At 54.0% G+C, this 115,343-nt stretch carries 95 protein-coding genes, 3 tRNA genes and 1 other annotated feature (2 of these 99 running past the window's edge); of the genes, 64 read left to right on the top strand and 34 right to left on the bottom strand.

The annotated features are described in order from the left end of the window. The 6 genes in view from O1721_RS18740 to O1721_RS18715 are tightly spaced (at most 33 nt apart) and all read left to right on the top strand, a layout consistent with a single transcriptional unit that may run on beyond the window. On the top strand, positions 1-214 hold the 3' portion of the coding sequence (locus O1721_RS18740; protein WP_017383258.1) for a mandelate racemase family protein. The gene continues 941 nt to the left of window position 1, outside the view; the window shows 214 of its 1,155 coding nt (coding positions 942-1,155); its start codon lies beyond the left edge, outside the window; the stop codon is at positions 212-214. Between the two features lie 33 nt (positions 215-247). After that, positions 248-1,864, top strand: coding sequence for an ABC transporter substrate-binding protein (locus tag O1721_RS18735; RefSeq protein WP_032104611.1), 1,617 nt, complete (start codon positions 248-250; stop codon positions 1,862-1,864). Then, positions 1,861-2,898, top strand: a complete 1,038-nt coding sequence (locus tag O1721_RS18730; protein ID WP_032104610.1) for an ABC transporter permease — start codon at positions 1,861-1,863, stop codon at positions 2,896-2,898. The genes O1721_RS18735 and O1721_RS18730 overlap by 4 nt, the downstream gene beginning before the upstream one ends. Then, positions 2,895-3,800 carry an ABC transporter permease gene (locus O1721_RS18725; RefSeq protein ID WP_015572358.1) on the top strand — a complete coding sequence of 302 codons (906 nt, stop codon included), beginning with the start codon at positions 2,895-2,897 and terminating at the stop codon, positions 3,798-3,800. The genes O1721_RS18730 and O1721_RS18725 overlap by 4 nt, the downstream gene beginning before the upstream one ends. Then, entirely contained in the window at positions 3,772-4,632 is an 861-nt protein-coding gene (locus tag O1721_RS18720) for an ABC transporter ATP-binding protein (protein ID WP_032104614.1), read from the top strand. Before O1721_RS18725 ends, O1721_RS18720 begins: the two co-directional genes overlap by 29 nt. 9 nt (positions 4,633-4,641) lie before the next feature. Continuing rightward, the gene (locus O1721_RS18715; protein ID WP_032104609.1) at positions 4,642-5,415 is read left to right on the top strand and encodes an ABC transporter ATP-binding protein; all 774 of its coding nucleotides are present in this window, start codon (positions 4,642-4,644) and stop codon (positions 5,413-5,415) included. A 69-nt stretch (positions 5,416-5,484) separates the two neighbouring features. Here the strand turns inward: O1721_RS18715 and yegS are convergent, their stop codons facing one another. The 10 genes from yegS to yegD all read right to left on the bottom strand — a co-directional run bounded on the left by yegS (position 5,485) and on the right by yegD (position 21,702). Further along, positions 5,485-6,384 carry a lipid kinase YegS gene (gene yegS, locus O1721_RS18710; protein WP_032104608.1) on the bottom strand — a complete coding sequence of 300 codons (900 nt, stop codon included), beginning with the start codon at positions 6,382-6,384 and terminating at the stop codon, positions 5,485-5,487. Between the two features lie 248 nt (positions 6,385-6,632). Continuing rightward, entirely contained in the window at positions 6,633-7,994 is a 1,362-nt protein-coding gene (gene trhP / locus O1721_RS18705) for a prephenate-dependent tRNA uridine(34) hydroxylase TrhP (protein WP_017383261.1), read from the bottom strand. Positions 7,995-8,145: 151 nt separating this feature from the next. Beyond that, on the bottom strand, positions 8,146-9,084 hold the full coding sequence (locus O1721_RS18700) for a hypothetical protein (RefSeq protein WP_015572363.1): 939 nt from the start codon (positions 9,082-9,084) through the stop codon (positions 8,146-8,148). Between the two features lie 149 nt (positions 9,085-9,233). After that, positions 9,234-9,956: an envelope stress response regulator BaeR gene (gene baeR / locus O1721_RS18695; protein ID WP_032104607.1), complete on the bottom strand. Its 723-nt coding sequence runs from the start codon at positions 9,954-9,956 to the stop codon at positions 9,234-9,236. Then, the gene (baeS, locus tag O1721_RS18690; protein WP_015572365.1) at positions 9,953-11,356 is read right to left on the bottom strand and encodes an envelope stress sensor histidine kinase BaeS; all 1,404 of its coding nucleotides are present in this window, start codon (positions 11,354-11,356) and stop codon (positions 9,953-9,955) included. Before baeS ends, baeR begins: the two co-directional genes overlap by 4 nt. Beyond that, complete coding sequence (gene mdtD / locus O1721_RS18685; RefSeq protein WP_023295026.1) at positions 11,353-12,768, bottom strand: MFS transporter; 1,416 nt, start codon at positions 12,766-12,768, stop codon at positions 11,353-11,355. Before mdtD ends, baeS begins: the two co-directional genes overlap by 4 nt. Beyond that, the gene (gene mdtC, locus O1721_RS18680; protein ID WP_023295025.1) at positions 12,769-15,846 is read right to left on the bottom strand and encodes a multidrug efflux RND transporter permease subunit MdtC; all 3,078 of its coding nucleotides are present in this window, start codon (positions 15,844-15,846) and stop codon (positions 12,769-12,771) included. Further along, the gene (locus O1721_RS18675; protein WP_032648877.1) at positions 15,847-18,969 is read right to left on the bottom strand and encodes an MdtB/MuxB family multidrug efflux RND transporter permease subunit; all 3,123 of its coding nucleotides are present in this window, start codon (positions 18,967-18,969) and stop codon (positions 15,847-15,849) included. It abuts the gene before it with no gap. Continuing rightward, positions 18,969-20,171 (bottom strand): MdtA/MuxA family multidrug efflux RND transporter periplasmic adaptor subunit, encoded by a 1,203-nt coding sequence (locus O1721_RS18670; protein ID WP_032103515.1) that lies wholly within the window; start codon positions 20,169-20,171, stop codon positions 18,969-18,971. The genes O1721_RS18675 and O1721_RS18670 overlap by 1 nt, the downstream gene beginning before the upstream one ends. 178 nt (positions 20,172-20,349) lie before the next feature. Continuing rightward, positions 20,350-21,702 (bottom strand): molecular chaperone, encoded by a 1,353-nt coding sequence (gene yegD, locus O1721_RS18665; protein WP_032648875.1) that lies wholly within the window; start codon positions 21,700-21,702, stop codon positions 20,350-20,352. Between the two features lie 130 nt (positions 21,703-21,832). Between yegD and alkA the strand changes: the two genes are divergently transcribed. Continuing rightward, complete coding sequence (gene alkA / locus O1721_RS18660; protein WP_032103513.1) at positions 21,833-22,705, top strand: DNA-3-methyladenine glycosylase 2; 873 nt, start codon at positions 21,833-21,835, stop codon at positions 22,703-22,705. Here alkA and O1721_RS18655 read toward each other — a convergent pair. Further along, the gene (locus O1721_RS18655; RefSeq protein ID WP_032103511.1) at positions 22,670-25,999 is read right to left on the bottom strand and encodes a diguanylate cyclase; all 3,330 of its coding nucleotides are present in this window, start codon (positions 25,997-25,999) and stop codon (positions 22,670-22,672) included. The genes alkA and O1721_RS18655 overlap by 36 nt on opposite strands. Positions 26,000-26,341: 342 nt before the next feature. Between O1721_RS18655 and udk the strand changes: the two genes are divergently transcribed. From udk to asmA, 3 genes are all read left to right on the top strand, one after another. After that, entirely contained in the window at positions 26,342-26,983 is a 642-nt protein-coding gene (gene udk / locus O1721_RS18650) for a uridine kinase (RefSeq protein WP_000130320.1), read from the top strand. Positions 26,984-27,074: 91 nt separating this feature from the next. Then, complete coding sequence (dcd, locus tag O1721_RS18645) at positions 27,075-27,656, top strand: dCTP deaminase (RefSeq protein WP_006811250.1); 582 nt, start codon at positions 27,075-27,077, stop codon at positions 27,654-27,656. Positions 27,657-27,679: 23 nt separating this feature from the next. Beyond that, complete coding sequence (gene asmA / locus O1721_RS18640) at positions 27,680-29,530, top strand: outer membrane assembly protein AsmA (protein ID WP_032103510.1); 1,851 nt, start codon at positions 27,680-27,682, stop codon at positions 29,528-29,530. Positions 29,531-29,620: 90 nt separating this feature from the next. Here asmA and O1721_RS18635 read toward each other — a convergent pair whose 3' ends face one another. Beyond that, positions 29,621-31,204 (bottom strand): TerC family protein, encoded by a 1,584-nt coding sequence (locus O1721_RS18635; protein WP_032648873.1) that lies wholly within the window; start codon positions 31,202-31,204, stop codon positions 29,621-29,623. A 693-nt stretch (positions 31,205-31,897) separates the two neighbouring features. Here O1721_RS18635 and O1721_RS18630 point away from each other — a divergent pair. The 38 genes from O1721_RS18630 (at position 31,898) to ugd (ending at position 75,161) form a co-directional block, all read left to right on the top strand. Beyond that, positions 31,898-33,034 carry a polysaccharide export protein gene (locus tag O1721_RS18630; protein ID WP_003862079.1) on the top strand — a complete coding sequence of 379 codons (1,137 nt, stop codon included), beginning with the start codon at positions 31,898-31,900 and terminating at the stop codon, positions 33,032-33,034. A gap of 6 nt (positions 33,035-33,040) precedes the next feature. Continuing rightward, positions 33,041-33,484 (top strand): low molecular weight protein-tyrosine-phosphatase Wzb, encoded by a 444-nt coding sequence (wzb, locus tag O1721_RS18625; protein WP_003862078.1) that lies wholly within the window; start codon positions 33,041-33,043, stop codon positions 33,482-33,484. A 2-nt stretch (positions 33,485-33,486) separates the two neighbouring features. After that, positions 33,487-35,649 carry a tyrosine-protein kinase Wzc gene (wzc, locus tag O1721_RS18620; RefSeq protein ID WP_015572374.1) on the top strand — a complete coding sequence of 721 codons (2,163 nt, stop codon included), beginning with the start codon at positions 33,487-33,489 and terminating at the stop codon, positions 35,647-35,649. Between the two features lie 110 nt (positions 35,650-35,759). Continuing rightward, positions 35,760-36,602 carry a colanic acid biosynthesis glycosyltransferase WcaA gene (gene wcaA, locus O1721_RS18615; RefSeq protein WP_017383272.1) on the top strand — a complete coding sequence of 281 codons (843 nt, stop codon included), beginning with the start codon at positions 35,760-35,762 and terminating at the stop codon, positions 36,600-36,602. After that, complete coding sequence (wcaB, locus tag O1721_RS18610; protein ID WP_003863505.1) at positions 36,602-37,093, top strand: colanic acid biosynthesis acetyltransferase WcaB; 492 nt, start codon at positions 36,602-36,604, stop codon at positions 37,091-37,093. Before wcaA ends, wcaB begins: the two co-directional genes overlap by 1 nt. Further along, the gene (gene wcaC / locus O1721_RS18605) at positions 37,090-38,307 is read left to right on the top strand and encodes a colanic acid biosynthesis glycosyltransferase WcaC (RefSeq protein ID WP_032103508.1); all 1,218 of its coding nucleotides are present in this window, start codon (positions 37,090-37,092) and stop codon (positions 38,305-38,307) included. The genes wcaB and wcaC overlap by 4 nt, the downstream gene beginning before the upstream one ends. Next, entirely contained in the window at positions 38,282-39,502 is a 1,221-nt protein-coding gene (gene wcaD / locus O1721_RS18600; RefSeq protein ID WP_003863508.1) for a colanic acid polymerase WcaD, read from the top strand. Before wcaC ends, wcaD begins: the two co-directional genes overlap by 26 nt. A 16-nt stretch (positions 39,503-39,518) precedes the next feature. Then, entirely contained in the window at positions 39,519-40,265 is a 747-nt protein-coding gene (wcaE, locus tag O1721_RS18595) for a colanic acid biosynthesis glycosyltransferase WcaE (RefSeq protein WP_003863510.1), read from the top strand. Positions 40,266-40,281: 16 nt separating this feature from the next. Further along, a complete protein-coding gene (gene wcaF / locus O1721_RS18590) occupies positions 40,282-40,836 on the top strand; it encodes a colanic acid biosynthesis acetyltransferase WcaF (protein ID WP_015572376.1) in 555 nt (184 codons plus the stop codon). 21 nt (positions 40,837-40,857) lie between these two features. Further along, a complete protein-coding gene (gmd, locus tag O1721_RS18585; RefSeq protein WP_003863514.1) occupies positions 40,858-41,979 on the top strand; it encodes a GDP-mannose 4,6-dehydratase in 1,122 nt (373 codons plus the stop codon). 2 nt (positions 41,980-41,981) lie between these two features. Then, a complete protein-coding gene (gene fcl, locus O1721_RS18580; RefSeq protein ID WP_015572377.1) occupies positions 41,982-42,947 on the top strand; it encodes a GDP-L-fucose synthase in 966 nt (321 codons plus the stop codon). A gap of 2 nt (positions 42,948-42,949) precedes the next feature. Further along, complete coding sequence (locus tag O1721_RS18575; RefSeq protein WP_065186924.1) at positions 42,950-43,429, top strand: GDP-mannose mannosyl hydrolase; 480 nt, start codon at positions 42,950-42,952, stop codon at positions 43,427-43,429. Then, positions 43,426-44,649: a colanic acid biosynthesis fucosyltransferase WcaI gene (gene wcaI, locus O1721_RS18570; RefSeq protein WP_022651482.1), complete on the top strand. Its 1,224-nt coding sequence runs from the start codon at positions 43,426-43,428 to the stop codon at positions 44,647-44,649. Before O1721_RS18575 ends, wcaI begins: the two co-directional genes overlap by 4 nt. Positions 44,650-44,652: 3 nt before the next feature. Next, positions 44,653-46,089, top strand: a complete 1,437-nt coding sequence (gene cpsB / locus O1721_RS18565) for a mannose-1-phosphate guanyltransferase (protein ID WP_032648868.1) — start codon at positions 44,653-44,655, stop codon at positions 46,087-46,089. A 109-nt stretch (positions 46,090-46,198) separates the two neighbouring features. Next, on the top strand, positions 46,199-47,569 hold the full coding sequence (gene cpsG / locus O1721_RS18560) for a colanic acid biosynthesis phosphomannomutase CpsG (RefSeq protein ID WP_032648865.1): 1,371 nt from the start codon (positions 46,199-46,201) through the stop codon (positions 47,567-47,569). Between the two features lie 128 nt (positions 47,570-47,697). Beyond that, positions 47,698-49,092 (top strand): undecaprenyl-phosphate glucose phosphotransferase, encoded by a 1,395-nt coding sequence (gene wcaJ, locus O1721_RS18555; protein WP_006811236.1) that lies wholly within the window; start codon positions 47,698-47,700, stop codon positions 49,090-49,092. Between the two features lies 1 nt (position 49,093). Beyond that, positions 49,094-50,572 (top strand): colanic acid undecaprenyl disphosphate flippase WzxC, encoded by a 1,479-nt coding sequence (gene wzxC / locus O1721_RS18550; RefSeq protein ID WP_015572379.1) that lies wholly within the window; start codon positions 49,094-49,096, stop codon positions 50,570-50,572. A 15-nt stretch (positions 50,573-50,587) separates the two neighbouring features. Continuing rightward, positions 50,588-51,868: a colanic acid biosynthesis pyruvyl transferase WcaK gene (gene wcaK / locus O1721_RS18545; RefSeq protein WP_032103503.1), complete on the top strand. Its 1,281-nt coding sequence runs from the start codon at positions 50,588-50,590 to the stop codon at positions 51,866-51,868. Beyond that, a complete protein-coding gene (gene wcaL / locus O1721_RS18540) occupies positions 51,865-53,085 on the top strand; it encodes a colanic acid biosynthesis glycosyltransferase WcaL (protein WP_032103501.1) in 1,221 nt (406 codons plus the stop codon). Before wcaK ends, wcaL begins: the two co-directional genes overlap by 4 nt. Positions 53,086-53,097: 12 nt before the next feature. Then, positions 53,098-54,489: a colanic acid biosynthesis protein WcaM gene (wcaM, locus tag O1721_RS18535; RefSeq protein ID WP_015572381.1), complete on the top strand. Its 1,392-nt coding sequence runs from the start codon at positions 53,098-53,100 to the stop codon at positions 54,487-54,489. A 174-nt stretch (positions 54,490-54,663) separates the two neighbouring features. Next, positions 54,664-55,560 (top strand): GalU regulator GalF, encoded by an 897-nt coding sequence (gene galF / locus O1721_RS18530; RefSeq protein ID WP_010431970.1) that lies wholly within the window; start codon positions 54,664-54,666, stop codon positions 55,558-55,560. 318 nt (positions 55,561-55,878) lie between these two features. Beyond that, positions 55,879-57,276 (top strand): mannose-1-phosphate guanylyltransferase/mannose-6-phosphate isomerase, encoded by a 1,398-nt coding sequence (locus tag O1721_RS18525; RefSeq protein WP_032103498.1) that lies wholly within the window; start codon positions 55,879-55,881, stop codon positions 57,274-57,276. Continuing rightward, a complete protein-coding gene (gene cpsG / locus O1721_RS18520) occupies positions 57,276-58,658 on the top strand; it encodes a phosphomannomutase CpsG (RefSeq protein WP_032103495.1) in 1,383 nt (460 codons plus the stop codon). Before O1721_RS18525 ends, cpsG (O1721_RS18520) begins: the two co-directional genes overlap by 1 nt. A gap of 34 nt (positions 58,659-58,692) precedes the next feature. After that, positions 58,693-60,012, top strand: coding sequence for an O-antigen ligase family protein (locus tag O1721_RS18515; protein ID WP_023295011.1), 1,320 nt, complete (start codon positions 58,693-58,695; stop codon positions 60,010-60,012). Further along, positions 60,009-61,145: a glycosyltransferase gene (locus O1721_RS18510; protein ID WP_032103494.1), complete on the top strand. Its 1,137-nt coding sequence runs from the start codon at positions 60,009-60,011 to the stop codon at positions 61,143-61,145. Before O1721_RS18515 ends, O1721_RS18510 begins: the two co-directional genes overlap by 4 nt. Beyond that, positions 61,138-62,304, top strand: a complete 1,167-nt coding sequence (locus O1721_RS18505) for a glycosyltransferase family 4 protein (RefSeq protein ID WP_032103492.1) — start codon at positions 61,138-61,140, stop codon at positions 62,302-62,304. Before O1721_RS18510 ends, O1721_RS18505 begins: the two co-directional genes overlap by 8 nt. Beyond that, complete coding sequence (gene murJ / locus O1721_RS18500; protein ID WP_032103490.1) at positions 62,301-63,794, top strand: murein biosynthesis integral membrane protein MurJ; 1,494 nt, start codon at positions 62,301-62,303, stop codon at positions 63,792-63,794. The genes O1721_RS18505 and murJ overlap by 4 nt, the downstream gene beginning before the upstream one ends. A 9-nt stretch (positions 63,795-63,803) precedes the next feature. After that, complete coding sequence (locus O1721_RS18495; RefSeq protein WP_032103488.1) at positions 63,804-65,003, top strand: glycosyltransferase; 1,200 nt, start codon at positions 63,804-63,806, stop codon at positions 65,001-65,003. Beyond that, positions 64,981-66,162, top strand: coding sequence for a glycosyltransferase family 4 protein (locus tag O1721_RS18490; RefSeq protein ID WP_172973740.1), 1,182 nt, complete (start codon positions 64,981-64,983; stop codon positions 66,160-66,162). The genes O1721_RS18495 and O1721_RS18490 overlap by 23 nt, the downstream gene beginning before the upstream one ends. A 43-nt stretch (positions 66,163-66,205) precedes the next feature. After that, a complete protein-coding gene (wbaP, locus tag O1721_RS18485) occupies positions 66,206-67,642 on the top strand; it encodes an undecaprenyl-phosphate galactose phosphotransferase WbaP (protein WP_032103487.1) in 1,437 nt (478 codons plus the stop codon). Between the two features lie 39 nt (positions 67,643-67,681). Beyond that, positions 67,682-67,990 (top strand): hypothetical protein, encoded by a 309-nt coding sequence (locus O1721_RS18480; protein WP_479953291.1) that lies wholly within the window; start codon positions 67,682-67,684, stop codon positions 67,988-67,990. Between the two features lie 17 nt (positions 67,991-68,007). After that, positions 68,008-68,712 (top strand): glycosyltransferase, encoded by a 705-nt coding sequence (locus tag O1721_RS18475; RefSeq protein ID WP_479953288.1) that lies wholly within the window; start codon positions 68,008-68,010, stop codon positions 68,710-68,712. Between the two features lie 79 nt (positions 68,713-68,791). After that, positions 68,792-69,856 carry a dTDP-glucose 4,6-dehydratase gene (rfbB, locus tag O1721_RS18470; RefSeq protein WP_032103484.1) on the top strand — a complete coding sequence of 355 codons (1,065 nt, stop codon included), beginning with the start codon at positions 68,792-68,794 and terminating at the stop codon, positions 69,854-69,856. A 15-nt stretch (positions 69,857-69,871) separates the two neighbouring features. Then, positions 69,872-70,738: a glucose-1-phosphate thymidylyltransferase RfbA gene (gene rfbA / locus O1721_RS18465; RefSeq protein ID WP_032103483.1), complete on the top strand. Its 867-nt coding sequence runs from the start codon at positions 69,872-69,874 to the stop codon at positions 70,736-70,738. Positions 70,739-70,750: 12 nt separating this feature from the next. Next, the gene (rfbD, locus tag O1721_RS18460; protein ID WP_032103481.1) at positions 70,751-71,641 is read left to right on the top strand and encodes a dTDP-4-dehydrorhamnose reductase; all 891 of its coding nucleotides are present in this window, start codon (positions 70,751-70,753) and stop codon (positions 71,639-71,641) included. 10 nt (positions 71,642-71,651) lie between these two features. Next, positions 71,652-72,200 (top strand): dTDP-4-dehydrorhamnose 3,5-epimerase, encoded by a 549-nt coding sequence (rfbC, locus tag O1721_RS18455; RefSeq protein ID WP_023295000.1) that lies wholly within the window; start codon positions 71,652-71,654, stop codon positions 72,198-72,200. 135 nt (positions 72,201-72,335) lie between these two features. Next, entirely contained in the window at positions 72,336-73,742 is a 1,407-nt protein-coding gene (gndA, locus tag O1721_RS18450; protein WP_017693097.1) for an NADP-dependent phosphogluconate dehydrogenase, read from the top strand. Positions 73,743-73,994: 252 nt separating this feature from the next. Next, entirely contained in the window at positions 73,995-75,161 is a 1,167-nt protein-coding gene (gene ugd / locus O1721_RS18445; RefSeq protein ID WP_003859477.1) for a UDP-glucose 6-dehydrogenase, read from the top strand. 48 nt (positions 75,162-75,209) lie between these two features. Here the strand turns inward: ugd and O1721_RS18440 are convergent, their stop codons facing one another. Further along, complete coding sequence (locus O1721_RS18440; RefSeq protein WP_032103480.1) at positions 75,210-76,214, bottom strand: NAD-dependent epimerase; 1,005 nt, start codon at positions 76,212-76,214, stop codon at positions 75,210-75,212. A gap of 191 nt (positions 76,215-76,405) precedes the next feature. Between O1721_RS18440 and wzzB the strand changes: the two genes are divergently transcribed. Beyond that, positions 76,406-77,386 carry an LPS O-antigen chain length determinant protein WzzB gene (gene wzzB / locus O1721_RS18435; RefSeq protein WP_032103478.1) on the top strand — a complete coding sequence of 327 codons (981 nt, stop codon included), beginning with the start codon at positions 76,406-76,408 and terminating at the stop codon, positions 77,384-77,386. A gap of 39 nt (positions 77,387-77,425) precedes the next feature. Here wzzB and hisIE read toward each other — a convergent pair whose 3' ends face one another. From hisIE to hisL, 9 genes are all read right to left on the bottom strand, one after another. Next, positions 77,426-78,037, bottom strand: coding sequence for a bifunctional phosphoribosyl-AMP cyclohydrolase/phosphoribosyl-ATP diphosphatase HisIE (hisIE, locus tag O1721_RS18430; protein ID WP_032103476.1), 612 nt, complete (start codon positions 78,035-78,037; stop codon positions 77,426-77,428). Continuing rightward, entirely contained in the window at positions 78,031-78,807 is a 777-nt protein-coding gene (gene hisF / locus O1721_RS18425; protein WP_032103475.1) for an imidazole glycerol phosphate synthase subunit HisF, read from the bottom strand. The genes hisIE and hisF overlap by 7 nt, the downstream gene beginning before the upstream one ends. After that, a complete protein-coding gene (gene hisA / locus O1721_RS18420; protein ID WP_032103473.1) occupies positions 78,789-79,526 on the bottom strand; it encodes a 1-(5-phosphoribosyl)-5-[(5-phosphoribosylamino)methylideneamino]imidazole-4-carboxamide isomerase in 738 nt (245 codons plus the stop codon). Before hisA ends, hisF begins: the two co-directional genes overlap by 19 nt. Then, positions 79,526-80,116, bottom strand: coding sequence for an imidazole glycerol phosphate synthase subunit HisH (gene hisH, locus O1721_RS18415; protein ID WP_015572396.1), 591 nt, complete (start codon positions 80,114-80,116; stop codon positions 79,526-79,528). The genes hisA and hisH overlap by 1 nt, the downstream gene beginning before the upstream one ends. Beyond that, complete coding sequence (hisB, locus tag O1721_RS18410; RefSeq protein WP_032103470.1) at positions 80,116-81,183, bottom strand: bifunctional histidinol-phosphatase/imidazoleglycerol-phosphate dehydratase HisB; 1,068 nt, start codon at positions 81,181-81,183, stop codon at positions 80,116-80,118. Before hisB ends, hisH begins: the two co-directional genes overlap by 1 nt. Next, positions 81,180-82,241, bottom strand: a complete 1,062-nt coding sequence (gene hisC, locus O1721_RS18405; RefSeq protein WP_032103469.1) for a histidinol-phosphate transaminase — start codon at positions 82,239-82,241, stop codon at positions 81,180-81,182. Before hisC ends, hisB begins: the two co-directional genes overlap by 4 nt. Continuing rightward, positions 82,238-83,542, bottom strand: a complete 1,305-nt coding sequence (gene hisD, locus O1721_RS18400) for a histidinol dehydrogenase (RefSeq protein ID WP_032103468.1) — start codon at positions 83,540-83,542, stop codon at positions 82,238-82,240. The genes hisC and hisD overlap by 4 nt, the downstream gene beginning before the upstream one ends. 5 nt (positions 83,543-83,547) lie before the next feature. Continuing rightward, entirely contained in the window at positions 83,548-84,447 is a 900-nt protein-coding gene (gene hisG, locus O1721_RS18395; protein WP_000886595.1) for an ATP phosphoribosyltransferase, read from the bottom strand. Between the two features lie 45 nt (positions 84,448-84,492). Next, positions 84,493-84,616 (bottom strand) — a sequence feature (His leader region). After that, positions 84,592-84,642: a his operon leader peptide gene (hisL, locus tag O1721_RS18390; RefSeq protein ID WP_099516347.1), complete on the bottom strand. Its 51-nt coding sequence runs from the start codon at positions 84,640-84,642 to the stop codon at positions 84,592-84,594. It overlaps the preceding feature by 25 nt. A 172-nt stretch (positions 84,643-84,814) precedes the next feature. Here hisL and O1721_RS18385 point away from each other — a divergent pair, with 172 nt between their 5' ends. From O1721_RS18385 to O1721_RS18370, 4 genes are all read left to right on the top strand, one after another. Then, positions 84,815-85,639 (top strand): SDR family oxidoreductase, encoded by an 825-nt coding sequence (locus O1721_RS18385; protein WP_017383300.1) that lies wholly within the window; start codon positions 84,815-84,817, stop codon positions 85,637-85,639. 41 nt (positions 85,640-85,680) lie between these two features. Further along, the gene (locus O1721_RS18380; RefSeq protein ID WP_023294990.1) at positions 85,681-86,610 is read left to right on the top strand and encodes a LysR substrate-binding domain-containing protein; all 930 of its coding nucleotides are present in this window, start codon (positions 85,681-85,683) and stop codon (positions 86,608-86,610) included. A 219-nt stretch (positions 86,611-86,829) separates the two neighbouring features. Then, the gene (gene yoeI / locus O1721_RS18375) at positions 86,830-86,892 is read left to right on the top strand and encodes a membrane protein YoeI (protein ID WP_099458931.1); all 63 of its coding nucleotides are present in this window, start codon (positions 86,830-86,832) and stop codon (positions 86,890-86,892) included. Beyond that, positions 86,882-88,240, top strand: coding sequence for an APC family permease (locus O1721_RS18370; protein WP_006811203.1), 1,359 nt, complete (start codon positions 86,882-86,884; stop codon positions 88,238-88,240). Before yoeI ends, O1721_RS18370 begins: the two co-directional genes overlap by 11 nt. A 121-nt stretch (positions 88,241-88,361) precedes the next feature. Here O1721_RS18370 and sbcB read toward each other — a convergent pair whose 3' ends face one another. Then, positions 88,362-89,798, bottom strand: a complete 1,437-nt coding sequence (gene sbcB, locus O1721_RS18365; protein ID WP_152818594.1) for an exodeoxyribonuclease I — start codon at positions 89,796-89,798, stop codon at positions 88,362-88,364. 191 nt (positions 89,799-89,989) lie between these two features. On the opposite strand from sbcB, the gene dacD reads away from it, so the two are divergent. From dacD to O1721_RS18345, 4 genes are all read left to right on the top strand, one after another. Continuing rightward, complete coding sequence (gene dacD, locus O1721_RS18360) at positions 89,990-91,162, top strand: serine-type D-Ala-D-Ala carboxypeptidase DacD (RefSeq protein ID WP_139152761.1); 1,173 nt, start codon at positions 89,990-89,992, stop codon at positions 91,160-91,162. Between the two features lie 118 nt (positions 91,163-91,280). Beyond that, a complete protein-coding gene (sbmC, locus tag O1721_RS18355) occupies positions 91,281-91,754 on the top strand; it encodes a DNA gyrase inhibitor SbmC (RefSeq protein WP_032648854.1) in 474 nt (157 codons plus the stop codon). 91 nt (positions 91,755-91,845) lie between these two features. Next, positions 91,846-92,904, top strand: coding sequence for an FUSC family protein (locus O1721_RS18350; protein WP_003859506.1), 1,059 nt, complete (start codon positions 91,846-91,848; stop codon positions 92,902-92,904). A 147-nt stretch (positions 92,905-93,051) separates the two neighbouring features. Continuing rightward, entirely contained in the window at positions 93,052-93,387 is a 336-nt protein-coding gene (locus O1721_RS18345; protein ID WP_000450410.1) for a DUF496 family protein, read from the top strand. Positions 93,388-93,533: 146 nt separating this feature from the next. Here the strand turns inward: O1721_RS18345 and O1721_RS18340 are convergent. Together O1721_RS18340 and emmdR are read right to left on the bottom strand one after the other, a co-directional pair. After that, positions 93,534-93,609 (bottom strand) — tRNA-Asn (locus tag O1721_RS18340). Between the two features lie 103 nt (positions 93,610-93,712). Then, complete coding sequence (emmdR, locus tag O1721_RS18335) at positions 93,713-95,131, bottom strand: multidrug efflux MATE transporter EmmdR (RefSeq protein WP_023294986.1); 1,419 nt, start codon at positions 95,129-95,131, stop codon at positions 93,713-93,715. A 226-nt stretch (positions 95,132-95,357) separates the two neighbouring features. On the opposite strand from emmdR, the gene O1721_RS18330 reads away from it, so the two are divergent. Then, positions 95,358-95,433: transfer RNA gene (locus O1721_RS18330), tRNA-Asn, on the top strand. A gap of 119 nt (positions 95,434-95,552) precedes the next feature. Here the strand turns inward: O1721_RS18330 and O1721_RS18325 are convergent. Continuing rightward, positions 95,553-97,007 (bottom strand): AMP nucleosidase, encoded by a 1,455-nt coding sequence (locus O1721_RS18325; protein ID WP_015572404.1) that lies wholly within the window; start codon positions 97,005-97,007, stop codon positions 95,553-95,555. 76 nt (positions 97,008-97,083) lie between these two features. Next, on the bottom strand, positions 97,084-98,400 hold the full coding sequence (shiA, locus tag O1721_RS18320) for a shikimate transporter (protein WP_032648852.1): 1,317 nt from the start codon (positions 98,398-98,400) through the stop codon (positions 97,084-97,086). A 256-nt stretch (positions 98,401-98,656) separates the two neighbouring features. Between shiA and pagP the strand changes: the two genes are divergently transcribed. Further along, the gene (gene pagP, locus O1721_RS18315; RefSeq protein WP_032648850.1) at positions 98,657-99,232 is read left to right on the top strand and encodes a lipid IV(A) palmitoyltransferase PagP; all 576 of its coding nucleotides are present in this window, start codon (positions 98,657-98,659) and stop codon (positions 99,230-99,232) included. Here pagP and O1721_RS18310 read toward each other — a convergent pair. Genes O1721_RS18310 through O1721_RS18300 form a run of 3 tightly spaced genes read right to left on the bottom strand, consistent with a single transcriptional unit; the run spans position 99,229 to position 104,338 of the window. After that, a complete protein-coding gene (locus tag O1721_RS18310) occupies positions 99,229-100,194 on the bottom strand; it encodes an acyltransferase (protein ID WP_045324936.1) in 966 nt (321 codons plus the stop codon). The genes pagP and O1721_RS18310 overlap by 4 nt on opposite strands. Further along, positions 100,191-103,253, bottom strand: coding sequence for an efflux RND transporter permease subunit (locus O1721_RS18305; protein WP_032648845.1), 3,063 nt, complete (start codon positions 103,251-103,253; stop codon positions 100,191-100,193). Before O1721_RS18305 ends, O1721_RS18310 begins: the two co-directional genes overlap by 4 nt. Then, complete coding sequence (locus O1721_RS18300) at positions 103,253-104,338, bottom strand: efflux RND transporter periplasmic adaptor subunit (RefSeq protein WP_022648590.1); 1,086 nt, start codon at positions 104,336-104,338, stop codon at positions 103,253-103,255. Before O1721_RS18300 ends, O1721_RS18305 begins: the two co-directional genes overlap by 1 nt. A gap of 472 nt (positions 104,339-104,810) precedes the next feature. On the opposite strand from O1721_RS18300, the gene O1721_RS18295 reads away from it, so the two are divergent. The 3 genes from O1721_RS18295 (at position 104,811) to ldtA (ending at position 108,978) form a co-directional block, all read left to right on the top strand. Then, on the top strand, positions 104,811-105,242 hold the full coding sequence (locus O1721_RS18295; RefSeq protein ID WP_003859525.1) for a universal stress protein: 432 nt from the start codon (positions 104,811-104,813) through the stop codon (positions 105,240-105,242). 47 nt (positions 105,243-105,289) lie between these two features. Next, positions 105,290-107,983: a cation-transporting P-type ATPase gene (locus O1721_RS18290; RefSeq protein WP_032648842.1), complete on the top strand. Its 2,694-nt coding sequence runs from the start codon at positions 105,290-105,292 to the stop codon at positions 107,981-107,983. A 62-nt stretch (positions 107,984-108,045) separates the two neighbouring features. Continuing rightward, positions 108,046-108,978, top strand: a complete 933-nt coding sequence (gene ldtA / locus O1721_RS18285; protein WP_032648840.1) for a L,D-transpeptidase — start codon at positions 108,046-108,048, stop codon at positions 108,976-108,978. Between the two features lie 185 nt (positions 108,979-109,163). On the opposite strand, the gene O1721_RS18280 is transcribed toward ldtA, so the two are convergent. Beyond that, a tRNA-Asn gene (locus tag O1721_RS18280) sits at positions 109,164-109,239 on the bottom strand. A 320-nt stretch (positions 109,240-109,559) separates the two neighbouring features. Here O1721_RS18280 and nac point away from each other — a divergent pair. Beyond that, positions 109,560-110,477: a nitrogen assimilation transcriptional regulator NAC gene (gene nac / locus O1721_RS18275; protein ID WP_003859531.1), complete on the top strand. Its 918-nt coding sequence runs from the start codon at positions 109,560-109,562 to the stop codon at positions 110,475-110,477. Between the two features lie 96 nt (positions 110,478-110,573). Next, complete coding sequence (gene cbl / locus O1721_RS18270) at positions 110,574-111,524, top strand: HTH-type transcriptional regulator Cbl (RefSeq protein ID WP_003859532.1); 951 nt, start codon at positions 110,574-110,576, stop codon at positions 111,522-111,524. Positions 111,525-111,678: 154 nt separating this feature from the next. Here cbl and O1721_RS18265 read toward each other — a convergent pair whose 3' ends face one another. The 3 genes from O1721_RS18265 to O1721_RS18255 all read right to left on the bottom strand — a co-directional run. Further along, the gene (locus tag O1721_RS18265; RefSeq protein ID WP_032648838.1) at positions 111,679-112,560 is read right to left on the bottom strand and encodes a nucleoside-specific channel-forming protein Tsx; all 882 of its coding nucleotides are present in this window, start codon (positions 112,558-112,560) and stop codon (positions 111,679-111,681) included. A gap of 84 nt (positions 112,561-112,644) precedes the next feature. Further along, positions 112,645-114,207: a bifunctional metallophosphatase/5'-nucleotidase gene (locus tag O1721_RS18260; protein WP_032648836.1), complete on the bottom strand. Its 1,563-nt coding sequence runs from the start codon at positions 114,205-114,207 to the stop codon at positions 112,645-112,647. Between the two features lie 128 nt (positions 114,208-114,335). Then, a protein-coding gene (locus O1721_RS18255; protein ID WP_032648835.1) for a bifunctional metallophosphatase/5'-nucleotidase crosses the window boundary here: on the bottom strand, positions 114,336-115,343 show its 3' portion. 546 nt of this gene lie beyond the right edge of the window; only the last 1,008 of its 1,554 coding nucleotides appear in the window; the start codon falls outside the window, past its right edge — the gene reads right to left on this strand; the stop codon is at positions 114,336-114,338.

The following is a 115,343-nucleotide window of genomic DNA, read 5'->3' as shown; positions in this document are numbered from 1 at the left end:
CAGCCTGGCGGTGATTGGCGCCATCAAAAACTGCCGCTGGTACGAGCGCGGCCTGCTGCACCCGTTCCTCGACTACGACCAACCGGCGGCGTACCTCAACAGCCTGGTGGACCCGATGGACGAACACGGCATGGTCAGTCTGCCGACCCGCCCGGGACTGGGCGAAGACATTAATTTTGCATATATCGAAGCCAATACCGTCAGCCACGACTGACAGATAAAAACGTACCCTACAGGCGATATATACATGAAACGATCTCCCTTAGCCGGGGCGTGCTTGCTCGCGCTCTCGCTGATGATGGGGAGCGGTGCGGCGTACGCGAAAACGCCGCCCGACCAGCTCATCATCGGCATGAACATGAATAACCTGCTGACCCTCGATCCGGCGGCAATGACCGGTAACGAAGTGGTCGGCATTGTGGTCAATCTCTACGACTCGCTGGTGGAGCTGGACCCGAACGCGCTCACCAACGTCAGGCCCGCGCTGGCGACGTCCTGGGATATTTCGCCGGACCGTAAAACCCTGACCTTTCACCTGCGTGACGACGTTAAATTCCACTCTGGCAACCCGCTCACGGCGGAGGATGTGGTCTGGTCGATGCGCCGTCTGCTGCACCTCAACCTTGCCCAGGCCTCGGTGTGGAAGTCGTATGGATTTTCTAAGCAAAACATCGACAGCCAAATCAGCGCCCCCGATGCCTACACGGTGCAAATTGTTCTGCCTAAGCCTAACGATCCGCAGCTGGTGATCTACTCCCTCGGCGCGCTCGGCAACCTCGGCGTGCTCGACAGCAAAACGGTGCAGCAGCACGCGGTGAATAACGACTGGGGCAACCGCTGGCTTACCACCAACGAAGCGGGTTCCGGCCCGTTTATGCTGGAAACCTGGCAGGCGAAGGATGTGCTGCGCATGCAGCGCAACCCGCAATACTGGCGGGAAGAACCCAAAATGAGCCGGGTGGTGCTGCGTCATTTCCAGGAGTCACAAACCCTGCGCCTGATGATTGAGAAAGGCGACCTCGACGTTGCCAACAACATGGCGGTGGCGGACATTAACGCCCTGCGCAAAGACCCGCAGCTCACCGTCGAAGCCGTGCAGAAAGGCACGGTCTACTACGTGGCGATGAGCATGAAAGAGGCCCATTTCGCTAACCCGAAGGTGCGCGAAGCGGTGCGCTATCTGATTGACTATCAGGGCATCAACAGCGCGCTGATGCCGGGCTACGGCGTGCTGCACCAGCGCCCGATCAAGGCGGGTATGCCGTCCACGCTGCCGGACCCGGGCTATAGGCTCGATATCCCGCGCGCCAGAAAGCTGCTGGCGGAGGCGGGCTACCCGGACGGGTTTGACACCACCCTGCGGGTGCTGGCGGATCAGCCGTTCCTCAATATCGCCATCGCCGTGCAGTCGACGCTGATGCAGGCGGGCATCAACGCCAAAATCATCACCGGCACCGGGAACCAGATTTACGGCGCAATGCGCGAGCGCAAGTTCGACATGCTGGTGGGGCGCGGCGGTAGCGGCGTCGAACCCCATCCGCACTCCAGCCTGCGGGCGTTGGTCTATAACCCGGACAACAGCGATGAAGCCCGTCTGACCAACTTCCAGGGCTGGCGTACCAGCTTCTACGACAAGCCGCTCAACGAAATGATCGACAAGGCCCTGCTGGAGCGCGATCCGGAAAAACAGTTCGCCGACTACCAGCAGATCCAGGTCCGCTACGACGCGCTGATCCCGGCGATGATCCCCCTGTCACAGATGGTCGATTCGGTGGTGGTGCGTAACGAGGTGAAGAACTTCCAGTCGCACCCGTCGGCCACCACCTTCCTGCGTGAGGTCTACAAAACCGGAGGTGACAAATGAGTGTGGCAATTCTCGCGCCCGGCTCACGGACCCGGCGCTTCTCAAAGCGGTTAACGCAGGTGGTGGTGACGCTGTTCGGCCTTCTGCTGCTGACCTTTTTCATCGGCCGCGTAATGCCCGTTGATCCGGTGCTGGCGATTGTCGGACCGGATGCCGACCACAGCACCTATCAGCAGGTCTATCACCAGCTGGGATTCGACCGGTCGCTGCTGGCTCAGTTCGGTATTTACCTCAATAACCTGCTGCACGGCGATCTGGGCAATGCCCTGCTGACGGGTAAACCGGTGACTGCCGATATTCTGCGCGTCTTCCCGGCGACGCTCGAGCTGGCGACGATGGCGATTATCGTCGGTGCGGGTCTGGGCATTCCGCTGGGCGTACTGGCGGCGGCGCGGCGCAACAGCGTTTCCGACTACGTGGTGCGCATCATCAGTCTGGCGGGTTATTCCACGCCGATTTTCTGGGTCGGGATGATGGGGCTGCTGCTGTTCTACGCCTGGCTTGGCTGGGTGGGGGGCGCGGGGCGTGTGGATCTCGGACTGGAGGGGGTAGTCCCACGCCGCACCGGACTGATGACGGTGGATGCGCTGCTGGCCGGGAACGGCGCGGTGTTCTGGAACGCCATTAACCATCTGGTTTTGCCCGCGTCGCTGCTTGGCTTCCACTCGCTGGCCTATATCAGCCGCATGACCCGCAGCTTCATGCTGGCGCAGCTGTCGCAGGAGTTCATTATCACTGCCCGGGTGAAGGGCTTAACTGAACGTCAGGTGATCTGGAATCACGCGTTTCGCAACATTCTCGTGCAGCTCCTGACGGTAGTGGCGCTGGCCTACGGCTCGCTGCTGGAGGGGGCGGTGCTGATTGAAACCGTCTTCTCCTGGCCGGGCTTCGGTTCGTATCTCACCGGCAGCCTGCTGCTCGGGGATATGAACGCGGTCATGGGCTGCGTGCTGCTGGTGGGGGTCATCTTCGTGATGCTGAACCTGCTCTCCGACATGCTGTATCAACTCTTTGACCCGAGGACGAAATCATGACCGTTTCTCTGGATTCGCCGCTGGGGACCGGGCCATCCGAACGCCGCCAGCGTATCAGACGCACGCTGGGCCGCGCCGCGGGCTTCGTCGGCAAGATGGCGCGCAATCCGCTCACCGCCATCGGCGGCGGGATTATCCTGCTGCTGCTGATTGTGGCGGCGTTTGCCCCGCTGATCGCGCCGTACAACCCGCTGGTGCAGGACCTCAATAACGCGCTGGTCGCCCCGAACGCACTGCACTGGTTCGGCACCGACGAGTTTGGCCGGGACATCTTCAGCCGGCTGGTGTACGGCGCGCGCATCACGCTCTACATCGTGCTGCTGGTCTCCGTGACCGTTGGCCCGCTGGGGCTGCTGCTGGGCGTGACCGCAGGCTACTTCGGCGGCAGGGTGGACGCGGTGCTGATGCGCGTCACCGATATCTTTATCTCCTTCCCGAGCCTGGTGCTGGCGCTGGCGTTTGTCGCGGCGCTCGGGCCGGGGCTGGAGCACGTGGTGATTGCGATTACGCTCACCGCCTGGCCGCCGATTGCCCGTCTGGCGCGCGCCGAAACTCTCTCTCTGCGCCAGGCCGATTTTATCTCCGCCGTGCGGCTTCAGGGTGCTTCCCCGGTGCGCGTACTGTGGCGTCACATCGTCCCGCTGTGCCTGCCGTCAGTGATTATCCGCATCACCATGAACATGGCGGGGATCATTCTCACCGCCGCCGGGCTGGGCTTTCTTGGCCTTGGCGCACAGCCGCCGGAGCCGGAGTGGGGAGCGATGATCTCCAGCGGTCGTACCTACATGATGGAGTGCTGGTGGGTGGTGACTATTCCGGGGCTGGCGATCCTGATCAACAGTCTGGCGTTCAACTTCTTAGGAGATGGCCTGCGTGACATCCTCGATCCTCGTAGCGAATAACCCGATGCTCGACGTGCGCGATCTCCACGTCGATTTTATCAACGGCGACGCGGTCACCCACGCGGTGCGCGGCGTCTCTTTCCAGCTCGGACGCGAAAAGCTGGCGATTGTCGGTGAATCCGGTTCCGGTAAATCCACCGTCGGGCGGGCGCTGCTACGCCTGCATCCGGCCAAAGCGCAGATCCGCGCCGCGCGGATGCAGTTTGGCGATGTCGATTTACAGGCCGTCAGCGAGGCGCAGATGCGCGGCATTCGCGGCAAGCGCATCTCGATGATCATGCAGGACCCGAAATACTCCCTTAACCCGGTGGTGTGCGTGGGCGACCAAATTGCCGAAGCCTGGCTGACCCATCATCCGGGGCGCAAGGCGGAAGCCAAAGCCAGAGTGCTGGAGATGCTCGACGTGGTGCGCATTCGCCAGCCGGAGCGGGTGTATCACCTCTGTCCGCACGAGATTTCCGGCGGGCAGGGGCAACGCATCATGATCGCCATGATGCTGATCGCCGACCCGGAGCTGGTCATTGCCGACGAGCCGACTTCGGCGCTGGACGTGTCGGTGCGCTTGCAGGTGCTGGGGTTACTGGATGACCTGGTGCAGTCCCGCGGTCTGGGGCTGATCTTTATCAGCCACGACATCAACCTGGTGCGCAGCTTCTGCGACCGGGTGCTGGTGATGTACGCCGGACGGGTGGTGGAGTCGATTGCCGCGAAGGATCTGCACAACGCCAGGCATCCCTACACCCAGGGGCTCATCAGCGCGCTACCGGAAATCAACCATCGCCGACCGACGCTGCCGGTATTACAGCGTCAGGCCAGCTGGCTCACCGAGTAAGGAGCAGAGATGATCGAGATACAACACCTTAACCTGACGTTTGGCGAGGGCGAGAAGCGTAATCAGGTGCTGGACGATGTGAATATCAGCGTGAGGGACGGCGAGATTTACGGCCTGGTGGGGGAGTCCGGTTCGGGCAAAACCACGGTGCTGAAATGCCTTGCCGGGCTGTTTACCCACTGGGAGGGCGAGCTGGCGATTAACGGCAAGCGGCTGGAAAAACGTATCAGCCAGGAACGCTGCCGCCGGGTGCAGATGGTATTTCAGGATCCGTACGGCTCTTTGCATCCGCGTCACACCATCGGCGATATTCTGGAAGAGCCGCTGCACATTCACCGCATAAAAGATCGGGAGCGGCGCGTTCACGCCCTGCTGGATAAAGTTGGGCTTAGCCGGGCGTTTCGCGATCGCTATCCGCACCAGCTTTCCGGCGGGCAGCGCCAGCGCGTGGCGATTGCCAGGGCGCTGATTCTGGAGCCGCAGGTGCTGCTGCTGGATGAACCTACCTCGGCGCTGGACGTCTCGGTGCAGGCGGAAATCCTCAACCTGCTGGCGGAACTTCAGCGTGAGTCGAACCTGACCTACCTGATGGTGACCCACGATCTGGGCGTGATTGCCCATCTGTGTCAGAAGGTGGCGGTAATGCAGTATGGCAAAATCCTTGAAAGCCTGACGGTGGACGAACTGGTCGCCGGGCAGGCCAAAACCGACTATACGCGGATGCTGGTCAATGCCTCACAGCAGTATTCCCGCGAGATGGCGCGGGAGGTGGCGGTGTATTAGGTAGCCGGGTGGCGACTACGCGATCGGTCCTGTAGGCCGGGTAAGGCGTAGCCGCCACCCGGCAAACCATCAGCGCAAGAGCTGACAATCCGGCGGTAATCGGCACTGCAATGCGCCCGGAACAACTTCGATGCGGAATTTCTCTCCGCTCAGCGGTTCGCCATCAAGGTTAAAGGTCATGCCGTGTGGGGCGATCACTTCAAACCACGCGGATTTCCCGGCGATAATATTGGGGCTCTCCTCTGGCTGCGTCAGCGTCGTAAACAGCGCGGGCAGCAGCCCGTCGCCAGTAAAAATGCGCAGCTGTAGCTGACCATCATTAATCAGGGCTTCCGGGCAAAGCAGCTGTCCGCCGCCTGCCTGACGTCCGTTGCCGATACCAATCACCAGCGCGTCGCCCTGCCAGTGGAAGTTCTCACCGTGGATTTCACAGCTGTCGGGCTTGAGGGTGTCCATGCGCATCAGGCCGTGAATGAGGTACGAGACGCCGCCCAGCGCGGCTTTCAGCTTCTCCGGCGTTTCGCTGGTGATCCGCGTGCCGAAACCGCCCGTTGCCATGTTGATAAAACAGGTTCTTTCATTCACCTGCGCGATGTCGACGGCGGTCGCTTTCCCGAGGATAGCCAGTTGCAGTGCTTTGCCTAAATCCTCAGGTATGCCGGCGCTGGTGGCAAAATCATTGGCGGTACCGAGCGGTAAAATGCCCATCACCGGGCGATGTGCTGTGTTGAGGTCAATAAGCGCACCAGCGATCTCGTTGATTGTTCCGTCGCCGCCGCCTGAAATGATGGTCTCAGCACCTAACCTGATGCCTTCGTCGATATAGCGTGCCGCATCGCCTTTTTCAAAGGTCACCCGCACGTGAATGCGCGCGCCATCTTCACGCAATTCGGTGATCGCCTGGCGCAACAGATCGTTGCCTGCACTTTTGCCATTGAGAATTAATAAACTGTCTGGATAGGATGCCATCCGGGTTGCTCCCTTTTTTAACTATAGAAAGAGTGTATCCCAGAGAAGGAAAAAGCGGGTAAGAACAGGATGAAAGGCAAAAAATAAGCCCGCGTAAGGGAGATTACGCAGGCTAAGGAGGTGGTTCCTGGTACAGCTAGCATTTATGGGTTATGTTTTTCAGCGGGGGGATAATACCCGTATTGAACGAAGCGGTATGTGATCCGATTCTAAGAATTATCCCAGCGTGAAAAAATCCCGTTGATTGACTATTTGCCGTGTGGATTTCGGGTATTTTCACCTTCAAAATTACGCATCAGCAGTGCAAACTCCAGCTCTACCTCTTCAGGAACCGGCAGCCAGACCACATGGCCGTCGCCAGGAGCGACCTCTATCGCCTCACCTTTTTTGTTTTCCAGGTGCTCGAGGCGGAAGTTCATGTTGCCCTGAGGCGTCATCAGCTCCAGGCTGTCGCCTTTAGTGAATTTGTTTTTTACGGCGACGGCGGCCAGCGGACCTTTACGTTCGCCGGTGAAGTCGCCTACAAACTGCTGGCGTTCGGAAATCGAGTAGCCATGCTCGTAGTTCTGGTAGTCGTCGTGGGTGTGACGACGCAGGAAACCTTCGGTATAGCCGCGATGCGCCAGACCTTCCAGCGTTTCCAGCAGGCTGGTGTCGAACGGTTTACCGGCGGCGGCATCGTCGATGGCTTTGCGATACACCTGTGCGGTACGGGCGCAGTAGTAGTAAGACTTGGTGCGGCCTTCGATTTTCAGGGAGTGTACGCCCATCTGGGTTAAACGCTCGACGTGTGCGATGGCGCGCAGATCTTTGGAGTTCATGATGTAGGTGCCATGCTCGTCTTCGAAGGCGGTCATGTATTCGCCCGGACGTTTGGCTTCTTCGATCATAAACACGCTGTCGGTAGGCGCGCCGATACCCAGCGTTGGCTCAACGTTGGTGACCGGGATCGGCTCGTGTTTGTGCACGATATTGCCGATGTCATCTTCTTTGCCTTCCTGAACGTTATATTCCCAGCGGCAGGCGTTGGTGCAGGTGCCCTGGTTCGGGTCACGCTTGTTGATGTAGCCAGAGAGCAGGCAGCGGCCGGAGTAGGCCATGCACAGCGCGCCGTGAACGAAGATTTCGATCTCCATATCCGGCACCTGGGTGCGGATCTCTTCGATCTCTTCGAGGGACAGCTCGCGGGACAGAATGACGCGGGTCAGCCCCATCTGTTTCCAGAATTTCACCGTTGCCCAGTTGACGGCGTTAGCCTGCACCGAGAGGTGAATGTCCATCTCCGGGAAGTTCTCCCGAACCAGCATGATTAAACCCGGGTCCGACATGATCAGCGCGTCCGGCCCCATCTCCACGACCGGCTTCAGGTCGCGAATGAACGTTTTCAGCTTGGCGTTGTGCGGCGCGATGTTCACCACCACGTAGAATTTTTTGCCCAGGGCATGCGCTTCATTGATGCCGAGCTGAAGATTCTCGTGGTTGAATTCGTTGTTACGCACGCGCAGCGAGTAGCGCGGCTGGCCCGCGTAAACGGCGTCGGCACCATAGGCGAAAGCGTAACGCATATTTTGCAGCGTTCCCGCCGGGGAAAGGAGTTCCGGTTTAAACATGTTTGTTCTCGTTCTGATGACAGGTCAGATCCGCGTGCACCTGGTGCAGCGGTAAGGGGAGATCCCCCACTTTAAGGGCGGGCATTGTAGCGCTGCGGGGCGGGGAGGTAAAGCGCCTCACCCCTTTCAGATGACATAATACTTCGTATCTTTAAACCATTAGCGATATGACATACAAACACAAATATATTAAAGCAAGTAGAATAATACCGGCGATAAGAATGAAACCAATGGCATTCATCGTAGCCGTTCCAGAATACTTGACTGTCCAGATGGCAACTGTTCGAATGTTATGCAGTATTTTTGTGATCATATAGCTGATGAAAACAATAAGCAGCGTCAATTGCGTAAACATGGAAAGGTAAAACATGATAGCCTGCGGAATGAAGTAGTTAGATATTGCCCCTTTTGAGGTAAAGATAATCATGGTTTCGTTATCGATGAAATCCAGTGAAGACCGTATCACTTCCAGCGGGTTCCATGTCATTACAGGTCTGTCTTCAAAATACAGGCCTTGCTGGATATAGAGGTCCTCAATCGAAGCATTTTTAAGATGGGTGACGATAAGTGTAAATGAGAGCATAACGCCCAGAACAATTGAAGAAAAATAAACGATCGATTTTACAGACGAAAACCCTTTCGATAGACCTGCGTTAATGTAAGCTCTGATAAGATAAATTGACATCACATCAAGCAGTAAAGAGTACCAAAAGCCAAAATGAATAAAGTCATGTAATGCAACTTTAATGGTCAATGGCAGATGTTGAGGAATGATGTGCTCAGGATTTCTAAAAGTCAGCACCCAGAGATACCAAACTACAAATAAGATACTGGAATATAAAATCAATAAAAACGGTATGGTAATTAATTGCCTTTTTGAGAATGCATGATTACCGAATGCCAGGAAAAAAGCGCTTACCCATTGCTCGGAAAACTTGGTTATTCTGTTTTTTTTAGGTATGAGGAGTTCTATTTTTTGTATTGCTTTTGTTTTCATTTTTTTATTATAAGCAAATAACCCCAAGAAAAGGCTGGCAACGCTTATAGCTGTGGTGATGATAATGAATAAATTACCAATAACATTTTGCATTTCTTGAAGCCGTAATATTGTGATTTATTTCGTTTTTAACATCAAACATTACAATTTGCAATTGTCAAATCAGGTAGGGGTGTTGTTAGAAAGTGAATGTTATGAAGAACGATGATTACCTGGGCAGGTAATCATCGTTAAAGCAAATATTAAGCAATCCTGCACGCATCCGCTTCCCAGCGATAACCCACGCCGTACACCGCGCGAATAAACGACTGGTCGGCGTCCAGTGCCTCCAGCTTGCGGCGCAGGTTTTTGATGTGACTGTCGATGGTGCGGTCGGTCACTACGCGGTAATCGTCATACAGATGGTTGAGCAACTGTTCGCGGGAAAACACTTTTCCCGGCTCGTGGGAGAGCGTTTTCAGCAGGCGGAACTCCGCTGGGGTAAGATCCAATAGTTTGCTGCGCCAGCTCGCCTGGAAGCGGCTTTCGTCGACGATCAGCGGGCTTTGCGCATCCAGCACCTGCAATTCACGCTGTGGCTTACAGCGGCGGAGGATGGTTTTCACCCGAGCGACCACCTCCCGCGGGCTGTAAGGCTTGCAGATGTAATCGTCGGCGCCGATTTCGAGCCCCAGCAGACGGTCGATCTCTTCGATTTTGGCCGTCACCATCACGATGGGCACATCGGAGAAACGACGAATTTCCCGGCACAGAGTCAGGCCGTCGGTACCCGGCAGCATCAGATCCAGCAGGATCAGATCCGGCGGCGTCTGGCGCACGTAGTGCAGCACCTGGTCACCGTGGCTGATAAGCGTTGGCGCGTAACTTGCGGCACGCAAATAGTCGATCAGCAGTTGCCCAAGTTTAGGCTCGTCTTCCACGATCAAAATACGCGGTGTGTTGTCGTCAATCGGTAACTCGGTCATGCTTCCCTCGATAAATCCCGTTCCAGAGGTAACTCTACTGTAATGCTAACCCCGCCAAAAGGCGAATGGGCGGCGCGGATGGTGCCGCCGTGGGCCTCAACAATGTTAACGCAAATCGCCAGCCCAAGGCCGGAACCGCCGCTGGCGCGGTTGCGTGAACCTTCGGTGCGATAGAAGCGCTCGAACAGTTTTTCCAGCTGCGCATCTTTCACGCCAGGGGCGGAGTCCGCAAAGGTCAGGGCAAAGCGCCCGTTTTCCTGCCTGCCGGAGATATGCAGCGCGCCGCCGCCGTCGGTGTAGCGGAGGCTGTTCTCCAGCAGATTATTGAACAGCTGCATCAGGCGATCTCTGTCGCCAAATACCACCGCGCTGTCCGGCAGCGAGAGGTTGATTTTCAGGTCACGGCTGGCGAAGCGTTCGCGGAATGCGCCGGTCACGACTTCAAGGATATTGATCACGTCGACTGGGGCTTTCTGGTAGGCCAGGGCGCCTTCGTCGGACATGGAAAGCTGATGCAGATCGTCCACCAGCTTGGTCAGCGTGCCGACTTCCGCCTGAAGCGAGGCCACGGACTCGGGGGTGAACTGCCGCACGCCGTCCTGAATCGCCTCCAGCTCGCCGCGCAGCACCGCCAGCGGGGTGCGCAGCTCGTGCGAAATGTCGGCCATAAAGTCGCGGCGCATCTGCTGGTTTTTTTCCAGCGTGCTGGCGAGCTGGTTGAAGTCCTGCGCCAGCTTGCCCAGTTCATCCTGGCTGCGGGTGTCCACGCGGGTCGAGAAATCACCCGCCGCCAGCTTGTGCGTGCCTTCCACCAGGCGCTTAACCGGCGCCAGCAGGCCGCGCGCCAGCGGGAAGGTGGCGAGCGCCGCAAGCAGGGTAGAAAGCGCGACAATCAGCCAGCTGGTCTGACGCTGCTGGCGGTCAAAGTTGATGTCGGTGTTGCGCGTCAGCCGCTCGACCGGCGAGGCGATAACCCAGCCCACCGTGGCGCCGTTAGAGGTAATGGCGCGCTTTGTGCCGTCCGGCGGTACCGGAGAGCGTGGTCCAACGAGCACGCGCATCTCCTGATCTATCACCCAGAACTGGGTGCGCCAGCCGTGCGGCGGCATGCCCGGCCCCGGGCGGTCGTCGTCATTATCGTGCTCCAGCGAGCGCAGGATTTGAAACACAAAGCGATCGTTATTGCGCAGAAAACGCCAGTTACCGTGCAGGCTATACTGTTCGCCCAGCGCGTCGCTTAAGCCCTGTAGTCGCTGTTCGTTACCGTGCTTAATGTAGTCAATAAAGCCGCGCTCAAAGCTGACCCGCACCGCCCAGTGCATGGTAATCAGCAGAACGATACAGGTGGCGAAAATCGCCACAAAAAGCTTACCGGTGATCCCCGGACGCCAGAATTTCATGGTGCACTCCTTTTGCCGCGTCGGATCACGACGTTTTTGGTCGTGTCATTCGGTACTCTGGCAAAGATAAAAGCGGGCAGGGCGATAATTACCGCCATGCTGAGGTAAGTGTATAAAAAGACCTGATGCGCGACGGGGGTGTCGGCGCTGAGATGGTGCTGCCCGTACATGCCGAGCAGCAATCCGGCGACCGTGACCCCCACGCTCATGGAGAGCTGCATGATCATCGACAGCAGGCTGTTACCGCTGCTCGCCAGCTCGTCCGGCAGATCTTTCAGCGTCAGGGTGTTCATCGACGAGAAGCGCATGGAGTTGATGATCCCTTGGCAGAACAGCACCAGCGGCAGGATGTAGTACCAGCCCAGCAGCGCCACGGCCATAAACAGCAGGCAAACCAACGCCAGCCCGATCGTGGCGGCCACCAGCACCCGGCGATAGCCAAAGCGGTTCACCACCTGCACCACAATACGCTTCATCCCCATGCTGCCGAGCACCATCGGGATCATCATCAGCCCGGCGTGGAACGGCGAGAAGCCCATCCCAATCTGTAAAAATACCGGCGTCATAAACGGCAACATGCCGCTGCCGATGCGTCCAGCAAAGCTGCCGAACAGACCAAGACGGTAGGTGGGATTCCTGAACAGATTCAGGCTGAACAGCGCGTTAGCGTTGCCTCTGGCATGCCACAGATACCAGAGAATCGCGGTGATCCCCAGCGCCACCAGCAGGGCGAGCGACAGGGAGGATATCCCCAGCCCTTTTTGCCCGTCGAGGGCCAGGGTGAGCATCGCCATGCCAGCCGCCAGCAGGATGAAGCCAAAAAAATCAAAGCGCCGGGTCTGCATTTTATAGTTCGGCATCAGCGTCAGGGTGGCAATCGCGCCGATAATACCGACCGGCAGGTTGATCAGGAAGATCCAGTGCCAGGAGGCGTACTCCACCAGAATACCGCCTAGCGCCGGGCCAAGCAGCGGGCCGACCTGACCGGGCAGGGTGACGAAGGTCATCGCCGCCATATACTGCGCGCGCGGAACAATTTTCATCACCGTTAACCGCCCGACGGGCACCATCATCGCGCCCCCGACGCCCTGTAGCACGCGCGCCATCACCAGCTGGTCGAGGGTATTGGCCTGGGCGCAAAACAGCGACCCGGTGGTAAACAGCACAATGGCGGTGAAGAAGATATTTCTCACACCGACTTTATCCGCCAGCCAGCCGCTGGCGGGCAGCATCACGGCGACCGTCAGCACGTAGGCGACAATCACCATATGCATGTGCAGCGGGCTCTCCCCCAGGCTTTTCGCCATCGAGGGAAGGGCGGTGTTCACGATGGTCGTGTCCAGCGACTGCATAAAGAAGCCGAACGCGACGATCCACAATTGCCAGCGAACGTTACTGGGTAGGTCGGTCATTTACTCGGTCACCGTGGTTCTCTTTTTACGCGAAAAACGCAGCCGCAGTCGGTCAAAGAACAGATAGACTACCGGCGTGGTGTAGAGCGTCAGCAGCTGGCTCATCACCAGGCCGCCGACAATCGTGATCCCCAGCGGCTGGCGCAGTTCAGAGCCGTCACCGCCGGATATAACCAGCGGTAGCGCACCGAACAGCGCGGCCAGCGTGGTCATCATGATCGGGCGAAAACGCAGCAGACAGGCCTGGAATATCGCCTCGTCCGGCGTCAGGTTGCCGTTACGCTGGGCGTCCAGGGCAAAGTCGACCATCATAATCGCGTTTTTCTTCACAATACCTATTAATAGCATGATCCCGATGAGCGCGATTAGGCTGAACGGGGCACCGAACAGCTCCAGCGCCAGCAGCGCCCCCACGCCCGCAGAGGGAAGCGTGGAGAGAATGGTCAACGGGTGCACATAGCTTTCGTACAGCACGCCCAGCACGATATAAACCGTGGCAATAGCCGCCAGGATCAAAATGACCTGCGAGTTCATGGTGTCCTGGAACACCTGCGCCGTACCGGCAAAGCTGCCGCGCACGGAGGAGGGCACCCCGAGCTGGGTCATGGCGCGGTTGATGGCGTCGCTGGCCTCAGACAGCGACGAGCCGGTTGGCAGGTTAAACGACACGGTCGAGGCGGCGGAAAGCCCCTGGTGGTTCACCGACAGCGGCGCGTTCGACGGCTGCCAGCTGGCGAAGTACGACAGCGGGATCGCCTTGCCGTCATTATTGATCACAAACATCTTGTCCAGCGCGCTGATGTCCTGGGTGTAGCGCGGATCAACTTCCATCACCACCTTGTACTGGTTCATCGGCTGATAGATGGTGGAAACTTCACGCTGCCCGAAGGCGTTGTTAAGCAGGCTGTTGGCCGCTTCAACGTTAATGCCCAGGCGGGACATGGTTTCGCGATCGTAGGTGAGCGCCATCTCCGCGCCGTTATTCTGGCTGTCGGAGTTCACGTCCGCCAGCTGCGGCAGCGCGGCCAGCGCTTTACGGATCTTCGGCTCCCACTCGCGCAGGGCGGCTAAGTCATCTGAGAGCAGGGTATACTGATAGCTGGCGTTAGCCTGTCGTCCGCCGACGCGGATATCCTGAACGGCCATCAAAAACAGATTTGCCCCCGGCTCTTTGGCAAGCTTCAGCCGCAGGCGGTCAATGATCTGCTGCGCCGTTTCGTGACGTACACCGCGTGGCTTAAGGGTAATAAACATCATCCCGCTGTTAACGCGCGAGCCGCCGGTAAAGCCGGTGACGTTATCCACGGCCGGATCTTCCCGGATGATTTTCATAAAGTCTTGCAGTTTGCCCCGCATCGCCTGGAACGAAATACTCTGGTCCGCCTGAATACCGCCCATCAGCACGCCGGTATCCTGCTCCGGGAAGAAGGTTTTCGGGATGGTGATATACATCCAGACGTTGAGCACAATGGTGCCGATAAGCACCAGCCCGACCATCCGCGTGTGGTTCAGCACCCATTTCAGCGATTTGCCATAGCCTGACTGCATCGCCATCAGGACGCGGCCAAAGCCTTTCCTGCGCGGCTGCGAGTGCGGTTGGCTGCGCTTTAGCATCCAGCCGCACATCATCGGGGTCAGCGTCAGCGAAATCACCAGGGAGATACCGATGGCGACGGAAAGCGTGACGGCAAATTCGCGCAGCAGTCGCCCCGGCAGGCCGCCCATCAGCAGCAGCGGCAGGAACACCGCCACCAGCGACAGGCTCATGGACAGGACCGTGAAGCCCACTTCGCGCGTCCCCTGAAGCGCCGCCTGGAGCGGCTTCATGCCCGCTTCCAGATGGCGCGAGATATTCTCCAGCACCACGATGGCGTCATCCACTACAAACCCGGTGGCAATCGTCAGCGCCATCAGCGACAGGTTGTTAAGACTAAACCCACACAGGTACATGGCGGCAAAGGTGCCTATCAGCGATACCGGAACCGCCACCGCCGGGATCAGCGTGGCGCGCCCCGAGCGCAGGAACAGGAACACCACTAGGATCACCAGCGCGACGGAGATAATCAGCGTTTGCTCGACCTCCTCAAGCGAGGCGCGAATGGTAGGGGAGCGGTCCTGCGCAATCTGGAGGTCGATGGCCGCCGGAATCGTTTCCTGAAGCTCCGGCAGGCGCGCGCGGATGCTGTTCACCGTCTGGATGATGTTGGCTTCCGGCAGTTTGCGGATCATCAGCAAAATCGCCGGTTTGGCGTTGGTCATCCCGGCGTTACGCACGTCCTGCACCGAATCGGTGACGCTGGCGACGTCGCTCAGGCGCACCGCCGCACCGTTGTTGTAGTGAATAATCAACGGCTGATACTCGGCGGCGGTTTTCAGCTCGTCGTTGGTCTGGATCTGCCAGCGGTGGCTGTTGTCCTCAATCGCGCCCTGCGGCTTACGCACGTTGGCGTTGCTGATGGCGGAACGCACGTCGTCCAGCGACACGCCCTGGTTAAACAGCGCCTGCGGATTCAGCCCCACGCGCACGGCGGGCAGGGAGCTGCCGCCGACGTCCACGTCGCCCACGCCGTCAATCTGGGCGATGGTTTGCGCCAGCTGGGTGGAGGCAAAATCGTACAGCTCGCCCTGGGAGTAGGTCTCTGACGTGAGCGTCAGGATCATGATCGGCGCGTCGGACGGGTTAGCCTTGCGGTAGGTTGGACGGCTCGGCATGCCGCTTGGCAGCAGGCTTTGGGCGGCGTTTATCGCGGCCTGCACGTCACGCGCCGCGCCGTTGATGTCCCGGTCGAAGTTAAATTCCAGAATGATGCGCGTGCTGCCCAGCGAACTGCTGGAGGTCATCTCGTTAACCCCGGCAATTCGCCCAAGCGAGCGCTCAAGCGGCGTCGCCACCGATGACGCCATGGTTTCCGGCGAGGCACCCGGCAGCGAGGCGCTGACCATGATCACCGGGAAATCGACCTGCGGCAGCGGGGCCACCGGCAGCAGCCGGAAGCCCAGCACGCCGCACAGGGTAATAGCGACGGAGAGTAAAATCGTCGCCACCGGACGGTAAATGAAGAGGGCGAAAAACTTCACTTACGCCTCCTCTTCACGTTTCGGGAAGCGGCTTTTCGTCCACAGGGCCAGACGGTCAAACAGCAGGTAGATAACCGGCGTGGTAAACAGCGTCAGCACCTGGCTCACCAGCAGGCCGCCCACCATCCCGATGCCCAGCGGACGGCGCAGTTCGGCCCCCACGCCGGTGCTCAGCATCAGCGGCAGCGCGCCCAGCAGGGCGGCGAGGGTGGTCATCAGGATCGGACGAAAACGCAGCAGACAGGCCTGGTAAATGGCCTCGCGCGGCGCCATACCCTGCTCGCGCTCGGCGGCCAGCGCAAAGTCGATCATCATGATGGCGTTTTTCTTCACAATGCCGATAAGCAGGATGATGCCGATGATCGCAATGACGTCCAGCTCGCTCCCCGCCAGCATCAGCGCCAGCAACGCCCCCACGCCCGCTGTCGGCAGGGTGGAGAGGATGGTGATCGGATGGATAAAGCTTTCATACAGCACGCCAAGCACGATATACATCGCCACCACCGCCGCGACAATCAGCCAGACGGTGCTGCCCAGCGCGGCCTGGAACGCCAGCGTACTGCCCTGGAACTGGGTCTGAATATCGGACGGGAAGCTGAGTTCTTTCTCCGCGCCCAGAATGGCCTCCACCGCTTCGCCCAGGGAATACCCGTCCGGCACGTTGAAGGAAATGGTGGTGGACGGGAACTGATCGAGATGGTTAATCGACAGCGGGGTGTGACGCTCTTCCACGCTGGCAATGGCGCTGAGCGGCACAATCCCGCCGTCTTTGCTGGTCAGGCGCACCGTGTCCAGCGCGGCCAGCCCGGGCGTGTTTTCGGTGTTATGTTCCAGCACCACGCGATACTGGTTGGCCTGGGTATAGATGGTGGAGATCAGGCGCTGGCCAAAGGCGTTATACAGGGCGTTATCCACGTCGGACATGGTAATGCCCAGACGGCTGGCGGTGTCGCGGTTGACGTTCACGTACGCCGCCAGCCCTTTATCCTGCCAGTCGCTGCTGACGTCAGAAACCTGCGGCAGTGCTTTCAGCTTGTCCACCAGCTGCGGCACCCAGGTGCTCAGTGCCTCAAGCGAGGTGGCCTGGAGCGTAAACTGGTACTGCGTGCGGCTCACCTGCGTATCAATGGTTAAATCCTGGATCGGTTGCAGATACAGCTCAATGCCCGGCACGCGCGCCACCGCGCTTTGCAGGCGTTCAATCACCGCGTTAACGCGATCGTCGCGGTCATCGAGCGGTTTAAGGTTAATTTGCAGGCGCGCGCTGTTGAGCGACGGGTTGGTGCCGTCCACGCCCACGTAGGCAGTCAGGCTTTCCACGGCCGGATCTTTCATGATGATCTCAGACACCTGCTGCTGGCGCTGCGCCATGTTGGCGAAGGAGACCGTCTGCGGCGCCTGAAGCGTGCCCTGAATAATGCCGTTGTCCTGAATCGGGAAGAAGCCTTTCGGAATGAAAATCCACAGCATGACGCTGAGCGCCAGGGTGCCGAGCGCCACGCCGAGCGTTGCCCACGGATGGTTCAGCACTTTCGCCAGCACGCGGCCATAGGCGGCAATAATGCGCTCGAACATCCGCTCGGAGGCGCGCGAGAAGCGGTTTTGCTTGCGCAGGGACTCGTGGCTCAGCATGCGGGCGCACATCATCGGCGTCAGCGTCAGCGACACCACGGCAGAGATCAGAATGGCGACCGCCAGCGTCACGGCAAACTCGCGGAACAGCCGCCCGACGATATCGCCCATAAACAGCAGCGGGATCAGCACCGCAATCAGCGAGAAGGTGAGCGAGATAATGGTAAAGCCGATCTCCCCCGCGCCCTTCAGCGCGGCGGCTAACGGCTTTTCACCTTTTTCGATATAGCGCGAGATGTTCTCGATTACCACGATGGCGTCGTCCACCACAAACCCGGTGGCGATGGTGAGCGCCATCAGCGTCAGGTTGTTAATCGAGAAGTCGAGGAACATCATCACCGCGAACGTGCCGACCAGCGAGAGCGGCACGGCGACGGCGGGAATGATGGTTGCCGGGACGTTGCGCAGGAACAGGTAGATGATCATCACCACCAGCGCAATCGCCAGCATCAGCTCGAACTGGGTGTCGGTCACTGACGCGCGAATATTCGTGGTGCGGTCAGAGAGCACTTTCACGCTGACCGATTTTGGCAGGCTTTCCACCAGCTGCGGCAGCATGGTGCGAATGCTGTCGGCGGTATCAATAATGTTCGCGCCCGGCTGGCGCTGAACGTTCATGACAATCGCCTGCTGCTTATTGGCCCACGCCCCGAGCCAGCTGTTTTCCGCGCCTTGTTCAACGGTTGCCACGTCGCCCAAACGGATCGGCGCGCCGTTCTGGTAGGCAATGATCAGCTGACGGTACTCATCGGCGGACTGCATCTGGTCGTTGGCGGAGAGCGTGACCGCGCGGGTCGGGCCGTCCAGCGAACCCTTCGCTGAGTTGACGTTGGCGCTGCTGATGGCGGTGCGAATGGTTTCGCTGGTTAACCCCAGCGCGGCAATGGCCTGGGCATTCAGTTTGACGCGCACGGCGGGGCGTTGACCGCCCGCCAGCGTCACCAGCCCCACGCCGGTCACCTGCGAAATCTTCTGCGCCACGCGGGTTTCAACCATGTCTTCCACCTGGGTCATCGGCATGGCGGAGGAGGTGACGGCAAGGGTCATGATCGGCGGATCCGCCGGGTTGACCTTGCTGTAAACAGGTGGATTCGGCAGGTCAGACGGCAGCAGGTTTGTGGCGGCGTTAATCGCGGCCTGCACCTCCTGCTCAGCGACGTCCAGCGACAGCGTGAGCTGGAACTGAAGCGTGACGACCGAAGCGCCACCGGAGCTCTGGGACGACATTTGCTTCAGGCCAGACATCTGGCCAAACTGACGCTCCAGCGGGGCGGTGATGGCAGACGTCACCACATCCGGACTGGCGCCCGGATAGAGGGTGACAACCTGAATGGTCGGGTAGTCCACTTCCGGCAGCGCCGACACGGGCAGAAAACGGTAGCCAATGATCCCGGCCAGCAGGATCGCCACCATCAGCAGGGTCGTCGCAACCGGACGTAAAATAAACAGGCGTGATGGCCCACCTGTAGAGCTCGGCGGCATCACCTGCATCAGGCTTTTGCTCCTGTATTCTGCGCTTCCACCACCTCGACCTGCGCCCCTTCGGTCAGACGGTCAATACCGTCGGTCACGACGCGGTCGCCAGCGGACAGCCCGGCGCTGATCACCACCGTCTGGCTGTCCTGGATGCCGGTTTTCACCAGGTGTTTGCTGACCTTGTTTTCGCTGTTCAGCACCCAGACAAAGTTGCCTTCACTGCCCATTTGCAGGGCCGCCGTCGGGATCACCACCGCGTTTTCTTCGGTCGCGACCAGCATTCGCGCGTTGACGAACTGATTCGGGAACAGGGCATCGTCCTGATTGTTGAAGCGTGCTTTTAGCTTGATGGTGCCGGTGGTGGTGTCGATCTGGTTATCCAGGCTCAACAGCGAACCTTCGCTCAGCTTCTGCTTGTTGGTGCGATCCCAGGCTTCAACCACCAGCGCTTTTCCGGCCTTCTGCGCCTGTATCACCGTCGCAATGTCGCTTTCCGGCAGGGTAAAGACGAGATCGATAGGGTGCGTCTGGGTGATCACCACGATGCCCGTGGTATCGCCGCTGGAGATTTGGTTCCCGATATCGACCTGTTTCAGGCCCACGCGGCCGTCAATCGGCGCGGTGATCCGGCTCCAGTCGAGCTGGAGCTGGGCGCTGGCGACCGCGGCTTCGTCGGCCTTGATGGTGCCCTGAGATTCACTGACCAGAGACTGCTGGGTGTCCAGCTCCTGGCGTGACACGAGGTTGGTTTTTACCAGCTGCTGATAGCGGGCTAAATCGCGGCGGGCATTGGCGAGGGTGGCTTTGTCTTTCGCGAGCTGCCCCTGCGCCTGCGCCAGGGCCACCTTAAACTGGCTTGGATCGATTTCCGCCAGCAGATCGCCGGCTTTTACCTGCTGACCTTCCTGGAAATGGATGGCCATCAACTGACCGTCCACGCGGCTACGTACCGTCACGGTGTTGGCGGCGGTGATGGTTCCCAGCCCGGAGAGATAACGAGGCACCGCTTTATTCACCGCCGTTGCCGCCTGCACCGGTGCCAGCGCACCGCCGCGCATAGCGTGGCGCCCGCCGCCCGTTGAGCGTTGTGAGGGGCTATTAGCGCCAGCAGGTGCCGTGGAGTTCGCGGACTGGCTGTGCCAGTACCAGGCGGCGGCCAGGACCACCACAATCAGACCAACGGCGATTGCCCAGCGGGATTTGTTACTGCCTTTCATCGTTATACGTTCTCATCCTGAAACTCTTTCGGGGAATGATACTAGTTTAGTCAGCTAACACAGCGGAAAAATGGAGGAAATATGGAAGACTGTCGGGAATTGTCTGAGTGTGGCGCAGCGGTTTTCACCCTCTCCCCGTGGGAGAGGGCCGGGGTGAGGGCACCAGACCGCACCAACGCTAGCTAAACACCACCTGCGCCCAGCGCGCCAGCCCTGCCGTAACGGAGCCAAAGTCATCGCCGCCGGCAATCGGGATCCCCGGCAGCTGTTCCGCCAGCGCTTTCTTGATCAGCGGCGAACGGGCGCTACCGCCAGTCAGGTAAATTACGTCCGGCATCACTTTGCCGTTCTCAAGCGCCAGTCGCACCTGCTCCAGAATACGCTGAAGCGGCTGAGTGAGCGCCATTTCCAGCCCTTCCTGAGTGATAGCCGTAGCCAGATCGTCACTGATAAACGGCAGCGAAACCGCATGCTCTGGACGATCGGAAAGGGCAATTTTGCTCTCTTCGGCGGTGCGCACTACGCGGTAGCTCAGGCGCTGACGCCACACCTTATACAGAAGTGCGACCTTCTCTGCATCCTGCGCATCACGCACCAGATCGTTGAGGAAACGGCCATTCGCGGTGCTGTAAAAATCACTCTGGGCAGGGACGTCGTTGATGGCAATCGCGTTCCACCACGGCAGGATCGGCAGGGCGATGCCTTTCTCGGTTTGACCGCTCATGCCGAGCAGCGGCATCAGGCTCTTGAAGGCCAGGGCAATATCAAGATCGTTACCGCCCACGCGGCAGCCGCTGTGCCCCAGCAGACTATTTTCACGATCGCGACGGTGATGCCACTGGGGACCCATCAGCAGTAATGAACAGTCCGTCGTACCGCCGCCGATGTCCACCACCAGCACCCGTTTCTCTTCCGTCAGCGTGGCTTCAAAATCCAGCCCCGCCGCAACCGGCTCATACTGGAACACCACGTCACGGAAGCCTGCCCGGTGCGCTGCACGCTCAAGGATCCCCTGCGCCTGCTGGTTGGCTTCGTCGCCGCCCAGCCCCTGAAAGTTAATCGGACGGCCAATCACCGCCTGGGTGATGGCATCCGGCACCTGGGACTGCGCCTGATTGCGGATGTGCAGCATCATCGCGCAGACCAGATCTTCAAACATCGCCACCTGCTGCGGCTTCAGGCCGCTGGCGCCGAGGAAGGATTTCGGCGATTTAACGAAGTAGACCTCTTCCGGGTCTTCAATGTACTGCCCGAGGGAAGAGAGGCCGAACTGCACGCTGGACGGGGTAACGTCGATATCTTCCTCGCGGTTAAAGCTGACCGCACGGCGCAGCAGCGCCTGGGTCTCTGCCGCCGTGGCCGGAACCTGATGGTGGCGGAACAGCCACTCGCTCACCGCTTCACGCGTGGGCGCACAAAGCATTGACGGCAACAGCGTACTGCCGTTTTCCATTTTCAGGAGCTGCGGTTGTCCGTTTTGCATTATCGCAACCGAGCAGTTTGCGGTGCCGTAGTCGAATCCAATAAACACAATAAATCCCCATGCCGGTGAGAAGGGGCGAGACTTTAGCGAAATGTCTGCCAGGCGACAACAGGAATATGAAAGCAAGGCGCAAGGCGATCTTTCGGTTTATGCTGAGGTAAATACAAAAGGAGAGACGATGTACACCCTGAACTGGCAACCGCCCTACGACTGGTCGTGGATGTTTGGCTTTCTTGCCGCGCGTGCGGTCACGGGGGTTGAGACCGTTACGGAGGATTACTACGAGCGCAGTTTTGGCTATGCCGGGCACCAGGGCGTTTTCCGGGTTACGCCAGACAGCGCAACCCCTACGCTGGCGGTGTCGCTCAGCCCTGGCCTGATCCCGGTGGCGGATATCTGCCTCGACCGCATCTCCCGTCTGTTTGACCTCGATTGCGACCCGCTGCACATTGCGCAGACTCTCGGCGATCTCGGCGCGGCGCGGCCGGGCTTACGTTTGCCGGGCGCGATGGATGCATACGAGCAGGGCGTGCGCGCCATTCTCGGGCAACTGGTGAGCGTGGCGATGGCGGCAAAACTGGCGTCACGGGTGGTGGCGCTGTGCGGTGAACCCATTGAGGATGCGCCGGGCTATCTCTGCTTTCCTCCGCCAGAGGTGCTGGCCGCGGCAGATCCGCTGGCGTTGAAAGCCCTCGGGATGCCGCTCAGGCGTGCGGAGTCGTTGATTCATCTGGCGCAGTCGGTGGTGGACGGTGAATTCCCGCTATTCCCGCCTGCGAACGTTGAGGCCGGGATGAAGGCGCTACAGCAGCGCCCCGGCATCGGGCGCTGGACCGCGAATTATCTGGCCCTGCGCGGCTGGCAGGCGAAGGATGTTTTCCTGCCGGATGACTATCTGATTAAACAGCGCTTTGCCGGTATGACGCCCGCGCAGATCCGTCGCTATGCCGAGCGCTGGCAGCCGTGGCGCTCGTATGCGCTGTTACATATCTGGTACACCGACGGCTGGTCGCCGTCAGTTGATGGCGAAATAGCTGGTATTCAGCAGTAGATCGAGCGGCTGCGCTTCCCCGATGGTGTCGCCGTAAATGAAGTCAACGCCGATACCCGATAGCGTATCCATCATGATCGACTGATGGCATGGCCCGGCAATGGTTTTTATGCCCAGACGCTGGGCGTGGCCCTGAATGATTGTCACCATCATCTCATCCATCAGATTGCCGTGGACGTTGGTCACCACGTCTGCATCCAGCAGCAGATAATCAGCGGTATTGGCGCTGAGCTGGCTGAAGACGTTCATATCGCGTCCGACCCGGGTCAGCACCACGCGACAGCCAGCCTGACGAAGCTTTTGTAGGCCCTGCTGCACGTTTTCATCCGTATTGCTCAGCACATCAACGGCGATCGCCAGATGCAGCAGCCGCGCCGGCAGCGGACCTCTGGTGATCAGGTCGAGCAGCTCATCCACCAGCGTGACGCTGGCTAAACCCGCTTCTGAGAGCGGCAGCGCGACGCCCATTCCTTTGGCCGCCACCTGTGCGGCATAGGTACGGAAAAATTCGCTGAATATACGTCGGTCCAGGGCGTGCAGCAGCTCCGGCTCCGCCAGCCCGGCGCGGAAGGCATGCTCTTCCAGCACTTCCCCCTGGCTGGTCCAAAGCCGCAAGGAAATCAGCCAAAAGCTGCTGCTCTCGGGAATGCGCGGCGAGGCGACGCTGCGGGCGATCATCAGCAGATGGTTATCTTTAATCATGTGCCACTGCTCATCCAGCGACATCATGCTGCGCGTGCTGTGGATCCGCTCCTGCTGGGGTTCGTAGACGGTGACCACGCCGCGCCCGCTGTTTTTCGAGGCGTAGCAGGCAATATCGGCCTGAGACATCACTTCCGCAGCCTGATAATTGGTGTCGTCAATCAGCGTAATCCCCGCGCTGGCGCCAATGCGGTGCAGGCGTCCTTCCCAGGAGAAATGATAGTTGTTGATGGCGTCGATCAACCGGCCCGCAATATAGCGTGCGCTTTCGACGTTGCAGTCCGGCAGCAGCAGGCCAAACTCGTCGCCGCCCAGACGCGCCAGCACGTCGCTGGAGCGCAGCATGGTCAGCATCAGCGAAGAGAGTTCGCGCAGGAGAGCGTCGCCCGCCGCGTGGCCTGCCGTATCGTTCACCGCCTTAAAACGGTCAAGATCGATAAAGACCAGCGCGTGACGCTGATGGGTCTCCTGTACCGTCTGCAACAGGCGCTTAAGATGGTTTTCAAAGCTGACGCGGTTCGCCAGGTGGGTAAGGGCGTCATGGGAAGCGCTGTAGCTCAGCTGGCGCAGCATTTTGCGCGACTCGGTGACGTCCTGAATCACCAGCACCGAGCCGATGGTGTGTCCTTCCAGAGTGCTGAGGGGGGTTATGCTGTAATGAATGTCGAAACTGCCGCCATTGCGGCAGTTAAGCACCACATCCTGTTCGATATCGGTACGGGACATATCGCCGCTGTGGATGTTTTCCATTAACGGACCGTTCTCGCCGAAGCTAATGTGCAGCACCTTCAGAATGGGCTGACCCAGCGCTTCGCTTTGCGACCAGCCGCTCATCTTCTCGGCGACCGGGTTCATAAAGGTGATGTTCATGTCGATGTCGGTACACAGCACCGCTTCGCCGATGGAGTCGAGGGTGATATGCAGGCGCTCTTTTTCCTGGAACAGCGCCTCGTTCAGCAGCTTCACCTCAGTCATATCCATGTTGATCCCTAACAGCCGCTCCACTTCGCCCTGTTTGTTCAGCACCCGGTTCGCCAGCGAACGAATGTGGCGAATGCCATCCTTGACGCGAATGCGAAATTCCAGCTTGAAAGGTACCCTGGCCTGGAGTGACTCACGCAGGACCTGTTCGGCGTGCGTACGATCTTCAGGCACCATGGCCGCATGCCAGAGCTGCCAGGTGGGTTTAATGTGCGGGGGGATTTCGTAAAGCTCAAACATCCGTTTATCCCAGCTGATCACGTCCGGCTCCAGATCCCACTCCCAAATCCCGATGCCACCGGCTTCGTTAGCGAGAGTGATACGCTCCATCAGACGCTTATTCACCCACTCGGTCTGTTTCAGATCGTTGATGTCTTCAATCTGGGCAATAAAGTAGAGCGGCGTGCCGTCGGCATGGCGCACAACGGAGACGGCCAGCAGCGCCCACACCACCTCGCCGCTGCGGGTGTAGTAGCGTTTTTCGAGGGTGTAGGTGTTGATCTCGCCGTGAATCAGCTGTTGCAACTGCTCCAGGTCGGTATTTAAATCTTCCGGCCAGGTTAACTGCTGGAACGTGAGCGACTGAAGCTCAGACTGGCTGTAACCGAGGAAATTGCACAGAGCCTTGTTGGCCTGGAGCCACTGGCCCTCAATGCCCACCAGCGCCATACCAATCGCGGAATACTCCATCGCATTGCGAAAACGTTCTTCGCTTTCCGTAATATGTTTACGCTCGGCCCGGAAGGCATACATCACCATCGTCATAATGTTGGCGGGGAGCAGCATCATCAGGAAGGGGAGCCACGGCGCGTTGAAGGTGACGATCATGGTGGAGGGCGTCATGGAGAGCGGATTTCGCGCCATCATCAGGGACACCATCATGATGGTGAATAAAAATATCAGGAACGCTTCCATACGCGGCAGACGGACCGCGCTCCACATCAGTAGAACGATAATGCAGGTGAATGGCCACGGCAGCCAGGTGATTGCCGTCCAGCTAAGAACCAGCGTGACGACCAGGGTCACCAGCGTTTCCAGCAGCAGTTTCGGGTTGCGGTGGCGCAGCAGGTAATGCGGCTTAAACAGCAGACCTAACGGCACCAGCGCCAGTGCGCCAATGGCTTCTGAAAGTACCCAGACAAGGAAATTACGCAGCGGCTCCGCGCTCGGCACCAGAAAATGAACCAGAACGCCCCCCACCAGCGGCGGCACCAGGGCACTGCCGAGGGCAAGCCGGACCCAGTCGTTGAGGTTTTGCAGCGGATTATACCAGGGGAGCAGTTTACGCAGTAACAGCGCGCCAACCGTGGCCTCAATGATATTGATCGCCGTGTAGGTGATGTTGAGCGATGCCCATGAGAAGAGCATCCACGAGGCAAAGATATTGCCAAAGGAGCAGGCGAGCGCAATGCCGGGCCACATTTTTCCCGCGTGGCGGTAAAACGCCACCATCATAATTGAAGTCGGGAACCATAATGGCGCCAACAGCGTACCGAAGCGAGTCAGCTCGAGGGAAAATAAGGTGAAGATGAACGTGACCAGACCCAGACAGACAAGCCGCAGTAAAGGATGTGGGGTAGTAACCAAAACCCGCTGGTATTGTTTATTCATTACCGCTCTATCCAGGGACGCCATGTTGTCAGGAGCCAGGTCCGGACGCGTGAAATTAATAATTTGGTTTATGCTAGTACAAACATTTTACAATTCATATGCTGAGTGGTCAGATTTTGACTTCATAGACTTATAAAATAGTTACTCTGCGAAGAAGGGTGATGAAATGGCGAAAAACCGCGCGTAAAAATTTCGCTAAAGGCGTGAAACGGCGCTTTTCAGCCCGCCTCGCATAACCTGCGCATTCGACTGGTATCACGCCCCCGAAATCCCTATAATTGCCGCGTTTGACGCTCCGGCGTCGTCCTTCCTTACATCCAGGTTAATCAGGTCGCTAAATTTATGACTGATAAGTCTCATCAGTGCGTCATCATAGGCATCGCCGGCGCATCGGCTTCAGGTAAAAGTCTTATTGCCAGTACGCTTTATCGCGAACTGCGTGAACAAGTGGGTGATGAGCATATCGGTGTGATTCCCGAAGATAGCTATTACAAAGATCAATCCCATCTTTCGATGGAAGAGCGCGTAAAAACCAACTACGACCACCCCAGTGCGATGGATCACAGCCTGCTGTTCCAGCATCTGGAAGCGCTGAAGCGCGGCGAGGCGATTGAGCTGCCCGTCTACAGCTACGTGGAACATACCCGCACCCAGGAAACGATCCGTATCGAGCCCAAGAAGGTGATTATCCTTGAAGGGATTTTGCTGCTCACCGACGCCCGTCTGCGCGAATCTATGAACTTCTCGATTTTCGTCGACACTCCGCTGGATATCTGCCTGATGCGGCGTATTAAACGCGACGTTAACGAACGCGGCCGCTCCATGGACTCCGTGATGGCGCAATATCAGAAAACCGTTCGCCCGATGTTCCTGCAATTTATTGAACCTTCGAAACAATACGCCGATATTATCGTGCCTCGCGGCGGTAAAAACCGTATTGCCATTGATATCTTAAAAGCGAAAATCAGTCAGTTTTTTGAATAAGGCGTGTGAATTGTGTACCGTTCAGAGATAACCTGGTTTTGCCCTGACGCCGTAAGGCTTCAGGGCGCGATGCACGAAAGGAGAAAGTGCCATGCGTCTTTGTGACCGCGATATAGAAGCCTGGCTGGATGAAGGCCGCCTGTCTATCACCCCGCGTCCGCCGGTTGAGCGTATTAACGGCGTGACCGTCGATGTGCGTCTGGGGAATAAATTCCGCACCTTCAGCGGCCACACGGCACCGTTTATCGACCTCAGCGGGCCGAAAGACGAAGTCAGTGCGGCGCTGGATCGCGTCATGAGCGACGAAATCGTCATCGAAGAAGGAGAGGCGTTTTATCTCCATCCTGGCGAACTGGCGCTGGCGGTGACCTTTGAATCGGTCACGCTGCCTGCGGACCTGGTCGGCTGGCTTGACGGACGCTCTTCCCTGGCGCGTCTGGGCCTGATGGTGCACGTCACCGCGCACCGTATCGATCCGGGCTGGTCTGGCCGTATCGTGCTGGAGTTCTTTAACGCCGGTAAACTGCCGCTGGCGCTTCGCCCGGGAATGATGATTGGTGCGTTGAGCTTTGAACCGCTAACCGGCCCGGCAGACCGTCCTTATAACCGCCGTCAGGACGCAAAATATCGCGACCAGCAGGGTGCGGTTGCCAGTCGTATCGATAAAGACTGATCTGTGAGTTCACTGAGGAAGCCATGAGAAGAGTTCTGACAACGCTGATGATTTTGCTGGTGGTGCTGGTGGCTGGCCTTTCAGCGTTGGTGCTGCTGGTTAACCCGAATGACTTCCGGGCCTACATGGTGCGGCAGGTGGAAGCGCGCAGCGGGTATGAACTCAAGCTGGACGGGCCGCTGCGCTGGCACGTCTGGCCTCAGCTCAGCATTCTCTCCGGACGTATGTCCCTCACCGCGCCGGGTGCCGCGCAGCCGCTGGTCACGGCGGATAACATGCGTCTTGATGTCGCGCTCATCCCGCTGTTATCCCATCAGCTCCAGGTAGAACAGGTGATGCTGAAAGGGGCGGTGATTCAGCTTACGCCGCAAACCGAAGCCGTTCGTCAGGCGGATGCTCCGGTCGCACCGCGTGAAAACACCTTGCCTGACGTCCCGTCTGACACCGGCTGGTCGTTCGATATTGGTAATCTGAAAGTTGCCGACAGCGTGCTGGTTTTCCAGCATGAAGATGACGAACAGATCACCGTACGCAATATCAACCTCAGGATGGAGCAGGACGCCAACCATCACGCCACCATGGAGTTCTCCGGGCGGATCAACCGCAATCAGCGCGATCTCAACCTGTCGATGAACGCGAACGTGAACGCCTCTGATTATCCGCACCAGCTGACGGCGGACGTTCAGCAGCTTAACTGGCAGCTGACCGGCGCGGATTTACCCGCGAAGGGGATTGCCGGCCAGGGCACGATGCAGGCGGTGTGGCATGAAGAGCGCAAACAGCTCGAACTGAACGCGCTCAACCTCCAGGCCAACGACAGTGCCCTGAAGGGGCAGGCGAGCGTCACGCTTGATGAGAAACCTAAGTGGGTGCTGGATCTGCAATTCGACAAGCTGAACCTCGAGAACCTGCTTCCGCCCCAATCGGTGAACGCGACCGATGAGGGAGCCACACAGGTGGGGCAAAGCCAGGTCACGCAGTCGCGTCCGGTGATCTCCTCAAATCTCGATCAGCCTGACTACAACGGCCTGCGCGGATTTACCGCCGACATTCTGCTGAAAGCGAACAGCGTGCGCTGGCGTGGGATTGATTTTACTGACGTCAGCAGCCAGATGTTCAACCACAACGGCCTGCTGGTCATCTCCGAGCTCAGCGGAAAAATGGGAGCAGGGAACCTCTCCCTGCCGGGCTCGCTGGATGTACGCAAAGACGTTGCCAGCGCCGCGTTCCAGCCGCGTCTGGAAAACGTTGAGATTGGCACCATCCTGAAAGCCTTTAATTACCCGATTGCCCTCACGGGGCAGCTGTCGCTGGCAGGGGATTTCTCTGGTACGAAGATTGATGCGGACGCTTTCCGTCGTAGCTGGCAGGGGCAGGCGCACGTTGAGCTGAAAGATTCGCGCATGGAAGGGCTGAACTTCCAGCAGCTGGTGCAGCAGGCGGTAGAGCGCAGCAGCAGCGTGAAAGCGAATGAAAACTACGACAGCGCAACCCGTCTGGACAGCTTTACCAGCGAGCTTGCCCTCGACAACGGTCAGCTCTCGCTGGACGACATGCAGGGGACTTCGTCACTGCTGGCGCTGACCGGAACCGGCGCGCTGGATCTGGTGAAAGAGACGGCAGACACCCGCTTCAACGTCCGCGTGAAGGCTGGCTGGGAAGGCGAAGGCCAGCTTGTGGAGTTCCTGAAAGAGACGCCGATACCGCTGCGCGTGTACGGAAAATGGCAGGAGTTGAATTACAGTTTGCAGGTCGATCAGATCCTGCGGAAGCACCTTCAGGATGAAGCGAAACGTCGGCTGAATGACTGGGCGGACCGCAATAAAGAGTCTCAGTCAGGTAAGGACGTGAAAAAGCTGCTCGATAAGCTGTGATGCCTGTTGTGCCGGGTGGCGGCTTTGTCTTACCCGGCCTATAACAGCCAGACACCGTAGGCCGGGTAAGCGAAGCGCCACCCGGCTTTTTTACACCTCAAAATCCATCTCATCTTCACCGCGCAGCGGTATCAGCTGCACCTTCTGCACGCGATGGCTCTCTACCTGCAAGGTTTTGATCATGTAATCCCCCACCTGGACCTCTTCGCCCGGCTGCGGAATACGTTGCAGATATTCCATCAGCAAACCGGCGATGGTGTGGTATTCGCGCTTCTCATCCAGCGGAAGCGGAACGAACTGCACCAGATCTTCGAGCGGCATATGGCCGTTGGCGGTCCAGCTGCCGTCGGCGTTTTTCTGAATATCGTGACGCGCATCGATCTCATCCACCTCATTAGGCAGATTACCGGCGATGGTTTCCATCACGTCGCTGAGCGTTACCAGCCCTTCCACAGAACCAAACTCATCAACGACAAACGCGAAGTGGGTACGAGCGTTGCGGAACTGCTCCAGCGCGGAGAGCAGCGGCAGCGCTTCCGGGAAGACCAGCGGCTGGCGCACCAGCGCCCGCAGGTTGAGCGGCTCGCCATGGAGCTGCTGTTGCAGGAGGTCAATCACGTGTACCACGCCCAGCAGCTCTTCTTCCTCTTCACCGCCGGTCACGACCACGCGGGTGTGCTGGTTTTTATCCAGCAGGGCGCGGATCTGCTCTTCCGGCGCCGTCAGGTCAATATGCTCAATGTCATGGCGGGAGGTCATGATACTGCTCACCGAGCGCTGGTTGAGGTTAAGCACGCGCTCTATCATCCGGCGTTCCTGCGGGTTGAAGATCTGCCCGTCGCTGTGGTCGGCAAGCATCGCCGCGGATTCAGCATCCAGCTCGGCATCCTCTTTTTTGCCGCTCAGCAGGCGCATCACCGTATCTGCGGTGCGCTGTCGTAATGTCTGGTTCGCGGAGAGAAAACGGCGACGGTTGAAAATGGCTAGCTGGTTGAGAAACTCAATCAGCACCGAGAAACCAATGGCGGCGTACAGATACCCTTTCGGGATATGGAAGCCAAAACCATCCGCCACCAGGCTAAAGCCAATCATCAGCAGGAAGCTCAGACAGAGGATGACGATAGTCGGGTGACTGTTCACAAAGCGCGTCAGGGCTTTGCTGGCGAGCACCATCAGGGTGATGGCGATGATCACGGCGGCCATCATCACCGCCAGATGGCCAACCATCCCGACGGCCGTGATCACGGAGTCGAGAGAAAAGACGGCATCCAGCACCACTATCTGCGCGACCACCGGCCAGAATTTTGCACCGCGTCGCTGGGTGGGGTTTTCACTGTCTTTTCCTTCCAGCCGCTCATTAAGCTCAACCGTGGCTTTGAACAGCAGGAACAATCCGCCGAAAAGCATGATCAGGTCGCGGGCGCTAAAGCTCAGACCCTGCACGCTGAATAAGGGTTTGGTCAGCGTCACCAGCCAGGAGATTGAGGCCAGTAACAGCAGACGCATCACCATGGCGAGCAGAAGACCCGTCACGCGGGCGCGGTCGCGTTGTGAAGGGGGTAATTTATCGGCAAGGATGGCGATAAACACCAGGTTATCAATGCCGAGCACTAATTCGATGACGACCAGCGTCACCAGCCCGGCCCAGATTGATGGATCGGCAATCCATTCCATAATAAATGCAATACCTTCTGTTATATGACTAATGTCACACTTCGATCATGGATAAAGCCGACGGAAATTGCAATGCCGGGGTGAGATTTCTCTTAATGCTACACTCTGGTAAACCCCATTTGCCGGGCGGTGTAAATAAGTTAATTGCGAAGATTTAATTACACAAGTCGATATTTAGGAAATATCGCAATAAATGGTCCGGCGATCTATTTTGTCAATATAAAGAAAATCCGAAAACCTTAAAACTTTGCTCTTAATATTAATCTTAAAAACGAATATTAGGACGGTTGTCTCCTTGCCTGCTATTAGGTTAGCTGCAACAATTCTTCCAGCATCAAATGTTAAATCTCCTTGTTGCTATTTTTGTTTCGGTCTTTGGTGAAGGTTATACATTATCAATCGCCCCTGTGAGGCGTTTGATATATTTCGCAAAAGGCCTTATCCAAGAGGGTGTCTAACCATAACGCATTGTTTAGTCAGTGGATTGGTAACTGAAAGCCAAGGGCGGTAGCGTGCCTGAAAGCGTGTGAATCAGCCTCAATTATTCTGTCAATAGCCAATGGATGAATAAGCTTTTTTTAGGACTGATGCCAGTTATATTGCTAAATGATTAACTGCATTCTGATTGTCACCACGACCCGCGCTTATTTTAATTGCACAGGATAATTACTCTGCCAAAGTGATAAATAATCAATGATGAAATCCAAAATGAAATTGATGCCATTATTGGTGTCTGTGACCTTGATGAGTGGTTGCACGGTCTTTCCCGGCAGCAATATGTCGACAATGGGCAAGGATGTGATTAAACAGCAGGATGCTGATTTTGATCTCGACAAAATGGTGAATGTGTATCCATTAACCCCACGTCTGGTGGAACAATTACGCCCACGTCCAAATGTTGCTCAGCCAAATATGTCTCTGGACCAGGAAATTGCCTCTTACCAGTATCGCGTGGGTCCGGGTGACGTCATTAATGTGACCGTCTGGGATCACCCTGAACTGACCACGCCTGCGGGCCAGTACCGCAGCTCAAGCGACACCGGTAACTGGGTACAGTCCGATGGCACCATGTTCTATCCCTACATTGGCAAAGTGCACGTCGCGGGCAAAACGCTTGCTGAGATCCGTAGTGATATTACCGGCCGCCTGGCGCAGTACATTGCTGACCCGCAGGTGGACGTTAATATCGCCGCGTTCCGATCCCAGAAAGCCTATATCTCTGGCCAGGTCAATAAATCCGGCCAGCAGGCGATCACCAACGTCCCGCTCACCGTTCTCGATGCGATCAATGCCGCAGGCGGCTTAACCGACGGCGCTGACTGGCGCAACGTGGTGCTGACCCACAACGGCAAAGAGCAGCGCATTTCGCTTCAGGCGCTGATGCAAAACGGCGACCTGACCCAGAACCGCCTCCTTTATCCGGGCGACATTCTGTACGTGCCGCGCAACGACGATCTGAAAGTGTTCGTGATGGGTGAAGTGAAGAAACAGAGCACCCTCAAGATGGACTTCAGCGGTATGACCCTGACCGAAGCGCTGGGCAATGCGGAAGGCATCGATCTGACCGCCTCCAACGCCAGCGGTATCTTCGTGATCCGTCCTATCAAAGGCGAGAACGCGAAGGGCAAGATTGCCAACATCTACCAGCTGGATATGTCCGACGCGACGTCGCTGGTCATGGCAACGTCGTTCCGTCTCCAGCCGTACGATGTGGTCTATGTCACCACCGCGCCGGTTGCCCGCTGGAACCGTCTGATCAACCAGTTGCTGCCTACCATCAGTGGCGTTCGCTACATGACGGATACGGCGAGCGACGTTCATAACTGGTAAGCCGCGATGTTTAACAAAATTCTGGTGGTGTGCGTGGGGAACATTTGCCGCTCCCCCACGGCTGAAAGGCTGTTGAAAAATTACCAGCCTGCGTTAACGGTCGACTCCGCAGGGCTGGGCGCGCTGGTCGGAAAAGGTGCCGACGAACGTGCCGCAAGCGTTGCCCTTGAGCATAACCTCTCACTCGACGGGCACGTTGCCCGTCAGGTCTCTGGCCGGATGTGCCGGGAATATGACCTGATCCTCGCGATGGAAAAACGCCACATTCACGCGCTGTGCGATATCGCACCGGAGATGCGCGGCAAGGTGATGCTGTTTGGTCACTGGGATGGTGAGCGCGAAATTCCCGATCCGTATCGCAAGAGCCGCGAGGCCTTTGAGGCGGTATACACCTTACTAGACCAGTCTGCCCGTCAGTGGGCGCAGGCACTGAAAGCTCAGCAGGGATAACAATGACAGAAAAAACAAGACCTTCTGCCGCCCCGACGTCGGGCAGTGATGAAATCGATATCGGTCGCCTGGTCGGGACCGTTATTGAAGCGAAATGGTGGGTGCTGGGTATTACCGCCATCTTTGCCGTGGCGGCGATCGTTTATACGCTGTTCGCGACGCCTATTTACAGCGCCGACGCGCTGGTGCAGATCGAACAAAATACCGGAAACTCGCTGGTTCAGGATATCGGCTCGGCGCTGGCCAACAAGCCGCCGGCATCGGAAGCCGAAATTCAGCTGATTCAGTCGCGCCTGGTACTGGGCAAAACGGTTCACGATCTGGGGCTTGATATCGCGGTCACCAAAAATACCTTCCCGGTGTTTGGCGCAGGCTGGGATCGCCTGATGGGGCGCAGTAACGATACGGTAAAAGTGACTGACTTCGTGATCCCAAAAGGGGCAGGGGACCAAACCTTTACCCTGACCGTGCTGGGACCAAAACAGTATCAGCTGACCAGCGACGCGGGCTTCAGCGCACGCGGTGAGGTGGGGCAGATGCTGACCAAAGAGGGCGTCAGCATCAAGGTCAGCGCAATTCAGGCGCATGAGGGCGGGGAGTTTACGGTCACCAAATTCTCGACGCTCGGGATGATCAACAACCTGCAAAACAACCTGACCGTCACCGAAAACGGCAAGGACACCGGCGTCCTGAGCATGACATTCACCGGTGAAGACAAGGATCAAATTCGCGACATCCTCAATAGCATCACCCGCAACTATCTGGAGCAGAACGTTGAGCGTAAGTCAGCGGAAGCTGCAAAAAGCCTGGCGTTTCTCAGTAAACAGCTGCCGGAGGTGCGCGCCCGTCTGGATGACGCTGAGAACAAGCTGAACGCGTACCGTCAGGACAAGGATTCCGTCGATCTGCCGCTGGAGGCGAAATCGGTTCTCGACTCCATGGTGAATATTGATGCGCAGCTGAACGAGCTGACCTTCAAAGAGGCGGAGATTTCCAAGCTCTATACCAAACGTCACCCGGCGTACCGCACGCTGCTGGAGAAACGTCGTACCCTGGAAGAAGAGAAGGCGAAGCTGAATGACCGCGTGACCGCGATGCCGAAGACGCAGCAGGAAATTGTACGCCTGACGCGTGATGTGGAATCCGGCCAGCAGGTTTACATGCAGCTGCTGAACAAACAGCAGGAGCTGAAAATCACCGAAGCCAGCACCGTCGGCGACGTGCGTATCGTTGACCCGGCGATTACCCAGCCGGGCGTGCTGAAGCCGAAGAAAGCGCTGATTATTCTCGGCAGCATTATTCTCGGCCTGATGCTTTCCATCGTCGGCGTGCTGCTGCGCTCGCTGTTTAACCGCGGTATCGAAAGCCCGCAGGTGCTGGAAGAGAACGGGATCAGCGTGTACGCCAGCATCCCGCTCTCCGAGTGGCAGAAGTCCCGTGACAGCGTCAAAACCGTTAAGGGCGTCAAGCGCTACAAGCAGAGCCAGCTGCTGGCCGTGGGTAACCCGACCGACCTGGCGATTGAAGCGGTGCGCAGCCTGCGTACCAGCCTCCATTTCGCCATGATGCAGGCCAAAAACAACGTCCTGATGATGACCGGTGTCAGCCCGTCAATCGGTAAAACCTTCGTCTGCGCCAACCTGGCGGCGGTGGTGAGCCAGACCAACAAGCGCGTGCTGTTGATCGACTGCGATATGCGTAAGGGCTACACCCACGAGCTGCTGGGCACCAACAACGTTAACGGTCTGTCGGAAATCCTGCTCGGTAAAGGGGAAATCAGCGAGAGCGCCAAGCCGACGTCGATTCCGAAATTTGACCTGATCCCGCGTGGCCAGGTGCCGCCGAACCCGTCTGAACTGCTGATGAGCGAGCGCTTCACGCAGCTGATTGAGTGGGCGAGCAAAAATTATGACCTGGTGCTGATCGATACCCCACCAATTCTGGCGGTCACCGACGCTGCCGTGGTAGGGCGTCATGCGGGCACCACGCTGATGGTTGCACGCTATGCGGTGAACACCCTGAAGGAAGTGGAAACCAGCCTGAGCCGCTTTGAGCAGAACGGTATTGAGGTTAAGGGGGTCATTCTGAACTCCATCTTCCGCCGCGCGACCGGGTATCAGGATTACGGCTACTACGAGTACGAATACAAGTCTGACAGTAAATAATAATCCCCCTCATCCTAACCCTCTCCCCAGGGGGGAGAGAGGACTGCATGGTGCAGCTTTTCTCCCTCTCCCTCCGGGAGAGGGTCGGGGTGAGGGATAAGGGGAAGACCATGACCACACAACGCCCTTTGATTTCTATCTATATGCCGACATGGAATCGTCAGCAGCTGGCGATCCGCGCGATTAAATCGGTCCTGCGTCAGGATTACGATAACTGGGAACTGATTATCGTGGATGACTGTTCCTCCTCTTACGAACAACTGCAAAAGTTTGTTGAAGACCTGAACGACCCGCGCGTGGTGTACACCCACAACGCCATCAACTCCGGGGCGTGTGCGGTGCGCAACCAGGCGATTATGCAGGCGAAAGGGCAGTATCTGACCGGTATCGACGACGATGACGAATGGACGCCAAACCGTCTGTCAATCTTCCTGTCGCACAAAGCGCAGCTGGTGACCCACGCGTTTCTGTATGCCAATGACTATGTCTGCCAGGGCGAGGTCTATTCGCAGCCGGCCAGCCTGCCGCTGTATCCGAAATCACCGTATTCCCGCCGCCTGTTCTACAAGCGCAACATTATCGGCAATCAGGTGTTTACCTGGGCATGGCGCTTTAAGGAGTGCCTGTTCGATACCGAGCTGAAGGCCGCGCAGGATTACGACATCTTCCTGCGGATGGTGGTGGAGTACGGCGAGCCGTGGAAGGTGGAAGAGGCCACGCAGATCCTGCACATCAATCACGGGGAGATGCAAATCACCTCGTCGCCGAAGAAATTCTCGGGCTACTTCCATTTTTACCGCAAGCACAAGGACAAGTTTGACCGTGCCAGCCGGAAGTATCAGCTCTTCACCCTGTATCAGATCCGTAATAAGCGCATGAACTGGCGCACGCTGCTGACGCTGCTGTCGGTACGTAACGGCAAGCGTCTGGCTGACGGGCTTCGGGGGAAATAATGTTTCTGGAAGATTGCCGCGCTAACAGCTGGAGCCTGCGCCCGTGCTGCATGGTTCTGGCCTACCGTATTGCGCACTTTTGCTCGGTGTGGCGCAAAAAAAATGTGCTGAACAATATCTGGGCCGCGCCGGTGCTGGTGCTGTACCGCATCATCACCGAATGCTTTTTTGGCTATGAAATTCAGGCCGCTGCCACCATTGGCCGCCGCTTTACCATTCATCACGGCTATGCGGTGGTCATCAACAAGTTCGTCGTCGCGGGTGATGATTTCACCATTCGCCACGGGGTGACAATCGGCAACCGCGGGCCAGACAGCCTGGCCTGCCCGGTGATTGGCAATAACGTCGAGCTGGGCGCCAACGTGGTGATGATCGGGGACATTACCGTGGGCAATAACGTGACAATTGGCGCAGGCAGCGTGGTGCTGGACAGCATTCCGGACAACGCGCTGGTGGTGGGCGAGAAAGCCCGCGTGAAGGTGATTAAATGAACATTCTGCAATTTAACGTACGCCTCGCAGAGGGCGGGGCGGCAGGCGTAGCGCTGGATCTGCACCAGCGCGCGCTGCAAAAAGGACTCCAGTCGCGCTTTGTTTACGGTTACGGTAAAGGCGGCAAGAAAAGCGTCAGCCATGATAACTATCCGCAGGTGCTGAAGCAGACGCCACGTCTGACCTCCATCGCCAATATTGCGCTGTTCCGCCTGTTTAACCGCGACCTGTTCGGCAACCTGAATAATCTCTACCGCACCGTCACCCGCACTCGCGGCCCGGTTGTGCTGCACTTCCACGTGCTGCACAGCTACTGGCTGAATCTGGAGGAGGTGGTGGCGTTTTGTGGCAAGGTGAAGGCGCACAAGCCGGATACCCGATTTGTCTGGACGCTGCACGACCACTGGAGCGTGACCGGACGTTGCGCCTTTACCGACGGCTGCGAAGGCTGGAAAGATAACTGCCAGAAATGCCCTACGCTCAGCAACTACCCGCCGGTGAAGGTCGATCGCGCGCATCAGCTGGTTGAGGGTAAGCGTCAGCTGTTCCGCGATATGCTCTCGCTCGGCTGCACCTTTATCTCCCCAAGCCAGCACGTGGCGGACGCTTTTAATAGCCTGTACGGAGCAGGGCGCTGCCAGATCATCAACAACGGTATTGATGTGGCAACGGAAGCGATCCTGGCCGAACTGATGCCCGTAGCCGTTACCCCCGGTAGGCCGAAAATTGCGGTCGTCGCCCATGACCTGCGCTACGACGGCAAAACCAACCAGCAGCTGGTGCGCGACATGATGGCGCTCGGCGACAAAATTGAGCTGCATACCTTTGGCAAATTCTCGCCGTTTGATGGCGCTAACGTGGTGAACCACGGGTTTGAAACCGACAAGCGCAAACTGATGAGCGCGCTGAACGGTATGGACGCGCTGGTGTTCAGCTCCCGCGTGGACAACTACCCGCTGATCCTGTGCGAAGCGCTCTCCATCGGCGTACCGGTGATTGCCACCCACAGCGACGCCGCGCGGGAAGTGCTGGAGAAATCCGGCGGTAAAACCTTCAGTGAAAATGAGGTGCTGCCGCTGGTGCAGTTGTCGAAGGCCGATATCGCGCAGGCTGTTTTTGGCACGGACCTGGAATCGTTCCGCAACCGTAGCCGCAAAGCGTACAGTGGACAACAGATGCTGGAGGAGTATGTCTCGTTCTATCAGAATCTGTAGTTATCTGCTGCTGCCGCTGATCTACCTGCTGGTCAACGTCAAGATTGCCCAGCTCGGCGAAAGCTTCCCGATCACTATCGTCACCTTCCTGCCGGTTCTGCTGTTGCTTTACGTTGACAAGCTTAACCTCAAAAAGCTGATGATTGCGCTGGGCATCGGGTTTGGTCTGACGGCGTTTAACTACATCTTTGGTCAGTCGCTGGACGCCAGCAAATATGTCACCTCCACCATGCTGTTTGTTTATATCGTTATCATTATTGGCATGGTGTGGAGTATTCGCTTTAAAACTATTTCTCCGCACAATTATAGGAAAATCCTCAGGTTCTTTTATATTGTCGTCGGGCTGATTGTTGTGCTTGCGGCAATGGAGATGGCGCAAATTATTCTCACAGGCGGCAGCAGCCTGATGGAAATAATTTCGAAATATCTTATATACAGCAACAGCTATGTACTGAACTTCATTAAGTTTGGTGGCAAGCGTACAACCGCGCTCTATTTTGAACCGGCGTTTTTTGCTCTGGCATTAATCTCAATTTGGCTCAGCATCAAACAGTTCGGTATCAAAACCCCCAAGACCGATGCTATGATTCTTGCAGGAATCGTTCTGTCAGGGTCGTTCTCCGGGGTAATGACGTTTATTCTGTTTTACCTGCTGGAGTGGGCGTTCCAGTACCTGAACAAAGAGGCGATTAAGAAAAAACTGCCGCTGGCGATAATCTCTCTGACGGTATTTTTAGTGGGCGTAATATTTGCGTTTCCGTACATTTCTGAACGTCTGGGTGATTTGGGAACGGAAGGTTCGTCGTCCTATTATCGCATCATTGGTCCACTGGTGATGGTGGGTTATTCCTTAACCCATATTGATGGCGTAGTAAGATTCGGCTCACTTTACGAATATGTTGCATCATTCGGAATCTTTAACGGTGCGGATGTCGGTAAAACCATAGACAATGGTCTGTATCTGTTAATTATCTATTTTTCCTGGTTCGCCGTACTGTTGACACTGTGGTATCTGTTTAAAGTTTTCAAAATGATGATTAACGCGTTTGGTGATAACCAGAACTTTCGCGTGCAACTTTATCTGTTCACACCGGTGTCGTTGTTTTTTACCGGGTCAATATTTAGCCCGGAATATGCATTCTTAATTGTATGTCCGTTTATTTTGCGCAAAGCGCTGAATATTACGAGCGTATGACGAAATGAGGTGATTTATGTTTCTTAGCGTCATTACTGTCGCCTTTCGTAACTACGAAGGGGTGGTAAAAACCTGGCGCTCGCTGCGCAACCTGGCGCGCGATCCGAGCCTCACCTTTGAGTGGATCGTGGTCGATGGCGGCTCGAACGACGGCACGGCGGAGTTCCTGGAAAAACTCAACGGTGAGTTCAACTTACGTTACATCAGCGAGAAAGATAAAGGCATTTACGATGCCATGAATAAAGGCATCAACATGGCGCAGGGGCGTTACGCCATCTTCCTCAATTCCGGCGATGTGTTCCATGAAGATGTGGCGCTGTTTGCCCGTCAGCTGGCGCGCCAGAAAGAAGATGCCATGTTTATTGGTGATGCGCTGCTTGATTTCGGCGAGGGGAAAAAAGTGCTGCGCGGCGCGAAACCAGGCTGGTATATCTACCACAGCCTGCCGGCCAGCCATCAGGCTATTTTCTTCCCAATGAGCGGCCTGAAAAAACAGCCTTACGATTTGCGCTATAAAGTGTCATCAGATTATGCCCTGGCGGCCAGCCTGTACAAATCTGGCTACCCGTTCCGTCGAATTAAAGGACTGGTATCTGAATTTTCAATGGGTGGTGTGTCAACCTCGAATAATCTGGAACTGTGCCAGGATGCCAAAAACGTGCAGCGTAAAATATTACGCGTGCCGGGGTTCTGGGCGGAATTATCTTATTTCTTACGTCTGAAAACGACGGGTAAAGCGAAAGCCTTATATAACAAAGCCTGAGATATAAGGAAACGTAATGCAGGAATTAAATGGATTCTCCGTGCCGAAAGGTTTTCGGGGCGGGAGCGGTATTAAAGTTCAACTGTGGTGGGCTGTACAGGCAACGTTATTTGCCTGGTCGCCGCAAATACTGTACCGCTGGCGCGCATTTTTGCTGCGTCTGTTTGGCGCAAAAATAGGAAAAAACGTAGTCATTCGACCTTCGGTGAAAATTACTTATCCCTGGAAATTAACGCTTGGGGATTACGCCTGGGTTGGGGATGACGCGGTGTTATATACCCTTGGCGAGATTACGATTGGCGCAAATTCGGTGGTTTCACAGAAGTGTTATTTGTGCACCGGCAGCCACGATTTTATGAGCCCGCATTTTGATATTACCGCTTCGCCTGTTGTGATCGGTGAAAAATGCTGGCTGGCAACAGACGTCTTTGTTGCACCCGGTGTTTCTGTTGGCGATGGCACGGTAGTCGGTGCCCGCAGCAGCGTTTTTAAATCGCTTCCGGCAAATAAAATTTGCCGTGGCAACCCCGCAGTGGTGATACGCGAACGCGTTGAAACTGAAAAACTTTGATAAGTACAGAGGAATATAAACATGTCTAAAGTCGCTCTCATCACCGGCGTTACCGGACAAGATGGTTCTTACCTGGCAGAATTGCTGCTGGAAAAAGGGTATGAAGTTCACGGTATTAAGCGTCGTGCCTCTTCATTCAACACCGAGCGTGTCGATCACATTTACCAGGATCCGCATGCGGCAAACCCGAAATTCCATCTGCACTACGGCGACCTGACCGATACCTCCAACCTGACCCGCATCCTGCAAGAAGTACAGCCGGATGAAGTGTACAACCTGGGGGCAATGAGCCACGTTGCGGTATCCTTCGAGTCCCCGGAGTACACCGCTGACGTGGATGCGATGGGTACGCTGCGTCTGCTGGAAGCGATTCGCTTCCTTGGTCTTGAGAAGAAAACCCGCTTCTACCAGGCATCTACCTCTGAGCTGTACGGTCTGGTGCAGGAAATTCCGCAGAAAGAAACCACGCCGTTCTACCCACGTTCTCCGTACGCTGTGGCGAAACTGTACGCTTACTGGATCACCGTGAACTACCGTGAATCCTACGGCATGTACGCCTGTAACGGCATTCTGTTCAACCACGAATCTCCGCGTCGCGGCGAAACCTTCGTGACCCGCAAAATCACCCGCGCGATCGCCAACATCGCTCAGGGCCTGGAGTCTTGCCTGCACCTCGGCAACATGGATTCCCTGCGTGACTGGGGCCATGCGAAAGACTACGTGAAAATGCAGTGGATGATGTTGCAGCAGGAACAGCCAGAAGACTTCGTGATCGCGACCGGCGTGCAGTACTCCGTGCGTCAGTTCGTTGAGATGGCTGCGGCACAGCTGGGCATCAAGCTGCGCTTCGAAGGCACCGGCGTGGAAGAGAAGGGTATCGTTGTTTCCGTGACCGGCCACGACGCACCGGGCGTGAAGCCAGGTGACGTGATTGTCCAGGTTGATCCGCGTTACTTCCGTCCTGCTGAAGTGGAAACCCTGCTGGGCGACCCAACCAAAGCGCACGAGAAGCTGGGCTGGAAACCAGAAACCACCCTGCAAGAAATGGTATCCGAGATGGTGGCCAAAGATCTTGAAGCAGCGAAAAAACACTCCCTGCTCAAGTCTCATGGCTACGAGGTTGCCATCGCGCTGGAGTCCTGAGAATGACAAAACAACGTATTTTTGTCGCCGGTCATCGCGGAATGGTGGGTTCCGCGATTGTTCGCCAGCTGGAACAGCGCGGCGACGTTGAGGTGATTGTTCGCACCCGCGACGAGCTGAACCTGCTTGACAGCAAAGCGGTGCAGGACTTCTTCGCCAGCGAACGTATCGACCAGGTGTATCTGGCGGCGGCGAAGGTGGGCGGCATTGTCGCTAACAACACCTACCCGGCGGATTTCATCTACGAGAACATGATGATTGAGAGCAACATCATTCACGCGGCGCATCTGCACAACGTGAATAAGCTGCTGTTCCTCGGCTCATCCTGTATCTACCCGAAAATGGCGAAGCAGCCGATCGCCGAGAGCGAACTGTTGCAGGGCACGCTTGAAGCCACCAACGAGCCGTATGCGATTGCCAAAATTGCCGGGATCAAGCTGTGTGAATCCTACAACCGTCAGTATAACCGCGACTATCGCTCGGTGATGCCGACCAACCTGTACGGACCGCACGACAACTTCCACCCGAGCAATTCGCACGTGATCCCGGCGCTGCTGCGTCGTTTCCACGAGGCGACTGCCGAAAACGCCCCGGACGTGGTGGTGTGGGGCAGCGGTACGCCAATGCGTGAGTTCCTGCACGTGGACGACATGGCGGCGGCCAGCATTCACGTCATGGAGCTGGATCGCGAGGTGTGGCAGGAAAACACCGAGCCGATGCTGTCGCACATTAACGTCGGGACCGGCGTGGACTGCACCATTCGCGAGCTGGCGCAGACCATCGCGCAGGTGGTGGGCTACAAAGGACGCGTGGTGTTTGACGCCACCAAACCGGACGGCACGCCGCGCAAGCTGCTGGACGTGACCCGTCTGCATCAGCTGGGCTGGTATCACGAGGTCTCACTGGAGCAGGGGCTGGCCAGCACCTACCAGTGGTTCCTGGAAAACCAGCACCGCTTCCGGGGGTAATGATGTTTTTAAGTCAGGAAGATTTTGCCACGGTAGTGCGTTCCACTCCGCTGATCTCAATCGATTTGATCGTGGAGAATGAACGCGGCGAGTTCTTGCTGGGGAAACGAACCAATCGTCCTGCACAGGGCTTCTGGTTCGTGCCCGGCGGGCGCGTGCAGAAGGATGAGACGCTTACCGATGCGTTTGAGCGTCTCACTCTGGCGGAACTGGGCCTGCAACTGCCGATGGCAGCGGGCCAGTTTTACGGGGTCTGGCAGCACTTCTATGACGATAACTTTTCAGGCACCGGGTTCACCACGCACTACATCGTGCTGGGGTTCCGCCTGAAGGTGAGTGAGGCAGACCTGCGTCTGCCTGATTCTCAGCATGACGATTACCGCTGGTTAACGCCAGAGGCGCTGCTGGCAAGCGACAACGTCCATGACAACAGTCGGGCGTACTTCCTTGCGGAACGTCAGGCCGAGGTGCCAGGTCTATGAAAATCCTCGTCTACGGAATTAACTACTCGCCGGAGCTTACCGGTATCGGGAAATACACCGGCGAGATGGTCGAGTGGATGGCGAGCCAGGGACATGACGTGCGGGTGATTACTGCCCCGCCGTATTACCCGGAGTGGAAGGTAGGCGAACGCTATTCCAGCTGGCGCTACCGCCGCGAAGAGGGCGCCGCGACCGTCTGGCGCTGCCCGCTCTACGTGCCGAAACAGCCCTCGACGCTGAAACGTTTAATTCATCTGGGCAGCTTTGCCCTGAGCAGTTTCTTCCCGCTGATGGCGCAGCGTCGCTGGAAGCCGGATCGCATCATCGGCGTGGTGCCGACGCTGTTCTGTACGCCAGGCATGCGCCTGCTGGGCAAACTCTCCGGCGCGCGCACCCTGCTGCACATTCAGGATTATGAAGTGGACGCCATGCTCGGGCTGGGGATGGCCGGGAAAGGCAAGGGCGGCAAGGTGGCGAAGCTCGCCAGCGCCTTTGAGCGCAGCGGCCTGCACAACGTGGATTACGTCTCGACCATTTCGCGCTCAATGATGAACAAGGCGCAGGAGAAGGGCGTCCCGGCGGAAAAAGTGATCTTCTTTCCGAACTGGTCCGAAGTGGCGCGCTTCCGCGATGTGACAGACCAGGATGCGCAGGCGTTACGCGCGCAGCTCGGGTTGCCTGCTGAGCAAAAAATCATTCTTTACTCAGGCAACATCGGCGAAAAACAGGGGCTGGAGAGCGTGATTGACGCCGCGCTTCAGCTGAGCGAACACCCGTGGATGTTCGTGATAGTCGGGCAGGGCGGCGGTAAAGCGCGGCTGGAAAAAATGGCCAGCGAGCGCGGACTGACCAACATCCGCTTCTTCCCGCTTCAGTCTTATGACGCGCTGCCCGCGCTGCTGAAAATGGCGGATTGCCATCTGGTGGTGCAAAAACGCGGCGCGGCGGATGCGGTGCTGCCGTCCAAGCTGACCAACATTCTGGCAGTGGGCGGAAACGCGGTGATTACGGCAGAAGCCGCAACAGAATTAGGCCAGCTGTGCAACAGCTACCCGGGCATTGCCGTTTGCGTGGAGCCGGAATCGGTTCCTGCGCTGGTGACCGGAATTGAGCAGGCACTCGCCATGCCAAAAGAGAACACGGTGGCACGTGAATATGCCGAACGCACGCTCGAGAAAGAGAACGTGCTGAGCCAATTTATTGCAGATATACGGGGATAAATCATGAGTCAAACCACTTTGTATCCGGTCGTAATGGCGGGTGGATCCGGGAGCCGGTTGTGGCCACTGTCCCGCGTGCTTTATCCAAAACAATTTCTGTGCCTGAAAGGCGACCTCACCATGCTGCAAACGACGGTTAACCGTCTGCACGGCGTGGAGTGTGAAAGCCCGGTGGTGATCTGTAACGAACAGCACCGCTTTATCGTTGCCGAGCAGCTGCGCCAGCTGAACAAACTGACCGAAAATATCATTCTGGAGCCTGCCGGACGTAACACGGCGCCTGCCATTGCCCTTGCGGCGCTGGCGGCAAAACGCAGCAGCCCGGACTGCGACCCGCTGATGCTGGTGCTGGCGGCTGACCACGTCATCCAGCAGGAAGAGGCCTTCCGCGATGCGGTACGCGCCGCGATTCCTTACGCTGAGAACGGCAAGCTGGTGACCTTCGGCATCGTGCCGGATCTCCCGGAAACCGGCTATGGCTATATTCGCCGCGGCAGCGTTACGCCGGGTGAAGGCGACAGCGTGGCCTTTGACGTGGCGCAGTTTGTCGAAAAACCGAATCTGGAAACCGCGCAGGCGTACGTCGCCAGCGGTGAATACTACTGGAACAGCGGTATGTTCCTGTTCCGCGCCGGTCGCTACCTGGAAGAGCTGGAAAAATATCGCCCGGATATCTTAAGCGCCTGCGAAAAAGCGATGGCGGTGGTGGATCCGGATCTCGATTTTATCCGCGTGGACGAAGAAGCTTTCCTCGCCTGTCCGGAAGAGTCCATTGACTATGCGGTGATGGAACGTACGGCAGATGCGGTAGTGGTACCGATGGATGCGGGCTGGAGCGACGTCGGCTCCTGGTCGTCACTGTGGGAGATTAGCGCGCATACCCCGGAGGGTAACGTCCATCACGGGGATGTGATCAGCCACAAAACGGAAAACAGCTACGTCTACGCCGAATCTGGCCTCGTCACCACGGTAGGGGTGAAGGATCTGGTGGTCGTGCAGACCAAAGACGCGGTGCTGATTGCCGACCGTAATGCCGTGCAGGACGTTAAAAAAGTGGTGGAGCAGATCAAGGCCGATGGCCGCCACGAACACCATATTCACCGCGAAGTCTACCGCCCGTGGGGCAAATATGACTCCATCGACGCCGGCGAGCGTTACCAGGTGAAACGCATCACCGTGAAGCCGGGAGAAGGGCTGTCGGTGCAGATGCACCATCACCGCGCCGAACACTGGGTGGTGGTGGCGGGGACCGCCAAAGTGACCATCGACGGTGAAGTGAAGCTGCTCGGTGAAAACGAGTCCATTTATATTCCGCTGGGCGCCACGCACTGTCTGGAAAACCCGGGGAAAATTCCGCTCGACTTAATTGAGGTGCGTTCCGGCTCCTATCTGGAAGAGGACGACATCATCCGCTTCCAGGATCGCTACGGGCGCGTGTAGCACTCCGCATCATGCCCGGTGGCGCTGCGCTTTCCGGGCCTACGAATGACAAAAATAAATTTGGCCATTACATGGTCAGGGCCAACTGTTGCCTGAAAAAGGGGTCATCATGGAAAAATTAACCTGTTTTAAAGCCTACGATATTCGCGGCAAGCTGGGCGAAGAGCTGAACGAAGACATTGCGTGGCGCATCGGCCGCGCGTACGGCGAATACCTGAAACCACAAACTATCGTGCTGGGCGGCGACGTGCGTCTGACCAGCAAATCCCTGAAGCTGGCGCTGGCGAAAGGGCTACAGGACGCGGGCGTCGATGTGCTGGACATTGGCCTTTCCGGTACCGAAGAGATCTATTTTGCCACCTTCCACCTTGGCGTGGACGGCGGTATCGAAGTGACGGCCAGCCATAACCCGATGGACTACAACGGCATGAAGCTGGTACGCAAGGGCGCGCGTCCTATCAGCGGCGACACCGGCCTGCGTGACGTGCAGCGTCTGGCCGAGGCCAACGACTTCCCACCGGTGAATGAAGCCACACGCGGCAGCTATAAGCAGATTAACCTGCAAAAAGAGTACATCGACCACCTGCTGGGCTACATCAACGTGGCGAACCTCAAACCGCTGAAGCTGGTGATTAACTCCGGCAACGGCGCGGCAGGCCCGGTTGTCGATGCACTTGAAGCCCGCTTTAAGGCGCTGAACGTGCCGGTGACCTTCGTCAAAGTGCACAACACGCCAGACGGCAACTTCCCGAACGGTATTCCTAACCCGCTGCTGCCGGAGTGCCGCGACGACACCCGCAACGCGGTGATTGAGCACGGCGCCGATATGGGTATCGCCTTTGACGGCGATTTCGACCGCTGCTTCCTGTTCGACGAGAAAGGGCAGTTTATCGAAGGCTACTACATCGTTGGCCTGCTGGCGGAAGCGTTCCTCGAGAAAAACCCGGGGGCGAAAATCATTCACGATCCGCGTCTTTCCTGGAACACCGTCGACGTGGTGAAGGCCGCGGGCGGCGAGCCGGTGATGTCCAAAACCGGCCACGCGTTTATCAAAGAGCGTATGCGTGAGGAAGACGCCATCTACGGCGGCGAGATGAGCGCCCACCACTATTTCCGTGATTTTGCTTACTGCGACAGCGGGATGATCCCGTGGCTGCTGGTGACTGAGCTGCTGTGCCTGAAAGGGAAGAGCCTGGGCGAACTGGTGCGCGACCGCATGGCGGCGTTCCCGGCGAGCGGGGAGATCAACAGCAAACTGGCGCAGCCCGCTGAGGCCATTGCCCGCGTAGAGCACCACTTTGCCATTCATGCGCTGGAGATTGACCGTACCGACGGTATCAGCATGGCGTTCCCGCAGTGGCGCTTCAACCTGCGCTCCTCCAATACCGAGCCGGTGGTGCGCCTGAACGTGGAGTCCCGCGCCGATACCGCGCTGATGGAAGCCCGAACGAAGGACATTCTGGCGCTGTTGAATCAGTAAAAAGAAAACCTTACCCCTCACCCTAACCCTCTCCCCAAAGGGGAGAGGGAACTTGAACACCCTCTCCCCTTTGGGGAGAGGGCCGGGGTGAGGGGCGAGGGGTAAGGTTTAGAACTAAAGGAACAACGATGACAAATCTAAAAAAGCGCGAACGAGCGAGAACGAATGCATCGTTAATCTCTATGGTGCAGCGTTTTTCTGATATCACCATCATGGTCGGCGGACTGTGGGCGGTGTGTTGGGTCAGCGGGCAGTCGTTCTTATACATGCACTTGCTGATGGCGTTGATTGCGCTGGTGGTGTTTCAGATGATCGGCGGCATGACCGATTTTTATCGTTCATGGCGCGGCGTCAAAATGACCACCGAACTGATGCTGCTGCTCCAGAACTGGACCTTAAGCCTGGTTTTCAGCGCAGGGCTGGTGGCGTTCAGCCATGATTTTGATAACCGTCTTGTGACCTATCTCTGCTGGTATCTGTTAACCAGCATTGGCATGGTGGTCTGCCGCTCGCTGATCCGCTTTGGCGCGGGCTGGCTGCGCAACCGCGGGTATAACCGTCGCTTCGTTGCCGTAGCGGGCGACCTGCCGGTGGGGCAGGTGTTGCTCGACAGCTTCCGCAAAGAGCCGTGGTTAGGTTTTGAAGTGGTCGGGATTTATCACGATGCGAAGCCCGGCGGCGTGCCGTCCGACTGGGCAGGTAACTACGAACAGCTTATTGACGATGCGAAAGCCGGCAAAATTCATAACGTCTACATCGCCATGCAGATGAAAGATGAATCCCGCATCAAGAAACTGATGCGCGAGCTGGCGGATACCACCTGCTCGGTGATCCTCATCCCGGATGTCTTCACCTTCAATATTCTCCACTCCCGTATTGAAGAGGTGAACGGGGTACCGGTTGTTCCACTGTACGACACGCCGCTGTCGGGGATTAACCGCGTGCTGAAGCGCGTGGAAGATATCGTCCTTTCGTCCCTGATCCTGCTGCTCATCTCCCCGGTGCTGTGCTGCATTGCGCTGGCGGTGAAGCTCAGCTCGCCGGGGCCGATCATCTTCCGTCAGACCCGCTACGGCATGGACGGTAAGCCGATCATGGTGTGGAAATTCCGCTCCATGAAGGTGATGGAGAACGACAAGGTGGTGACCCAGGCGACGCAGAACGATCCGCGCGTCACCCGCGTGGGTAACTTCCTGCGTCGTACCTCGCTCGATGAGCTGCCGCAGTTCATCAACGTGTTCACCGGCGGGATGTCCATCGTCGGGCCTCGTCCTCACGCCGTGGCCCATAACGAGCAGTACCGTACCCTGATCGAAGGCTACATGCTGCGCCATAAGGTGAAGCCAGGCATCACCGGCTGGGCGCAGATCAACGGCTGGCGCGGCGAGACCGACACGCTGGAAAAAATGGAAAAACGTATCGAGTTCGATCTGGAATACATCCGCGAGTGGAGCCTCTGGTTCGATATCAAGATTGTTTTTCTGACCATTTTCAAAGGTTTCGTGAACAAAGCGGCGTACTAAGATGAGCTTACGAGAAAAAACCATCAGCGGCGCGAAATGGTCAGCCATGGCCACCATCGTCATTATTGGCCTCGGCCTGGTGCAGATGACGGTGCTGGCGCGCATTATCGATAACCACCAGTTTGGTCTGCTGACCGTCTCGCTGGTGATTATCGCCCTGGCCGATACGCTGTCGGACTTTGGTATCGCCAACTCCATTATCCAGCGCAAAGAGATCAGCCATCTGGAGCTGACCACCCTCTACTGGCTGAACGTCGGGCTGGGTATCTTCGTCTTTGTGCTGGTGTTCCTGCTGAGCGATGTGATTGCCGGCGTGCTGCATAACCCGGACCTGGCGCCGCTGATGCGCACCCTGTCGTTCGCTTTCGTGGTGATCCCGCACGGGCAGCAGTTCCGCGCGCTGATGCAGAAGGAGCTGGAGTTCAACAAAATCGGCATGATTGAAACCAGCGCCGTACTGGCGGGCTTTACCTTCACTGTGGTCAGCGCCCATTTCTGGCCGCTGGCGATGACCGCCATCCTCGGCTACCTGGTTAACTCTGCCGTGCGCACGCTGCTGTTTGGCTTCTTTGGCCGTAAGATTTATCGCCCGGGGCTGCATTTTTCGCTGGCGTCTGTTTCATCCAACCTGCGCTTCGGCGCGTGGCTGACGGCAGACAGCATTATCAACTACGTGAATACTAACCTCTCCACGCTGGTGCTGGCGCGTATTCTGGGCGCGAGCGTCGCGGGTGGCTACAACCTGGCGTATAACGTCGCGGTTGTCCCGCCGATGAAGCTCAACCCTATCATTACCCGCGTGCTGTTCCCGGCGTTCGCCAAAATTCAGGACGATACCGAAAAGCTGCGCGTGAACTTTTACAAGCTGCTCTCCGTCGTGGGGATCATCAACTTTCCGGTGCTGCTGGGGCTGATGGTGGTTGCCAGCAATTTCGTACCGCTGGTGTTTGGCGAGAAGTGGAACAGCATCATCCCGATCCTGCAACTGCTGTGCGTCGTGGGGCTGCTGCGCTCGGTGGGGAACCCGATTGGTTCTCTGCTAATGGCGAAGGCGCGCGTGGATATCAGCTTCAAGTTCAACGTGTTTAAAACTTTTCTGTTTATTCCGGCAATTATTGTGGGCGGCCACATGGCGGGCGCCATTGGCGTGACGCTCGGCTTCCTGCTGGTGCAAATCGTCAATACCGTGCTGAGCTACTTCGTGATGATCAAACCGGTGCTGGGCTCCAGCTACCGTCAGTACATCCTCAGCCTGTGGCTGCCGTTCTATCTCTCCTTACCGACGCTTGCGGTGAGCTACGGCCTGGGCGTGGTGCTCAACGGGCATCTGCCGCTGGCGGCGCTGCTTGCGGTGCAGGTCGCGGCAGGCGCGCTGGCGTTCGCCGTGATGATTGTGCTGTCACGCAATGCGCTGGTGGTCGAGATGAAGCGCCAGTTTTGCCGTAACGAAAAAATGAAAACGCTGCTTCGCGCAGGCTAATTTTACGAGGCCATTATGAAATTACTTATTCTTGGCAACCATACCTGCGGCAACCGTGGCGACAGCGCCATCCTGCGCGGTTTACTGGATGCAATTAACACCCTTAAGCCTGAGACTGAAGTGGATGTGATGAGCCGTTATCCGGTCAGCTCATCCTGGTTACTGAACCGCCCGGTGATGGGCGACCCGCTCTACAGCCAGATGAAACAGCACAACAACGCCGCGGGCGTGATGGGGCGCGTGAAGAAAGTGCTGCGTCGCCGCTACCAGCATCAGGTGCTGCTTTCTCGCGTGACCGACACCGGCAAGCTGCGCAACATTGCCATCGCGCAGGGCTTTACCGATTTTGTTCGTCTGCTGTCCGGCTATGACGCCATTATTCAGGTGGGCGGTTCGTTCTTCGTCGATCTGTACGGCGTGCCGCAGTTTGAGCATGCACTTTGTACGTTCATGGCGAAAAAGCCGCTGTTTATGATCGGCCACAGCGTCGGGCCATTCCAGGATCCGCAGTTTAACCAGCTGGCGAACTATGTCTTCGGCCACTGCGACGCGCTGATCCTGCGTGAATCGGTCAGCCTCGACATGATGAAGCGCAGTGAAATCGACACCAGCAAAGTGGAGCACGGTGTGGACACCGCCTGGCTGGTGGATCATCAGGATGACAGTTTCCAGGCCAGCTACGCGGTACAGCACTGGCTGGACGTGGCGGCAAAGCAGAAAACCGTCGCCATTACCCTACGTGAACTTGCGCCGTTCGATAAACGCCTCGGCACGACCCAGGCGGCGTACGAGAAAGCCTTTGCCGATGTGGTGAACCGCGTGCTGGACAGCGGTTACCAGGTGCTGGCGCTTTCCACCTGTACCGGTATCGACAGCTACAACAAAGATGACCGTATGGTGGCGCTCAACCTGCGCAACCTGGTGAACGACCCGTCCCGCTATCACGTGGTGATGGACGAGCTGAACGACCTTGAGATGGGCAAGCTGCTCTCCGCCTGCGACCTGACCGTGGGCACGCGTCTGCACTCGGCTATTATCTCGATGAACTTCGGCACGCCAGCCATCGCCATTAACTACGAACACAAGTCCGCGGGCATTATGCAGCAGCTCGGTATGCCGGAAATGGCCGTTGATATTCGTCATCTGCTGGACGGGTCGCTGGGTGCGATGGTGGGCGACACGCTCGGCCAGCTGCCTGCGATCAACGAACGTCTGGCGATAGCGGTAAAAGCCGAACGCGAAAAAGGTATTGGCATGGTGAAATCCGTACTCGACCGCGTCCGGGAGGGGAAATGAAGGTTGGTTTCTTCTTACTGAAATTTCCGCTGTCGTCTGAAACCTTTGTGCTGAACCAAATCACCGCGTTTATCGATATGGGGTATGACGTGGAGATTATCGCCCTGCAAAAGGGCGATACGCAAAACACCCATGCGGCGTATACCCGGTATGGGCTGGAGGCGAAAACCCGCTGGTTGCAGGATGAACCCACCGGACGAATGAACAAACTGCGCCATCGCGCCAGCCAGACGCTGCGCGGCCTTCATCGCGCCTCGACGTGGCGGGCGCTGAATATGTCGCGCTATGGGGCGGAGGCCCGCAACCTGATCCTTTCCGCCATTTGCGGGCAAACGGCCCAGCCGTACCGGGCCGATGTCTTTATCGCCCACTTTGGCCCGGCGGGCGTCACTGCGGCAAAACTGCGTGAGCTGGGGGTGATTGACGGCAAAATCGCAACCATTTTCCACGGTATCGACATCTCCAGCCGGGAAGTACTGAACCACTACACGCCGGAATATCAGCAGCTGTTTCGCCGCGGCGACATGATGCTGCCGATAAGCAACCTGTGGGCCGGACGCCTGAAAACCATGGGGTGCCCGAGCGAGAAAATCACCGTTTCACGCATGGGCGTGGATATGGAACGTTTCACTCAGCGACCGGTTAAGGTGCCGGGCAAGCCGCTGCAAATTATCTCTGTTGCCCGCCTGACCGAAAAGAAAGGGCTGCACGTAGCCATCGAAGCCTGTCGCCAGCTGAAGGCGCGCGGCGTGGACTTCCACTACCGCATCCTGGGTATCGGGCCGTGGGAGCGTCGCCTGCGCACGCTGATTGAACAGTATCAGCTGGAAGACGTGGTCGAGATGCCGGGCTTCAAGCCGAGCCACGAAGTGAAAGCCATGCTTGATGATGCGGATGTATTCCTGCTGCCTTCCGTAACCGGCGCCGACGGCGATATGGAAGGTATTCCCGTGGCGCTGATGGAGGCGATGGCGGTCGGCATTCCGGTAGTCTCGACCCTGCACAGCGGGATCCCTGAGCTGATCACCTCTGAATACTCCGGCTGGCTGGTCCCTGAAAACAATGCGCTGGCGCTGGCGGATCGTCTGGCTGCGTTCAGTGATATCGATCAGCAGACGCTGATCCCTGTGCTGCAAAATGCGCGGCAAAAAGTTGAAGCAGAATTCAATCAGCAGGTGATTAATCGCCAGTTAGCGAGCCTGCTGCAAACGCTGTAACGCTGAGGTTGTATGCTGAAAAAGATTACCCGACGCCGATTTGTCTCTTCTTTATCCGTCCTGGCTGCCATGCCGCTGCTGTCGCCCCGCGCTGTGCGGGCGGCAACCGGGAAGACGGTTTCTGTCGATCGCTACAACAATCACGACTGGAACGCCGCCTTTAAGCAGGCATTTACCGAGGGCGATACCGTTGTTGTTCCCGCCGGGTTAACCTGTGAAAACATCAATACCGGCATTTTCATTCCTGATGGCAAAACCCTGCTGATCCGCGGTGCGCTGAAGGGCAACGGCCGCGGGCGGTTTGTGCTCCAGGAAGGCTGTAAGGTCATTGGGGAAGGAGAGGGGCGCACGCATAACATTACGCTGGACGTGCGTGGCTCCGACTGTGTCATTAAAGGGCTGGCGATGAGCGGCTTCGGCCCCGTCACCCAGATCTACATCGGCGGTAAAAAGCCGAGAGTGATGCGTAACCTGCTTATCGATCGCATTGCCGTGAGCCAGGCCAACTACGCCATTCTGCGCCAGGGTTTTCATAATCAGGTGGACGGTGCGCGCATAACCAACAGTAAATTCAGCCATTTGCAGGGTGACGCGATTGAGTGGAACGTGGCGATTAACGACCGTAACATCCTGATCTCTGACCACGTGATCGATAACATCAACTGCACCAACGGCAAGATCAACTGGGGCATAGGTATTGGGCTGGCTGGCAGCACGTACGACAATGACTATCCTGAACAGCAGACCGTTAAAAACTTCGTGGTGGCAAATATCACCGGCAGCAACTGTCGGCAGTTGGTCCATGTTGAAAACGGTAAACACTTTGTGATCCGTAATATCAAGGCCAGCAATATTACTCCCGACTTCAGTAAAAAGGCCGGAATTGATAACGCGACGGTAGCTATTTATGGCTGTGATAATTTCGTTATTGATAATATCGATATGGTGAACAGCGCCGGAATGTTAATCGGGTATGGCGTGATCAAGGGCGATTATCTGTCGATACCGCAAAACTTCAAACTTAACGATATTCGCCTGGATAACCGCCAGCTGGCCTATAAGCTGCGCGGGATACAGATTTCCTCCGGCAATGCCACCTCGTTTGTTGCCATCACCAACGTCAACATGCAGCGAGCAACGCTTGAGCTGCACAACAAGCCACAGCACCTTTTCTTGCGTAATATCAACGTGATGCAGGAGTCAGCGACGGGACCAGCGCTTAAGATGAACTTCGACTTGCGCAAAGACGTGCGTGGGAAGTTTATGGCCAAAAACGAGACGCTGTTGTCGCTCGCGAACATAAAAGCGGTTAATGAAAAGGGGCAGAGTTCGGTGGATATTGATCGGGTCGATCAACACGTGGTGAATACGGAACGGTTGAATTTTGCGCTGCCGCACAGGTAATCCTAGAGCCTATTTTGCGACTATTCCTGGTACGGAATCGCGATCTATTCAGATTACAACTACTGTAATTTGTGGTGGGGTGACCTAGGATTACTTCATATTTACGGCAAAACATGCTGACGAAAACAGGTTTAAAAGCTATAATTCGTCAACCATTTTAAGGTGGAAGAAATAATGATTAATTTGAAAGCAGTCATACCGGTAGCGGGTTTGGGCATGCATATGTTGCCCGCCACAAAGGCCATTCCTAAAGAGATGCTGCCGATCGTTGACAAGCCGATGATTCAGTACATCGTCGACGAGATTGTTGCTGCGGGGATCAAAGAAATCGTTCTGGTGACGCACTCTTCGAAGAATGCCGTTGAGAACCACTTCGACACCTCTTATGAACTCGAAGCGCTGCTTGAGCAGCGCGTTAAGCGTCAGCTTCTGGCAGAAGTTCAGTCTATCTGTCCTCCTGGCGTGACCATCATGAACGTGCGTCAGGCGCAGCCGCTGGGTCTGGGCCACTCAATCCTCTGCGCGCGCCCGGTGGTGGGTGATAACCCGTTCATCGTTGTTCTGCCGGATATCATCATTGATACCGCATCTGCGGATCCGCTGCGTTACAACCTGGCGGCGATGGTGGCGCGTTTCAACGAGACGGGCCGCAGCCAGGTGCTGGCGAAACGCATGGATGGCGATCTCTCTGAGTACTCTGTCATTCAGACGAAAGAAGCGCTGGAGACGGAAGGGCAGGTGAGCCGCATTGTTGAGTTCATCGAAAAGCCGGATCAGCCTCAGACCCTGGACTCCGACCTGATGGCAGTCGGTCGTTATGTGCTGAATGCGGATATCTGGGCTGAGCTGGAAAAAACCGAGCCTGGTGCCTGGGACCGTATCCAGCTGACCGATGCGATTGCTGAACTGGCTAAGAAGCAGTCCGTTGATGCCATGCTGATGACCGGCGACAGCTACGACTGCGGTAAGAAAATGGGGTATATGCAGGCATTTGTGAACTACGGTCTGCGTAACCTGAAGGAAGGGGCGAAGTTCAGAAGCCGCATTGAGAAGTTGCTGGCTAACGACTGATTCGTCTCTGTCTTTTTGAAAAAGCGGCAGTTATCATTTGGTATGTGTAAACATAACCAAAATGGTAACTGCCGTTTTTCGTTATTAATTCTAGTGATAACATGGAGTTATCTGATTCAAAAGTGGACTGATTTGTAACGATTTGTGCTTGTTTCCGAGTCCATTTAGGACGACAATTAACGCCAGTTTTTTGTCTGTAATCAGACCTCAAAATCCTTTATTCAACATTCGCTCAGTGCACTGGTAGCTGTTAAGCCAGGGGCGGTAGCGTGCCTTTTTTACACACAATCTAGTATTGAGCAAAGCAGGAGAAGCAGGATGTTACTTCCAGTGGTGATCGCAGGAGGAACAGGGAGTCGACTATGGCCGATGTCTCGCGAGTTGCAGCCTAAGCAATTCCTTTCATTCCATCAGGGCGGATCGATGCTGCAAAATACGATTTCACGCCTCGACGGTCTGGATGTGACCGATCCGATTGTTATCTGCAATGAAGATCACCGTTTTCTGGTGGCCGAGCAGTTGAGACAAATGCATAAGCTCGCCGGGAATATCATTCTTGAACCTGTTGGGCGCAATACGGCACCGGCTATTACTCTGGCTGCCCTCCATGCACTGGAAACTGGTGAAGATCCTGTCATGCTCATTCTGGCTGCCGATCACTTGATTGCCGACACAGCCACATTCCATTCCGTCATTACCAACGCCATTCCTTTTGCAGAACAAGGCAAATTGGTTACCTTCGGTATCGTGCCTACGCAGCCAGAAACTGGCTACGGCTACATTCAGCGTGGTGAAGAACAACATGCCGATCAGTCTACCGCCTGGAAAATCAAGCGCTTTGTTGAAAAACCGGATCAGGCGACCGCTATCTCTTACCTCGAAAGTAAAGAGTATCTCTGGAACAGCGGTATGTTTATGTTCCGGGCCTCTTCCTATCTGAACGAAGTTGCGAAATTTTGTCCGTCGATCCTTGATGCATGCAAAAATGCCATGCAGCAGCCCGTCAGCGATCTCGATTTTATCAAACTCGATAAAGAGACATTCACCTGTTGTCCGTCTGATTCCATCGACTATGCGGTGATGGAACATACAGACCTGGGCATTGTGACGGCGATGGATGCAGGGTGGAACGACGTGGGCTCGTGGTCAGCGCTATGGGAAACCTCGTCGCATGATGCTAATGGCAACGCGCTGATTGGCGATGTTTTCACCCATCAGACCCGCGATTGTTATATCCGCAGCGAAGGGAAATTAACCGCAGCGTTAGGGTTGGACGACCTTATTATTGTTAATACCAAAGATGCGCTGCTGGTTTCCCATAAGGATAATGTCCAGGATGTGAAAGTTGTTGTTGAGCATCTAAAAGCCCATTCACGTGCTGAATGTCGCGAACATACCACGCGTTATATGCCCTGGGGCCATGTCGAAACGCTTGTTCGGGATACGCGTTACCGGGTTAACCGTGTAACCATTATTCCTGGTGGTGAGCTCTCGCTTCAGCTGCATCATCATCGTATTGAGCACTGGGTTGTGCTGACCGGAACGGCGCTAATTGGTGTCGAAGGGAACGAAATTTATCTCACTGAAAATGAATCAACGACAATCCCTGTGGGAAAAAAACATAAGCTCTCGAATCCAGGAAAAATAAATCTGGAAATTCTGGAAATTCAGTTTGGTAGTTATTTGGGTGAAGATGACGTACTAAGGATTTCATAATGGAAAATAACAATAAAAAATTAAGTTGTTTTAAGGCCTATGATATTCGGGGGAAATTAGGTGAAGAGCTTAATGAGGATATTGCCTGGCGTATTGGTCGCGCTTATGCGCAATGTCTGGAACCAAAACAGGTTGTTGTCGGCGGCGACGTTCGTCTGACAAGTGAGTCTCTGAAGCTGGCTCTCGCGGAAGGCTTGATGGCGGGCGGCTGTGATGTGCTTGATATTGGACTTTCTGGCACAGAAGAGATTTACTTCGCCACCTTCCATCTGGGCGTTGATGGCGGTATAGAAGTAACGGCCAGCCATAATCCGATTGACTATAACGGGATGAAGCTGGTTCGCAGCGGTGCCCGGCCGATCAGCGGTGACACGGGTTTGAAAGAGATCCAGCTCCTCGCGGAAATAAATGATTTCGCCCCATCTCAGCGTATGGGAAGCTATAAAAAGATTAACGTTCTTAATGAGTATGTTGATCATTTACTGGGCTATATCAATCTCGACAATTTCCGCATTAAACCGATTAAGTTAGTCATCAACTCCGGTAATGGTGCCGCGGGGCACGTTATTGATGAAATTGAAAAGCGTTTCAAAACGGCCGGCATTCCTGTCGATTTTATAAAAGTTCATAACGATCCGGATGGTACTTTCCCGCACGGTATTCCAAATCCACTTCTGCCAGAAGCACGCCAGGATACCGCCAATGCGGTTGTTACAGCTGAAGCGGATATGGGTATCGCGTTTGACGGAGATTTTGATCGCTGCTTCCTGTTTGACGAGAAAGCCAATTTTATCGAAGGTTACTATATCGTTGGACTCTTAGCAGAAGCCTTCCTGAATAAAGAGCGTGGCGCGAAAATCATCCACGACCCGCGACTGACCTGGAATACGGTTGATATTGTCGAGCGCGCGGGCGGGATCCCTGTGATGTCTAAAACCGGTCATGCTTTTATTAAAGAGCGTATGCGCAAAGAGAATGCGGTATACGGCGGTGAAATGAGCGCTCACCATTATTTCCGTGAGTTTGCTTATTGTGACAGCGGCATGATTCCATGGTTGCTGGTTGCTGAACTGGTAATAACATCCGGACGCTCTCTTGGCTCGCTGGTGGAATCACGTATCGCACGCTTCCCTGTATCTGGTGAAATTAATCGCAAAGTGGTCCATGCTTCTGCGTTAATTGATGAGATTGAAAACCGCTACTCCTCCCTGGCTGTGGATATTGACTACACGGATGGACTGAGCATGTCTTTCCCGGGCTGGCGCTTTAACATTCGCACCTCCAATACCGAACCGCTGCTGCGTCTAAATGTGGAAGCAGATGCCGATCTGGGTTTAATGGAAGCGAAACGAGATGAGCTGTTAGGGCTGATAAAAAGCTAATTTCTAAGTTGCCTAATCGCGTGGGAAAATATTAATGTTAGAAGTCTTATTAGCGGCAATCGTAGGTTTAATTTTCTTTTTTGTTTTCCTCGCTCTGCACCTACGCATCAGGTTGTTAATGGTGCTGGTATGTAGCATTCCGCAGCTCTATCTGGTGCAATTAGGTGGAGCCGATGTTCCAATGGCATTTCTGCTTCCGGCATTGCTCCTGCCTGAATTTATTATTAATGCAAACCGGTTCTTAGCAAAAGCAACGAATATTATGCTTCTTGGCCTGATACTCATCAGCACCCTGAGCCTTGCGTGGTCGGTTGAGAAATCGATGGGTATTCGTGATATTGCCTATTTGTGTGAATTTATCGTCATCTCAAACGCCGTCTACGTTTTAGCGGTGAAAGATCGAGTTGCATTGTATAAAACTATCAACGTTATGCTGTTTTTTGTTTGCTTGCAGGCGATTACGGTCATCATCTTTAGATTTAATGAGTCACTCGAATTGGCGGTAGTGTTGTCCCCTATAAGTAAATATACGATGGGAATGAATACGCTTCAGAGCTTATTAGATGGAGCCAGGAATAACTTCTACGATCCGGTTAAAGCGGGTGGGGTTTTGTTCGTTAATGCCAATGCTGCTGCCTGTTATGCAGGAATCTCATCCTTTATGGCTTGGGGCATTTACAAGGCGTTGAAATCAAAAATCACGCTTATGATGGCTATTCTGCTCTGGGCAACCGTATTTTTTACCGGCTCCAAAGCGGGCGTCCTTTTCGCGATACTTATCCCGGCATTTATTTTCTATCTGAAACTTCAGCGTTCGACACGCGTCATTTTGAGTTCAGTAGGCGCCTCGTTTGCCATAGTATTAATCGCTATAAGCGTTGTTTTCAGCATTACCGAACAAAGCGTTTTTTTAAAAGAATCCACGGATACGGCTGAAACACGTTACGAGATATGGAACTATGCATTTGACGCATTTTTAAATAATCCACTGATGGGGCAGGGCTACGGTGGTTGGGAAGCCGATTACAGTAAGCACACTGATTATTTCCTTCCGCCACACAACACGCTTATTTATCTTTGGTCTAAGTCAGGAATTATTGCTTCAATGCTGGGGCTAGGTTTTATCCTTTGCAGCATTGGGGTTGCTTTGAGAGCAATACGAAGTACAAATAATGAACAAAAAAACATCGGCTTTTCCTTCCTGATGGTGCTTTCCTGGCTTTTTGCTCACGGATTTGGCGAAAACTTTGGCTTAATAGGTGAGCAACACCAGATGATCGTGTTAGCCGTAATGCTTGGGCTTTGCCTGGCAGCAAATTTACCGATTAATCGGCATAATAGGGTACAGGAATGAAGACGGTCGGTATTTTCAGAAACCAGCTTTTTAAGGGTTCGGAAGTTTTTATTCAGCAGCAGGCTGAAGCATTACAGTGTTTTGATAAATGCTATATCGGCAGACGCCTCATCGGGACGAAACCAGAAGGCTCAGTCGCATGTGTATTGAATGAACATGGAAATGTTTACGGTAAACTCGCAGAAATGGTGAATGCGATCACCACGTCGCAGCTGCCTTATCAGTCTGTTTTAAAATCACAGCCCTTAGACCTCATTCATGCACACTTTGCGATCGATGGACTTTATGCTTTAAAGCTGGCGCAGAAGAAAGGTATTCCTTTGGTGACGACACTTCATGGATTTGATGTGACGGTCAGTAATAAGGATTTACTGGCGTCCCGGTCACCAGCCTGGATTAATTATCTTCTCCATCAAAACAAAGTTAAAAGTCAGGGCGATAAGTTTATTTGTGTTTCAGATTTCATTGCCCGTCAGGCACTGCAACATGGTTTCCCGGAAAGCAAAATCATTCAGCACTATATTGGTATCGATGTGAATAAATATCAGCCGCGTGCAAAAGAGGACGATCAAGGCATTATCCTTCATGTTGCAAGGCTGGTAGAGAAAAAAGGGACGGCCGTTTTAATCAATGCAGTCAAGCAGGTAAAGGTATCAAATCCTGATGTTAAGCTTGTGATTATAGGAGAAGGTCCGTTATTGGATGGGCTAAAGGCTCAGGTCACATCCCTTGGTCTGGATCAAACCGTTACTTTTACAGGCGCGTTGCCCCACGTCGATGTTATGGAATGGATGCGTAAAGCCAGCATGTTGGTTTTACCAAGCATTACAGCGAAAACCGGTGATGCTGAAGGGTTGGGTATGGTTCTTCTTGAAGCGGCAGTGACCGGTGTTCCTGTCATCGGTACTCAGCATGGTGGGATACCAGAGGCGATTATCGATGAGCAAACTGGGTTTTTAGTTAAAGAGCGAGATGATAAGCAATTAGCGGAAAGAATCTCGTTTCTAATGAAGGATGAACATAAGCGGTTTGAAATGGGTAAAAATGCCCGTATTTTCATTAGCGAAAAATTTAACTTGTCCAAACAAACCATAAAATTAGAAAAAATATATCAGGAACTGATTCATGGCTGAGGAAGTAATCATATTTGCTCGCTCTCTTCCATTCCATCACCTTGGCGGAATGGAAGTTGTAGCATGGGATTTAGCGGTTCAGCTACAGGTTAAAGGCTTTAAGGTTACTGTAGTTACCACGGATTTTGATGAAGATATTCCTGTTTTAGAAAATACCCCACAAATAATAAAGTTAAAAAATATCCCTAAGGCGGCATATTCGCCCGGTTGGTGGGCTGAGACTGAAAAAATCATTGAAACGTGGAGAACTAAAGATAATGTTAGTGCGGTAATTAGCATTAGCGCAGGGGCATTTAGTACACTTAAACACAAAAAATTATTCCCAAATGCAAAGTTTATTATGCAGGCCCATGGCACATCAATTGGTGAATTAGTTTCTAAGATAAAAACACGGAAAATTAAAAAGATTTTATCAAGTGTTAAAAATATACTTGGTTTTTATTCAGATGCTAAACATTACTCTTACTTCGACTGGGTTGTTGCTGTTGGGGACGCTGTAAAAAAAGATTTAACGTCCTTTCCAACAACGCTTATTTGCAGTAACGATAAAGTAGTTAAAATCGAAAATGGAATTGACGAATATTTGTTCTCTGATGATATATCTCAGCGAAACACTGTGCGCGAGCAGTTAGGCATAAGCTTTGAAGCAAAAATATTCTTGTCAGCATCACGCCTACATGAGCAAAAGGGGGTTGATAAAAATATCGATCTTTTCGCTGAAATAAAAAAAGTTAACGTAGATGCGAAACTTTTGATTTGTGGTGATGGACCTTATGAAAAACAGTTGCGAAAGAAAGTTGACGAACTCAAGTTAAATCATGATGTAATTTTCTTGGGGGCAAAAACGCGAACTGATTTGGCAAAAATAATGCAAGGTGCCGATATTTTTCTATTCCTTACCAAAAGAGTTGAAGGATTGCCATTGAATGTACTGGAGGCGATGAGCTCCGGATTACCTCTTATAATATCGGAACATCTTACATTTAATTCGAGCGATAAGATATTCAAGTGCAATCCTAATCATATTCCTTTTAAAGATGTGCAGGCTTATATTAATACTCTTAGTAGCAAGGAAAGAAGATCTTTTATCCCCAAAAAAAATACATTAAGTCACTCTGTGAGCGAATATACCTCATTATTCCTAAGAAATTCTAAATGAAAAAAGCTATTAGCCAGCTGCTAGGCGGCAACATGCTTTCGAAAGTCCTTGGATTGGTCAGGGAAGTTTTGATGGCAAAGTTTTTTGGTACAGGAGATGTCAACGGGGCTTATCGTATTGCGCAGACGGGAACCCTTGTACCAATCAATTTTATGACCAGTGACAGCCTTAATTCAGCATTCATCCCATTATATAAAAAATATCTCACCGAGAATGAATTTCGTGCATCGACTTTCAAGCTCTGTATGTTTATTTTTTTCGCTCTGATATCTGTATTTATATTCATTGTTCTGTATTTTTTATCAGACTATTGGGTCGGTATCATGGCTCCCGGAATTGGCGGGAATGCGCGTGAGATGTCGACTGAGTTACTTAAGATAATGGCTATCTGTTGTCCTTTCTATCTTTTTTCAGCGTTAATAAATTATTTGTCGATGGCACATGGAGATTATAAACCCATATCTATGCGGGCCTCCATTCAAAATGTCGGCATGCTGTTGGGTGTGGTTGCTGCATATTATTATAATAATTATCTATTACTTGCATGGGGTTTTACAGGTAGCTATATAATTTTTAGTATCTGGGCGCTTATCCGTGCAAGAAAGGGCACTATTCTAGCCCTCCCTGGTCGTTTTGATGCGACCGAAGTCAAATTGGTAATGAAGAGTTTTTGGATAACGCTTCGGCCCTTGCTTATACTACCTCTAATATTGCAAGGTAATATTACTCTGGAAAGAGCACTAGCATCATTAATCAGTATTGATGTAGTGTCCGGACTCGATTATGCCCGGTTTATTACTGACACTGTTGTTTTTATTTTGTCTGTGCCGATAGCATTTGCTGGATTATCTGAATGGTCATCGCAGAAGCCAGAAGTTGTTCGAGATAAGATAAGGTTTATTTATAATTGGCTGGCACTGCTTGTTATAAACATGTCTTTTTTCATTTTTTTCTATGCAAAAGACATCGTTATTCTACTGTTTATGCGTGGTGCATTTGATCAGCACTCCGTAACGGTAACAACTGATATTATTCAAGGAATGTGCATAGGCCTTTGGGCTCAGGTGATAGGTTATATATTCATTAAGGCATTGAGCGCACATCTCAATAATAAGAAAGTATTAGTTGTGATGATGGTTGCATTGCTGAGCAATGCGGTTGTCAACCTGGCGACGTATAAAATGTGGGGTGCATTTGGGTTAGGGCTAGGGAATTCGATATACAGTTTAATGATGTTTATCCTTAGCGCGTGTTACTTAAGGATTGCAAAAGATCTTTTTCCTGTGATAATTAAAATTTCTTTGGGATTAATTCTTTATACATCTATTATCTTGACTCTTGGGCATTACATTATTCAACCTGATAATGTTATTTTCCGACTTTTAATTAATGGCGCAATATTTGTGATGTTTAGTCTGTTATGGGCAATGTTATTCCCATTGTACCGAAATGGTATTAAAGGGATTTTCCTAAAAAAAGGACTGAGATAGCATATTTTTATGAACAAAAAAAAAGATATAAAAGACATCGTCGTCTTATCCACGGCAGACTGGGACAACCCATTCTGGACAAATAAACAGCATGTTGCCTTAGAGCTGGCAAACCGTGGGCACCGTGTTCTTTACATAGAGTCTCTGGGACTGCGCCGACCTAGTGTAAATAAGAAAGACCTTTCGCGTATCTTCCGCCGGGTTCTTAAAGCGATTAAAGCACCTCGAAAAGTGCGCGACAATGTCTGGGTATGGTCACCAATTTCCATCCCATTTAATAACTACGCTTTTGTGCGTAAGCTTAATAAACTGATTTTGAGCAGCGCGCTCAAATTCTGGTGCTGGCGTTTAAAATTCAAAGACGAAACGCTATGGACCTATAACCCGTTGACCACGCGTTTTCTGGAGCCGGGTGATTTCGGTTATGTTGTTTATCATTGTGTCGACGAAATTAAAGCTCAGCCTGGAATGCCGGTAGAGATCCTTCAGGATGCAGAGGAAGAGCTTGTACGTCGCGCAGACATTACCTTTGTCACTTCTCTGACGCTTCTGAAGTCAAGAAAGCATTGGAGCGATGAGGTCTATTACTTCTCTAACGTAGCTGATTATAATCACTTTTCAAAAGCGCTGGATGATCAACTGCCCGTTCCTGCCGACCTGAACGCGATCCCGGAGCCAAGAATTGGCTTTATTGGCGCGATTAGCGGCTATAAGGTGAATTTCTCTCTCCTGGAAGCGATTGCAGAAGCTCATCCTGAATGGTCGCTCGTGATGATTGGCGATGTTGGCGAAGGAGATCCTAACACTGATGCGACCCAACTTACCCGTCACAAAAATATTCATTTAATTGGGCCAAGGGCGTACCAGCAGTTGCCTGGCTACCTGAAGGGCTTTGCCGCAACTTTGCTGCCTAATAATTTGAATGAATATACTGCTTCAATGTTCCCTATGAAGTTCTTTGAGTATCTGGCGGCAGGGAAGGCAGTGGTGAGTGTCGATTTAGCGTCCTTGTGTGACTTTAAAGACTATTTTCGCGTTGCCCACACCCCCGCTGAGTTTATTTCAGCTCTGGAAGATATTACCTCTGGCGATCGGATTTCTGTGGAGAAATGTCAGGAGCTTGCCCGAGAATATACTTACCAGTCACGCACTAAAAAAATGTTTAAGCTAATTGATGAGAAGCGCAATGAAAGTAGCAATCGTTCATGAGTGGTTCAGTTCCTATGCGGGTTCTGAAAAAGTGGTTGAGCAAATTTTACGTTGTTATCCCGATGCGGATGTTTTCGCTGTATGTGATTTCTTAAAGCCGAAAGACAAACATTTTCTTAATAATAAAAAAGTCACTACTACATTTATTCAGCGTTTACCATTTGCAGCAAAAAAATTCCAGTCTTATCTGCCGTTGATGCCATTGGCAATTGAACAGCTTGATATGTCAGCTTATGATGTTGTTATTTCAAGCAGTCATGCTGTTTCTAAAGGGGTGATTACAGGCCCTGACCAGATTCATGTGTCATATGTCCATTCGCCTATTCGTTATGCTTGGGATTTCCAGCACCAGTATTTGCGTGAATCTGGCCTGAACAAAGGTCTTAAAGGCTGGCTTGCCAAGTATCTCCTGCATAAGATTCGTATTTGGGATTACCGTACTGCTGCGGGCGTTAATCATTTTATTGGTAACTCGCGATTTATTGCACGTCGCATTAACAAAGTTTATGGCAGACAAGCAGACGTCATCTATCCGCCTGTGAATACGGATAAGTTTGAATTCAGTGAAAAAAAAGAGGATTTCTATCTGGCTGCTTGTCGCATGGTACCTTATAAGCGTGTAGATCTCATTGTTAGTGCGTTTGCCAAAATGCCTGATAAAAAGTTAGTGGTTATCGGTGATGGTTCTGAGATGGATAAGATCAAACAGCTGGCGACGGATAATATCACGCTACTCGGCTATCAGGATGATGCTGCCATGGTAGACTATATGAAGCGTGCCAAAGCTTACGTATTTGCCGCAGAAGAAGATTTTGGTATCTCACCTGTAGAAGCACAAGCAAGCGGTACGCCGGTCATTACGTACGGTAAAGGCGGGTGCCTTGAAACGGTTAAACCCCTTGGTAGCGATAAACCGACGGGGCTGTTCTTCTTTGAACAAACCGCAGACGCTATATGCGAAGCCGTGAATACTTTTGAAAAATACGCCGATAAAATTAAGCCAGAAGACTGTCGCGAACATGCTTTAACCTTCTCAGAGCAGCGTTTCCGTGACGAGATTAGTCAGTATGTCGATAGTGCCTGGGCTCAATATTCTGAGTCACTGATCAATACTCAGGCTGCGCGAGTACAGAACAGTTATACTCATCCGGAAAAATAATGACCACGGCATAAATCAGTCGATTTATGTCAGGGATTAAACAATGAAAATTAGCGTATTTAAAGATCAAAAGAAAGAATTCATTTGCCGTGGGGCCTTAATTGCATCGGATTTATTTTGGCTTAATGTTTCTTTGGGGCTTTCCTTTTTAACCGTCATGTTTTTTATTGGCGATTTAAATACCTTTATGCCAATTCGCCAGATTGATGTGAGGGTGTTATCACACTTTATTCTGACTGTAATGTGTGTGTTTTGGTTTGGCGTCCGCTTACGTCATTATGCACAAAAGAAACCCTTCTGGTCTGAACTTAAAGAAACACTGCGTACTATTGTCATTTTTTCGATCTTCGATCTTGCATTAGTGGCATTTTCTAAATGGCACTTTTCTCGCTATATTTGGGCCTACTGTTGGCTATATGCCATCATTATGGTTCCGTTATCGCGTGAAATTACAAAAATCATCCTTAACAAATTTGGCTACTGGAAAAAGCGCACCGTTATTTTAGGTTCCGGACGAAATGCGCGTGAAGCCTATTATGCTTTACAAAGCCATGAGGTGTCTGGTTTCAAAATTGATGCGTTTTGTGATTTTGATGCGACAGCCGATATTATGGAAGAGTGTCCGATCGTTAAAGATGAAGAGACATTGCTTACTCATTATAATTCGTTTTCAACTCAGTTCGTAGTCGCGTGCGATTTTGACGAAAAAGATAAATTTGAAAACTGGTTACGATTCCTTGCGAAACATAAGTGCCGTAACGTTATAATTATTCCATCTCTGAGAGGATTCCCTTTATACGGCACTAGTATGTCATTTATATTTAGCCACGAAGTATTACTTCTTCAGGTTCACAATAATCTGTCTAAACTGACCTCGCGCTTCATTAAGCGTACTTTCGATATCGTCTGCACCTTAGGCATTCTTCTTGTTTCATCGCCACTGCTGGTTTACCTGTGGTATAAAGTTTCCCGTGATGGTGGGCCAGCTATCTATGCTCATACGAGAATTGGGCGCCGTGGTGAGAAATTTGACTGTTATAAGTTTCGCTCTATGAATATCAATTCAAAAGAGATCCTTGCAGAATTACTTGAGAAAGATCCTGAAGCGCGTGCTGAATGGGAAAAAGATTTTAAGTTGAAAAACGATCCGCGTATTACTGCTATTGGTCACTTCATTCGTAAAACGAGTCTTGATGAGTTACCTCAGTTATTTAACGTACTCAAAGGTGAGATGAGCCTGGTCGGCCCGCGTCCGGTCATCCACGAAGAGCTGGAACGCTATGCCGATGACGTTGAATATTATCTGATGGTAAAGCCAGGCATGACTGGCCTGTGGCAGGTGAGTGGACGTAACGATGTTGACTACACCACGCGTGTTTATTTTGACTCCTGGTATGTCAAAAACTGGTCTTTGTGGAATGATATCGTCATTCTCTTCAAAACCGTCAATGTGGTTCTGTTGAGAAAAGGCGCTTACTGAATTAAGCACATTGGATATGGCCTCTAATACGGAGTTTTAATGAAAGCCTTTGTTTTTGTTAATGATAACGGCGCTGCCTTTAGCCGTTATAAAAAAAATGAGATCCCTGCGCAGTTCGTATACGGCGTATCCAAATTAGAAAAGATGGGCTTTGAGGTAATGGTCGGTCGGGGAAACTTACTTAATGATCTGATTTCATTTTGGAAGTTCAAACCAGATTTGTTCTTTATGCCTTTTATTAAAAGAAAAACGATGCTTTTTTATATTCTGGCACGTATTTTTTATTTAAAACAAAGTTTGCGGGTTGGATGCATCTCGATGTTTTCTCCCCTCCAGTGTCTCGGTTAAAGAAAGTAATACATTCATTGCTTCTGCCATTTTTAAAGTGTTATGTAAGAAAAATTGATGCGATTTTCTTTCTTTCGGAAAAGTCACGCGATGAAATCAAGGCCTCAAGAGGACTTCATTCTCATCAATGTCACTTTATACCATGGGGAGGAGATGCAACTTTCTATGCACCTTTTATTAATGGATTACATAACGAGAATATAATTTCGACAGGGCGTGAAAATAGGGATCTGCCGTCTGTAATGTCATCGGTAAAAAATAGCGACGTTACAATTGATATCTATACCAGCGATTTAAATTTGCCTGATAGCTATGCAAATGTAAATGGCGACATTAGGATAAATAAAGGTCGCTGGGCATATACAGACTTGCTTGAGAAAGTAAGTGCATCAAAGAGCATGATTATCCCTATTAAAACAGATAAGATCAATTATTGTGTCGGATTGTCTTCATTGATTGAGGCTATCGCTTTAGGCGTGCCAGTTATTGCTACATACAACCCTTACTGGTATGTCGATATTGAGAAAGAGAAGTGCGGGATTTATATTAAAGATAATTCTTTAATTGAATGGACGCGCGCTCTAGAAAAGATTAATAGGGATCCCGAGTTGGTTGCTCAAATGTCTAAAAATGCATTGAAAACATTCGAAGAAAAATGTGACTTTGTCCGTACGGAAGAGATGCTTGCAATGCATATAGATAATATACTCAAAAAAAAGTGATCCTTTAACAGCTTATAAAGAATTGTATGAGTCAGTTGAGTATAGAGCTCCTCTGAATAACTAACAGAAAGTGAAAACTATGAAAATTCTTGTCACTGGTGGTGCTGGTTTTATTGGTTCAGCCGTGGTTCGGCATATTATAAATAATACTCAGGATTCAGTATGCGTGGTTGATTGTTTAACCTATGCAGGTAATGTTGAGTCTCTGGCACCAGTTGAAAAAAATTCGCGATACTCATTCTCTCTAACTGATATTACTAATGCGAAAGCTGTTGCGGATATTTTCAATTCCTTCCAGCCTGATATCGTGATGCATTTGGCTGCTGAAAGTCATGTTGACCGTTCTATCGACGGGCCCGCGGCCTTCATCCAGACTAACGTAATAGGTACATTCATTCTTCTTGAAGCATCGCGTCAGTATTACGCATCACTTGATGATGATAGGAAGAAGGTTTACCGCTTCCACCACATCTCTACTGATGAAGTTTTTGGCGATCTTCACGATGCTGACGGATTATTCACTGAAGAAACACCTTATGCGCCAAGTAGCCCTTACTCGGCCTCTAAGGCTGGTAGCGATCATTTAGTTCGCGCCTGGAATCGTACCTATGGCTTACCAACGGTGATTACCAACTGTTCTAACAACTATGGCCCCTACCATTTTCCAGAGAAGTTAATTCCGCTCATTATTCTTAATGCTTTGTCGGGAAAACCACTCCCGGTCTATGGGAACGGCGAGCAGATCCGCGATTGGCTGTATGTTGATGATCACGCCCGCGCACTGTACAAAGTGGCTACAGAGGGCAAGATCGGTGATACATATTGCATTGGTGGTCATAACGAACGTAAAAATATTGATGTTGTAAAAACTATTTGCGCAATTCTTGATAAAATCATAGATAAAAAACCAAACGGTATTGTCAATTTTGCAGAGCTTATAACTTTTGTTGCCGATCGTCCTGGACATGATCTTCGTTATGCCATTGATGCAACTAAAATGAAAAATGATCTCGGCTGGGAGCCTCTTGAAACCTTTGAAAGCGGGATCGAAAAAACTATTCAATGGTATCTTAATAATGAAGGTTGGTGGCAGCGTGTTCTTGATGGCTCTTACGCTGGTGAACGTCTTGGCCTGAACAAATAATCGAGGTATAGCGTTATGAAAGGAATTGTTTTAGCTGGCGGTTCAGGTACACGCCTGTACCCGATTACACAAGGTGTGTCTAAGCAACTGCTCCCTATATATGACAAGCCTATGATTTTTTACCCAGTATCGGTACTCATGCTTGCCGGTATTCGGGATATCCTCATTATCACCACACCTGAAGATATGCCTGCTTTCCAGCGCTTAATGAAAGATGGCTCGCAGTTTGGTGTTAATTTCACCTACGCCGTGCAGCCCTCACCAGATGGCCTGGCACAGGCATTTACGATCGGTGAAAAGTTTATTGGCGACGAGCCTTGCGCATTAGTGTTGGGTGATAATATTTTCTTTGGTCAAAGTTTCGGTATGAAGTTGAATGCGGCGGCAAAGAAAACGTCAGGGGCAACTGTGTTTGGTTATCAGGTTCAGGATCCGGAGCGCTTTGGTGTTGTCGAGTTCGATGAACATTTCAAAGCATTATCTATTGAGGAAAAACCCCTCAAGCCTAAATCAAACTGGGCAGTTACTGGACTCTATTTCTATGACAATAATGTTGTCGACATGGTTAAGGAAATAAAGCCTTCTGCTCGCGGTGAGCTTGAAATCACAACTCTAAATCAGATGTATCTTGACCGGGGTGAGCTTGAGGTGGAGTTATTAGGTCGTGGATTTGCCTGGCTCGATACAGGTACTCACGATAGCTTGATTGAAGCTTCTCAGTTCATTCATACCATTGAAAAGCGGCAGGGTATGAAAGTGGCATGCCTTGAAGAAATTGCATTCCGTAATAGATGGCTTAGTGCGGACGAAATAGCAGTTCAGGCCGATCTGCTTCAGAAAACATCTTATGGTCAATATTTGAAAATGTTGATTGGACAATAAACCGGCATGCCAATGAAAATTTTACTTGTAGGAAAAAATGGGCAGGTTGGATGGGAATTACAACGTTCTCTTTCCACTCTTGGAGAAGTCATCGCAGTAGATTATTTCGACAAGCATTTATGTGGTGACTTGACTGACCTTCCTGGCATCGCACAAACCGTACGATTGGTGAAACCTGATGTTATCGTTAACGCGGCAGCGCATACCGCTGTGGACAGAGCCGAACAAGAACGTAACCTGTCTAAGTTGCTCAATCAGAAAGGGGTTGCGGTTCTCGCTGAGGAGTCAGCGAAATTAGGTGCGCTCCTAATTCATTACTCTACAGATTATGTGTTTGATGGTGAGGGCGATCATTATCGTCTGGAAGATGAGGCACCAGCACCGTTAAATGTCTACGGTGAGACTAAATTAGCAGGCGAGTTGGAAATTACGCGCCTTAATCCCCGACATCTCATATTCCGCACCAGCTGGGTTTATGCCACTCGTGGTAATAATTTTGCGAAAACCATGCTGCGTTTAGCTCGTGAGAAAGAGAGGTTGTCCGTTATCAACGACCAGCATGGCGCTCCGACAAGTGCTGAATTATTGGCTGATTGTACTGCACTCGCAATTCGTGAAGAGCAGAATAATAAATCTGTTGTTGGTAAATACCATTTAGTCGCAAGCGGGGAAACGACCTGGTTTGATTATGCTAATTTTGTTTTCGAAACGGCTAAAGCTCAGGGTGAGCCTCTGCTTATCCAGGAAGTTAACGGCATTTCTACCAGTGAATATCCGACACCTGCTACTCGTCCGTTGAATTCACGCCTCTCAAATCAGAAATTCCAGCGTGTGTTTAATGTGACACTTCCAGACTGGAAACAAGGTGTTGAACGTGTGGTAATAGAAGTTTTGGGGAAATAAAGAGTTAATAATGAAAGTCATTGATACTGAAATTCCTGATGTAAAAATCATCGAGCCGGTCACTTTTGGTGATGAACGGGGTTTCTTTATGGAAACTTGGCAACAAAAGAAATTTTGTGAATTGGTATGCGAACGTAACTTCGTGCAGGATAACCACTCAAAATCTGCAAGAAATATTTTGAGAGGCTTACATTACCAGACTCAAAATCCACAAGGAAAATTGGTACGTGTTGTCAGCGGAGAAGTCTTTGATGTTGCTGTTGATATGCGAAAATCATCAGCCACGTTTGGGCGCTGGACAGGTATTATGCTTTCCGCTGAAAACAAACGTCAACTTTGGATCCCTGAGGGATTTGCTCACGGTTTTTACGTCTTGTCTGAAAGCGCTGAGTTTGTCTATAAGTGCACTGATTATTATAACCCTTTGTCTGAACATTCCCTATTGTGGAATGATGATTCTGTTGGGATTAAGTGGCCACTTATTGATGGTGAGTTACCCCTGCTGTCATCCAAGGATAGTTTAGGCAAGACGTTCGCCGATTCCGTCTATTTTGACTAAACGATACACTGTTTGCCTATCTCGCGGCCGTTAGCGCACCAAAGGCTATCCATAAGTAACAGGCTTGAGTTAACATCGTATATACATTCAAACTGCATCGCACCGCAGTGATTATCCCCAAGACAGGAGTATGTAATGTCCAAGCAACAGATCGGCGTTGTCGGTATGGCAGTGATGGGGCGCAACCTGGCGCTCAACATCGAAAGCCGTGGTTATACCGTCTCCGTTTTCAACCGCTCCCGTGATAAGACCGAAGAAGTCATCGCTGAGAATCCAGGCAAAAAACTGGTTCCTTTCTATACGGTTAAAGAGTTCGTTGAGTCTCTGGAAACACCTCGTCGTATCCTGTTAATGGTGAAAGCGGGCGCAGGTACCGATGCAGCTATCGATTCACTGAAACCGTATCTGGATAAAGGCGACATCATTATCGATGGCGGCAACACCTTCTTCCAGGACACCATTCGTCGTAACCGTGAACTGTCTGCTGAAGGCTTCAATTTCATCGGTACCGGCGTATCCGGCGGTGAAGAGGGCGCTCTGAAAGGTCCATCCATCATGCCTGGCGGTCAGAAAGAAGCGTACGAACTGGTTGCGCCTATTCTGACTAAAATCGCAGCCGTAGCTGAAGACGGCGAGCCATGCGTGACCTATATCGGTCCTGATGGCGCTGGTCATTACGTGAAAATGGTTCACAACGGCATTGAATATGGCGACATGCAGCTGATTGCTGAAGCCTACTCTCTGCTGAAAGGCGGCCTGAACCTCTCCAACGAGGAGCTCGCAGAGACCTTCACCGAGTGGAATAAAGGCGAGCTGAACAGCTACCTGATCGACATCACCAAAGATATCTTCACCAAGAAAGATGAAGAGGGTAAATACCTGGTTGATGTGATTCTGGATGAAGCCGCTAACAAAGGTACCGGTAAATGGACCAGCCAGAGCTCTCTGGATCTGGGTGAGCCGTTGTCCCTGATCACCGAATCCGTCTTCGCACGTTATATCTCTTCTCTGAAAGAGCAGCGCGTTGCAGCATCTAAAGTGCTGTCTGGCCCGAAGGCCAAACCCGCTGGTGATAAAGCAGAGTTCGTTGAGAAAGTCCGTCGCGCGCTGTATCTGGGTAAAATCGTCTCTTACGCGCAGGGCTTCTCTCAGCTGCGCGCGGCATCTGACGAGAATAACTGGGATCTGAACTACGGCGAGATTGCGAAGATCTTCCGTGCCGGCTGTATCATTCGCGCTCAGTTCCTGCAAAAAATCACCGATGCCTACGCTGAGAATGCGGGTATCGCAAACCTTCTGCTGGCGCCTTACTTCAAACAAATTGCTGACGAATATCAGCAGGCGCTGCGTGATGTTGTTGCGTACGCGGTGCAGAATGGTATCCCGGTTCCGACCTTCTCCGCTGCGGTGGCATATTACGACAGCTATCGCGCTGCCGTTCTGCCAGCGAACCTGATTCAGGCACAGCGTGACTACTTCGGTGCGCATACCTATAAGCGTACCGATAAAGAAGGTGTGTTCCACACCGAATGGCTGGATTAATCTGATTTAACTCAGTCTGATAGCATGGCCCGGTGAGTCTCACCGGGCTTTTTTTATCGCTTTCGGCCCATGTTGACTTACTTTTTCCAGCCAACCACTTTCATTGCCGCATAAATCACTACGTTTATCCCTTTCTGAAGCAAGGCATTCGCCTTGACAGTCCCTCAACTTAAGAGGTAAAAACCTCAACAGTTGTTTATTGCGGTGGTGTGCTTACGCCTCCAGAAACTCAAACTTGAAGAAGTTAAACGAATGAAAATAACTATCTCCGGAACAGGCTATGTTGGTCTCTCAAACGGTATTCTGATTGCACAAAACCATGAAGTGGTTGCGCTGGATATCGTGCAGGCAAAAGTGGACATGCTTAACCAGAAGAAGTCCCCGATCGTCGATAAAGAGATTGAAGAATACCTCGCGACCAAACCGCTGAACTTCCGCGCTACCACGGACAAAGAAGACGCATACCGCGATGCGGATTTCGTCATCATCGCCACCCCAACCGACTACGATCCTAAAACTAACTACTTCAATACCTCAACCGTTGAAGCGGTGATTAAAGACGTTACGGCAATCAACCCGAACGCAGTGATGATCATCAAGTCGACAATTCCAGTGGGTTTCACCAAATCGATTAAAGAAGAGTTGGGTATTGATAATGTCTTCTTCTCGCCGGAATTTCTCCGCGAGGGCAGGGCGTTATACGATAACCTGCACCCATCCCGTATCGTGATTGGCGAGCGTTCCGAGCGTGCGGAGCGTTTTGCTGCGTTGCTTCAGGAAGGCGCAATCAAAAAAGATATTCCGGTCCTGTTCACCGATTCCACAGAAGCTGAGGCCATTAAGCTTTTCGCCAATACCTATCTGGCGATGCGTGTGGCTTACTTCAACGAACTTGACAGCTATGCCGAAAGCTTAGGTCTGAACACCCGTCAGATCATCGAGGGCGTGTGTCTTGACCCGCGTATCGGTAACCATTACAACAATCCGTCCTTCGGTTACGGTGGTTACTGCCTGCCAAAAGATACCAAGCAGCTGCTGGCAAACTATCAGGCAGTGCCGAACAACCTGATTTCCGCCATTGTGGATGCCAACCGCACGCGTAAGGACTTCATCTCAGATTCCATTCTGGCGCGTCAGCCGAAAGTGGTGGGTGTATATCGTCTGATCATGAAGAGCGGTTCTGATAACTTCCGCGCTTCTTCCATTCAGGGGATCATGAAGCGTATTAAGGCGAAGGGCGTTCAGGTGATTATTTATGAACCGGCCATGCAGGAAGACGAGTTCTTCCATTCGCGTGTGATCCGCGATCTGGATGCATTCAAAAAAGAAGCGGACGTAATTATCTCCAACCGTATGGCGGAAGAGCTGGCGGACGTGAAAGATAAAGTCTATACCCGCGATTTGTTCGGCAGCGACTGATTAATATCGTGATATAAAAAAACCCGGCGCTCTGCCGGGTTTTTGTTTTTAAACGTTATAGAAGTTGCGGTACCAGTCGACGAAGTTTTTCACGCCTTCTTTGACTGAGGTTTGTGGTTTAAACCCAATAACGTCATACAGCGCTTTGGTGTCCGCACTGGTCTCCAGCACGTCACCCGGCTGGATCGGCATCATATTTTTTACCGCTTCCTTGCCCAGCGCCTCTTCAAGTGCGGTAATGTAATCCATCAGTTCGACAGGTGAACTGTTACCGATGTTATACACGCGATACGGGGCTGAACTGGTTGCTGGCGAACCGGTTTCGACTGTCCAGTCGGCATCGGCCTGAGGAATGACGTCCTGTAGGCGAATAATCGCCTCCGCAATATCATCGATATAGGTGAAGTCGCGCTTCATCTTGCCGTAGTTGTATACGTCGATGCTGTTGCCTTCAATCATGGCTTTGGTGAATTTAAACAGCGCCATGTCCGGGCGTCCCCATGGGCCATACACGGTAAAGAAGCGCAGGCCAGTGGTTGGCAGGTTATACAGATGCGAATAGGTATGCGACATCAGCTCATTGGCTTTTTTGGTTGCCGCATACAGGGATACCGGATGGTCTACGGAATCGTCAGTAGAAAACGGCATCTTACGGTTGAGGCCGTAAACAGAACTGGATGACGCATACAGAAGATGCTGAACCTTATTGTGGCGACAGCCTTCCAGCACGTTCAGGTGACCTACCAGGTTAGCATCTGCGTAGGCATGCGGGTTTTCCAGCGAGTAACGCACGCCCGCCTGTGCGGCAAGATGGATCACGCGGTCAAATTTCTCATTGGCGAAGAGCGCAGCCATGCCCTCGCGGTCCGCTAAGTCCAGCTTGTGGAAGGTGAAACTCTCGGATTTGAGCAGTTCGAGGCGAGCGAGCTTGAGGTTAGGGTCATAGTAATCATTCAGATTATCAATCCCAACAACTTCATGCCCTACATCAAGCAGGCGCTTGCTGACATGAGAACCGATAAAGCCCGCCGCGCCCGTTACCAGAAATTTCATAGCTTCCCTCATTTACAGTGTTCTTATTGATGCCCCAGACATCAGAATCCGACTATGATAGCGCGTCGCACTTCACTTACATAACTCATCTTTCCGATATAACTCATCGGATTCTTATAGAAAAATCGCCAGCAACAGATACACTATGGAAACAAGATTGTTTTTGCCCTTTTTCATCTGTTAGGGATTGTATGACGCACAACAACGATAACCTGGTCACACGCAACAATGACCCGGAGCAAATTGATTTACTGGATTTAGTGCTACAGCTGTGGCGTGGTAAGTGGGTAATAGGGGCATTTGTTGCTGCTTTTATCGTTCTCGCCGTTATTTATATTACTGTAGCCAAAGAGAAATGGACGTCATCCGCCATCATAGCCCAGCCAGATGCGGCACAAATCGCCACCTATTCCAATGCGTTGAATATCCTCTATGGCGGGGCAGCACCTTCAACCTTAGATATCCAAAATCGTGCTATTGGTCGTTTTAATTCTTCTTTTTCAGCATTAGCGCAAGCGCTGGACAACCAGGAATTTCCCGAGAAATTGAGCATTGAGCCTACTGTAAAGGGACAGAGTGTACCTTTAACTGTCAGTTATCAGAGCGATTCGGCTGAAGCAGCACAAAAGCAGTTGGCTCAGTACATCCAGCAGGTTGACGAACAAACGGCCAAAGAACTGACGCTTGACCTCAGAGACAACCTCAAGCAACAGATCACAACCCTGAACGACTCTCTTCTGAACCAGGAGAAAGTGGCACAGGAGCAAAAAGATCTGCGTATCAAGCAAATTTCTGAGGCGCTTAAGAACGCGGAAGCGGCGAAAATTAGTACACCGCAGCTCCAGCAAACGCAGGATGTTACTCAGGAAACCATGTTCCTGCTGGGCACCGTAGCGCTCAAATCAATGGTTGATAACGAGGCGTCCCGTCCGCTGGTCTTCCCTGGCTCTTACTATCAGACCAAAAAGAACTTACTGGATATTGAAAACCTCAATGTTAACCCAGACACAGTACACGTGTATCGTTACGTGATGAAACCAGATCTGCCAATCAAGCGTGACAGCCCTAAAAAGGCCATCACCCTCATCCTTGCCGTTCTCCTCGGCGGGATCATCGGTTCTGCTGTCGTCCTCGGCCGTAACGCGCTGAGAAACTACAAACCAAGAGCCTGATTTACACACAAAAAAAGACCGGGTCTCCCCGGTCTTTTTTTATTTATGTCGTTTCCGCAAATTCTCAATCACCGTCGTTAAATCCAGCTCCTGATCCTGAAGCAGCACCAGCAGGTGATACATCAAATCCGACGCTTCGTTCGTCAGCTCCTCCCGGTCATGCACGGTGGCCGCCAGCGCCGTTTCAACGCCTTCTTCACCCACCTTCTGCGCAATACGCTTGGTGCCGCTGGCGTACAGCTTCGCCGTGTACGAGCTCTCGGGATCCGCTGATTTACGCTCTGCCAGCAGCTGTTCCAGCTGATAGAGGAACAGCCACTGGTGGCTCGCCTCGCCAAAGCAGCTGCTGGTACCTTTGTGGCAGGTCGGCCCAATCGGGTTGACCAGCACCAGCAGGGTGTCGTTGTCGCAGTCTGGCGTAATGCCGACCACATTCAGGAAGTGACCTGAGGTTTCCCCTTTCGTCCACAGGCGCTGTTTGGTGCGCGAGAAAAACGTCACCTTGCCGCTGTCGATCGTTTTTGCCAGTGCCTCCTGGTTCATGTATCCCAGCATCAGCACTTCGCCTGAAACGGCATGCTGTACAACCACCGGCAGTAATCCGTCAGTTTTTTCCCAGTCCAGCTGCGCCTGTTGTTGCTCTGTTAACATACCCTGATCTCCACGCCCTGGTCGGCCAGGTACGTTTTTAACTCACCAATATTGATAATCTGTTTGTGGAACACGGAAGCGGCCAGCGCGCCGTCTACGTTCGTATCGCGGAAGGCTTCAAGGAAGTGTTCCATGGTGCCCGCGCCGCCGGAGGCAATCAGCGGAACCTGGCAGACCGCGCGCACTTTTTTCAGCTGCTCGAGGTCGTAACCGTTGCGTACGCCGTCCTGGTTCATCATGTTCAGCACGATCTCACCCGCGCCGCGTTTTTGTACTTCCTGCACCCAGTCCAGCGTCTCCCATTGGGTGACGCGCGTGCGGCTTTCATCGCCGGTGTACTGGTTAACGTGATATTTGCCCGTCGCGGTATCAAACCAGGTGTCGATCCCCACGACAATGCACTGCACGCCAAAGCGGTCCGCCAGACGCGTAATCAGCTCCGGATCTGCAAGCGCAGGGGAGTTAATCGAAATTTTGTCCGCACCGAAAGAGAGAATTTTCGCCGCATCGTCAGCAGATTTAATCCCGCCCGCCACGCAGAAGGGAATATCAATCACCTCTGCCACGCGCGCCACCCAGCTTTTGTCCACCACGCGGCCATCGCTGGAGGCGGTGATATCGTAAAATACCAGTTCGTCTGCGCCTTCTTCGGCATAACGTTTTGCCAGCGGAACGATGTCGCCAATGATCTCGTGGTTGCGGAACTGCACGCCTTTTACAACCTGACCATCACGCACGTCCAGGCAGGGAATTATCCGTTTTGCCAGCATTGAATCGCCTCCTTCACCGTAAATTTGCCTTCCAGCAGCGCGCGACCCACGATCACGCCACGTACACCGGTTCCGCGCAGAGCGGCGATATCCGCCAGGTCGCCGATACCGCCAGAGGACTGAAACGCCACCTGCGGATAACGGGCGCAAACCTCTTCATACAGTGAGACGTTAGATCCTGCGAGCGTACCATCGCGTGAAATATCCGTGCACAGGACGTGCTTAAGCCCTACCGGGAGATACATCCCGACCAGCTCTTCCAGCGTTACGCCGGAGTTTTCCTGCCAGCCGCTGACTGCGACCTGCTTGTTACCCTGCGCGTCAATGCGCACATCCAGCGCCAGCACCAGCGCATCCGCACCGAAGCGGCGGAACCAGCCCTTGACACTCTCAGGATCTTTCACAGCGGTCGAACCCACTACCACGCGCGCCACGCCCGCGTCCAGTAAGGCGGCAACATCGGCTTCCGTACGCACGCCGCCGCCCACCTGCACCGGGACGTCCACGCCAGCCACCAGTGTTTTAAGCAGTGGGATCTGGCGTTTGGCCGGATCTTTCGCGCCGGTCAGATCGACCAGATGCAATACCTCAGCGCCCTCGGCGGCGTAAGCCTGTAACCGCGGCAGCGGGTCGTTGCCGTAGTCGCGCTGCTGCCGGTAATCGCCCTGGTGGAGACGAACAACCGTGCCGTCAATCAAATCTAAAGCGGGAATTATCATCACATCTCCAGGAAATTTTTCAGCAGTTGCGCACCGGCGGCGCCGGAGCGTTCCGGGTGAAACTGCACGCCGTAAAAGTTATCTTTCTGCACGGCGGCGGTGAACGCCTCGCCGTAATTGCACTGGGCGATGGTGTAGGCATTCACGGGCATGGCGTAGCTGTGAACAAAATAGAAGTACGCGCCGTCTTCAATACCCTGGAACAGCCTGTTGCCCGCCTTCGGATAAACGCGGTTCCAGCCCATGTGCGGCAGCGGCAGGCCGTGGTCGGTCATTTTCGGCACGTCTTCTTCAATAATGCCCAGCAGATCAACGCCGTTGCTCTCTTCGCTGCGCCGGCCAAGCAGCTGCATGCCGAGGCAAATGCCCAGCACCGGTTGAGTACAGGCTTTGATGAGATCCACCAGCTCGCGCTCATGGATCTGATCCATCGCCGCCTGGGCGGTGCCTACGCCCGGCAGAAAGAGTTTATCGGCACGCAGCACCACGTCCGGGTCGCGGCTCACCACCGGCTCATAGCCGTGGCGCATAATCGCCGACTGTACGGAGTTCAGGTTGGCGCATCCGGTGTCCAGAATCACCACGTTCATTACAGCACTCCTTTCGACGAGGGCAGGGCGTCACCTTCCACGCGGATCGCCTGGCGCAGGGTACGGCCAAAGGCTTTGAACAGGCTCTCGACGCGGTGGTGATCGTTTTTGCCTTTGGTTTTCAGGTGCAGCGTCAGGCCCATGGTGTAAGAGAGCGAGCGGAAGAAGTGTTCCACCATCTCGGTGCTGAGATCGCCCACGCGCTGGTAGGTAAAGTCGGCTTTGTATTCCAGGTGCGGACGCCCGGAGATATCCATCGCGCAGCGCGCCAGGCACTCGTCCATCGGCAGCACGAAGCCGAAGCGGTTGATGCCGCGCTTGTCGCCGAGCGCCAGCTTCAGGGCTTCGCCCAGCGCCAGGCCGGTATCTTCCACGGTGTGGTGATCGTCGATATACAGGTCGCCCTTAACGGTGATCTCCATGCGGAAGCCGCCGTGCGTGGCGATTTGATCCAGCATGTGGTCAAAGAAACCGACGCCGGTGTGGATCTTGCTGCCGCCTTCGCGGTCGAGCCAGACCTTCACGTCGATCTGCGTCTCTTTGGTGTTGCGTTCAACGTGGGAATAGCGGTCGCGTCGGGTGAGTTGCTCGCCAATCATCGCCCAGTTTAGCGTGTCGCGGTTATAGCGCAGGCCCGCAATGCCCATGTTGTCCGCCAGCGTGATATCCGTGACGCGATCGCCGATCACATAGCTGTTGCTTTTATCCAGCGCCTCTTCCGCCAGATAACGCTCAACCAGCTTCACTTTTGGCTTGCGGCAGTCGCACTCGTCGGCAGGCATATGCGGGCAGATCAGCACTTCGTCGAAGGCGATGCCCTGCGAGGTCAGCACCTGCATCATTAGGTTGTGCGGGCCGTCAAAGTCTCCCTGCGGGAAGCTGTCGGTGCCCAGACCGTCCTGGTTGGTGATCATCACCAGCTTATAGCCTGCTTTCTGAAGCTTCAGCAGCACCGGGATCACATCGGGTTCAAAGGCCAGCTTGTCGAAACGATCGACCTGAAAATCGCTGGGTGGCTCCGAGATGATGGTGCCGTCACGATCGATAAAGAGATACTTCTGACTCATACTTTCTCCGCTTTCAGGGCGTCAATCACGCGCTGGCTCTCTGCACGGGTGCCGACGGTAATACGCAGGCAGCCGCTCAGGGTAGGTTGTTTATTCTGGTCTCGTAAGATAATGCCCTGATCCCACAACGATTTAAATATCGCGCTTGAGGCGGTGAAGCGCACCAGGATGTAGTTGGTTTCCGAGTCGAACACCTGCTCCACGCACGGAATCGTTTTAAGGGCATCAACAAGATACTGACGCTCTTCCAGGATCTGCGCCACACGCTCGCGCATCGCGCTGATGCCCTGCGGGGCCAGCGCCTGTGCCGCAATATCGGCAACCGGCGTTGAGAGCGGATACGGGGCGATCACTTTCAGCAGCAGGTCGATAACCGCTTTATTCGCCAGCGTAAATCCACAGCGAAGGCCAGCGAGGGCGAAGGCTTTGGAAAGGGTACGCAGCACAACGAGATGCGGATACTCCTCAAGCCAGCCTGTCAGCGTCGCCTGCGGGCAGAACTCAATGTAGGCTTCATCAGCGACGACCAGCGCCTTTCCGCGCGTCATCTCCAGCAGGGTGCGGATATCCTGCGGATGAATAATCTGCCCGGTGGGGTTATTCGGGCTACAGACAAACACCACCTTCACGCCGTCGAGGTTATCGGCGATGCCCTGCAAATCCAGCTGCCAGTTGTCGAGCGCCTGCACGTTGCGGCAGGCCACGCCAAAGGTTTCGGCGCTCACGCTGTACATCCCGTAGGTGGGCTGGCAGTACATCACCGCGTCTTTACCCGGCTCACAGAAGGCGCGGATCAGCAGCTCAATCCCTTCATCAGCCCCACGGCTGACCAGCACCTGCTCAGGCTTCACGCCTGCATACTGCGCATAGTTCTCGATCACCGCTTTCGGCTGACACTCCGGGTAGCGGTTCAGCGTCTGCTGCGAAAGCTCAAAGGCCACCGCCGTGGGATATTCATTGGCATTCAGCCAGACGTCGCCGTTCCCGCCCAGACGACGCGCAGACTGATAGGGCGTCAGGCGACGGACATTTTCGCGGGCTAATTCTTCGATGTTCATGCTTGCTCCTTCAGGGCGGCAACGCGCAGCGTCACGGCATTTTTGTGGGCAGTCAGGCGCTCGGCGGCGGCCAGGGTTTCAATGGTCGACGCCAGCGAGGCAAATCCCTCGCGGGAGAGTTCCTGCACGGTCATGCGCTTCTGGAAATCCGCCAGCCCCAGGCTGGAGCAGGTTGAGGTATAGCCATACGTCGGCAGCACGTGGTTGGTGCCGGAGGCGTAATCCCCGGCGGATTCCGGTGACCAGTCGCCGAGAAACACTGAGCCTGCGCTGGTTATGCTGTCGACCAGTTCGCGCGCGTTGCGGGTCTGAATAATCAGGTGCTCAGGACCGTACTGGTTGGAGATGGCGATGCACTGGTCAAGATCGCGGGCCACAATCAGGCGGCTGGCGGATAGCGCCTGACGCGCCGTTTCCGCCCGCGGCAGGTCAGCCAGCTGACGCTCAACGGCGTCGCCCACGCGTTTTGCCATGTCGGCATCTGGCGTCAGTAAAATCACCTGCGAGTCAGGGCCGTGCTCGGCCTGCGAGAGCAGGTCAGAGGCCACGAAATCCGGTGTAGCGCCGCTGTCGGCAATCACCAGCACCTCAGACGGACCGGCAGGCATATCAATCGCCGCGCCGTCCAGACGCTGGCTGACCTGGCGTTTCGCCTCGGTCACGTAGGCATTGCCCGGGCCAAAGATTTTGTCGACCTTCGGAATGGATCCCGTCCCGAACGCCAGGGCGGAAATCGCCTGCGCACCGCCCACTTTATAGATCGCCTGCACGCCGCACAGCCTCGCCGCGTACAGGATCTCGTCGGCGATCGGTGGCGGAGAGCAGAGCACCACCTTCTGACAACCGGCAATACGTGCCGGGGTGGCCAGCATCAGGACGGTCGAAAACAGCGGGGCAGAGCCGCCAGGAATATAGAGGCCGACGGACGCCAACGGGCGTGTCACCTGCTGGCAGCGTACGCCGGGCAGGGTTTCCACATCCACCGCCTGCAATTTCTGCGCGGTGTGGAAGGTATCAATATTTTTCACCGCGACGGCCATCGCCTGTTTGATGTCATCACCCAGACGATTGCTGGCATCAATGATTTCCTGCTCGGTAACCTGTAACGCGTCGACCTCAGTTTTATCAAACTTCGCGCTGTACTCGCGCAGCGCGTCGTCCCCGCGGGCTTTGACGTTATCAAGGATCTCCGCCACGGTGCGGGTGATGCTCTCCGAGGCGGAAATTGCTGGGCGCATCAGCAGCTCGCGCTGTTGCGCGTCGCTACAGGTATTCCAGTCGATGATTGTGTTAAAGCTCATGGTCGTTACTCCATCATCTTCTCAATTGGCAGCACCAGAATGGAACTTGCGCCCAGCGCCTTCAGTTTTTCCATGGTTTCCCAGAACAGGGTTTCGCTGCTCACCATGTGCATCGCCACGCGCTGCTGGTCGCCCGCCAGCGGCAGAATGGTTGGGCGCTCAGCGCCCGGCAGCAGGGCAATCACTTCGTCCAGGCGCTCGGTCGGCGCATGCATCATGATGTATTTGGATTCACGCGCCTGAATCACGCCCTGAATGCGGGTCAGCAGTTTGTCGATGAGCTGCTGTTTGGCGTCGGCCATCTCGCCGTCGCGCTGGATAAGGCACGCTTTGGAGCGGTAGATCACTTCCACTTCGCGCAGGCCGTTCGCTTCGAGCGTGGCGCCGGTGGAGACGAGGTCACAGATGGCATCGGCCAGGCCCGCACGCGGCGCCACTTCAACGGAGCCATTCAGCAGACAGGATTTAAACTGTACGCCTTTTTGATCGAGGTAACGCTTCAGCAGGTGAGGGTAAGAGGTGGCGATACGTTTGCCGTTCAGCGCGGCCGGGCCGTCCCAGGCTTCATCGACCGGCGTAGCCAGCGACAGGCGGCAGCCGCCAAAGTCCAGACGACGCAGGGTAAAGTAGCGCGGATCTTCGCCCTGCGCGCGGCGGGTTAATAACTCTTCTTCCAGTACGTTTTCGCCGATGATGCCGAGATCAACGACGCCATCCATCACCAGGCCCGGGATATCGTCATCACGTACGCGCAGAATGTCGATCGGCATATTTTCAGCCAGGGCGATCAGGCGCTGGGTGTGCAGGTTGATTTTAATCCCGCAGCGGGCCAGCAGTTCGCGTGAATCGTCGCTTAAACGGCCTGATTTTTGAATAGCTATGCGTAAACGTGAGTTATCTAACATTCTGTGTTCCTCGTTAACCTGTTTTAACCTGTCTGAATGCGGTCCAAAAAAAAGCCCCCGGAAGAAGATCTTCCGGGGGCTTTTTCATGCGTTCATGCACCACTGGAAGATCCAAACGTCTTCCAGCACACATCGCCTGAAAGACTAGTCAGGATGATGGTGATGATGGTGGTTTTTAAAAGGAACGCGTGTCATATAAATTCTCGTTGAATGCTTATGCATTTGATGTCTTTTAACCTAAACCAGTTGTACGCCATAAAGCAAGGGCTTTTTTTGATCATTAATTCATTTCATATTGATGGTATGAATTGTGCGTTCCACCAGGCTGGCGTAGCCTTATAACAGGCATCGTTAAGCGGAGAATGTAATGAAAAAGGTCGCGATTGTCGGGTTAGGATGGTTAGGAATGCCACTGGCGATGTCATTAGCCGCGAAAGGCTGGCAGGTGACAGGGAGTAAGACCACCCGAGATGGGGTTGAAGCGGCACGCATGTGCGGCATTGATGGTGTCGAGCTGCGTCTCGAACCCGAGCTTATCTGCGATACCGACGAGCTGGATGAACTGATGAATGTGGACGCGCTGGTCATTACCTTACCGGCGCGGCGCAGCGGCCCGGGTGAGTCTTTTTACTTGCAGGCGGTGCAGGAGATTGTCGACAGCGCCCTGGCGCACCATATCCCGCGTATCATTTTCACCAGCTCCACCTCCGTCTATGGCGATATCGACGGTACGGCGAAAGAAAACACCGAGCGCCGTCCGGTGACCGCCAGCGGCCGGGTACTGAAAGAGCTGGAAGACTGGCTGCACAATCTGCCTGGCACGCAGGTGGATATCTTACGTCTGGCCGGGTTGGTGGGGCCGGGGCGTCATCCGGGGCGCTTCTTTGCCGGTAAATCTGCGCCGGATGGCCAGCACGGGGTTAATCTTGTGCATCTTGAGGATGTTATCGGCGCCATAGAACTGCTTTTGCAGGCTCCGAAAGGGGGGCACATCTATAATATATGTGCGCCTTCGCATCCGCCGCGCAGTACCTTTTATCCGCTGATGGCGCGCCAGCTGGGTCTGGCGCCGCCGGTATTCAGTGAGGCGCAGGGGGAACGCAAAGGCAAAATTATTGATGGCAATCGTATTTGCCATGAACTGGGATTTGAATATCAGTATCCCGATCCGCTGGTTATGCCCATGGAATAATTGCGCCGGCGGAGACAATCGCACACCGCAAGGGGGCGAAGATGAAACCGCTGCTGGATGTTCTTGTTATTCTGGATGCGCTGGAAAAAGAGGGGAGCTTTGCCGCCGCCTCGGCGAAGCTCTATAAAACCCCTTCGGCTCTGAGCTACACCGTGCAAAAGCTCGAGAGCGATCTTAATATCCAAATCCTTGACCGCACCGGGCATCGCGCGCGTTTCACCCGTACAGGGCAGATGCTGCTGGAAAAAGGGCGTGACGTGCTGCATACGGTGCGCGAGCTGGAAAAACAGGCCGTCAAACTTCACCAGGGCTGGGAAAATGAGCTGGTGATTGGGGTTGATGATACATTCCCTTTCTCCCTGCTTACCCCGCTTATTGAGGCGTTCTATCAGCGCCACAGCGTCACCCGGCTGGTTTTTATCAATGGCGTGCTGGGCGGTTCCTGGGAGGCCCTGACGCAGGGCAGGGCGGATATCATCGTTGGCGCGCTGCATGAGCCTCCCCAGTTGAGCGAATTTGGTTTTGCGCGGCTCGGCGTTCTGGAGCAGGTTTTTGCCGTTGCGCCTCATCACCCGCTGGCGAATGAACCGGAGCCTGTTACCCGACGCGTCATTAAAAACTATCGTGCCATTGTGGTTGGAGACAGTTCTCGCCCCGAGTGCGGCATTTCATCGCAGCTGCTGGATGAGCAGGAGGCCATCACCGTTTTTGATTTCAAAACCAAGCTGGAGCTGCAAATAAGCGGCCTGGGGTGCGGTTACCTTCCCCGTTATTTAGCGCAGCGGTTTATTAACAGCGGAGCGCTGGTGGAAAAACAGGTTTTAGCGCAAAGCAGTAACGAATCGGTATGGGTAGGCTGGAATGAACAGACCGCCGGGCTTGCCAGCGCCTGGTGGCGAGACGAAATTTTAGCAAATAGTGCTATCGCTACAGTTTACACTCAGGCAGGTGATGGGAAATCAATCAGTTAGTAAAATTAATTTATGGGCAGGTTTCTCAATGTATTGCCTTTTGTATCTGGAATAGGGCAAAATGCCGCCGCTGCAAACAAATGAATAATCGACGATATAAAAGGCGTCGGTTATTTTTTTTTGCATGTACGAAACGAAACTAAAAACCAAGAGGCCGGGCTTCGTACCGGATAGATATTTACTAAAATCCGACAGTTGTTGTCGCTGAGGAAGAAAGAAATGGGGCAATTTTTCGCTTACGTGGCGGTTATCACCGTAAAGGAGAATAACTATGTCGCATAACGCAACTCCAAACACCTCTCGCGTGGAATTACGTAAAACGCTTACGTTGATTCCGGTTGTTATGATGGGCCTTGCCTATATGCAACCGATGACGCTGTTCGATACATTCGGTATCGTATCAGGCCTTACTGACGGTCACGTTGCAACGGCGTACGCCTTTGCGCTGGTCGCCATCCTCTTTACAGCGCTGAGCTACGGTAAACTGGTTCGCCGTTTCCCGTCCGCAGGCTCTGCGTACACCTATGCTCAGAAATCCATTAGCCCGGCGGTTGGCTTTATGGTGGGCTGGTCATCACTGCTGGACTACCTGTTCATGCCGATGATCAACATTCTGCTGGCAAAAATTTACTTCGAAGCGCTGGTGCCTTCCGTGCCGTCGTGGATCTTCGTTGTGGCGCTGGTGGCCTTTATGACCATCTCTAACCTGCGCAGCATCAAGACCGTGGCTAACTTCAACACCCTGATTGTGATCCTTCAGATGGGGATTGTTGCGGTTATCGTTGGGCTGATCATCTACGGCGTTTCCCACGGGGAAGGCGCAGGTACGCTGACCAGCACCCGTCCGTTCTGGTCTGAAGGCGCGCACGTAGTGCCGATGATCACCGGTGCGACTATCCTGTGCTTCTCGTTCCTGGGCTTCGACGGTATCTCTTCTCTGTCTGAAGAGACCAAAGACGCTGAGCGCGTGATCCCGAAAGCGATTTTCCTGACCGCGCTGATTGGCGGCCTGATCTTCATTGGTGCGTCTTACTTCTTACAGCTGTACTTCCCGGATATCTCTCGCTTTAAAGATCCGGATGCATCACAGCCTGAAATTATGCTGTACGTGGCGGGTAAAACCTTCCAGTGGGGCGTGCTGATCTTCTCCAGCGTCACCGTACTGGCTTCCGGTATGGCTGCGCACGCGGGCGTTTCTCGTCTGATGTACGTGATGGGCCGTGACGGTGTGTTCCCAACCCGCTTCTTCGGTTACGTGCATCCTAAATGGCGTACCCCGGCGTGGAACGTGCTGCTGGTGGGCGCTATTGCCCTGCTGGCGATTAAATTCGACCTGGTAACGGCCACGGCGCTGATTAACTTTGGTGCGCTGGTGGCGTTCACCTTCGTTAACCTCTCCGTGATTTCGCAGTTCTGGATCCGTGAGAAGCGCAACAAGACGCTGAAGGACCACATCAACTATCTGGTGCTGCCAGTGTGTGGTGCCCTGACGGTGGGCGCCCTGTGGATCAACCTGGAAGAGAGCTCAATGGTTCTGGGTCTGATCTGGGGTGCAATCGGTCTGATTTACCTGGCTTGCGTGACCAGAAGCTTCCGCAACCCGGTTCCTCAGTACGAAGACGTCGCGTAAGACTGTGTCGGGTGACGGCTATGCTCAACCCGACCTACAGTTTCGTAGGCCGGGTAAGCGTTAGCGCCACCCGGCAAAAAAAAGCCGGAGACATCGCCTCCGGCTTTTTTGTACCCGCTACTCAGACAATTTCTTGCGCATACTGGAACAGCGCTTTCAGCAGCGCCTGCTTCTCAGCATTCCCTTCATACTGACCGTAAAGCATCTCCAGCTCCTGGGCGTAGCTATTAAGAAACTCCGGCGTAAACACGTTGCGCCGATGCTGTAACCAGCGTTCCTGCTCTGCTTCATCCAGCGTGCCGGGATAGTTGCGCGCGCGATAATTAAACATCAGCTTCTCAATGCGCTTATCTGCGAAGGTGATATCCAGCGCGGGCAGGTTACGCGGGTCAGTTTGCAGCACGATATTCATCGCCGCGCGATCGGCGTCGCTGAAGAAGCCGTTATAAAGCTGCGCATCCACATTCTCAGACGGCACGAACGGCTCTGCTTCGGCAAAAATGGCGACGACTTTCTCGCGCACATGCGGGTTGTCGCGCAGCACTTTCAGGTTATCGAGGCAGTGCTGACGGTTAATCCCCAGCCGGTCGGCGTCTTCCGGGCGCAGCGTGTTGGCCTGCGCCAGCACCGGGCACTTATTGATGTGCACCAGTTTTACCGGTACGGCTGGCAGGTCACCCAGCGCCTCTTTCGGCGTATAGAGCCGTTCACGTAAGGTGTCGCTGTCGAGCTCAAGCAGCGGGGAGATATCTCCGGCGAGATCCACCATGATGACGGCGTTACGGTTGTCCGGATGCCAGGCAAGCGGCGCCACCCAGCTTGTATTCCCGCGCCACGCACTGAACATCCCTGAAATATGCACCAGCGGTTTCATCTGCGGCACGTCAATTAGCGTCATCAGCTTTTGCTTGCTGCGATGGCTCAACAGATACTCAAACAGGCGCGGCTGCGCGGTTTTTACAAGTTTCGCCATAGCGATGGTCGCGTAAACGTCTGCCATCGCGTCGTGGGCGTTGCTGTGCTCAATGCCGTTGGCCCGCGTCAGGTGCTCGAGCCTGAAGCTCGGCAAGCCGTCGTCGTTCTCCGGCCAGTTAATCCCCTCCGGGCGCAGCGCATAGCAGGCGCGCATGATATCCAGCAAATCCCAGCGTGAATTACGGTTCTGCCAGCTCCAGGCATACGGATCGTAGAAGTTGCGGTAGAAGATATTGCGCGTCACTTCATCGTCAAAACGGATGTTGTTATAACCCAACACGCAGGTATTGGGCACCGTGAACAGGTCGTGGATGCGACGGGCAAATTCTGCTTCGCTAACGCCTTTATCCCGCGCTTCCTGAGGCGTGATGCCCGTTACCATCACCGCGCCCGGCTGCGGCAGATAGTCATCGGCGGGCTTACAGTAAAACACCTCGGGTTCGCCAATGACGTTAAATTCGTCATCGGTTCGGATAGCCGCAAACTGCGCCGGTCGGTCCAGCGCCGGATGGGTGCCAAAGGTTTCGTAATCGTGGAACAAAAAAGTCGGGCGCGCGGCAGAGTCAGACACCAGTAATCTCATCCTGTTAAAAATTGACTTCTCTATGGTAAACGATTGGGGTGAGCAGTCCGAATAAAAAGCACCGTCAGGCAAGAAATTTGCGAGATTTGTTCCGAAAAAATCTGCGTGCTGTCACATTTTTTTGCAATTAAGGCAGGTAACGACATCAGAACTCCCGTAAAAAGGTCATCGATTTTTACTGACCTGAGGATATACCGTTGAAACGCCGTCTGTTTATTGCTGTTTCTTTACTCGTTTCGAGTATTTCATCCGCGCTGGCTGCCGAGCCGCTGGATTTTTCACCTCAGCCGCCTGCCATCCAGGCTGGCTCCTGGGTATTGATGGATTACACCACGGGTCAAATCTTAACGGCGGGCAACGAACATCAGCAGCGTAATCCGGCGAGCCTGACCAAACTGATGACGGGGTACGTTGTCGATCGTGCCATTGATAGCCACCGCATCAGCCCCGATGACATTGTGACGGTCGGACGTGACGCATGGGCAAAAGGCAATCCGGTCTTTGACGGTTCGTCGCTGATGTTTCTGAAGGAGGGCGATCGGGTTTCCGTGCGCGATCTCAGCCGCGGCCTGATTGTTGATTCCGGCAATGACGCCTGCGTGGCGCTGGCGGATCACGTGGCGGGCGGTCAGCCGCAGTTCGTCAGGATGATGAATGACTACGTTGAAAAGCTGAACCTGCGCGATACCCACTTCGAAACCGTACACGGGCTGGATGCACCGGGTCAGCACAGCTCCGCTTACGATCTCGCCGTGCTTTCCCGGGCCATCATTCACGGCGAGCCTGAGTTCTATCACATGTACAGCGAAAAGAGCCTGACCTGGAACGGCATCACCCAGCAGAACCGCAACGGCCTGCTGTGGGATAAGACCATGAACGTGGATGGCCTGAAAACGGGTCACACCTCGGGCGCGGGCTTTAACCTGATTGCCTCCGCGGTGGACGGTCAGCGTCGACTGATTGCTGTGGTGATGGGGGCAGACAGCCCGAAAGGACGTGAAGATCAGGCGCGCAAGCTGCTGCACTGGGGACAGCAAAATTTTGATACGGTGCAGATCCTGCATAACGGTAAAAAAGTGGGAACCGAGCGCATCTGGTACGGCGATAAAGAGCAGATCGCGCTGGGCACGGATCAGGACTTCTGGCTGGCATTACCCAAATCGGAAGTGCCGAACATCAAGGCGAAATACGTGATGGATAAAAAAGAGCTGGAAGCGCCGATCGCCGCGCATCAGCGGGTAGGGGAGATCCAGCTGTACGATCGTGACAAGGTGGTCGCGCACTGGCCATTGGTTACGCTGGAAAGCGTTGAAAAGGGCGGCCTTTTCTCCCGTATTGGCGATTATCTGCATCATAAACTCTGACCTTTTTGGGCAGACTGGCAGTGTTGCGAGTCTGCTCACATAATAAACACTCCTGGTTTGCCGTTAATCTCGATTCTGCTTTACAGTGTATATATATACAGTAATGAACGGAGGCAGCATGGACTACAGCATCAGGCAGCAACAGAAACGTACGATCGCTGGCTTTCATCTCGTGGGGCCGTGGGAAAAGACGGTCAAGCAGGGATTTGAACAGCTGGTCATGTGGGTAGACGGGCGTCATATTCAGCCGCAGGAGTGGGTGGCCGTTTATTATGACAATCCGGATGACGTGCCGGCAGAAAAGCTCCGCTGCGTTACCGCCGTAACGGTAACGGACGATTTCACTATTCCTGAAAACAGCGAAGGGGTGATGATGACCGAAATTGCTGCCGGAGAGTATGCTATTGCCGCCGCGCGCGTCGAAAATCATGATTTCGCCACTCCATGGTATCAGTTCTTCAACTCCCTGCTGCAAGACAACAAATTCCAGATTGCACCAAAACCCTGCTTCGAACGTTATCTTAACGATGGCAATGCTGACGGCTACTGGGATATTGAGATGTTTGTACCGGTAGAGCACAAAGTGGGATAATCCTGCGGAATGCAGGGTTTTTCAGCCGGGCGCGATCCACCCGGCTGAAAACACAGTACAATTGTGGTTTGCCGTAGAGCTGGAGACGGGTGTGCGCCCCGACAAGTCATTAACCCCTTTTGAAATTCGGTTATACAAACATTATCGCGTGGTGCACGGTTGCCGCATTGCGCTGGCGTTTGTGTTGACCTTCGTACTGGTTCGTCTGCTGGATATCCCGGAAGGGACGTGGCCGCTGATCACGCTGGTGGTGGTGATGGGGCCGATCTCATTCTGGGGGAACGTGGTCCCGCGCGCTTTCGAACGCATAGGCGGCACCGTTTTAGGCTCAGCGCTTGGGCTTATCGCCCTGAAGCTGGAGCTGATTTCGTTTCCGTTCATGTTGCTGTGGTGCGCGGTGGCGATGTTTCTTTGCGGGTGGCTTGCCCTTGGCAAGAAACCGTATCAGGCGCTGCTGATTGGCATTACGCTCGCGGTTGTGGTCGGCGCACCGGCGGGCGATATGACCACCGCATTGTGGCGAAGCGGGGACGTGATCCTCGGCTCGTTGCTCGCCATGCTGTTTACCGGCATCTGGCCGCAGCGCGCCTTCCTGCACTGGCGCATTCAGATGGCAAACTACGTCACGGCATTTAACCGGGTCTACCAGGCCGGGTTTTCGCCGAATCTGATTGAGCGCCCGCGTCTGGAAAAGCACCTGCAAAAAATCCTCAATGATGTGGTCAAAATGCGCGGGTTGATTACCCCGGCAAGCAAAGAAACCCATATCCAGAAAGCCATTTTTGAAGCTATTCAGACGGTCAGCCGTAATCTGGTCTGTATGCTTGAACTGCAAATCAATGCCCACTGGGCCTCACGCCCCAGCCATCTTCTGATGCTCAACGCGCATACGCTGAAAGAGACGCAGCAGATGACGCAACAAACCCTGCTGACCATCGCCCATGCGCTATATGAAGGTAACCCACAGCCGATACGGGCGAACAGCGAGCGGCTGAACGAAATCGTCGCCGAGCTTAAACAGCTGATGAATGAGCGCCAGGGAGACAATGTGGCGGAAACGCCCATCCATGGTTATGTCTGGCTGAGTATGGAGCTGGCGCGACAGCTGGAGTTGTTATCGCAGCTGATTTGCCGGGCACTGCGCAAATAAAAAGCGTATGTGATGCCTGCTGCTTCGATTCAGCAACAATTAGGGTTATGATGGTTTTAAACGATATACTCATTGTCATTCGCAGCCGCTGTCTGTTAAAACGGTTGCTTTAACGAATCCGAATCTCACATTATCAGGGGTGTAAAAATGGAAACTACCAAGCCTTCGTTCCAGGATGTTCTGGAGTTCGTCCGCCTGTTCCGCCGCAAAAACAAGCTACAGCGCGAAATCCAGGACGTAGAGAAGAAGATCCGTGACAACCAGAAACGTGTCCTGCTGCTGGACAACCTGAGCGACTACATCAAGCCAGGTATGAGCGTTGAAGCTATTCAGGGCATCATCGCCAGCATGAAGAGCGATTATGAAGATCGCGTTGATGACTACATCATCAAAAACGCTGAGCTGTCCAAAGAGCGTCGCGACATCTCCAAGAAGCTGAAAGTGATGGGCGAAATCAAAAACGTCGACGCTAAAGGCGAGTAATCGCACACTCTGTTGCCCGGTGACGCTGCGCTTACCGGGCCTACAGGACTGTTATCACGTAGGTCGGGTAAGGTGAAGCCGCCACCCGACAATTTCACGAACGCAAAAAAGCAAAAAGCCTGCTCTAAAAGCAGGCTTTTTAAATTTGGCTCCTCTGACTGGACTCGAACCAGTGACATACGGATTAACAGTCCGCCGTTCTACCGACTGAACTACAGAGGAATCGTGTGAACGGGGCGCATATTATCGATGCGCCCTGAGGATGTCAAAGGGTGAATGCAGATTTTCAATCGTTTGCCGATTTATTCTCCACTTCGCACATTTGTCAGGCACTTGCCGTTTCCGAAACCTCCTGCTCCGGTTTTTTTCGCGGATATTTCCACAGCCAGCGCCCGCTCACCATGCGCCAGTAGAACAGCGCCCCGCGCACGGCCCAGTCAAGGAACATCCCCAGCCAGACGCCGACAACGCCCATACCCAACATTACCCCCAGCGTGTAGCCCGCCACAACGCGACAGCCCCACATGCCGAGCATGGAGACCCACATCGCAAACCGGGCATCGCGCGCCCCTTTCAGCCCGGCAGGAAGTACCCAGGACGCGGCCCAAATTGGCATAAACGCCGCGTTGAGCCAAATGAGCACCTTCACGACCTCTTTCACGTCATTTTCATGCGTATAGAACGAGGCCATCAGCCCGGCAAAAGGCGCAGTTCCCCACGCAATCGCCGTCAGTCCAATAGTTGAAAGCCAGAAGACGTGCCGAAGTTGCCGTTCCGCCTGCCCTATCTGCCCCTTTCCGAGGCGTCTGCCGGTGATGATCGTCGACGCCGACCCCAGCGCGTTTCCCGGCAGGTTAATGAGCGAGGCGATGGAGAAGGCAATAAAGTTGCCGGCGATGACGTCCGTTCCCATCCCGGCAACAAACATCTGCGTCAGCAGTTTCCCACCGTTAAACAACACGGATTCGATGCTGGCCGGAATCCCGATCCCCATCACTTCCCAGATAATGGCGAAGTTAAGCGGACGGAAATAGCTTTTCAGCGTCAGGCGCAGCGATGGCGTAATTCCCGCCATCAGTACGCCAATTATCGCCGCCGCACCAATATAGCGGGAAATGGTTAGCCCCAAACCCGCGCCGACAAAGCCCAGCCCCTCCCAGGAAAAGACGCCGTAAATCAAAACGCTGCTGATAATGATATTCAGGATGTTCATGCCGCCGTTGATCAGCAGCGGAATTTTGGTATTTCCTGCTCCACGAAGCGCACCGCTACCAATCAGCGCGATGGCAGCCGCCGGATAACTCAGCACCGTCATTTCCAGGTAGGTGAGAGCCAGATCCTTCACCTCGCTGGTCGCTTCTCCCGCGACAATGTCGATAATTTCTTTGCCGTAATAATGGATAACCGCCGCAAGGATGATCGAAAAGAGGGTCATGATCATTAGCGACTGTCTGGCCGCTTCGCGGGCACGCTTCGGATCAAGCTTGCCCAGGCTAAACGCCACCACCACCGTCGTACCGAGATCGATAGCGGCAAAGAAGGACATCACAACCATGTTGAAACTATCCGCCAGCCCTACCCCGGCCATGGCTTCTTTACCGAGCCAGCTCACCAGAAAGGTGCTCAGCACCCCCATTAGCAGGACGCAGGTATTCTCCAGGAAAATAGGCACGGCAAGGGGGGTGATTTCACGCCAGAACAGAACTCGATAGCTCTTACGTTTTGCATACCAGGGCGTGCGCATAATCGCCTGGCGTAGGGGTGCGGTGACGTTCAAAATGGACCTTAGCGAGAAAGTTGAAACTCCATTTCAAATGATGGGGCAGAAATGCGTATCCTGCAAAGTATTTTCCATAAAATTATGTTTGGATTTACAACAAAATGACGACAGAATCATCAAACAAACGCTTTTGCCTGAGATCAGGTTTGACAAAAGTTTTTTCGCCGCTAAGATAAGCCTCCACAACGATTCCTCTGTAGTTCAGTCGGTAGAACGGCGGACTGTTAATCCGTATGTCACTGGTTCGAGTCCAGTCAGAGGAGCCAAATTTAAAAAGCCTGCTTTTAAAGCAGGCTTTTTGCTTTTCTGCGTTCGTGAAATTGTCGGGTGGCGCTCCGCTTACCCGACCTACGGAATCCCAGGCCGGGTGAGTGGGTCCTTGTTATCAGCGGAACGGTGGCTCATTGAAGGTGCGCAGCTTGCGGGAATGCAGTTTGTCGCCCTCTGCACGCAGTAAATCGATGGCGCGAATGCCAATCTGAAGATGCTCTGAGATCGCCCCTTCGTAAAAACGGTTCGCCTGGCCCGGCAGTTTGATCTCGCCGTGCAGCGGTTTATCGGACACGCACAGCAGCGTGCCGTAAGGGACGCGGAAGCGGTAGCCCTGGGCGGCAATGGTGGCGCTTTCCATATCGATTGCGACCGCACGGCTGAGGTTGAAACGCAGGGCGGAGGCGGAATAGCGCAGCTCCCAGTTACGATCGTCGGTGGTGACGACCGTACCGGTACGCAGGCGCTGCTTCACCTCTTCACCCGGCATGCCGCTCACCTCTTTAGTGGCGTCGTACAGGGCGCGCTGCACTTCAGCGATACTCGGGATAGGAATATCCGGCGGCAGAACCGCGTCAAGGACATGGTCGTCACGCAGATAAGCGTGGGCGAGGACGTAATCGCCAATCAGCTGGCTTTCACGCAGGCCGCCGCAGTGGCCGATCATCAGCCAGACGTCCGGGCGCAGTACCGCCAGATGGTCGCAGATGGTTTTCGCATTCGACGGGCCAACGCCGATGTTAATCAGCGTAATGCCCTGACCGTCGGCGGTGATCAGGTGCCAGGCTGGCATCTGGTGCTTTTTCCACGCCAGATCGGAGATGGCCTCTTCCGGTGCTTCGGTTTCGGCGGTGATCCAGATCCCGCCCGCGCACGAGAGGGCGATGTAAGGGCTGTCCGGATCGAGGATCTGGCTACAGCCCCAGCGGACAAATTCGTCCACATAGCGGGTGTAGTTGGTAAACAGCACGAACGGCTGGAAATGTTCGGCTGGGGTGCCGGTGTAGTGGCGCAGGCGTGCCAGCGAGAAATCGACACGGCGGGCATCAAAGTGCGACAGCGGTGAAAACTCTGCCGGGTGATAGATCCCGTCCGCCGTCTCATCGCCAATCTGCGACAGCTCAGTGGTGGGGAAGTGGCGGGTCAGCCCCGCGCTCATGGAGCGATCCAGCGTCAGCGCCGAGCCGTCTATCACGTACGGGTAAGGGATCTCGTGCAGGGACGGCTCAACGCTGATATGCGCGCCGTAATCCTGATACAGCAGGGTAAGCTGCTCTTCCAGATAGGGGCGGAACAGCGCTGGTCGCGTGATGGTCGTGCTGTAACAGCCGGAGTGGGTGAAACGCGCATAGGCGCGGGTTTTTGGATTGCTGCTGGCGCTGCCGTCCCAGGTGACAGAGAGCGATGGATAAACAAAAAGGCCCTGGGTTCTGGCCTTTTCATCGGGAAGTTTCCCTGTTTCGATATAGTCACTGATGGCGCTGCGCAGTGCATTGACGGACTGTTCATACAGCGCGTCGAGTTTTTCCAGCGCCTGAGCCGGGGTCAGGCTGGAGCCCTTATTATTCATGTCTGTCTCCTTGTTCCACAGGTGTGCGGCTTTACCCGATAGTATGTCACACGCCTGTGAAACAAAAGTGAGGAGATCAGCTGTGCGCGGTTTCCTTCATCAACAGGGCGGTGGCGGCAGAAAGCAGGCAACCCGCCAGCAGATAAATCGCCACGCTATGCCAGTTACCGCCGGAGAACGTTACCAGCGCGGCGGCGATAAACGGCGTAAACCCGCCGCCGACCACGCTCGCCACCTGATACCCCACGCCCGCGCCGCTGTAACGGTAGCTTGCGCCAAACAGCTCGGTAAACATCGGCTGCTGCACGCAGACCACCATATCGTGAGCGATGTTCGCAAGCATGATCGCGAAGAAGACAATCCAGAAGACCGACTGTGCCTCCAGCGCCATAAAGAACGGCCAGGCGCTGAGTGTGCCGATGAGCGCCCCGGTGATATACACCCGTCGACGGCCAAAGCGATCCGCCAGCCAGGCGAAGCAGGGGATGGTCAGGCAGCTGATCCCGCCCACCACCAGGCCAATATTCAGGAACAATTCCCGCGGCAGGCCGAGGTTTTGCGTGGAGTAGTTCAGGGCAAAGGCGGTGACGATATACATCGTCAGCAGTTCGCACAGGCGCAGGGCGATGATTTTCAGAAAAGCGCCAGGGTGCTGCACCAGCGCTTCCATCACCGGCAGCCGTTTTTTCGCGACCGGTTTTTCACGCTGCTGCCGCTCAAACTCAGCTGACTCTTCCATGCCGTTACGGATCCACAGGGCCACCACGACCAGCACAATGCTGAAGATAAACGGAATACGCCAGCCCCAGCTCAGGAACTGCTCGTCTGTCGTGAGCTGGCTTATTAGCGACACCAGGCCCGTGGAGAGCAGCAGACCCACGCCATAACCCACCTGCACGCCGCTGCTGTAAAACGCTTTCTTGTTCTTCGGCGCGCTTTCCACGGACAGCAATGCCGCGCCGCCCCATTCACCGCCGACGGCAAAGCCCTGAATAGCGCGCAGCGTCACCAGCAACACCGGAGCCCACCAGCCAATCGAGGCAAAGGAGGGCAAAATACCGATCAGCGCGGTGGCAATGCCCATCATCCAGACGGTGAGCATCAGCATACGTTTCCGGCCAAGGCGGTCACCGAAGTGGCCGAAAATTACCCCACCCAGCGGACGAAACAGAAAACCGACGCCGAAGGTGGCAAACGCAGCAAGCGTGCCCATGGCGGGGCTGATCTGGGGAAAGAATTCACGGTTAAAGACCAGCGCAGCGGTAATACCGTAGAGCAGAAAGTCATACCAGTCGACGACGGCGCCTGCGAAGCTACCTAAAGCGGCGCGGCGGGCGCGGTTAAGCGAAGGTGTCTCCTCGTTGCGGCGAGCGGAGATAAGGGTGGAGTCCATAGTTGTCCTGTCTGTACTGATTTTTAATTATTGGTATAAGAAAAGGTCACTCACATCACGGCCGTCATATTGACGGAATGTATGAGACTACCGCGACAGGCGGCCTGAGAAAACGTTTTTATCTTTCCTGAAAGCGCAGAATAAATAAATTTCATCTTATCGGGCGACAACATAAATCAGCCTGTTTGGCTCCGGTTAGGGCTGAATGGTTTACAGTAATAACGATCGCTGCGTGACGTAAGCTGAGGGTATAACAATGCAACGCCTCTTCCCTGCACTGTGGGTAGTCCTGTTTTTAGTCGTATCTCCGCTGCATGCGGAGCCGAAAGTCTATGGCGAACAGCGTATTCACCGCTGGTGGGATGCAGTAACGGACGATATTGCGCAAACCTGGGAACAGCCGGATCGTTACGATCTCTACCTTCCGTTTCTGAGCTGGCATGCTCGATTCATGTATGACAAAGAGAAAACCGACAATTACAACGAAATGCCGTGGGGCGGGGGGCTGGGCGTGTCCCGCTACAACGACGAGGGCAACTGGAGCGCGCTCTTTGCCATGATGTTCAAAGATTCACATAACGAATGGCAGCCTGCGATGGGCTACGGCTGGGAGAAAGGCTGGTATCTGGATAACGCAAAAGATTTCCGTCTGGGGCTGGGGGCCGCTGCGGGGATCACGGCACGCGACGACTTTGCCAACTATGTCCCGCTGCCGTTTATCTTCCCGCTTTTCTCTGCCGGATATAAGCGCGTCACCGGCCAGTTCACCTATATTCCCGGGACCTACAACAACGGCAACGTGCTGTTTGCCTGGCTGCGCCTGGGCTTTTAGAGGGTGATCACTTTTTTGGCCACTGCGTTGGACAGGATCAGCAGCGAAAACAGGACCGACGTAACAAACGTAATCACAATCAGAGCAAGTTTGGTGCTCAGGGACGTCACCGGAATGAGCGCGGTCAGCAGGTGAAACACCGAGTAGTGCATAATATAGACCCCGGTCATGGTTTTGCTAATGGCGGCCAGCACGGACTCTTTAAACTCCGCATTGCGGCGAAACCGCACGCCGTTGGCCGCAATCACCAGGGCAATAATCATAATGTAGATTTGCGATCCGGTGAGGATAAAGGCGTTTCTGTCTGCTTTAAATAGCGCAAAAAAGAAGTGCCGCTCGTAAAACCACGTGAAGAGATAAATAAACGGTATGGCAATCACCGCTGCCCTGACCACATTTTTGCGGCCGATCCACGCCGCGATCTGCGGATCGCAAAAGAGCTGCCCCGTCAGATAAAACAGCAGCCACGTCCACAGGCGATACTGCGGCGACAATGAAAGGACATGGGCATCAGGATAGAGGGCTGACAGTAAATCGTACCCGTATGAGAAAAGCAGCAGGGTGGCAATGACCCCGCAAAAGAGCGTTCGTCGCTGGCTGAGCCACTCCACCACCGGGTGAAACGTGTAAATCACGATAAACGCGAACACGAACCAGGGCTGGATCAGATATCCGCGCTGATAGGGCTCCCACAGGTAGTAAATCGTTACCCAGAACAGAAAGACGATCACCAGGCTTTTGATCTTATCCAGCTGCCAGCGCGTGCCGTGTCGGGATTGCCCGTCCAGATACCCTGCAACCACAAAAAATAACGGCGTGGCGATGGTCGAAATGAAGGTTAAAAAACCGAGGATCCAGTGATAGTCATAATCGTAATGATCCCAGGTGTTGTAGATGGTGAAAAAGGTAACCGCCGTCATACACCCCAGCGTCTTGATGATATTCAGCCCTGTCGCATTCATTGTTGTTCAGCTTTGTCCTTACGATGGAAACACGCGTAAATTACGGGGAGTACCAGCAGCGTCAGGATTGTAGCAAACCCAAGCCCAAACATAATCACAACGGCCATGCTCTGGAAGAACACATCCAGCAGCAGAGGGGCGAGGCCGAGTACGGTCGTAAAGGCGGTGAGCAGGATGGGACGCAGGCGCGACGTGGCGGCGTACACGATCGCACTGTGCTGATCCTGCTGCGCTTTCTGCTGTTCTATCTCTTCCACCAGCACAATGCCGTTGCGGATCAGCATCCCGCTCAGGCTCAACAGGCCAATCAACGCCATAAAGCCAAAAGGGATGCCGGTAATTAAAAACCCCGGCGTCACGCCGATCAGCGCCAGCGGCACGGTCAGCCAGATGGCGACGGCGTTTTTCACCGAACTGAACATCAGCACCGTGATCACAAACATCACCAGATAGCCGAGCGGCAGCGTGGTAAATAGCCCCTGCTGCGCTTCGCTGGAGTTCTCCGCGTCACCGCCCCACTCAATGCTGTAGCCGTGGGGCAGGGGCAGGGCATCAATTTGCGGCTTCACGCGGGCGAGAATATCGCCGGAGGTTTGCTGGCTTAGCGGGTCAGGGTCGGTCTGCACGGTCAGCACGCGGGAGCGGTCACGGCGAAGGATCAGCGGATCTTCCCACTCCAGCGCGAAGCCGCTGATGACGTTGCTCAGCGGAATATACTGCTGCCGGGTCTGGCTCCAGACCAGAACGTTATTCAGGTGATTGGCGTCCAGCCGCTCGCTTTCCGGCGGGCGCACCACCACGGGCAACAGGTCGCTGCCTTCTCTGTACAGTCCTGCCCGACTGCCGGAGAAATTCATCTCCAGTGCGTTATCGACGTCCTGCTTATCCACGCCAAGCTCACGTCCCAGCGCGGTGACGTACTGCGGGCGGAGCACTTTGCTGCGATTTTGCCAGTCGTTCCTGACGCTGTCTGTCGCCGGATCGCGCGTAAGGATGTTGTCTACCTGGCTGGCGATCAGACGCAGCCTGTCCGGATCGGGGCCTTTAATACGTATTTCAATGGCGCTGTCGCCGGAGGGGCCAAACATCACCCGCTTCGTGCTGGCGTTAACCTGCGGATAGTTCCGTGCGATGTACTCATCAACGTGGCGGGTCAGGGCGGGGATGTTACGCTGGTCGTCCATTCTCACCATAATTTGCGCATAGTTGCTGTACTGCCGCTGTCCGCTGTAGGTCAAAATAAATCGCATACTTCCCTGACCAATCGTCGAGACCGTAGTTTCCACGCCTGGCTGGCCGTTAATGGTTTTCTCGATATCACCGGTCATCTTCTCGGTCCAGTTAATGTCGGTACCGTAAGGGAGCCAGAGGTCGACAAAGAAAATTGGCGTACTGGAGGAGGGGAAGAAGTTCTGCCGCACCGAGCCAAAGCCCCAGATGGCGGCGGCCAGCAGTGCGGCCATCACTACCAGCGTTGGCGCTTTACGCCGTAACAGCGCGTTGAGCACACCCTGATAGATCCGATAGATGCGTTTGTCATAGGGATCCGTTTCATCGGCCTTTGGCGGTGCAGCATCTCGTTTAAACAGCCACCACTTAATCAGCACTGGCGTAATGGTGAGGGCTGAGAACCAGCTCAGCATGAGCGAAATCAGCAGGACCTGAAACAGCGACTTACAGTATTCGCCGGTGGAATCCTGTGACAGCCCGACGGGCGCAAAGGCCAGGATGGCGATGACCGTTGCACCCAGCAGCGGCAGCGCAGAACGGCGAATAATGTCGCTAATGGCGTTCATCAGGGACGAGCCCTGCTGCCGGGCTACCAGTACCCCTTCGACAATAACAATGGCATTGTCGACCAGCATGCTGAGGGCGATGATCAGCGCACCCAGTGAAATGCGCTGTAGTTCAATACCCCAGAGATACATGATCAGCAGCGTGCCCAGCACGTTGAGGGCGAGGGAAAAGGCAATAATGATCCCGCTGCGTAAGCCCATAAAGATCAACAACACGCCGATGACAATCGCCAGCGCCATCAGGAAGTTAATGATAAATCCGTTAACGGAATGCCCGACCTCCGCCGCCTGATCGTAAAACAGGTCGATATGGATACCTGCCGGTTTCTCGGCTGACATCTGCTCTAGCTTCGCCTCCAGGGCATGTCCCACGTCGATCACGTTAACGCCGGGGATAAAGGAGACGCCCATGGTGACGGCTTTTCTGCCGTTGGCATGGTAGATGCTGGCAGGGGACGCATCCAGCCCGCGTGACAGGGTGGCAATATCCCGTAAGCGGGTAGCCGCCCCAACGCCGGGCGGGGTCACGATGAGATCGGCCAACTCGTCAATACTTTCGAATTCACCGGTAGGATGCAGACGAATTGACTCGGTACCGGAGGGGATCTCTCCCGCGCTGGAGACCACGTTCAGCCTGCTGAGCTGGGCAGAAAGCTGGTTCAGCGTTATCCCGCGCGCGGCCATTTTGCTCAGAGAAATGTCCACGTTAATCTGCTGAGTGAGGGCTCCGCCGATGGCCACTTTGCCCACGCCTGGCACGAGGACCAACTCCCGGCGCAGCTGCTCGGCATACCGGACCAGTTCCGGATTGCTGAATTCATCTCCGGAAATGGCAAAGAAAAAGCCGAACACATCGCCAAAATCGTCATTCACAAACGGGGTCACTACGCCGGGTGGAAACTGTCTGGCGGCATCTCCCACCCGGCGACGCAGTTCATCCCAGATTTGCGGCAGTGCATTTGAGTGGTAGCGCGAGGCTATATTGACCGTGATCTGCGACAGGCCGCTGGAGGAGATGGAGCTGACGTTATCCAGATAAGGTAACTGCTGAAGCGCATTTTCCAGCGGCAGGGTGACCTCTTCCTCAACCTGCTGCGCCGACGCGCCCGGATAATGGGTGATCACCACCGCCGTTTTGATGGTAAACGCCGGATCTTCCAGTCTGCCAATGTTCAACAGGGCAATAATGCCGCCTACGCCCAGCAGCAAAATAGTCAGCCAGACGCGAACCGGGTTGCAGATAAACTGACGAGAGATATCCATTACAGTCCCCGTTCACGCGTCCAGATACGTACCGGCTGGTTGGGATGTAGCTCCCCAACGCCTGCGGCCACCACGCGTTCACCGGCCTTAAGCCCACCGACGATGACGACCCCCTCAGCGCTGACTTGCCCCACGCTGACCTTACGATCTTCAAGGTGCAACGTATCGCCTTCGCCCGTCACCACCCAGACATGTGGCTCATTGCGCGGGCGGTTATCCGGGTTAAAGACCGCTTCAACCGGCACTACCAGCGCCTCACTGCCCACGCCCGCCGGAAGGTTGGTTAAATTGATGGTGACCGTTCCGCTGACGCCGCCCACGACGGGAAAATCATCCGGGCGGGGCATGGTTAAAATCACCTGCCAGGTCAATGTGTTGCTGTCGCTACTGCCTGAGTGCTCTTTGTACACAGCGGTAAACTCGCGACCGGGCAGGGCGTTGATCCTCACTACCGGTTTGTACTGCGCATTGCGAATATCGAAGGTGTTAAACAGGTTCTCTGGAAGGCTGAACACCACGTCCAGCAGATCGGTACGGGTCAAAGTGACGACGGGCTGGCCGGCGGAGACGACCTGATGATTTCGCACATGGACGCTGGCCGCTGTCCCGCTAAAGGGGGCGACGAGCGTCATCTGGCTTAATTCTTCGCGCGCAATCTGTAGCGCGGCGTTTGCTGAATCACGGTTGGCGCGCTGGACATCCATCTCGGCTTTCGACACGGCCTGGCGTCCCGCCAGCGTCTGGAAGCGGTCGAATTGCCTCTGCGCCAGGGTCGCCGCCGTTTGCCTGTCGTTCAGACGCTGCCGGGCTTCGCGATCGTTAAGACTGGCGAGCCGTTGCCCCTGTTTGACAACGGCACCCTGGCGAATGTCCAGGGTCTCAATCTGCCCGGCTCGTTTGAACGCGAGATCCGTGGCGTCGCCGGATTCAATACGGGCGGGAAACACGCGCTGCTGCGCGTTGCCGGCCTTGACCACCTCTGCGACTTTTACCATTTTCGGCAGGGGCGCGGCGCGGTCGGGTTTCGGATCGCACGCCGTCAGCAGCAATAAAACAGCAGGCAGAAGAGAGAGGTAGCGCTTCACAGTATTCCCCTGATAATAATTGTTTTATTTATTTCGTCATCAATGCTGGGGTGGCGCTATTCTGCCAGGGCCGAGACGACCACATAGGTAAATAAACCGATTGCTGTGCTGGCGATAATAGCGAGCGCAATAAACAAACCAAGGCGAATCAGGCTTAAACCGTACATGCATTCCTCCATGAGGTTGAAGGTGGCGCGGGATAAAGAGAATAAACGTGTTGCATGCCTGACTATGAGCATAGTCGGTGAATAAATAAATGTTAAATAACCATTATTAGTGGCGTGACATACTCAGGCGAAACAAGCGTTACGATGGTGTATCCCCTTTGAATAACATCCTGATATTCCTGTGCTACGTTTAATAGCATCCATTCCTTTTTTTCCGTAAAAGGCATTCACGCCTGTACCCATGGGTTTGATGCGATCTCTTCTGATTCACTCACTGTTGTGTTGGTTATAAAAGGATGCTTGATATGTATAAAACGATTCTGGTGCCGGTGGATGTATACGAAACAGCGTTGTCTGATAAAGCACTACAGCATGCCCAATTCCTGGCGCAAAGCGCATCGGGTAATGTCCATCTGCTGTACGTTATGCCAAAGTTCTCGGCGGAACTGACCCGCGGTTTTATTGCAGACGCGAGAAAGATGGATGAATATATGATTAATAATGCTAAAGAAAAACTGGCTGCGCTGGTAAAAAAAATCAACCTGCCAGAAGCAAATGTCCATCTACATGTTCGCAGCGGGAATATACGTGATGAGGTAATCAAACTGGCGGATGAGCTTAACGTCGGTGCGATTATTGTGGGATCGCGTAATCCAAATATTCAAACTCATTTATTAGGGTCAGAGGCGGCGAGTATCGTTCGTTACGCGCATGTTCCTGTTTTCGTTATTCGTTAATGTCATGAAAGCAAGGTGATTTCTGAAAAGAACCCGAGGAAGGAACGATGATAACAGAAAAGCCTCACCGTCCGTATTATCAACAAACCGTTGATGAAACCCTGACAAATATCCAATCCAGCCTCGACGGACTTAGCAGTACAGAAGCCACCGCCAGGCTGGAAAAATACGGTGAAAATGCCTTACCGCAAAAACCGGGTAAACCTGGCTGGCTGCGCTTTCTGGCCCATTTCAACGATGTCCTTATTTACGTCCTTCTGGCGGCGGCGCTGCTGAAGCTGATAATGGGACACTGGGTGGATATGTTTGTCATTCTTGGGGTAGCCATCATTAACGCCCTGATTGGCCATATTCAGGAGAGCAATGCGGAGAAATCGCTGCAAAGTATTCGCAATATGCTCTCCAGCGAGGCTGTGGTCATCCGGCAGGGCAACCATGAAACTATCCCGACGACAGCACTGGTGCCCGGAGATATCGTCGTGATACGCGCCGGGGATCGCATTCCTGCCGATCTTCGCGTGACAGAGGCGCACAATCTGCGGGTGGAAGAAGCTATTCTCACCGGCGAATCCACGGTAGTGGAGAAAAGCAGCGATGCGCTCCACGGGGAGTTGCCGTTAGGCGACCGTTACAACCTGCTTTATTCTGGCACCACCGTCAGCTCCGGTGGGGGAAAAGGGTTGGTGGTGGCGACCGGTGGGGAGACCGAACTCGGCCATATCAACCAGATGATGTCAGACATTGAAAAACACCGTACCCCGTTAATGGTGCAAATGGACAAGCTCGGCAAGACCATTTTTATCACCATTCTGGTGATGATGCTGGCGCTGTTCGTTTTCAGTCTTATCTTCCGTGATATGCCCGTATCAGAGCTGGTGCTGTCGCTGATTAGCCTTGCGGTGGCGGCGGTGCCGGAAGGATTACCGGCCATTATCTCGATCATCCTCTCGCTGGGCGTGCAGGCGATGGCGCGTCGCAAGGCGATTATTCGCAAGCTGCCTACCGTGGAAACGCTGGGGGCGATGACGGTTATCTGCTCGGATAAAACCGGCACCCTGACCATGAATGAGATGACGGTAAAAGCGGTGATTACCGCGGACACCACCTACCGCGTGGACGGAGACAGCTACGAGCCGGTGGGTACTATTCACCCCGTTGACGATCCGACACCGGTCACCGTGAACCCGGGATCTGTGCTGGAGTGCTATCTGCGCACAGTCGATCTCTGTAATGACAGCCAGCTGATCAAAGATGAGCAGGGGCTGTGGAAAATCACCGGCGGTCCAACCGAAGGCGCGCTGAAGGTGCTGGCGGCCAAAATCCCGCTTCCGGCAATTGACGCCGAGTTGCGCAGTAAAATCCCATTTGATTCGCAATATAAATACATGTCCACCCTCTATCGCCTGGGCGACGAAGAGGTGATGTTAATCACCGGTGCGCCGGACGTCCTTTTCCGTCTTTGCCAGCACCAGCAGACCCAAAACGGGCTGGAGCCGTTCAACCTGCACTATTGGGAAGAGAAGATTGAAGAGTATGCGCGCGAGGGATTGCGCATGGTGGCTGCGGCCTGGAAACCGGCTGCCAGCGGGCAGCGCGAGCTGACGCATGCGGATCTGCAAGAAGGGGTCATACTGCTCGGCATTGCGGGCATGATGGATCCCCCGCGCCCGGAAGCCATTTCGGCCATTGCCGACTGCTTGCAGGCGGGCATTCGCGTGAAAATGATTACCGGCGATCATCCACAAACGGCGATGAGCATTGGACAGATGCTGGGTATTGGCAACGCGGCGAGCGCCATTACCGGGCGCGAGCTGGAGGCGATGGACGACCACCAGCTGAGCGAGGCGGCGCAAAAATACGATATCTTTGCCCGCACCAGCCCGGAAGATAAATTCCGCCTGGTGCAGGCGCTGCAAAGTAAGCAGGAAGTGGTCGGAATGACCGGGGACGGGGTGAACGATGCGCCGGCGCTGAAGCGGGCGGATGTCGGCATCGCGATGGGGATCAAAGGTACTGAAGTCACCAAAGAAGCCGCCGATATGGTGTTAACGGATGATAACTTTGCCACCATTGCCCGGGCGGTCCATGAAGGGCGTCGGGTCTACGACAACCTGAAAAAGACCATTTTGTTCGTTATCCCGAGCAACATCGCCCAGGCCTTACTGATCATTATTGCCCTGCTGGCGGGGAACCTGATCCCACTAACGCCGGTACTGATCCTGTGGATGAACATGGCAACCTCGGCAACGCTGTCGTTTGGCCTGGCGTTTGAAGCGGGTGAGAAGGACATCATGAACCGGCCGCCGCGTAAGTCTAACCTGCATGTGATGGACGGTTATGCCATCTGGCGAGTAGTGTTTGTCGGCCTGATGATTGCCATCAGCGCCTTTGTGCTGGAGGCCTGGCTGCAACCACGCGGCTACTCACCGGAGTTCATTCGCACCGTGTTGCTGCAAACGCTGGTCACCGCCCAGTGGTTTTACATGCTCAACTGCCGCGTCACCGACGGCTTCTCCCTGAGTAAAGGTCTGCTGGCTAACAAGGGGATATGGATCGTGAGCGGCGTACTGCTGGCCCTTCAGCTTCTGATCATCTATGCGCCGTTCATGCAAATGCTGTTCGGTACCGAAGCGCTACCGTTCCGCTACTGGATCATTACCTTCCTGATTGGGTTTGCGATGTTCATGATTGTTGAAGCAGAAAAAGTCCTTACCCGGAGATGGCGCACGACGAAAAGATGACTGAATGAGTAGGCTAAGCCTGCCCACCGGCAGGCTTTCTCTTTGACTGAGTACAGAACACTATGATTCGATTTGCCTCGTTCTTTTTTACGCTTGGTATTCTGGTTCCCGCTGCATCTGCTGTAACCTACCCCCTCCCTCCCGAGGGCAGCCGTCTGGTGGGGGCGCCGATCACCATCACCGTGCCTGACGGCAATACTCTGCCGCTCGAAGCGTTTGCAGCGCAGCACGGGCAGGGGTTGAGCAATATGCTGGAAGCCAACCCGGGGGTGGATCCGTTTTTACCGCGAGCCGGAACACAGTTGGTGGTACCGCAGCAGCTTATTTTGCCGCCAACGGTGCGCGAGGGGATTGTGGTGAACGTCGCGGAAATGCGACTTTACTATTATCCACCCGGCAGCAACACGGTTGAGGTGCTGCCTATTGGCATCGGTCAGGCCGGGCGCGAAACGCCGCGTAACTGGGTAACCGCCGTTGAGCGCAAACAAGAAGGCCCAACCTGGTCACCCACGCCAAATACGCGACGCGCTTACGCGAAAGAGGGGAAAACATTGCCCGCGTTCGTTCCCGCCGGGCCGGATAATCCGATGGGGCTGTATGCCCTCTATATCGGCAGGCTGTACGCGATCCACGGTACCAATTCAAATTTCGGCATTGGTCTGCGCGTCAGCCAGGGCTGCATTCGCCTGCGTAATAACGATATTAAATACCTGTTCGATAATGTTTCGGTGGGGACGCGGGTACAGCTTATCGATCAGCCCTTAAAGGTGACCACCGAGCCGGACGGTAGCCGTTGGGTAGAGGTTCACGAGCCGCTGTCACGCAATCGCGCGGAATTTGAATCGACAAATAAGGTGCCGCTGCCCATTTCAGCCGCACAAAGGACGCAGCTAATAAGTGAAGGGGCGGGCGCTGAGCTGGAACGGCGGTCGGGGATGCCGGTGAAGCTTGCTATGCCCGGTGGCGCTGCGCTTACCGGGCCTACAGGACCGTAGGTCGGGTAAGGCGAAGCCGCCACCCGACAATTTTACCGAACGCAGAATGTAGGTCGGGTAAGCGCAGCGCCACCCGACAATTTTACCGAACGCAGAATGTAGGTCGGGTAAGCGCAGCGCCACCCGACAAACTGACCGAACGCAGAAAAGCAAAAAGCCTGCTTTAAAAGCAGGCTTTTCAAATTTGGCTCCTCTGACTGGACTCGAACCAGTGACATACGGATTAACAGTCCGCCGTTCTACCGACTGAACTACAGAGGAATCGTGTGAACGGGGCGCATATTATCGACCTGCGTACGCCTTGTCAAAGGATGGATCGCCGACTTTGAACTGTTTGCTGACAAAACCAGCAAAGTGACGTTTTTGCCAACGGAATGCACCATTATTGTGCAGATATACCCCGAATGGGGCAGATCGGAAACCGTTGTCCCCGTCTCAAAACAGGCACCAGTGATTGGCTTTCCTTATTTTCAGCCGCTTAGCAGCGACATACACCCGCTGCAAAAAACTGGCATCCATATTGCAAAACCTGTTTAACAACACAGCCGTTACCGGCACGCTATTTTCGAACAGGGGGCAACATGAACTTAAGACGACTGAAATACTTCGTAAAAATCGTCGATATCGGCAGCCTGACCCAGGCGGCTGAAGTGCTGCATATCGCGCAGCCTGCGCTGAGCCAGCAGGTCGCGACTCTGGAAGGCGAAATGGACCAGCAACTGTTGATCCGCACCAAGCGCGGCGTAACGCCTACCGAAGCGGGAAAAATTTTATATACCCATGCCCGCACGATCCTGCGTCAGTGTGAACAGGCGCAGCTTGCCGTGCACAATGTGGGTCAGACCCTGAGTGGCCATGTCTCCATCGGGCTGGCGCCGGGAACGGCCGCATCGTCTGTCACCATGCCGCTGCTTCAGGCAGTGCGCGCGGAGCTACCGGAAGTGCTGGTTTATCTGCATGAGAACAGTGGTTCCGTGCTCAATGACAAACTGCTCAACGGTCAGCTGGATATGGCGGTGCTGTACGATCGCTCCCCGGTTGCCGGGATCACCAGCCAGCCGCTGCTGAAGGAAGATCTTTACCTGGTCGGTACACGTGATTGCCCCGGCCAGAGCATTGATTTAACCGCTGTGGCAGAGATGAACCTGTTCCTGCCGCGCGACTACAGTGCCGTGCGCGTGCGCGTTGACGAAGCGTTCTCGCTGCGCCGTCTGACGGCCAAAATTATCGGCGAGATTGATTCCATCTCCACGCTGACTGCCGCCATTGCCAGCGGCATGGGTGTAACGGTTCTGCCTGAGTCTGCCGCACGTTCACTGTGCAGCGCGGCGAACGGCTGGATGGCCCGCATCACCACGCCATCCATGAGCTTACCGCTGTCGTTGAATATGTCCGCGCGCGGCTCCCTGTCACCGCAGGCGCAGGCGGTGAAAGAGATCCTGATGTCTCTGGTCAGTAAGCCGTCGCTGGAAAATCGCGAGCTGCAACTCGTCAGCTGATATTCCAAATAAGCATAAGATGCTGGTTTTTATTATTTGTTCTCCAGCCCGCCTGACTCTAACAATAGCCTTATGTCAGATGCGCCGGAGTGAATTGTGAATTTCCAGCAACTTAAAATTATTCGTGAGGCGGCCAGGCGGGATTACAACCTGACCGAAGTCGCCAATATGCTTTACACCTCTCAGTCGGGCGTCAGCCGACATATCCGCGAGCTGGAGGAGGAGTTAGGCATTGAGATTTTTATCCGTCGCGGCAAGCGCCTGCTGGGTATGACCGAGCCAGGCAAGGCATTGCTGACCATCGCTGAGCGCATTCTCAACGAGGCCAGCAACGTTCGTCGGCTGGCGGATCTCTTTACCAACGACGCTTCGGGTGTGCTGACTATCGCCACCACCCATACACAGGCGCGTTACAGCCTTCCGACGGTTATCAAAGCATTTCGTGAGATCTTCCCTGACGTACGTCTCGAACTGATCCAGGGCACGCCGCAGGAAATTGAGGTGCTGCTGCATAACGGCGGGGCCGATATCGGTATCGCCAGTGAACGGCTGAGCAACGACCCGCTGCTGGTGGCGTTCCCGTGGTTCCGCTGGCACCACAGCCTGCTGTTACCCGCCGATCACCCGCTGAATCAGGTTTCGCCGTTGACGCTGGAAGAGATCGTCAAATGGCCGCTTATCACCTACCGACAGGGCATTACCGGACGCTCGCGTATCGATGAAGCGTTCAAGCGTAAAGGGCTCACCCCGGACGTGGTGCTGAGCGCGCAGGACTCCGACGTGATCAAAACCTACGTCGAGTTAGGACTGGGGATTGGCCTGGTGGCCGAGCAGTCTGGCGGCGAATATGAAGCCGGAAATCTGGTGCGTCTGGATACGCGTCACTTGTTCGATGCGAATACCGTCTGGCTGGGGCTAAAGCGCGGACAGCTTCAGCGTAACTACGTGTGGCGTTTTATTGAGCTATGCAACGCGGGGCTTTCCGTGGATGAGATCAAACGCCAGGTGATGGAGCCGGAAGAAGTGGCGATTGATTATCAGATTTAGTTTTTGCCCGGCGGCGCATTGTCTGCCGGGAACGGTAAGAGTGGCTCTAAGTCTTCCTGGGTGATGCGTGTACCGAGTTAAATAAAATAATGCCATCCATAAATGAATGGCATTATTATTTTATTTCTTAATGGCTAATTCCTTTTAGACATATTTAAAAAGTGTATCCGGCAGTTAAATAGTAGGCCCACCCCGTAGAGTCTATACGGGTGATCTGTCCTTTGCTATTATATGCTTTACTGCCTTCTTCAAATTGCCCACCATGATAGAAATAACGAAGGGTCGCGCCATAGCTCCAGTGAGAGTAAACTAAGCTGAGGATATGGGTAGAAACTATTGAATCATTAGTACGGGAGTAAAAGGGTTGCTCGCCACCTGATTCGTCTTTTAAGTCTGAGCCAAAATCAAAATTGGTGAAACCGACGTAATTTAGCTTCCCGCCAAACAGTGTAGTTAAAGGAATAGCATATTTTAATTTAAAGCGATATCCATCCCATTCGTTTTCGTTGGCGGCGTTATAATTATTCCCCTGGTATTTAGCGTAGATGTTTGCAGATAAAGTTATCGGTAATCCCGTATCAATATCCGTCCCAATTCCCATATACCAGGTACTTTGGCGCTGTCCTTCGTTAGTACCTGCATCATAGATATAGTTGTGAGCAAAATACCATTCTTTAAAAGGACCAACGCTCAGATCGAGTCCCGTTAATTTATCGATGCTAAAACGTGGTTCTATTTCTGTAAAGAATGGCGAGCCATTGTCCCAAATACCAATGTCGTTGTCATTTCCCAAACCAAAAAATTTAGGTAAATCCGCATAGCCGTAAAAATCAAACCAATCCACATGTGCCCACGCACGGTATTCTGGATAGAGATCCGATCTTTTTTGTGGCCCAAAGCGAGTAGAGTTGCTGCCGACTATGTTAACGCTTTGATGCCACCAGTCTGATAGATATTCATTATTACCAGAGTCCGCAAACGCAATCAAGGGGAGCATTATCAATGCGCCTGGTAAAAGATATTTCATTTTTTTCATGCGTGTATTTCCTTTAATGGGAGTATGTTGAAAAGCGAGTGGTATTTAAAATACATGTCAGTATTTAATCACTTCTTGTTTAATTCATTTTGCTGCGCTTACATCAGTCACCCTCATTTCATGATCGGGTTTAACTGGGCTATGCGCCTTCACATAATCAATAATTGAATCGGCAGAGGTAGTGCTGTTAATAGTTTTAATATTTTTCCCTTTTAAAAATGCTTCAAATCCATCGCCACCTGTCGCACAAAATGAGTGTGTAGCAACCCGATATATCCTGGTCGGATCTATGGGTTGATTATTGACAGTGAATTTAATGAGACGTTTGCCCAGCGGTTTTGTACTGTCATAGACAACATGAACGCTTTTTGATACTTGCAAAATACCATTGGTGAGATTAGTCGCATGGATCATTAAATCGGTGAGATCTTTTCCGGTAAGATCCATTTCAACCAGGTCATTATTAAACGGGAAGGTGGTAATAACATCGCCGTAGGTTAAATTTCCCTGTGGGAAATCAGCACGTATCCCTCCGCTGTTTTGTAATCCAACGACGGCATCCGGCACTTTTGCCATCATGGCATCAATTATCAAATTACCGACGGGTGATGATTCCCCATATGAACGCGTAAAGTGCGCCGTTGTCGAACCAATAACCTGGCCAGTGATTTTTTTCAGACTGGCATTCCACTCATCAATTTTAAGCTGTACTTTTGGATCAGGTTTATATTCATCAGAAAATACAGTGATTAATTCACCTTTGTAACGCTCAATTTTCTTCGTCTGAGGGTTAAAATCCAATACTAATTTACCAATGTCAGTACCATAGGCATCCGTTGAAACAATGAGAGTGTCATTAACTTTAATCGGTTCTGGCGTCCCTACATGGGCATGGCCTGTGATTAATACATCAATACCCTTAAATTTCTTCGCGGTATCGATATCAGCTTGTAGCATTCTGGCTACGTCTTTGTTTCCATAGCTTGACTGGCGCGCTGGCGTACCTTCATGAATAAGCAGCACGATGATATCCACTTTACCTTTTAAGGCATCAAGCCCTTTTTGAATATAAGGCTCTTCATCACGCGCCTCTGAACCAGCGTAAGCCTTAGCTGCAATCGTGTCATAAAATGCAAATTTCTGATGTACCCCGATTACGCCAATTTTGATGCCATCTTTTTCGACAACCGTCCAGGGGGTATTCCAGACGGGCTTTTCACTGTTGGTATAAAAAACATTACCTAACAAAATGGGGAAGTGTGCTCTTGATAACTGCTTAACCATGTTATCAACGCCATAGTCAAATTCGTGGTTTCCCACTGACACAGCATCAAAGGGCATGGTGTTCATGATATCAATAATGGCTTCGCCTTTGGTCAGGGTACTTATATAGGGCCCGGTAAAGTAATCACCTGCATCAAAGAAAAAAACATCTTTACTTATTTTCTTAGCATCATTGACGATGGTCGCTATATTCGCAAAACCTCCTACCAGACGTTCTTTGTCAACGGTGGGTAGTTTCCCAGGAGATACATGAGCATGCAGATCGTTGGTATAGTAAATTGTTACATCTTTTGCATGAACTGAGGCGGTTAACGTTGCGAACCAACATAACGTAATCAGGCTCAGCTTTATATTTTTCTTCATAATCAATTCCCTTGAAAAAAATAATAGCTTGAAAAGGGTCCATGTAGAGGTATGAACCCTTAAACGTTTATTTTATTTCAATGCATTCATCACCAATGCGGCGCCAAAAGCCTGTATGGTAAGAACCTTTACTTTTTCACATCAGCAACGCGCATGCCGTTGAGCTGCTCATCCGTAATAGTGTTGCCCGCTTTGAAGTAATCGATCACGGCATTAGAAACGTAGTAACCGCCTGTTGTATTACGCGCTTTACCCTCGGTAAAGGTGGTAAAACCATCGCCGCCGTCAGCAAGGAAGCTCTGAGTGGCAATGTGGTAGACTGTCGCATCCTCAATCGGCTTGCCATTAAGGGTAAATACGACGACCCGCTGACCGATTGGTTTACTGCTGTCATACTTCACCTCCAGGCCTTTTGAAACCTGCAAGACGCCATTACTTAAACTTGCGGCATGTTCCATCAACGTGCGTAATTGTTTACCCGTAAGATCCATCGTGGCCAGCTCGTTAGGGAAGGGGAACGTACTGATGACGTCACCCATCGTAATCGCGCCCGACGGGATCTCATTGCGAATGCCGCCCGAGTTGGTCAAGGCTAGCTGAGTATTTTTACCCGCAGCCACCAGTAGAGCGTCCGCAGCCAGATTACCCAGCGGGGCTGATTCACCATACGCGCGCGTCAACTCAACCGGCGACTGCGCCACCGTTTGTTGAACTACTTTATCCAGTTTCTTATTCCAGCCGTCTATAACCTGTTTCGTTTGCGGATCGGGCTTCCACTCATCGGCGTAAATGGTTTTAAGCTCAAAATTTTTCATCGTAAACTGATGCGGCTTCGTGTAGTCCAGTACCAGTTTCCCCACATCAATGCCGCCGCTGTCGGTCGAGAGGATCAGCGTATTGCCAACTTTAATCGGTTCCGGCGTACCGACATGCGCATGTCCCGTAATCAGAATATCCAGACCTTTCACCTGGCTTGCAGTTTGAATATCTTTATCCAGTGCACGTCGTACGTCGGTCCCTCCCATACTGGACTGACGCGCCGGTGTACCTTCATGGACCAGCAATACGGTCAGGTCGACTTTGCCTTTCAGTTCATCCAGATAGCGCTGTAACCACTTAATTTCATCCCGCGCTTC

This window comes from Enterobacter cloacae complex sp. HYC033_NIDB, assembly GCF_056673335.1.
Note: the sequence above shows the minus strand (reverse complement) of the source record. Positions and strands in the feature narration are given on the sequence as shown.

Bases quoted from the DNA above. Each gene is read 5' to 3' on its own strand.
- O1721_RS18735 (WP_032104611.1), top strand. From the start codon at position 248: ATGAAACGATCTCCCTTAGCCGGGGCGTGCTTGCTCGCGCTCTCGCTG.
- O1721_RS18730 (WP_032104610.1), top strand. From the start codon at position 1,861: ATGAGTGTGGCAATTCTCGCGCCCGGCTCACGGACCCGGCGCTTCTCA.
- O1721_RS18725 (WP_015572358.1), top strand. From the start codon at position 2,895: ATGACCGTTTCTCTGGATTCGCCGCTGGGGACCGGGCCATCCGAACGC.
- O1721_RS18715 (WP_032104609.1), top strand. From the start codon at position 4,642: ATGATCGAGATACAACACCTTAACCTGACGTTTGGCGAGGGCGAGAAG.
- yegS (WP_032104608.1), bottom strand. From the start codon at position 6,384: ATGGCATCCTATCCAGACAGTTTATTAATTCTCAATGGCAAAAGTGCA.
- trhP (WP_017383261.1), bottom strand. From the start codon at position 7,994: ATGTTTAAACCGGAACTCCTTTCCCCGGCGGGAACGCTGCAAAATATG.
- O1721_RS18700 (WP_015572363.1), bottom strand. From the start codon at position 9,084: ATGCAAAATGTTATTGGTAATTTATTCATTATCATCACCACAGCTATA.
- baeR (WP_032104607.1), bottom strand. From the start codon at position 9,956: ATGACCGAGTTACCGATTGACGACAACACACCGCGTATTTTGATCGTG.
- baeS (WP_015572365.1), bottom strand. From the start codon at position 11,356: ATGAAATTCTGGCGTCCGGGGATCACCGGTAAGCTTTTTGTGGCGATT.
- mdtD (WP_023295026.1), bottom strand. From the start codon at position 12,768: ATGACCGACCTACCCAGTAACGTTCGCTGGCAATTGTGGATCGTCGCG.
- O1721_RS18675 (WP_032648877.1), bottom strand. From the start codon at position 18,969: ATGCAGGTGATGCCGCCGAGCTCTACAGGTGGGCCATCACGCCTGTTT.
- O1721_RS18670 (WP_032103515.1), bottom strand. From the start codon at position 20,171: ATGAAAGGCAGTAACAAATCCCGCTGGGCAATCGCCGTTGGTCTGATT.
- alkA (WP_032103513.1), top strand. From the start codon at position 21,833: ATGTACACCCTGAACTGGCAACCGCCCTACGACTGGTCGTGGATGTTT.
- O1721_RS18655 (WP_032103511.1), bottom strand. From the start codon at position 25,999: ATGAATAAACAATACCAGCGGGTTTTGGTTACTACCCCACATCCTTTA.
- udk (WP_000130320.1), top strand. From the start codon at position 26,342: ATGACTGATAAGTCTCATCAGTGCGTCATCATAGGCATCGCCGGCGCA.
- dcd (WP_006811250.1), top strand. From the start codon at position 27,075: ATGCGTCTTTGTGACCGCGATATAGAAGCCTGGCTGGATGAAGGCCGC.
- asmA (WP_032103510.1), top strand. From the start codon at position 27,680: ATGAGAAGAGTTCTGACAACGCTGATGATTTTGCTGGTGGTGCTGGTG.
- O1721_RS18635 (WP_032648873.1), bottom strand. From the start codon at position 31,204: ATGGAATGGATTGCCGATCCATCAATCTGGGCCGGGCTGGTGACGCTG.
- O1721_RS18630 (WP_003862079.1), top strand. From the start codon at position 31,898: ATGATGAAATCCAAAATGAAATTGATGCCATTATTGGTGTCTGTGACC.
- wzb (WP_003862078.1), top strand. From the start codon at position 33,041: ATGTTTAACAAAATTCTGGTGGTGTGCGTGGGGAACATTTGCCGCTCC.
- wzc (WP_015572374.1), top strand. From the start codon at position 33,487: ATGACAGAAAAAACAAGACCTTCTGCCGCCCCGACGTCGGGCAGTGAT.
- wcaA (WP_017383272.1), top strand. From the start codon at position 35,760: ATGACCACACAACGCCCTTTGATTTCTATCTATATGCCGACATGGAAT.
- wcaB (WP_003863505.1), top strand. From the start codon at position 36,602: ATGTTTCTGGAAGATTGCCGCGCTAACAGCTGGAGCCTGCGCCCGTGC.
- wcaC (WP_032103508.1), top strand. From the start codon at position 37,090: ATGAACATTCTGCAATTTAACGTACGCCTCGCAGAGGGCGGGGCGGCA.
- wcaD (WP_003863508.1), top strand. From the start codon at position 38,282: ATGTCTCGTTCTATCAGAATCTGTAGTTATCTGCTGCTGCCGCTGATC.
- wcaE (WP_003863510.1), top strand. From the start codon at position 39,519: ATGTTTCTTAGCGTCATTACTGTCGCCTTTCGTAACTACGAAGGGGTG.
- wcaF (WP_015572376.1), top strand. From the start codon at position 40,282: ATGCAGGAATTAAATGGATTCTCCGTGCCGAAAGGTTTTCGGGGCGGG.
- gmd (WP_003863514.1), top strand. From the start codon at position 40,858: ATGTCTAAAGTCGCTCTCATCACCGGCGTTACCGGACAAGATGGTTCT.
- fcl (WP_015572377.1), top strand. From the start codon at position 41,982: ATGACAAAACAACGTATTTTTGTCGCCGGTCATCGCGGAATGGTGGGT.
- O1721_RS18575 (WP_065186924.1), top strand. From the start codon at position 42,950: ATGTTTTTAAGTCAGGAAGATTTTGCCACGGTAGTGCGTTCCACTCCG.
- wcaI (WP_022651482.1), top strand. From the start codon at position 43,426: ATGAAAATCCTCGTCTACGGAATTAACTACTCGCCGGAGCTTACCGGT.
- cpsB (WP_032648868.1), top strand. From the start codon at position 44,653: ATGAGTCAAACCACTTTGTATCCGGTCGTAATGGCGGGTGGATCCGGG.
- cpsG (WP_032648865.1), top strand. From the start codon at position 46,199: ATGGAAAAATTAACCTGTTTTAAAGCCTACGATATTCGCGGCAAGCTG.
- wcaJ (WP_006811236.1), top strand. From the start codon at position 47,698: ATGACAAATCTAAAAAAGCGCGAACGAGCGAGAACGAATGCATCGTTA.
- wzxC (WP_015572379.1), top strand. From the start codon at position 49,094: ATGAGCTTACGAGAAAAAACCATCAGCGGCGCGAAATGGTCAGCCATG.
- wcaK (WP_032103503.1), top strand. From the start codon at position 50,588: ATGAAATTACTTATTCTTGGCAACCATACCTGCGGCAACCGTGGCGAC.
- wcaL (WP_032103501.1), top strand. From the start codon at position 51,865: ATGAAGGTTGGTTTCTTCTTACTGAAATTTCCGCTGTCGTCTGAAACC.
- wcaM (WP_015572381.1), top strand. From the start codon at position 53,098: ATGCTGAAAAAGATTACCCGACGCCGATTTGTCTCTTCTTTATCCGTC.
- galF (WP_010431970.1), top strand. From the start codon at position 54,664: ATGATTAATTTGAAAGCAGTCATACCGGTAGCGGGTTTGGGCATGCAT.
- O1721_RS18525 (WP_032103498.1), top strand. From the start codon at position 55,879: ATGTTACTTCCAGTGGTGATCGCAGGAGGAACAGGGAGTCGACTATGG.
- cpsG (WP_032103495.1), top strand. From the start codon at position 57,276: ATGGAAAATAACAATAAAAAATTAAGTTGTTTTAAGGCCTATGATATT.
- O1721_RS18515 (WP_023295011.1), top strand. From the start codon at position 58,693: ATGTTAGAAGTCTTATTAGCGGCAATCGTAGGTTTAATTTTCTTTTTT.
- O1721_RS18510 (WP_032103494.1), top strand. From the start codon at position 60,009: ATGAAGACGGTCGGTATTTTCAGAAACCAGCTTTTTAAGGGTTCGGAA.
- O1721_RS18505 (WP_032103492.1), top strand. From the start codon at position 61,138: ATGGCTGAGGAAGTAATCATATTTGCTCGCTCTCTTCCATTCCATCAC.
- murJ (WP_032103490.1), top strand. From the start codon at position 62,301: ATGAAAAAAGCTATTAGCCAGCTGCTAGGCGGCAACATGCTTTCGAAA.
- O1721_RS18495 (WP_032103488.1), top strand. From the start codon at position 63,804: ATGAACAAAAAAAAAGATATAAAAGACATCGTCGTCTTATCCACGGCA.
- O1721_RS18490 (WP_172973740.1), top strand. From the start codon at position 64,981: ATGAAAGTAGCAATCGTTCATGAGTGGTTCAGTTCCTATGCGGGTTCT.
- wbaP (WP_032103487.1), top strand. From the start codon at position 66,206: ATGAAAATTAGCGTATTTAAAGATCAAAAGAAAGAATTCATTTGCCGT.
- O1721_RS18480 (WP_479953291.1), top strand. From the start codon at position 67,682: ATGAAAGCCTTTGTTTTTGTTAATGATAACGGCGCTGCCTTTAGCCGT.
- rfbB (WP_032103484.1), top strand. From the start codon at position 68,792: ATGAAAATTCTTGTCACTGGTGGTGCTGGTTTTATTGGTTCAGCCGTG.
- rfbA (WP_032103483.1), top strand. From the start codon at position 69,872: ATGAAAGGAATTGTTTTAGCTGGCGGTTCAGGTACACGCCTGTACCCG.
- rfbD (WP_032103481.1), top strand. From the start codon at position 70,751: ATGAAAATTTTACTTGTAGGAAAAAATGGGCAGGTTGGATGGGAATTA.
- rfbC (WP_023295000.1), top strand. From the start codon at position 71,652: ATGAAAGTCATTGATACTGAAATTCCTGATGTAAAAATCATCGAGCCG.
- gndA (WP_017693097.1), top strand. From the start codon at position 72,336: ATGTCCAAGCAACAGATCGGCGTTGTCGGTATGGCAGTGATGGGGCGC.
- ugd (WP_003859477.1), top strand. From the start codon at position 73,995: ATGAAAATAACTATCTCCGGAACAGGCTATGTTGGTCTCTCAAACGGT.
- O1721_RS18440 (WP_032103480.1), bottom strand. From the start codon at position 76,214: ATGAAATTTCTGGTAACGGGCGCGGCGGGCTTTATCGGTTCTCATGTC.
- wzzB (WP_032103478.1), top strand. From the start codon at position 76,406: ATGACGCACAACAACGATAACCTGGTCACACGCAACAATGACCCGGAG.
- hisIE (WP_032103476.1), bottom strand. From the start codon at position 78,037: ATGTTAACAGAGCAACAACAGGCGCAGCTGGACTGGGAAAAAACTGAC.
- hisF (WP_032103475.1), bottom strand. From the start codon at position 78,807: ATGCTGGCAAAACGGATAATTCCCTGCCTGGACGTGCGTGATGGTCAG.
- hisA (WP_032103473.1), bottom strand. From the start codon at position 79,526: ATGATAATTCCCGCTTTAGATTTGATTGACGGCACGGTTGTTCGTCTC.
- hisH (WP_015572396.1), bottom strand. From the start codon at position 80,116: ATGAACGTGGTGATTCTGGACACCGGATGCGCCAACCTGAACTCCGTA.
- hisB (WP_032103470.1), bottom strand. From the start codon at position 81,183: ATGAGTCAGAAGTATCTCTTTATCGATCGTGACGGCACCATCATCTCG.
- hisC (WP_032103469.1), bottom strand. From the start codon at position 82,241: ATGAACATCGAAGAATTAGCCCGCGAAAATGTCCGTCGCCTGACGCCC.
- hisD (WP_032103468.1), bottom strand. From the start codon at position 83,542: ATGAGCTTTAACACAATCATCGACTGGAATACCTGTAGCGACGCGCAA.
- hisG (WP_000886595.1), bottom strand. From the start codon at position 84,447: ATGTTAGATAACTCACGTTTACGCATAGCTATTCAAAAATCAGGCCGT.
- O1721_RS18385 (WP_017383300.1), top strand. From the start codon at position 84,815: ATGAAAAAGGTCGCGATTGTCGGGTTAGGATGGTTAGGAATGCCACTG.
- O1721_RS18380 (WP_023294990.1), top strand. From the start codon at position 85,681: ATGAAACCGCTGCTGGATGTTCTTGTTATTCTGGATGCGCTGGAAAAA.
- O1721_RS18370 (WP_006811203.1), top strand. From the start codon at position 86,882: ATGTCGCATAACGCAACTCCAAACACCTCTCGCGTGGAATTACGTAAA.
- sbcB (WP_152818594.1), bottom strand. From the start codon at position 89,798: ATGAGATTACTGGTGTCTGACTCTGCCGCGCGCCCGACTTTTTTGTTC.
- sbmC (WP_032648854.1), top strand. From the start codon at position 91,281: ATGGACTACAGCATCAGGCAGCAACAGAAACGTACGATCGCTGGCTTT.
- O1721_RS18345 (WP_000450410.1), top strand. From the start codon at position 93,052: ATGGAAACTACCAAGCCTTCGTTCCAGGATGTTCTGGAGTTCGTCCGC.
- emmdR (WP_023294986.1), bottom strand. From the start codon at position 95,131: ATGCGCACGCCCTGGTATGCAAAACGTAAGAGCTATCGAGTTCTGTTC.
- O1721_RS18325 (WP_015572404.1), bottom strand. From the start codon at position 97,007: ATGAATAATAAGGGCTCCAGCCTGACCCCGGCTCAGGCGCTGGAAAAA.
- shiA (WP_032648852.1), bottom strand. From the start codon at position 98,400: ATGGACTCCACCCTTATCTCCGCTCGCCGCAACGAGGAGACACCTTCG.
- pagP (WP_032648850.1), top strand. From the start codon at position 98,657: ATGCAACGCCTCTTCCCTGCACTGTGGGTAGTCCTGTTTTTAGTCGTA.
- O1721_RS18310 (WP_045324936.1), bottom strand. From the start codon at position 100,194: ATGAATGCGACAGGGCTGAATATCATCAAGACGCTGGGGTGTATGACG.
- O1721_RS18305 (WP_032648845.1), bottom strand. From the start codon at position 103,253: ATGGATATCTCTCGTCAGTTTATCTGCAACCCGGTTCGCGTCTGGCTG.
- O1721_RS18295 (WP_003859525.1), top strand. From the start codon at position 104,811: ATGTATAAAACGATTCTGGTGCCGGTGGATGTATACGAAACAGCGTTG.
- O1721_RS18290 (WP_032648842.1), top strand. From the start codon at position 105,290: ATGATAACAGAAAAGCCTCACCGTCCGTATTATCAACAAACCGTTGAT.
- ldtA (WP_032648840.1), top strand. From the start codon at position 108,046: ATGATTCGATTTGCCTCGTTCTTTTTTACGCTTGGTATTCTGGTTCCC.
- nac (WP_003859531.1), top strand. From the start codon at position 109,560: ATGAACTTAAGACGACTGAAATACTTCGTAAAAATCGTCGATATCGGC.
- O1721_RS18265 (WP_032648838.1), bottom strand. From the start codon at position 112,560: ATGAAAAAAATGAAATATCTTTTACCAGGCGCATTGATAATGCTCCCC.
- O1721_RS18260 (WP_032648836.1), bottom strand. From the start codon at position 114,207: ATGAAGAAAAATATAAAGCTGAGCCTGATTACGTTATGTTGGTTCGCA.